A 104,997-nucleotide genomic window follows, 5' to 3' on the forward strand; every position below is an offset into this window, starting at 1 on the left:
AACCCCGCGCTGGCCAACGCCGCACGCACCACCCGCTGCTGCGAAGGACCATTGGGCGCGGTCAACCCGTTGGACGCACCATCCTGATTGACCGCCGAACCCCGCACCACCGCCAGCACCGGATGCCCCAACCGCCGCGCGTCCGACAGCCGCTCGACGACCAGGATGGCCCCGCCCTCGGACCAACCGACGCCGTCGGCCGCGCCCGCGTAGGCCTTGCTCCGGCCATCGGGGGCCAACCCGCGGTGCCGGCTGAACTCGACGAACACCGTCGGGGTCGCGTTCACGGTCGCGCCGCCGGCCAGGGCCAGGTCGCACTCCCCCGAACGCAGCGACTGCACCGCCATATGCAAAGCCACCAACGACGACGAACACGCGGTATCCACCGACACCGCCGGCCCCTCCAGCCCCAGCACATAAGACACCCGCCCCGAGGCGACGCTGGAGGTCATCCCGGTCAGCCGGTAGCCCTCGATCTCCTCGGCGAGCATGCCGTAGCCCTGGACGATGAGTCCGGCGAAGACGCCGGTGGCGCTGCCGCGCAACCCGCTGGGGTCAATCCCGGCCCGCTCCAACGCTTCCCACGACAATTCCAGCAGCATCCGATGCTGGGGATCCATCGCGAGCGCCTCGCTGGGCGCGATGCCGAAGAAGGCCGGATCGAAGTCCCCGACACCGTCGACGAAGCCCCCGGTGTTCACGTAGCACTTGTGGCGCGCGTCGGGGTCCGGGTCGTACAGGCTCGCCACGTCCCAGCCACGGTCGGTGGGAAACTCCGAAATGACGTCGCGGCCGTCGGCGACCATTTGCCACAGCGCCTCCGGGCTGTCCACGCCGCCCGGGAAGCGGCACGACATACCGACGATCGCGATCGGCTCGCTGGACCGCTCCAGCAGCGCGCGGTTGGTGCGCTTCAGGCGCTCAACCTGGACCAGCGCTTTACGCAGCGCTTCGGTCGCATGCTGGAGTTGATCAACCATCACAAACCTCGCCTAACCCCTCGCCTGATGACGCTCGGCCGTCTTCACCGCCGGACGCGGTTTTTGCCGAGTGACGGAATGTGCTGCACGAGGCGGTGCCGTTTCCCGCTCGACCAGCGTCGTGCTGCTCTCCGACCCAAGAATATTGCTGGTGAGTATGGCCAACTCCGACTGAATTTCAAAACGTCCGCCGCTCCCGACTGCTAGCCGAGGACCGGTAGCTGTGGATACGGCCCGACGTCCATGGCGTGACAATACCCGGCGGGCCATAGTCGGTGGTCAGGCGGATGTCTGCAGCGTCGGGGCCGGGCGATGGCGTGCCGGCGAGGCGATCAGACACCCACCCGGCGCCAGCCATCGGCGGCCCGGGCGGCTTGGATCAGCGCGTCGCACAGCTCGCGTAGCTCGGGGGTCCCGGCGCCTTCGTCGACCGCCGTGGCGATGTCCTCGGCCGCGCACCGCACCTGGTAGACGCGGTCCGAGAGGTCGGCGGCGTCCTCGGCCGACAGCACCACCGCGTCCGGGGGCAGGGCCGACAGCGGGTCAGCACCGTTGCGGCTCAACGAGGCCCGTTGCTCGTACGCGCGCTGCCGGCACGACTGGCGGCAGTACTGGCGGCGGCGGCCCATCCCCGCGTCGGCGACGTCTCGGCCGCACCAGCGACAGGGCTGCGGGCGGGTACGGCGACTCACGCCTGCCGACTTTAGTCGGGATTGCGCGGCGATCCCGGTATCATTGATAGTCGCGTCGCGTACGCCCGCCTCGAGCCGGGGAACTGCGCAGATCGCCGCAGCGTTGGCACAGTGAAGATGGCACGGAATTGCAATGAGGGAGCCGCAGAGCTCCGAGAACGTCAAAAGGAGCAGCAGCCATGGCTGATCGCGTACTGAGAGGCAGTCGCCTCGGGGCCGTGAGCTACGAGACCGACCGCAACCACGACCTGGCGCCGCGCCAGCTGGCCAAGTACCGGACCGACAACGGCGAAGAGTTCGAGGTCCCCTTCGCCGACGACGCCGAGATCCCCGGCACCTGGCTCTGCCGCAACGGCCTGGAAGGCACCCTGATCGAGGGCGACCTGCCCGAGCCGAAGAAGGTGAAGCCGCCGCGGACACACTGGGACATGCTGCTGGAGCGCCGCTCGGTCGAGGAGCTCGAAGAGCTGCTCAAGGAGCGCCTCGAGATCATCAAGACTCGCCGCCGGGGCTGACCCGCGGGTCAATGCCCGGCACAGGGCCCGCCGCCTAGGTGCGGTTGTCGGCCCGGGTGGCCCGGACACCCGAGCGTCGGCCCTGGACACCCCAGCGGGTGACTTTGACCAGGGCCTCGCGGATGTTGGATCCGCTCATCTTGGACACGCCGAGTTCGCGCTCGGTGAAAGTGATGGGCACCTCGGCGATGGTGAACCCGTTGCAGATGGTTCGCCAGGTCAGATCGATCTGGAAGCAGTAGCCCTTGGAGTCGACGCCGTCGAGATCGATCGCCTCGAGCACCTCGCGACGGTAGGCGCGGTAGCCGGCGGTGATGTCGTGCACGCCGATGCCGAGCGCCAGCCGGGCGTAGGTGTTGGCCGTCCAGGACAGGGCCCAGCGCCGCTTCGGCCAGTTGCGCACTGTGCCGCCCTCGACGTAGCGCGACCCGATGGCCAGGTCGGCGCCGGCGTCGACGGCGTCCAGCAGGCGGTGCAGCTGTTCGGGCGCGTGGCTGCCGTCGGCGTCCATTTCGACCAGCACCGAGTAGTCGCGGCTCAGCCCCCAGGCGAAGCCCGCCAGGTAAGCCGCGCCCAGGCCGTCCTTGGCGGTGCGGTGCAGTACATGAGTGCGGCCGGCGTCGGCCGACGCCAGCTCCTCGGCGAGGCGGCCGGTGCCGTCGGGGCTGCTGTCGTCCACCACCAGCAGATGTACCTGCGGGCACGCCTCTTTGAGCCGCCGGTGGATCACCGGGAGGTTCTCCAGCTCGTTGTAGGTGGGGATGATCACCAAGACGCGCTGGCTGGGACGCTCGCCTGGGACGTGGGGCGCCGGCTGGCCGGTGGTCATGTAGCTCCTCTGTGTCGCCCGAAACCTGAAATCGAAAGAATGTTGTTCCGTCGCGGTCGGACGGGGTGGTGGTCAGACGCCGTCGTCTGCCGGCGTGCGGTCCTCGCGCTCGTCGGGCGCTGTGTCCGGGTCGTGCTCGTCGGGCGGCGGCGTGCCCGGGGTGGCACCGGCCCCCTTCGACTGGCGTGTGGACTTCAGACGTACCGAACGCGGGAACCATCCATTGTGCCGTATCCCGGCCAGAATCACCGCTCCGGCCGCCACCACCATGACCCATTGCACCAGCGGCGCCCAGCGTGTCGCCGGCGTCAGCCGGGTCTTGAGGCGCACCTGGGTGTCCAGATAGGCGGGCTGGAAGAAGTCGGTGCGGGCCAACTCGCCGCCGTCGGGGGCCACCACCGCGCTGATTCCCGTGGTGCCGGCTACCAGCACGTACCGGTCGTGCTCGACGGCGCGGACCTTGGCGAATGCCAGCTGCTGCTCACTCATCGTCTTGTTGAAGGTCGCGTTGTTAGCGGGCACGGCCAACAACTGGGCACCGTCGAGCACCGCTCGCCTCGGCACCCGATCGAAGATCACTTCCCAGCAGGTGGCGACGCCGACCGGCACCCCCGCGATGTGCACCACGTCCGAGCCCTGCCGCGGCACGAATTTTCCCGCGCGCTCGGCGTAGCCGGACAGGTGCTTGAACAACCACGGCATGGGCAGGTACTCGCCGAACGGCTGCACGATTTCCTTGTCGTGGCGATCGGCCGGGCCGGTGGCCGGGTTCCACACGATCATGGTGTTGGTGTAGTTCGGATCCTGCGGCGGGCTTCCCGGCACATCGAGCACGCTGCCGATCAGGATCGGAGCGCCGATGGCGGCGGCGGCCTGCGAGATCTCCTGGGCGGCGTCGTTGTTGACCAGCGGGTCTACATCCGAGGAGTCTTCCGGCCAGATCACGAATTGCGGCTGCGGGGCGGCCCCCGAGCGCACGTCCTCGGCCAGGTGCAGGGTCTCCTGGACGTGGTTGTCCAGCACGGCCCGCCGCTGGTCGTTGAACTCGAAGCCCAGCCGCGGCACGTTGCCCTGGATGACGGCGACGGTGACCGCCGGCTCCCCGCCCGAGCCGGTACCAGCGTGGCGCACCTGCGGCCAGACGATGAGCGACGCGAACAGCACCAGGCAGATGCAGGTGCCGGGCAGCACCACCGCGGGCGGCACCTGGTCCTCGGCGCCGCCTGCCGCCGCACGCGCCGGATGACCCGCGTGCCACCACTTCACGATCTCCAGCGCGATGGCCGTCGCGCTGAAGCCCAGCAGCATGACCGCAGTGGACAGCAGCCGGACGCCGCCGAGCTGGACCAGCGGCAGGAAGGGACCGTGCGTCTGGCCGAAGGCCGCCGAGCCCCAGGGGAAGCCACCGAACGGAACGATCGACTTGAGCCACTCCTGGGCCGCCCATACCAGCGCGAACCAGACGGGCCAGCCGGGCAGCCGGCGCACGGCGACGGCGCACAGGCCGAACAGGGCGGGAAACAGCGCGCAGACCGTCGCGAGCGCGATCCAAGGGATCGGGCCGACCAGTAGCCCCGTCCAGGGCAGCAGCGGCAGATAGAACGCCAGCCCGAACAGGAACGCGTAGCCCGGGCCGCCGGCCGGTGTCGTCGCAGGGTGCGTCAGCACCCACGCCAGCAACGCGGCGGCCAGCACGGCGGCCCACCACCAGTTGAGCGGTGGGAAACTGGCGCAGAACAGGAGGCCGGCCGCCACGGCGCAACTCAGCCGGGTCAGGCGGGGCAGCATCGCGGCCTGGGCGGCGGGCATCCGCGCGATCACGCCGGCCACCAGCCCGGTGACCGCGCCGCGCGCCGCGGTGCCGACCCGGGTGCCCAGCGTCGTCTGACCTTCGGGCGCCGCGGCGACGGCGTCCCGGCCGGAGTCGCCGCCGGGCGCTTCGGGCTCGGGGCGGACGTCGGCAGGCCGGTCGTCGCGGTCTGCCTCGGCCTCGTCGCCGATGGGGTCGGTGTCGGGCCGGCGCGGCAGGTCCGCTTCCACCCCGTCGGTCTGGTCCGCGGGCTCCTCGCTGCCCGGCCGACCCCTAGCCATGGATGACAGCGCCCCGATGCACCGTTCGCCGGCACCGCGGCAGGGCGTCGTCCGGGCCCAGTCGCGGCAGCGCGGGCACCCGCGACCGCGGGTCGGTCGACCAACGCTGGACTGTGTCACGCGGGGCGTGCACTTCCAGTTCGCCGGCATCCCAGACGACATACGAGGCCGGCGCTCCCGGCACCAGCGTGCCCGCCGTGCCGTCGCGGACGCCGGACGCCCGCCAGCCTCCCCGGGTGGCGGCGGCGAACGCGGCCCGTGCCGAGATTGCGCTGCCGGGGGTGTGGTGATTGACCGCCGCGCGCACACTGGCCCACGGGTCGAAGTCCGTGACCGGGGCGTCGGAACCAAGCGCGAGGGGCACGCCTTGGGATGCTAACAGCGCGAAGGGGTTGAGCCGACCGCCTCGCTGGGCGCCCAGCCGCCGCGCGTACATGCCGTCGGCGCCGCCCCAGAGCGCGTCGAAATTGGGCTGCACGCTGGCCATGACGCCCCATTTCCCCAGCTTGGCGGCCTGGTCGGCGCCGACCATCTCGACGTGCTCGAGGCGGTGCCCGCAGCGGGCGACGGCGACCGGGCCGAGGTCAGCCACGACGCGCTCGAGGGCGCCCACCACCGTCGCGACCGCGGCGTCCCCGATGACGTGGAACCCGGCGGTGACGCCGGCCTGGGTGCAGGCCCGCAGATGCGCCTCGACGGCATCGGGGTCCAGATAGCAGGTTCCGGTGCGATCCGGCGCGTCCGTGTACGGCTCGTGCAGCCAGGCGGTGCGCGACCCCAGCGCCCCGTCGACGAACAGGTCGCCGGCCAGCCCGCGGGCTCCGGTCGCCGCCATCAGCTCGCGCGCCTGGGCGGGGCTGCGCACCGCCTCACCCCAGTAGCCGATCACCTCGACGCCGTGGTCGAGGGCCCGCAGCCGCAGCCAGTCGTCCATCCCGCCGATCTCGGGCCCGGCGCATTCGTGCACCGCGACGATCCCGGCCGCCGCGGCGGCCCGCAATCCCGCGGCACGGGCCTCGGCGAGCTGGTCGGCGGTCAGCAGGTCCCGGGCGGCGGCCCGCACCAGGTGGTGGGCGTCGCCGACCAGCGGTCCCTCGACGCTGAAGCCCGCCGCCGCCGGAAGCTCCGTCACCAGCCGTCGCAGGCCCGTCGACGCGAGCGCGGAGTGAACGTCCACGCGGGCCAGATAGGCAGGCCGGCCACCGAGAACGGCATCCAGGTCGCAGGTGCCGGGCGGGGCGTTCTCCGGCCACGCCGCTTCATCCCAGCCGTGGCCCCAGATCGGCCGGCCGGGGTGGGCGGCGGCGTAGTCGGCAACCATCCGCAGGCACTGGGTGTACGAGGCCGCCGGGCGCAGGTCCAGCCCGCTGAGCGTCAGCCCGGTCGCCGTGAGATGGATGTGGCTGTCCACGAATCCCGGCGCCACGAAACCGCCCTCGAGGTCTTCGACCTGCGCGCCGGGAAACATGCGGCGACCGACCTCGTCGCCGCCCACCCACGCCACGACGCCGTCGCGCACCGCCATCGCGGTCGCGTCGGGTTGGGCCGGGTTGTGCACCCGGCCGTTGACCAGCAGGTCCACCGGTGCCGGGCTAACGGTCACTATCGGTCACAGGCCAAAACTACGGGCACCGCGCGCGCGGCGTCAGCGGCCGTCGAAGGGTTGCGGCCGCGCCGGCGCCTCGACGTCGTGGACATCGATGACCTCGCCGTCGATGTAGTCGCCGTGCCCGGGGCCGCTGTCGGGGAAGACGCTCGCGTAATCGAGGCCGGTCATCTGCCGCTGCAGCGTGCGCACCGCCATGGCGGTCAGGCCGGGGCCGACGGCCGAGCGCACCGGCGGGATCAACAGCAACAAGCCAAGCGCGGTGCTGACAAAGCCCGGCACCAGTACCAGGAGGGCGCCCAGGCTGACCAGCGCGCCGTCGCCGGCCGCGGCGCGCGGTCCGGCCAGGCCCGAGCGCAGCTGCCCGATCCGGCGGATCAGGTGCGAACCGGCCATCGGGACCACGACGCCCCAGCCGACCACGAAGGTCGCCAGCAACGCCAGCAGGGTCCAGCCCCATCCGATCGTCGACACCAGCGCGACGACCACCGCGAGTTCGACGACGGCGTAGATCAGCAACAGCCGCGACACCATGCCAGCTCAACGTCTGCCGGCCACGCCCGAGTTCCCGTGGTGCCCGCCGGAGCGATTGCAGTTAGATAGCGCTATGACGACGATTCAGATCGACACCCCCGAAGGACCGATCGACGCGTTATTGAGCACGCCCCCGGGTCAGGGGCCCTGGCCGGGTGTGGTGGTCATCCACGACGCGTTCGGCTACGGGCGGGACAAGCAGTCGATCAACGATCGCATCGCCGCGGCGGGCTATCTGGCGCTGACCCCGAACCTGTATTCCCGCGGTGGCCTCATCCGCTGCATCACGCGCGTCATGAAGGAGCTGCAGACCCAGCGCGGTCGCTCCCTCGATGACATCCTTGCCGCGCGCGATCACTTGAAGGCCATGCCGGAATGTTCCGGGCAGGTCGGCATCGCCGGCTTCTGCATGGGCGGCCAGTTCGCTCTTGTCATGTCGCCCAAGGGTTTCGGAGCCTCCGCGCCGTTCTATGGCGCTCCCCTGCCGCGTAATTTGGACAGGACACTGGAGGGAGCCTGCCCCGTCGTGGCCAGCTTCGGGGGCCGTGACCCACTGGGCCGGGGTGCGCCGGAGCAGCTGAAGGAGACGATCGCCGCCAAGAACATCGTCGCCGACGTGAAGACCTATCCGGGCGTGGGTCACAGCTTCGCCAACGAGTTGCCCGTCCAGCCGTTGCTACGCATCGCGGGTTTCGGCTACGACCGGGACGCCACCGAGGACGCGTGGCGGCGGGTGTTCGCGTTCTTCGGCGAGCATCTGGGCACCGGCGCCGCGACTTGAGGGTTCCGTGCGGCTCAGCGCGCCGCGCCCAGCTTCTGCGATAACACCGCCGCGAACGTGTGCGTGTCGCCCGGCCAGCGCGCCGACACGTACCCGCCGTCGTCGACGACGAATGCGGGCCGGGAGTCGGTCGGCGTATCGCGCGCCGTCCCCGAGGTCTTCCGCCGCCAGTGCGGTGATCCGCGGGCGACGTCACGGAAGTCGGCCGGATCTGCGAGCGCCCGTGTGACTTCCGACTGCACCGACATGTACCCGATGGGTTGGCCCTGTTCTTCGCTATAGGTCCGGTAGTAGTCGCGATCCCAGAACCGGGTGAAGCGGGTGAGGCGCCAGGCCGAGCGCTCCATCGTCCACGTCAACGCCGTGGTCTTGCGCCCGTACAGGACGGACCGGCCGGTCTCGGGGTCGACGCTGCGCGCGGCGAGCAGCACCCCGTGACAGATGGCGGCCACCGCCAGCCTCCGGGCGAAGGCCTGCACGACGAGCCGGTGCAACGTGTCGCTGTCGATGTAGTTGCGCATCCCGCGGGCCCGGTGTCCGCCCGGCAACAACAGCGCGTCGACGTGGTCGAGGTTGGCCTGCGCCCAGCTGACCGGGTGTTGAAACTCGTTGGCGCGCAGCATGTCCCGATAGGCGCTCCGCCCGTCGCCGTTGGCGCGCAGCGCCAGCCCGAGCAACGGGACGGCACCCAGCAGCGGCAGCGCCGACCAGATGTCCAATCCCCGGCCGGTCACCATGATGTCGTCGGCCACGCCGGCGGCGCCGCTTTCGGTCGCGAAGACCACCCGGTGACCGCCGCTCGTCAACACCCTCCAGCTGACGGCGACCTCGGTCGGGTCGAAGTCGCGGTCCGGGATCGGGATGAGGACGGTGGCCACGGCGCCCCGGCGGTCAGGCGACTTTCAGTTCGAGGCCGACGTTGTTGTCCATGCCGCCGCGCAGCTTGCTGAAGAAGTTGAACACCTTGCCTAGGACGCCGTAGCGCTCCCCGATCGCGTCGTAGACGGCCGCCGTGTCCGACTTGTCCAGGATGGCCGCCGTCCCCTCGACGGCTTCGCTCGTTGGGCGGCCGTTCATGGCGCAGGTGGCCATCGTGACCCGCGGGGTGTTGCGGATTCGCTTGACCTTCCACGACTTTTCCTGGGTGATGACCAGGAGCCGGTCCGGGCGCCGCTTGTCCAGCGCCGCCCAGATCGGCGTCGGCTTGGGCCTGCCGTCCTTGGTGAACGTGGTGAGCAGGATGTACTGCGCCTTCGCGAGGTCGGCGAACGTCGGTGTCACCAGAACAACGTACCCCCGCGCGGGCCCGGCGTTGACATTCTCACCGCCCGGCTGCGATAGTCGTGGCTTAATTGAAAACATTATTTTCAGTTAAGAGCATCGAGCACCGACCGGAGTGGGCAATCGTGAGCGATCCGAAAAAGCCGTTGGCGTGGCTGCCGTTCACCATCGCCGAGGCGGCCCTGGCGCCGGAATCGTCGGACGGGACGGGCGATTCCGATGTCTCCGCGGCGTGGTCACACCTCGTGCACCGGCTGAGCGCGGCCGCGCAGACCGTCGAATCCGATCCGGCAAGCCGCAACCGAATCGACGCCGCAGCCGGATTCCGGCACCTACTGGTCCTGCTCACCGCGGGCATCGACGAGGCGCTGCGGTTCGATCCGGATCCCGCACTGCGGGTCCAGCGCACCAGCACCGACGACATCGTGACGTGGGGAATGGAGTGCCCGGACTGCCTCTACACCCGCGCCGCGCTGCGCGGCGGGGAGAGCTATCGGCTGTTCGGGCACCGCGGCACCGCCCGCTACGTCGGGCTGCAGACGATGCGCGGCATCACCGCCACCGCCAACGAGTTGGTCGACGAGCTCGAGACGGATCCCGACGGAAACTTCGAGGTGCTGCTGTCGGCCGCCGAACCGCCTGGGCACGTGGGTAATTGGATGCGTATCGACGGCGAGCATCCCACCCTGACGGTGCGACACTTCTTCTACGACTGGGATACCGAGGTGCCCTCGTCGCTGCGCATCGAGCGGCTGGGCGAGCCGGTGCGGGCCACCGCACCGCCGGTCGACCCCTACAGGGCGGTGACGCGGCAACTGACCGCCCTGGGCGACTTCGTCGCCGACAACCTGACATTCTTTTTACAGTTCGGGTCCGCCGCGCCGCCCAACGGCTTCCTCCCGCCGATCGATCGCACCGACATGGGGGCGGCCGCGGAGAACCGGCCGGTGATCGGCAGGTGGGAACTGCGGCCGGACGAGGCCCTCATCGTCGAAGTCGAACCGCCGCAAGGCATCTACTGGAGCTTCTCGATCGGCAACCCGTGGTGGGAGACGATCCATTACGGGCGCCACCAGTCCAGCCTCAATGCCCACCAGACCGCCGTGGATTCCGATGGCCTGGTCCGCGTGGTGCTCTGCGACCGTGACCCTGGCGTCGCCAACTGGCTCGACACCGCCGGCCACAGCAACGGGCCGATCATCCTGCGCTGTGTGCGAACCGAAACCGCGCCCACACCCACGACCCGGCTGGTGCCGTTCGGCGATATCCACGCCGAGTTGCCTTCGGGCACCACACAAGTCAGCGGCGCAGAGCGCGCGTCGGTTCTCGCGGCGCGGCGCCGCGCGGTGCACGAAAGGTTCGGACGATGACTTTTGACGCCGACGAGCTGGAGGACGGCGCCCGGGCCGCAACCGGTCTCGACGATTTCGGCTCGCCCTACTACCGCGAGGGGCTCGAACGCATCGTCGAGGCGCTGAACACCGAGGCGGATCTCAACGAGATCGGGCGGGTCATCCAGCACGCCAACATCGGCAACGCCCTGATCCAGCGCCTCAAGGTCGAGGACGTCTACCGGCAGCACCCCGAGATCGATGACCAGGTGGTCGGCGGCCCCGTCTTCGTCATCGGCCTGCCCCGCACCGGAACCACCGCGCTGAGCCAGCTGGTGGCCGCCGATCCCCAGTTCCGGTCGCTGCGCATGTGGGAGTCGCAAGTGCCTACCCCGCCGCCGGAGGCGGCCACCCAACACAGCGACCCGCGGATCGCGCAGGCCGAAGCCGGGCTGAGGATGCTCGACGACATGTTTCCGTTGATGAAAACGCTGTACAACTCCGAGCCCACCGCGCCCACCGAATGCCAGGACCTGATGGGAATGAGCTTCCGCACCTTTCACATTGACGGCGCCGTGCGGGCACCGGGGTATCTCGCGTGGCTGATGGGCTGCGACATGCGTGAGACCTACATTTTTCACCGGCGGGTGCTGCGGCTGTTGCAGTGGCACTGTCCGCCGGTCCTGTGGCATCTCAAGACGCCGGTGCACATGTTCGCCCTCGACGCGCTCGTCGAGGCCTATCCCAACGCCCAATTCCTGTGGAGTCACCGCGATCCGGCCAAAGTGATGGGTTCCGTCTGCAGCCTGATCCGGTACGTACGGAGCTGGAGCAGCGACCGCGACGACGCCGAGGAACTCGGCACCGAGCAGCTCGACAGCTGGGTCGAAGGAGTCCGGCGGGCCATGGATTTCCGCGCCCGGATGGGCGACGAGCGATTCGCCGACATCTCGTTCGCGGACCTGCAATCGGATCCGGTCGGCACGCTGCGAGCCGGCTACGACAAGCTGGGCCTGAGTTTCACCGACGCCACCCTGGCCTCCGTCCGGCATTGGGCCGCAGAGCACCGGCCCGGCTCGCGCGGCGCGCACGACTACGACCTGGCCGACTACGGCCTGACACCGGATGGTGTGCGCGAGCGGTTCGCGGACTATCTCGCCGCCTATGACACGTCGGCGTGAATCCGTGAGCGCTCCCCGCACGCGGCGACGCGACAAGCTCGGCGCGGACGCGGCGGTGCGCCGCGAGATCCTGACCGCCGCGTTAACCGTGTTGCGGGAGAACGGGATTGCGGGGCTCAGCATCGGCGCGGTGCTGGAGCGGGCCGCGCTGGGCACCCGGGCGTTCTATCGGCATTTCGAATCCAAGGACGAATTGTTGGCCGCGCTCCTTCTCGAGACGGCGCGCGTGGAGGAACGGCGACTGCGACGCCGGATGGCAGCCGCCGCAACGGAGGCCGATGCGGTCGCGGCCTGGATTGACGGACGGCTGGACCTGGCATTCGACGACGACGTCAAGTCCGACCTGCGCCGCCTGTCAATGGAAGCCCAGTCACAGTCCCCCGCGCTGGTTCAGCCGGCGTACGCGGAGATGCTCAAGCCGCTGAGCGAGGCGCTGCGGCGCGGTCTGCAGAGCGGGGTGTTCCGGCGCATCGACCCAACCACCGAGGCCCAGTTCATTAACGGAACGGTCTGGGCGGGCATCAACCGGCACTGGGCAACGGGCGACTGCGACCGCGACGAGCTCCGCGAACGCACGGTGCGGTTCTGCCTGCGCGGGCTCGGCGCACGGGTCTGACAACCGATCAAAGGAGATGGGCGATGGACCTGGGCTTTGCCGAATCGACGACCGTGGTCACCGGCGGCAGCAAGGGCATGGGACTGGCCATCGCCGAAACCCTTGCCGCCGAAGGAGCCCGCGTGGCGGTGATGGCCCGAAGCGCCGAGGCGCTCGACGCTGCGGTCGCGTCGCTGCGCCGGGCTGGTGCTCCGGATGCGGTGGGGATCAGCGTGGACATGGCTGATGCCGAGTCCATCGCCGATGGGTTCGCCACCGTCGCGCAACGGTGGGGGCAACTCAACAGCCTGATCCACACCATCGGGCCGGGCGACGGCTATTTCGAGCAGATGGACGACGCCCAATGGGACGCGGCGTTCACGCTCGGCACGATGTCGGCCGTCCGATCGATTCGCGCCGCCCTGCCGCTGCTGCGCGCCGCGGACTGGGCCCGCATCGTGACGTTGTCCGCGCATTCGATTCAGCGGCAGAACCCGCGCATCATCGCCTACACGGCTGCGAAATCAGCTTTGGCCAGTGTGACCAAGAATCTCTCGAAAAGCCTTGCCAAGGAAGGCATTCTGGTCAACTGCGTGTGCCCGGGGACCATCGTCACGGCGAGCTTCACCGAAGCGCTCAAAGACATCCTGGCCGCGGACGGCCTCGACGCCACCAACCCGGTCGACGTCATGACCTGGATCGACGACAACTTTCACCAGCCCTGCGACCTCGGCCGCGCCGGGCTGCCCGAAGAGGTGGCCTCCCTCACCGCCTACCTGGCGTCGCGGCGCAACGGCTATGTCACCGGCGCGACCGTCAACGTGGACGGCGGCTCGGACTTCATCTAGCGGCGCCTGCGGCCCGGTCTCGCGCCGAGTGTGGCTGTCTCGGCGCCGAGTGCGCGCGCCACGCCGCGCCGGTCGCGCGCTGAACGCCAAACCCCGCGTCAGCCTTCGAGATCGCCCTCGGCTTCCAGCAGCGCCTGGCGCAGCCCGTCCAGGGTCTCGGGCTGCGGCTGCGCCCACATGCCCCGCCCCGCCGCCTCCAGCAGCCGTTCGGCCATGCCGTGCAGCGCCCACGGGTTGGACTCCGACATGAACTTCCGGTTCTCCGGGTCCAGCACGTAACGCTCGGTGAGTTGCTCGTACATCCAGTCGGCCATCACCCCGGCCGTCGCGTCGTAGCCGAACAGGTAGTCCACCGTCGCCGCCATCTCGAACGCACCCTTGTATCCGTGCCGGCGCATCGCCGACATCCAGCGCGGATTGACGACGCGCGCCCGGAACACCCGGGTCGTCTCCTCCGACAGGGTGCGGGTACGGATCGCGTCGGGGCGGGTGTTGTCGCCGATATAGGCGGCCGGGTCCCGCCCGGTCAACGCGCGCACCGTGGCCACCATGCCGCCGTGATACTGGAAATAGTCGTCGGAGTCGGCGATGTCGTGTTCGCGGGTGTCGGTGTTCTTGGCGGCCACCGCGATACGCCGGTACTGCCGGTTCATGTCGTCGACGGCCTCGCGGCCGTCCAGGTCACGGCCGTAGGCGAAGCCACCCCACGCGGTGTACACGGCGGCGAGGTCGGCGTCGTCGCGCCAGTTGCGGCTGTCGATCAGCTGTAGCAAACCGGCGCCATAGGTGCCGGGTTTGGATCCGAAAATTCTTGTGGTGGAACGCCGTCGATCGCCGTGCTGGGCCAGGTCGGCCTGGGCGTGCGCACGCACGTAGTTGTCCTCGGGGCCCTCGTCGAGGTCGGCGACCAGCCGCACCGCGTCGTCGAGCATGGTCACCACATGCGGGAAGGCGTCGCGGAAGAACCCGGAGATCCGCACCGTCACGTCGATGCGTGGGCGGCCCAGCTCGGCAGGCGAAATCGGCGCCAGGTCGACCACGCGCCGCGACGCGTCGTCCCACACCGGCCGGACCCCCAGCAGCGCAAGGACTTCGGCGATGTCGTCGCCGGCGGTGCGCATCGCCGAGGTGCCCCACACCGAGAGCCCCACCGATTGCGGCCACCGCCCGTGATCGTCGCGGTAGCGGGCTAGCAGCGAATCCGCCAGCGCGACACCGGCTTCCCAGGCCAGCCGGGACGGCACCGCTTTAGGGTCGACGGAATAGAAATTGCGGCCGGTGGGCAGCACGTTGACCAGGCCGCGCAGCGGCGACCCGGACGGGCCGGCCGGGATGAACCGGCCGTCCAGTGCGCGCAGCACCTGCTCGATTTCGGCGGCGGTGCCGGCCAGCCTCGGCACCACTTCGGTCGCCGCGAATCGCAGCACCGCGGCGACGTCGGCGTTGTCGGTAATCCGTTCGGCCGCATCGGCATCCCAGCCGGTCGCCTGTAACGCGGCGACGAGCCGGCGGGCCGTGGCCTCGGTGTGATCGACCGCGATCCGCTCGTCGCTGCCGTCCTCGGCCAGGCCGAGCGCCTGCCGCAGCCCGGGCAGGGTGTGCTCGCCGCCGAACAGCTGACGCGCCCGAAGGACGGCCAGTACCAGATCGAGTTCGGCTTCCCCCGTTGGCTTTTGGCCGAGGATGTGCAGGCCGTCGCGAATCTGGACATCCTTGATCTCGCACAGCCAGCCATCGACGTGCAGCAGCATGTCGTCGAACGAGTCCTCTTCGGGCCGTTCGGTCAGGCCCAGGTCGTGGTCCATCTTCGCTGCCCGCATCAGCGTCCAGATCTGCTGACGGATGGCGGGCAGCTTGCCGGGGTCCAGGGCGGCGACGTTGGCGTGCTCGTCGAGCAGTTGTTCCAAACGTGCGATGTCGCCGTAGGACTCGGCGCGGGCCATCGGGGGGATGAGGTGGTCGACCAGCACCGCGTGCGCTCGCCTCTTGGCCTGGGTGCCCTCGCCGGGATCGTTGACCAGAAACGGGTAGATCAGCGGCAGGTCGCCGAGTGCGGCGTCAGGTCCGCAGGACGCCGACATGCCCAGCGTCTTGCCGGGCAGCCATTCCAGGTTTCCGTGTTTGCCCAGATGCACCACCGCGTGCGACCCGAACCCGGCATCGAGCCAGTGGTAGGCGGCCAGGTAGTGGTGGCTGGGCGGCAGGTCGGGGTCGTGATAGATGGCGACCGGGTTTTCCCCGAAGCCGCGGGGCGGCTGCACCATCAGCACCACATTACCCGATTGCATTGCGGCGATGACGATTTCGCCGTCGGGGTCGCGGCTGCGGTCCACGAAGAGGTTTCCCGGTGCCGCGCCCCAGTGCTCGGTGACGGTATCGGTGAATTCGGTGGGCAGGGTAGCGAACCATTCGCGGTAGTCCTTGGCGGACACCCGGATCGGGTTGCCGGCGAGCTGGCCTTCGGTCAGCCAGTCGGGGTCTTGGCCGCCGCGTTCGATGAGCGCGTGGATCAGGGCGTCACCGTCGTCGGCGTCGACGCCCGGCAGGTCACCCACCCGGTAGCCGTGATCGCGCATCTCCCGCAGCAGCGCGACGGCGCTCGCCGGTGTGTCCAGCCCGACCGCGTTGCCGATGCGGGCGTGCTTGGTGGGATACGCCGAGAACACCAGGGCCACCCGCTTGTCCGCCGGGGCGACATGGCGCAGCCGCGCGTGGCGGACCGCCAGTCCCGCGACCCGCGCGCAGCGTTCCGCGTCGGCGACATACGAGATCAGCCCGTCTTCGTCGATCTCCTTGAACGAGAACGGCACGGTGATGATGCGGCCGTCGAACTCGGGCACCGCCACCTGACTGGCCACGTCGAGGGGGCTCATGCCGTCATCGTTCGCGCGCCACTGGGCGCGCGGGCTGGTCAGGCACAATCCCTGCAGGATCGGGATATCCAGGGCGGCAAGGCGTTCGACGTTCCAGCTGTCGTCATCGCCGCCCGCGGACACTGCCGCCGGCTTCAGCCCCCCGGCCGCCAGGACGGTGACCACCATGGCGTCGGCGGCGGCGAGCCGTTGCAGCAGTTCGGGTTCGGCGGTGCGCAGCGACGCGCAGTAGACCGGCATTGGGCGCGCGCCGGCGTCCTCGATGGCCCGGCACAGCGCCTCGACGTAGCCGGTGTTGCCGGCCAGGTGCTGCGCGCGGTAGTACAGCACGGCGATCGTCGGGCCGCCGGTGTCGGCGGCGTGGCGGCGCAACAGCTCCCCCCATGTCGGCGTCACCACCGGCGGGGTGAACCCGAACCCGGTCATCAGGACGGTGTCCGAGAGGAAGGCGTGCAGCTGGCGCAGATTGTCGACGCCGCCATGGGCCAGGTAGATGTGCGCCTGCACGGCGATGCCGGCCGCCAGTGTGGACAGACCGGTCAGCTCGGCGTCGGCGGCCTGCTCACCGCTGACCAGCACCGTGGGCACCCCACTGGCGAGCACCGTGTCGATGCCGCTTTGCCAGGCTCGGTAGCCGCCGAGGATCCGCACCACCACGATGGCCCCGTCGGCCGGCAGGTCGGCCAGCAGGTCGGGCAGCTCGCCCTCCGACAGCCGCGACGGGTTGGCCCACCGGTAGTTCTTCCCGCTGGAACGGGCGCTGATCAGGTCCGTGTCGGATGTCGACAGCAGCAGGATGGTCGGCTCAGCCACCCATCATTCGTACCGTAGGGTCGCCGCGATACGAGCGGCGACCTCAGCAGCCACCTCGAGCGCCGGGCCGTCCCTCGCCGGTTCGTAGCGATCCGCGAGGGCGTCGTAGTCGGCCCCGGCGATCGTCCCGTGATCGGCCGCCAGCTCGACGAGCTCCACCGGCCAGCCGGCACGTTCCAGGCGTGCGGCGAAATCCCCGCTGGCGGCGACCGGCACGACGTCGTCGGCGAGACCGTGCAGCAGGGTGAACGGCGCGCCGACGCGGGCCGAATCCAGTCCGTCGGCCAGCGGTGTGCCGGAGAACGGATCGGGGACCATGAACGCTCCGGCGAGGCACACCGTGTGTGCGGGGGTGAAGCCGAACCGCGGCGCGCGCAGCGTCACGCCGGCCGCGGCGCAGCCCCCCATGGACCAGCCGACGAGCACCATCCGGTCGGCGTCGTCGGCGAAATCCCGGGCGAACTCGAGCGATCCCAGCAGATCCGCACGCCCACCGTCGCGGGAATGGGAGTTCCAATCCGGCGCCACGACCGCCGCGCCGTGGCACGCGAGCATGCCCGCGAGGGGCCGGACGACAGCGCGCGCGTCGGTCTGCATGCCGTGCCACAGCAGGATCGTGGGTTGCGTCGGTGCGCCGAACACGTCGGCCGAGCGGCCCGGGGCGTACTCCACCGTCTCCATCGCTGGGGTGTGCCCAGGCGACGGGCGATCCATGCGCGAAGAATTCGCCGGAAACCGGCCCCGCACCCACATTCGGCGAAAGGCTGTGGCAGCCAGTGCGACCAATGCGGGTTCGGCCGGAACGAGTAGGAGTAGTAGCGCGACGGGACGTCGCAGGTGAGCCCGAGATAGGTGTTGTCGCGCCAGGTGCCTCCGACGTCGCCGGCTTTCTCGAAGATGGTGAATGTGTCGATGCCGGCGTCCTGCAGCTTGGCCGCCATGCAGATGCCCGACATCCCGGCGCCGAGAATCGCGATGTTGAGTGAGCGTTTTTGGGTCATCACGACCACCGATCTCCCGCTGAACTGAGCAGACGGCACCGTCACCGGCCCCGTGCCGGCGTCAGAGTCGAGAAATTCACATCCGTGCGCGGCGCCGTACCGTGAAGTGATGGGCCGAACCCGTGAGTCCGACGCATGTCCGGGTGCGCTGCAGGTGCACCAGGCCGCCGACGGCGCCCTGGCCCGGATTCGGCTGCCCGGCGGCATGCTCACCGCGGACCGACTGGGCGCGTTGGCGTCCGTGAGCAGCCGGTGGGGTTCGGGAACGCTAGAGCTGACCGCCCGCGGCAACGTGCAGTTGCGCGGGTTGACCGACGTGACCGCGGCGGCCGACGCGCTGGCGGCCGCGGGCCTGTTGCCGTCGGCGACGCATGAGCGGGTCCGCAATATCGTGGCGTCGCCGCTGTCGGGACGCTCGGGCGGCAACGTCGACGTGCGGCGATGGGTCGGCGAGTTGGACGCAGCGATCTGCGCCGAGCCCAGGCTCGCCGAGCTGGGCGGCCGCTTCTGGTTCAGCCTGGACGACGGGCGCGCCGACGTGTCGGGGCTGCGCGCCGACGTCGGCGTCCACGCGTTCCCGGACGGGTGTGCGCTGTTGCTTGCCGGACGCGACACCGGTGTCCGGATGGCGGCCGTCGAGGTGGTCGAGATGCTGGTCACTATCGCCATGCGGTTCGTCGATATCCGTGAAACAGCTTGGCGCGTCCAGGAATTGGACGACATTGCGCAGCTGCTGCCGGGCGCGGACACGAGCGCCGCCCCCGTTCCGGCCGCCACCAAAGCGCCGGTGGGCTGGATACCCCAACACGACGGGCGGGTGACGCTGGGCGCTGCGGCGCCGCTGGGCGTACTGCCGGCACGCGTCGCGGAGTTCCTGGCCGCAATCGAGGCGCCGCTGGTGATCACGCCGTGGCGTTCGGTGCTGGTGTGCGACCTCAGTGCGGAGGTAGCCGACACCGCGCTGCGGGTGCTGGCGCCCCTGGGTCTGGTGTTCGACGAGAACTCACCCTGGCTGAGCGTCAGCGCCTGCACCGGCAGCCCCGGCTGCGCGCGCTCGGCCGCCGACGTGCGGGCCGAGGCCGCGCGGTCGCTGGACGCCGAGTCGGTCGTGCACCGCCATTTCGTCGGCTGCGACCGCGCGTGCGGCAGCCCACCGGCCGGTGAGGTGCTGGTGGCTACGCCGGACGGATACCGGCGGCTGTAGCCCCAGTCCGGCCGGGTCGCCACGTGGGTGAGCCTTAGAGTGGGCGGGTGCTCGACTACATTCGCGACGCGGCGGAGATCTATCGCCAGTCGTTCGCGACGATTCGCGCCGAAGCCGATCTGGCGCGATTCCCCGCCGACGTGGCACGGGTGGTGGTCCGCCTGATCCACACCTGCGGCCAGGTCGACGTCGCCGAGCACGTCGCGTTCACCGACGATGTCGTCGAACGGGTCGGCGCGGCCCTGCGCGGCGGCGCTCCCGTGCTGTGCGACTCGTCGATGGTGGCCGCCGGGATCACCGCGGCGCGACTGCCGGCCGGCAACCAGGTGGTGTCCCTGGTGGCCGATCCGCGCGCCGCCGACCTGGCCGCGCGCCGGCAGACCACGCGCTCGGCGGCCGCCGTCGAGCTGTGGGCCGACCGGCTGCCCGGCGCGGTGCTGGCCATCGGCAACGCTCCGACCGCGCTGTTCCGGCTGCTCGAGCTGATCGACGACGGGGTCGCCCCGCCGGCCGGGGTGCTGGGCGGGCCGGTGGGTTTCGTCGGGTCGGCACAGTCCAAGCAGGAGCTCATCGACAAGCCCCGCGGCACGTCGTATCTGGTGGTGCGTGGCCGTCGTGGCGGCAGCGCGATGGCCGCCGCAGCGGTCAACGCGATCGCGAGCGACCGCGAATGACCGCCCGGGGAACGCTCTGGGGCGTCGGGTTGGGCCCCGGTGACCCGGAATTGGTCACCGTCAAGGCTGCCCGGGTGATCGCCGAGGCCGACGTGGTCGCCTATCACAGCGCCCGGCACGGCCGCAGCATCGCGCGCGGCATCGCCGAGCCTTACCTGCGGGCCGGCCAGATCGAGGAACACCTGGTGTACCCGGTGACCACCGAGACGACCGATCACCCCGGCGGCTACGCGGGCGCGATGGAGGACTTCTACGCCGAGGCCACCGAGCGCATCGCGGCGCACCTCGCCGCCGGGCGCAACGTGGCCCTGCTGGCCGAGGGTGATCCGCTGTTCTACAGCTCCTACATGCACCTGCACACCCGGCTGACCGAACGGTTCGACGCCGTCATCGTGCCCGGCGTGACGTCGGTGAGCGCGGCCTCGGCGGCCGTCGCGACCCCGCTGGTTGCCGGCGACGAGGTGCTGTCGGTGCTGCCGGGCACCTTGCCGGTCGAAGAGCTCACCCGTCGGCTGGCCGACGCCGACGCCGCCGTTGTGCTCAAACTCGGGCGTTCGTATCACGCTGTGCGGGAAGCGCTTTCGGCATCGCAACGACTCAACGACGCGTTCTATGTGGAGCGGGCCAGCACCGCAACCCAACGCATCCTGCCCGCCGCTGATGTCGATGAGGCCGGCGTTCCGTACTTCTCGCTGGCCATCCTGCCGGGGGGCCAGCGTCGTCGGCGCGCGCCCGGCGCCGGCACCGTCACCGTGGTGGGCCTGGGCCCGGGTGACATGGACTGGATGACGCCGCAGACCCGCCGGGAGCTGGCCGCGGCGAGCGACCTGATCGGCTACGGCAATTATCTGAACCGCGTGCCGGCCCGCGACGGCCAGCAGCGGCACCCCAGCGGCAACCGCGACGAGCCCGAACGGGCCCGTCTGGCATGCGCCCTGGCCGAGCAGGGCCGCGCCGTGGCGGTGGTGTCCTCCGGCGATCCGGGCGTGTTCGCGATGGCGACCGCGGTGCTGGAAGAGGCCAAGCAATGGCCGGGTGTGCGGGTCCGGGTGCTCCCCGCGATGACCGCCGCCCAGGCGGTGGCCAGCCGGGTCGGCGCCCCGCTGGGGCACGACTACGCGGTGATCTCGCTGTCCGATCGCCTCAAGCCGTGGGACGTGATCTCGGCGCGACTGCAGGCCGCCGCGGCCGCCGACCTGGTACTGGCGATCTACAACCCGGCTTCCAAGACGCGAACCTGGCAGGTGGGTGCGATGCGCGACATCTTGCTGACCCACCGTGAGCCCGGCACTCCAGTGGTGATCGGGCGCGACGTGTCCGGCCCCGGCGAGGACGTCCGCGTGGTCAGGCTGACCGATCTCGATCCCGGCGAGATCGACATGCGCTGCCTGCTGATCGTCGGATCGTCGCAAACCCAGTGGTACACACAGGATTCGACCGACCGGGTTTTCACGCCGCGGCACTACCGGGCGTGAAAACCTCCTCCCCGCTGCGCGCGCTGCATCGTCGTAGGGCTGTCCCGATTGCCCTAATCCTCCCCACCCCGCTGCGCGCGCTGCGTCGTCGTAGGGCTCAGTCGCGGTCCCAGGTGCTCGGCATCATCGGCACGCGCGGCCCATCGCTCAACCCGTCACGGGTCAGCGTCGCCAACCCGGCGGCTTGCACGGCATCGGATTTGGCTGCGGCACCGGCGAATCCGAGCGGCCCCGCACCCGCATCGGATGCCAGAGAGGATTCGTCGGGGCCGAGGTCCATGTACTCGTAGCGGTAGGCGTGATCGTTGGCTTCCGCCCCGCGACGTCGACGTCTGCGCATCCGCTCAGCGGCCGCGGCCGCGGTGGCGGCCGGTTCCTCGGCGTCGTCGAGTGCCGGCTCCTCAGACTTCCGGCGCGCGCGACTGCTGGCACTGCTGCGTGACAACAATCCCGCCAGGCCGACCGCGTACTGGATGTCGGTCATGCCGGCGCCGACGCCATCCGTGGTGCCCGGACCGAAGCCGACGCCCGGGCCGCCACCGACCGGTCCGCCACCGGTAGCCGTGGCCACACTTGGCGCCGGACCGGACACCGTCGCGCTGCTCGCGTGTGCCGGGGTACCGGCGGCCATGGTCGGCGCCGGGGCCGGTGTGGTACCCATCGGCGTCGGCGGTGCAGTGGCCAACGGCACGCTTACCGGCGTCGCAGCGGCGGCGGCACCCGCAGCACCGGCGACAGCCGCGGCCACGCCTGCGCCGGCGGCGGCGGACACAGCTGCGAACATGAATGGAGCGACCATCACTCCCAGCTGGGCCGCCTGCACCAGGGGCCAGACGATCATCAGCGAGTGGAAGATGAACCAACCCAACGCGGTGGCCAGCGCGGGGCTCATGCCGGGAATCTGCATGAATAAAGACGCCACCCCATTGGCAAAGGGCACCGCGGGAATGGGCCAGCCGTCGGGATATATCTCCTTCCCGAGCGGCCAGAGGACGCTTTGGGTGAAGTCCGAGAGTTGGGCCGCCAGCTGGTCCTGCCACGAGGTGCTGGAAGAAGCCTGGGACACGGTATCGGTTGCCGCCGCCTTGACCTCGCCGCCCGGAGTGACTATCTGCGGCGCGGGCGTCGTCGCCGGGACCGCCGCCAGGGCGGATGCGCTGACGGCCTGATAGGTCGTCATCGTCGTGGCGGCCTGCACCCACATGCGCACGTAGTCGGCCTCGTTGACCGCGATCGGGATGGTGTTGATTCCGAAGAAGTTCGTCGCGACCAGCGCCGCGTGTGTCACGTGATTGGCGACGAGCTCGGGCATCGTCGGCATCGCCGCCAGCGCCGCCGTGTACGCGCCCGCCGCCGTCTCATGCAGCGTCGCGGCGGCCGTGCTCTTGGTCGAGCTCTGCAGCAGCCAGCTCAGATAGGGGGCGTGCGCCGCCACGTACTGCTCGGCGCTCGGCCCCTCCCACGCCCCACCCTGCGTGGCGGTCAGGAGTGCGCTGAGCTCCTCCGCCGCCTCGGCGTATTGGGCGCCCATCGAAGACCATGTCGCCGCGGCGGCGAGCAGCGGCCCGGGTCCCGGGCCGCTGCTGAGCAACGTCGAATGCACTTCGGGGGGAAAGGCGATCCAGATCGGGGCGGTCATCGTCGGGGGCCTTCAGGCTGGAACACGAATACCTCTTCGGTGAATCATCTGGATGGGCTGGCGATGCATACGACCAGAGGTCGGTTGCCGGCGCCGTTTAGTTCCCCCGATTCGTGCCGGTGCGAAATCGCACGTGTCTTTGCGCGCGGCCGGGCCATGCGCAACGATGCAGTGATGCGGTGTGAGATTGCGCGCGAAGCGCTGTCGGCTCGGTTGGACGGCGAGCGTCCCCAGGTGCTCGCGCAGCAGGTCGACGCCCATCTCGAATCCTGCCGCAGCTGCCGCTCCTGGCTGATCGGTGCGGCGGTGCAGACGCGCCGGCTGGCCTCGGTGACCCCTGGCGACGGGCCGGACCTGGTCGAAAAAATCATGGCCAGCATCGGCGAACAACCCACCGGGCACCAAGCCCGGATGCGCTGGTTGCGCACCCACTACCGGCGGTGGGGCCTGATCGCGGTCGGCCTTTTCCAGGTGGCGATCGCCGCCGCCCAGATCAGCGGCATCAATTTCGGCATGGTGTCCGACCACATGCACGGCGCGATGTCCGGCGAGCACCTGATGCACGAGTCGACGGCGTGGTTGCTGGCGTTGGGTCTGGCCATGATCGCCGCCGGCGTGTGGCCCGCCTCCGCGTCGGGGGTGGCCGCGATCACCGGTGTCTATTCCCTTGCGCTGCTGGGCTATGTGATCGTCGACGCCTTCGACGGCCAAGTCACCGCCACCCGCATCGCCAGCCACATGCCCCTGCTGCTTGGCCTCGCGTTCGCGTTGCTGGTGGCGCGGGAACGCATGGGCCCGCACCGGCGGCGCGGCTCCGATTCCGGCGACGACGCCGACATGCCCGGGTGGGCGCCGGACTCACCGGGTGGCCGGTGGCGCGGGCACCTGCGGCCCATCAACCACGCGGCCGTCGACCCCACCGCATCCTCTACGACGAGCCGTCGTAGAATCGCACAACCCGCACAACAAAGGTGGTTGGGCATGGCGCCGAGCGACGACGAGGCCGTAACCGAGCTCGCCTTGTCAGCCGCACGCGGAAACCCGCGGGCCCTCGAGTCGTTCATCAAAGCCACCCAGCAAGACGTGTGGCGTTTCGTCGCCTACCTATCCGATACGGGCACCGCCGACGACCTGACTCAAGAGACTTTCCTGCGCGCCATCGGCGCCATCGAGCGATTCTCCGCGCGTTCGAGCGCGCGGACCTGGCTGCTCTCGATCGCCCGCCGCGTCGTGGCCGACCACATTCGCCACCTGCAGTCGCGGCCCCGCGCCGCGCTGGGCGCCGATCCCGAACACGTGGTGCGCGGCAATCGTCACGCCCGCGGATTCGAGGAGTTGGTCGAGGTGACGACGATGATCGCCGGCCTCAACGCCGAGCAGCGCGAAGCGCTGCTGCTCACCCAGCTGCTCGGCCTGCCTTACGCCGACGCGGCCGCGGTCTGCGGCTGCCCGGTGGGCACTATCCGCTCTCGCGTCGCCCGCGCCCGTGACGCGCTGCTGGCCGACGGCGAGCGCGGCCACCTAACCGGCTAGCGCGCCAACCCATTCGGCGGCCTCGCGCACGGCGCCGACGGTCACCACCCCGGCGGGCAGCGGTGGCCGGGCCACCATCACCACCGAAACGCCCAGCGCCGCCGCCGCATCCAACTTCGCCCGAGTCATGTCCCCGCCGCTGTTCTTGGTGACCAGGGCGTCGATGCGATGGGCGCGCATCAGGGCCACCTCGTCGTCGTAGCGATACGGTCCGCGGGAGAGCAGCACCCGGTGACGACGCGGCAGTGTGGCGGCGTCAGGGCCGGTGACAGCCCGGATAAGAAACCACGCGTCGCTGTCGGCGAAGGCCCGCACACCCGAGCGCCCGGTGGTGAGAAACACCCGCGTATACCCTTGCCGGGCAACGGTCTCGGCAGCCCCGGTGTCCGACTCGACGACAATGGCGGTGCCGGGATCCCAGGCGGGTCGCGCCACGACCAGATGGGGTATCCGCAGTGCGGCGCACGCGGCGGCGGCGTGCGCGGTCATGGTTGCCGCGAACGGGTGGGTGGCGTCGACGACGGCGTCGATGCGCTCGTCGCGCAGCCAGCGTCGCAACCCGTCGACGCCGCCGAAGCCGCCGATGCGCACGCGGCCGACCGGCAGGGCCGGATCCGGAACACGCCCAGCCAGGGAGCTGATGATGTCGAAGCGCGGGTGCAGGGCTTGCGCCAAGGCGCGGGCCTCGCCGGTGCCGCCGAGCAGCAGCACGCGCATCAATGCCCGCTCCCCCGGGCGCGCCCGGCCGAGTACAGGTAGCTGTCGGTGAATCCCCCGGCCGTCAAAGCGTCGCCGACGACGATGACGGCGGTCTTGGTGATGTTGGCGCGGTGCAGGTGCCCGGCGATGTCGGCGAGCGTGCCGCGCAGCACCACCTCCTGCGGCCAGCTCGCGAAAGCCACCACGGCGGCCGGTGTTTCGCGCCGGTAGCCGCCTTCGAGAAGTTGCGGGACGATGGCGTCGATCTGCGCGGCGGCCAGATGCAGCACCAGCGTCGCGCCGGATCGGGCCAGGGACTTCAGGTCCTCACCGGGCGGCATCGCCGTGGACAGGGTCGCCACCCGGGTCAGCATCACCGTCTGCGCCACGCCCGGAACGGTGAGCTCACGCTTCAGCGCGGCCGCCGCGGCGGCGAATGCCGGTACGCCGGGCACGATTTCGTAGTCGATGCCCAGGGTGTCGAGCCGCCGACACTGCTCGGCCAGCGCACTGTAGAGCGACGGGTCACCGGAATGCAGCCGCGCCACGTCCAGGCCGGCGGCGTGCGCGTCGGCGAGCTCGGTGACGATCTGCTCCAGCGTCAGCGGTCCGGTGTCAACGACTTTCGCGTCCGGCGGGCATAAGGCCAGCAGGTCGTCGGGCATGATCGATCCGGCGAACAGGCACACCCGGCATTCCTGCAGGAGCCGCTGGCCGCGCACGGTGATGAGGTCCGCCGCGCCCGGGCCTGCCCCGATGAAGTACACGGTCATTTCGTCACCGCCCACTGTGTCACCGGGTACTGCGGGCGCCAGCCGGTGAAGGCGCCCAGCGCCTCGCCCTGATAGTGCTGGAAGCGTCGCAGCTGGCCGCCCAGGCGTTGATACGCCTGCGCCAGAACGGCTTCCGACTCGGCGGTGACCACGTTGACGACGAGTCGTCCGCCGGGCGGCAGGTTGTCCCAACAGGCGTCCAGCAGGCCCGGACGGGTCAGTCCACCGCCGATGAAGATCGCCGACGGCGGCTCGGCACCGTCGAACGCCTCGGGGGCGTCGCCGCGCACGTCGATGTCGACCCCGAATGCGCAGGTGTTGGCCCGCAGGTTGCGCCGTCGGCCGTCGTCGCGTTCGAATACCACTGCGGTGCAACCTTTCCCACTCAGGCACCACTCGACGCTGATGCTGCCCGAGCCGGCGCCGACGTCCCACAAGCGCTCGCCCGGCCGCGGCGCCAGGGCCGCCAGCGTCACCGCGCGGATGCCCTGTTTGGTGATCTGCCCGTCGTGGGTGAACGCGTCGTCGGGCAGCGGCGACACCCGTTCGTCGGGCAGGTAGCGCACGGCGATCACGTTGAGGTCGTCGACGTCTCCATCCTGGACCCAACCGCGTGCGGTGCCGTCGCGACGGTGCTCGTCCGGCGCGCCGAGCCGTTCGAGAACGGTGAACTCGGAATCGCCGCGACCGTGGGCGGCCAGCAGCGCGGCGAGCTCGTGCGGTGTCGCCTTGCTTTGCGACAGCACGATCGCCCGGCCGCCGCGCCGCACCGCGGTGTGTGGTTGCGCGGTGACCAGGCTGATCACCTCGGTGTCGTGGACGTTCCAGCCCATCCGCGCGCAGGCCAGCGTCACCGACGACACGTGCGGCAGCACCCTGATGTCGTCGCCACCGTGCAGGCGGATCAGGGTGCCGCCGATGCCATGCAGCAGCGGATCGCCGCTGGCCACCACGTGCACGTCGCCGGTGTGCTCGTCGAGCAACGTCTGCAGCGCGGGCAACATGGGTGACGGCCACTGCCGCCGGGGCGCGCGCACCGTGTCGTCGAGCAGGTTGAGTTGCCGTTTGGAACCGTAAATGATTGTGGCCCTTTGGAGTTCGGCGCGCGCGGCATCGCCGAGTCCGGGCATGCCGTCGGCGCCGATGCCGACCACGACGATCATCGGCGCCGCCCCTCGTCGCATCGTTTCGCCGCGGCTCCGTGGCCGATCATCGCGGCATCCTGCGCCAGACGAACTGCGGCAGCAGGCGCATGACCGCGGCCGCGGGCCCCAGCGCCCACGGGATCCACACCGTGCGACGGCCTTTCGCCAGCGCACGCGCGGTCGCGGCGGCCACCTGCGCGGGCGTGGTGGGCAGCGGTGCGGGCGTCATGCCTTCGGTCATCCGCCCGATGACGAATCCGGGGCGCGCGATCAGCAACCGGACACCGGTGCCGTGCAGCGCATCGGCCAGGCCGCCGGCGAAGCCGTCCAGGCCGGCCTTGGCCGAACCGTAGACGTAGTTGGCGCGACGGACGCGAGCGCCCGCGATCGAGGAGAACACCACCAGTCGTCCGCTGTCCGCTTCGCGCATGGCGGCGGCCAGGTGGGTGAGCAGGCTGACCTGGGCGAGGTAGTCGGTGTGCACGATGGCGACCGCGTGCGCGGCGTCGGTTTCGGCGCGAGCCTGATCGCCCAGGATTCCGAACGCCAGCACCGCGGTGCCGATGGGGCCGTGATCGCCGACGACGGAGGCGATCAGCGGGCCGTGCGAGGCGAGGTCGTCGGCGTCGAACTCTCTGGTGTCGACCGCCGCGGCGCCGGCGGCTTTGAGCGCGTCGACCTGGTCAGCGAGTTGGTCGGCTCGGCGGGCGGCGAGCACGACCGTCGCGCCCGGCGCCAGCAGCCGCGCCAGCTCGATCCCGATCTCGCTGCGACCGCCCAGGATCAGTATTGGACCTGCGCCCGTGTCGTCCACGGCTGCGATTATCACCTGCGCTAGCGTGGGCGGTGATGGCGAATACCACTACCCGGCTCACCGACGACGCGTTGGCGTTCCTGTCGGAGCGGCATCTGGCCATGCTGACCACGCTGCGGGCCGACAATTCGCCGCACGTGGTGGCCGTCGGTTTCACCTTCGACCCCAAGACGCATATCGCGCGGGTCATCACCACCGGGGGTTCGCAGAAGGCGGTCAACGCCGATCGCGGCGGACTGGCCGTACTCAGCCAGGTCGACGGCGCGCGGTGGCTGTCGCTGGAGGGCCGGTCCAAGGTCAACAACGACGCCGACGCGGTGCGCGACGCCGAACTGCGCTACGCCCAGCGCTACCGCACGCCCCGGCCCAACCCGCGCCGCGTGGTCATCGAGGTTCAGATCGAGCGGGTGCTGGGATCGTCGGACCTTCTGGACCGGGGCGAGTAGCTGTTGGCCGCGGCCGGAATTTTCGCCCGGTCCGCCCGTAGCCGCTATTCACCCAACGGCGTCACGCTCAGCGTGAGCATCTGACACGGCAACTCATTCATCAACAGCCGCACCCGCCGTCAACGTGATGCGGTGCCGCCCGGGCGACACCGCGACCGTCGGCCCCGTCGGCTCCCCGTCGAGCCGCACGTCAACCGCGGCAGGCAGACCACCGAACGTGATCCGGGCGGCGACATCGGTGGCCACCGTGATGGTCGACCTCGGCAACGAGGCCAGCCCGGCACGCGCGATATCGACCCTCAGACTGGCAACCCCGTTGAGCCGCAATGTCAGATACGGCAGCGGGCCAACGGGCCGTCCCACCTGCCAGTCCAGCTCGCTGTATAGCCCGGGCGTCGGCTCGAAGTCTGGAATGACGCCCCGATGGTGCGAAACGGTGTGCGTGGGATCCGGCCGCGCGTACGAGCGCGCGTCGACTTCCGCGACGGCCCCGCGCCGCGCGGTCATCGCCGGATCGGCGGCCAGCTCCGACAACCACCACACCTGGTGCGGCCCGATACCGAGATCCGCGCGTACCAGCTGCGGATACCAGGCGAACGTGATGTGCCCCGGATCCGCTTGGCGCACAGCGGTTCCCATGTGCGAGATCGGATCCTCGAACTTGTCCTGAAATATCCAGGCGATGTGATCCTCGAGCGGATAAACGCTGAACCGGTGGCGGTAGCCCAGGCGGTCCAGCTCCAGCACCTGCTCGGCGGCCGAGGCGAACGGCACCAGCTCGTCGAGCAGCCCATGGGCGATGACATACGGCAGCCATCGGGCGTTCACCAACAGCTTCCACGTGTCACCCTCGCGGGCACAGGGCGAGTCCAGGTTGAGGTCGGCGGGAATGTCGACGTGGGGCAGCAGCCGCACGCCGCACGTCGGCGGCCCCGCCAGCACCACCGCCTGCGAGAACACCTGCGGGTAACTCAGCCCCAGCTTGTATGTCGCATAGCCGCCCATCGAATAGCCCGAGATCACAGTGCGATTGGGGTCGGTGCCCAGTTGTTCGGCGACGCGCGCCCAGACTTCCCAGACGTCGAGTTCACCGGTATCGAAGTACCAGGTGGACGGTCCCCGGGCCAACGGCGTGACCACCACCGAGTCGCGGCCTTCGCACACCTCGTGCAGCAGTCGCGGGTCGATCGCGGCGAATTGGCTCTGCCCCAGTGACAGCGAGTGCAGCAGCAGGGTCAGCGGCAGCCTACGACCCGGCGCGTAGCTCGACGGCAGGCAGACCGAATACGGCTGCACCCGACCGAGGAATTGCGGCTTGGTGCTCAAAATGTCATCGGCGGCCCAACCTTGTTCCAGGCCCTGCCCGAGTTCGATCGACGACACGTACCACCGCGTGGACGGCCCGGTGACCACCGGCTCGGGAGCGGTCTCACGAGCCGCCAGCCGAGCCCACGGCACCGCCAGCGCGAACTCGGAGACGTCGCCGTGTGTCAGGGCGGCGGCCTGGGCGGCGTCCGACCAGAAGTTCAGATGCGGAGGCTCCTGCTCGTTGGTGCGAAATGCCACGTTGTAGACGTTGGGTTGTCCGGGCAGCGCGCCGTGCAGCGCGGGCACGTCGGCGAATCCGTCCCCCGCCGCGTTGGCCAATCCCGCGACCAGGCGGACCGTCCAGTTCCCGGTGGGTTCGGCCAGCGACCGCGGGACCTGCGCCACGAATGACCGCGCCTGCATGTCGACGCTGTGCTCGACGGGCGTGCCGGCCTGGGTGGTCAGGTCGATCAGCGTGGCGCCGGTGCCCGAGACCAGCAGGGCCGTGTCGATGCCGTGTGAACGCACCCCGGCGCCGGCGGGCCACGTTTCGTCCGCCGAGCGGCCGGGGTCGGTGTCGAACGCGAACAGCGCGATGGGCACCGAGGCGTCCACCAGGGTGTTCCAGTCGACCCGCCACCACGTGTGGGTCTCGGTGAGCCCGACGGCGACGCGGAAGATGTCGGCGCCGTTGCCGGCCGCCGGCCCGTCGGGGTAGACGTAAGTTCCGCGCGGCGGCGCCTGAATCTTCACATCGCCGATCGGGACGCCCGTCGCGCCGTGGTCGTCGTAGAGGAAATCGGTCCAGAACAGGGCGCCGCCGGCCACCCGTCCGGCGCCGCACGTGCGCGGGAACTCCTCGCCGAACGGCCATCCCGCGGGCGCGGGAAGCTTTGGCTCGGGGCGCCGCGCGGCCGGCGGCACGCCCTCGGGCATCCCGTCGACCACGATGAGTTCAGCCGGCGGTGCCGGTGCCGGAGGGGTGGGACGCAAGACCGCGCCGGCGATGTGGCGTGCAAAGCGAATCGGAAGCAGCGGGAGATCCAGGATTGACACCGTCCCCAACCTACGCGGATGCGGGGACGCGCCGGTCAAGGAACCGGTACCACGATCAGTTCGTGCGGTCGGTTGTTGACGGCCAGTGCGCCGTCCGCGGTCACCACCACGATGTCCTCGATGCGCGCGCCCCAACGGCCCGGAAAATAAATGCCCGGCTCGATGGAAAAGGCCATGCCCTCGGCCAGCTGGAGATCGTTTCCGGCGACGATGTAAGGCTCTTCGTGAACCGACAGTCCGATCCCGTGGCCGGTGCGATGCACGAAATATTCGGCGAGCCCCTCGGCGGCCAGCACCTCACGGGCGGCGGCGTCGACCTGCTCGGCGGAGACTCCCGGCCGCACCGCGTCGAAAGCCGCGCGCTGGGCGCGTTGTAACACCGAATATTGTTGGGCAACTTGAGAATTCGGTTCACCAATGCTGTAGGTTCGCGTCGAGTCGGAATTGTAACCGGGCTCATAGGAGCCGCCGATATCAACGACGACGACGTCGCCAACCTGCAATTCACGATCCGAATATCCGTGATGCGGGTCGGCGCCGTGGGGGCCGGACCCGACGATGATGAATGCCACCTCCGAATGCCCTTCGGCCACAATGGCATCCGCGATGTCGGCGGCCACGTCCGCCTCGGTGCGGCCGGGGACCAGAAATTCCGGCACCCGCGCATGCACCCGGTCGATGGCCGCCCCGGCCTTGCGAAGCGCGTCGACTTCGCATTCCTGCTTGACCATCCGTAGCGTGCGCAACACATCGGTGGCCAGGATCGGCAACACACCGAGCACACCGGCCAGCGGCAGCAGGTGCAGCGCAGGCATCGCGTCGGTGACGGCGGTCGCGGCGGGGATGCCGCCCAATGCGGCCCCCGCCACGCGATAGGGATCGTCGCCGTCGACCCAATCCCGCACCGCCAGGCCGAGTTCGGCGATGGCAGACCCCTTGAGCGAGGCCAGCTCCAGCCGCGGCACCACGATCGTCGGATCACCCGATGCGGGCAGCACCAGCGCGGTGAAACGCTCCAGCGTCTGCGCGCGCGAGCCAACGAGGTAGCGCAGGTCATACCCCGGTGTGATCACCAGTCCGGCCAATCCCGCGTCGGCGGCCGCGCCCGCGGCCGCGGCCAGCCGGCGTTCGTACACTGCTGCGTCGAAGCGCTCAGACCCCATGGCAGCCAGGCTAGCCGCGCGGGTCCAACGTCGACTTGTCGCACCGGTGTCGGCGAGTGCTCGACACCAAGTCGACGTTCGGCGACATGAGACCATGGTCCCCATGCCGGCACCCCGATCGCGATCGCCACTGGCCTCGACGAGTGGCGACCCGGCGCGCCCGGCTTCGCCGCGCTTCCGATCGCCACTGGCCTCGACGAGTGGCGACCCGGCGCGCCCGGCTTCGCCGCGCTTCCGATCGCCACTGGTGCTGCTCGACGGCGCCAGCATGTGGTTCCGCTCGTATTTCGGGGTACCGTCCTCCATCACCGCCCCCGACGGCCGGCCCGTCAACGCGGTCCGCGGATTCATCGACTCGATGGCCGTGGTGATCGGCCAGCAGCGGCCCCGCCGGCTGGCCGTCTGCCTGGACCTCGACTGGCGGCCCCAGTTCCGCGTGGATCTCGTCCCGTCCTACAAGGCCCACCGTGTGGCCGAAGAAGAGCCACCGAACGAGCCCGACATCGAGGAAGTCCCCGACGACCTGACGCCGCAGGTCGTCATGATCGCCGAACTCCTTGAGGCGTTCGGGATTCCGGCGGCCGGGGCGGCGGGATTCGAGGCCGACGACGTGCTGGGCACCCTGGCGGCGCGGGAACGCAAGGATCCGGTGGTGGTGGTCAGCGGTGACCGCGACCTGCTGCAGGTGGTGTCCGACGATCCCGTCCCGGTTCGGGTGCTCTACCTCGGCCGCGGGCTGAGCAAGGCGACGCTCTTCGGGCCCGACGAGGTGGCCGAACACTATGGTGTGCCCGTCGACAGGGCCGGCCCCGCCTACGCCGAACTCGCGCTGCTACGCGGCGATCCGTCCGACGGCTTGCCCGGCGTGCCGGGAATCGGTGAGAAGACCGCCGCGACGCTGCTGGCTCAGCACGGCTCGCTGGAGCGGATCCTGACCGCCGCCCACGATCCGAAGTCGAAGATGGCCAAGGGCGTGCGCACGAAACTGCTCGCCGCGCTGGATTACATCGAGGCGGCGGGCACGGTGGTGCGGGTCGCCACCGACGCGCCCGTCACCTTCTCGACGCCCGGCGACGAACTACCGCTGGTGGCGGCCGACCCAAAACGCACCGCCGAACTGGCGACCGAGCTGGGTGTCGGCTCCTCGATCGGCCGCCTGCAGAAAGCGCTCGACGGGCTGCCGGACTGACGGCTACTGCGGCCGGCCGACCTCGTAGGTGCCCTTGCTGTCCTGAAACGTCACCGTCACGTGCTTGGGCGCGCCATCGATGCTGACGTCGCAGTCGAACGTGGCGCCCTTCTTGACCGTGGGGTTCTGGCCGTGATTGCACTTGACGTTCTGGACGTTCTTCGCGCCGTAGCCGTTGGTTTCGTCGCTGAGTACCTGCTGGACCCCGGCCTGCGCCTTATTCACGTCCAGCTTGGTGGTGACGAAGAACCCGGGCTGCCAGAAGCCAAGTACCAACACGACCGCGATGAGCAGAAGCGCGATCGCACCGCCCACCCCGGCGATCAGCCCGACGGGCCGCTTTGTGCCCGGTTGCTCGTAAGACGGGTACTGCTGCGGGTACTGGCCCGGCTGACCGTACTGGCCGGGCTGGGGGTATTGCCCGGGCTGCGGGTACTGGCCCGGCTGACCGTACTGACCCGGCTGCGGGTACTGGCCCGGCTGACCATACTGGCCGTAATGCCCGGGCTGCGCGTAGCCCGGCTGCTGGGGGTATTGCTGCGGGTAGGCCTGCTCGGCCGGCTGTTGGTACTGCGGGTAGTCGGCGGGCGGCGTGTATGCCGGAGCCTGCCACGAGGTCTCCTGGTTCGACTGATCCTGCCAGGTCGGCGCCGCCTGAGTCGGGTCTGACGAGTGATCGGCACCTTGACCGGGCGGCTGCCACTGATGGTCCGATCCCTGCGGTCCGCTCATCTTTCTCCCTCAGCCTCTGTGTCTTGGCATGAACTGTGTTTCGGCATGAACTATCGGCGCTTAACGGTAGCTCCGGCCAAGCCTACCCGGCGTCAACTGCGACGACGCCGCGCCGAACGTCATTGATGGCCTGCCTGGCGGTGGCCCGCAATTCGGGGTCCGGAGCGGCGTTACGGACCTGGTCCAGCAGGTCGAGCGCCTGTCGGCACCAGCGCACGAAATCACCTGCCAGCAGCGGTGATCCGGTGCCGGACCGGTCGGCCGCCGCGAGCGCCGCGGCGAGGTCCCCGGTCCTGGCCCAGCGGTAGATGACGTTGACGAAGCCGTCGTCGGGTTCACGGCTCGGGGCGATCCGGTGTGTTTGCTCATCGGTGCGCAGCGCCATCGACAGCCTCGACGTCTGCTGCAGCGCCTGGCGGGCTCGCTGGGTCGGCGCGTCGGCCGCGAAGGCTGCCCCCGGCCCCTCCCCACCCCGGGTTTCGTAGAGCACCGCCGAGACCACCGCGGCCAGTTCGGCCGGCTTCAACCCCGACCACGCGCCGGTGCGCAGACATTCGGCGACCAACAGGTCGCTTTCGCTGTAGATGCGTGCCAGCAGCCGGCCGTCGTCGGTCACGCGAGGATCGCCGTCACGCCCCTCGATGAAGCCGCGCTCGGTGAGCAACCCGACGATGCGATCGAAGGTCCGCGCCAGCGAACTGGTCGCCGCGGCAACCTTTTTCTCCAGTTGCGCGTTATCGCGCTCGATACGCAGGTAGCGCTCGGCCCGCCGGACTTGTTCCTCCAGGCCGGGCGTGTTGTGCGACGGGTGCCGGCGCAGCGCCTCGCGCACCGACGCCAGCTCGGGGTCGTGAAACCCGCCGTCGGGATCCGCGGGGCCGCCGCGGCGCCGGGAAGGTACGGCCAGCCCCGCGGCGGCCGATCGCAGCGCCGACGCCAGGTCGCGCCGTACCCGTGGCTGACGATGTTCGACCCGCTTGGGCAGTGACATCGACCCGACGGGCGCGGACGTCCCCGCATAGTCGGCCGACGAAATCCGGCCCGCCCACCGGTTTTCGGTGAGCACCAGCGGTCGCGGATCGGAGCTGTCCCGGGCCGACTCCAGCACAACGGCCAGCCCACCGCGCCGGCCCTGGGTGATGTTGATGATGTCGCCGCGGCGCAGCGCGGCCAGCGCGTCGCTGGCGGCCTGCCGTCGTTGCAGCCGCGACGCGCGGGATTGCGCGCGCTCCATCTCGGTGATGCGTGCCCGCATCCGGGCGTATTCCAGGATCGGGGCCTTGGTCCCGCCCATCTCGGCGGCGATCTCGTCGAGCATCGCGGTGCCCCGCTCGATGCCACGGACCAGCCCGACCACGGAGCGGTCGGCCTGATATTGCGCAAATGACTGCTCCAACAACCGATGTGCCTGCTCGGGACCCATCTGCTGAACCAGGTTGATCGTCATGTTGTACGACGGGGCGAACGAGCTGCGCAGCGGGAAGGTGCGGGTGGAGGCTAGCCCGGCCACCGCGGAGGGCTCGGTGGTTTCCTCGGTGGGGTTCCACAGCACCACCGCGTGGCCCTCGACGTCGATGCCGCGCCGGCCGGCGCGCCCGGTCAGCTGCGTGTACTCCCCCGGTGTCAGCGCCACATGCTGCTCGCCGTTGAACTTCACCAGGCGCTCGAGAACCACTGTGCGGGCGGGCATGTTGATCCCGAGCGCCAGCGTCTCCGTGGCGAACACCGCCCTGACCAGTCCGGCGGTGAACAGCTCTTCGACCGTGTGGCGGAAGACGGGCAGCATGCCGGCATGGTGGGCCGCGAGGCCCCGCAGCAGCCCCTCGCGCCACTCGTAGTAGCCGAGCACGGCCAGATCGGTGTCGGCGAGATCGCCGCACCGATGCTCGATCACCTCGGCGATCTGTGCGTGCTCCTCCTGCGTGGTCAGCTGCAGGGGTGAGCGCAGGCATTGCTGGACGGCAGCATCGCAGCCGACCCGGGAGAACACGAACGTGATCGCCGGCAGCAGGCCTTCGGAATCCAGGGTGGCGATCACGTCCGGGCGGGCCGGTGTCCGGTAGAAGCGGGGACGTGACGGCCGTCCCGGGCCTCCCCTGCCCGCCTGCCGCCGGCGGGGCTGCCAGTCGCTCATGCGGTCCGCCTCGCGGCGGTGCGCGATATGGCGCAGCAGTTCGGGATTGACGCGCGGTTGACGGTCCGCGGCCGGTGTCTGGTTGTCGTAATCGAACAGATCGAGCAGACGCTTGCTCACCAACACGTGTTGCCACAGCGGCACCGGCCGGTGCTCGTCGACCACGACCGTCGTATCGCCGCGCACGGTCTGGATCCAGCCGCCGAATTCCTCGGCGTTGCTCACCGTCGCAGAGAGGCTGACCACCCGAACCTCGTCGGGCAGGTGCAGAATCACCTCCTCCCACACCGGGCCGCGCATCCGGTCGGCGAGGAAATGCACCTCGTCCATCACCACATATGAAAGTCCATGTAGCGCAGGCGAATCCGCATAGAGCATGTTGCGCAGCACTTCGGTGGTCATGACCACCACCGGCGCGTCGGCGTTGACGGAGATGTCGCCGGTGAGCAGGCCGATGCGGTCGCGGCCGTAGCGGGCCGTGAGGTCGGTGTGCTTCTGGTTGCTCAGCGCTTTCAGCGGCGTGGTGTAGAAACACTTGCCGCCGGACGCCAACGCCAGGTGCACGGCGAATTCGCCGACCACCGTCTTGCCGGCGCCGGTCGGCGCGCAGACCAGCACGCCGTGGCCTCGTTCGAGCGCCGCGCACGCCCGCCGTTGAAAGCCATCGAGCGCGAAGGGCAGTTCGGCGGTGAACCGGGTGAGTTCCGGCAGGTCGGCCACGTCACCAGTCGGCGACGGATCAGGTGACATCGTCGTGTTGCCCGGCGGTGAACGACGGCTGAGGTATCGGGTTGGGGGGTTCGATGACCGATGCTTCGTCGTCGGGTATCACGGTCTGGGCTTCACGCTTGGCCTTCCGCCGGTCGTGCAGCCTGCAAATCTGGATGGCGAGCTCCAAGAGGACGGTCAGCGCCAGCCCGAGTGCGGTCATCGAAAACGGGTCGGATCCGGGAGTGAAGACCGCCGCGAACGCGAACATCGCGAAGATCAGGCCGCGCCGCCAGGCCTTGAGCCGCTCGTAGGGCAGCATGCCGATGGTGTTGAGCATGACGATGAGCAGCGGGAATTCGAAGCTGACGCCGAAAACCACCAGCAGGTTGATCAGGAAGCCGAAATACCGGTCGCCGGACAGGGCGGTCACCTGCACGTCACTCCCGACGGTCAGCAGGAAGCCCAGCGCCTTGGCGAGGACGAAGTAAGCCAGTACCGCGCCGACGACGAACAGCACCACGGCGGGAACCACGAACGCGACCGCGAAGCGGCGTTCCTTCTGGTAAAGCCCGGGCGTGATGAATGCCCACAGCTGGTAGAACCAGACCGGGCACGCCAGCACCACCCCGGCCGTCAATCCCACCTTGAGCCGCAACATGAACTGGTCGAACGGCGCGGTGGCCAGCAACCGGCATTGGCCGCCCGCGCTGATCTGCGCGCGCGCCGACTGCGGCAGCGAGCAGTAGGGATGACGTAACCACTCACCCAGGCTTTCCAGCCCGAAGATCGAATGCGAGTACCAGACGAACCCGAAGATCGTGGTCAGCAGGATCGCGGCCAGCGAAATCAGCAGCCGGGTGCGCAGTTCGGTCAGATGGTCGACCAGCGACATGGTCGCATCCGGGTTGGTTCGGCTGCGCCGGTTACGCGGGTTGAGGCGCCTCAGCAGGCCTGAAGTGCGCGCTGAAACCTTGAAGACTTTCACGATGCTCGGTCAGGGGCGCTCGGGCAGCGCGACGATGATGGTTACTACGCCGGACGTGCTTCGCTGTGCCCCTGATCGCTGGGCGCCGGCGCGTCGGCCCGCTCCGACTGGACGGGAGTCGGGCTGGCGGTGTTGGTTTCCAAGGACGACGTTTCGGCCTTGTTCTCCGTCTGCATTTCGCGGAGCTCGGACTTGAAGATGCGCATCGACTTACCCAGCGAGCGCGCCGCATCGGGGAGCTTTTTGGCACCGAACAGCAAGATCACCACGACCGCAAGGATCGCCCAGTGCCACGGACTGAGACTGCCCACTTTGATTACCTCCAGACGTTCACCCGATGCTACCGCAGTAGCGCCCGGTGGCGGCGGGCCCGCGCCGCGCCGCGGTGGACCATGTCGCCTGGGCTTTTGTCAGCTCAGGGCTTCGTAGGACGCCACGGCGGCCGCTGCGCTGTCCCGCACCCGCTGCGCCAGGGACGCGGGCCCCAGCACCTGCACGTCGGGCCCGAAGCCCAGCACCAGCCGGGTCATCCAGTCCTCGGAGGCGAAAGTCATGACCGCCTCGCAGGATCCGTCCGCCAATTCGCGTACGTCGCGCATCGGGTAGTACTCGAACATCCAGGAGGCCGCAGGTGCCACCCGCAGCGTGGCCGACGGCAGGGACGGATCGCCGTCGAACAGCGACGTGTCCGGCGGCGCGTGCAGCGCCGGCTCGGGTGGCGCGGCGGGCTCGTCGAGCTCGTGGGCGTCCACGATCCGGTCGAAACGGAACAACCGAACGCCTTCCGCCTCACGTGACCAGGCCTCCAGGTAGCTGTGGCCGCCGATCAGCAGCACCCGGATGGGGTCGACCACCCGGCTGGTCAGCGTGTCGCGTGAGGCGGAGTAGTAGTCGATGCCCAACGCGTGTCTGGACTGGACGGCCGCGCGCACCGCGGCGGCGGCCCGGTTCTCCACCGGGGCGGGCTCGTCGACGGCCGACGCCGCGGGCGAGGTGTCGTGCCCGGCGGCCCCCGCGGCATCCTCGATCTTGGCGATGGCACTGCGCGCGGCTTCGGGGTCGACGACGCCGGGTATGTCGGCCAGCGCCCGCAACGCCACCAGCAGGCCGGTGGCCTCGGGCGAGGTGAGCCTGAGCGGGCGGTCGATTCCCGCGGAGAAGGTCACCTCGATGGTGTCGCCGGAGAACTGGAAGTCGATCAGATCACCCGGGGAATAGCCGGGCAAACCGCACATCCACAGCTGGTTGAGGTCGTCTTCCAGCTGTTTGGCCGTTACTCCGAGGTCGGCGGCGGCCTTGGACCGGGTGACCCGGGGATTGGCCTGGAAGTACGGCACCATGTTCAGCAGCCGGATCAGGCGGGTGGACACGGAAGTCATCGGCGCCACTCCTCATCGCTGCGCTGCGCATCGTCGCTGGCGCGTGTCATGCGGGGGTTCCCCCGCGCCCGGGCGACTGCCCGGCGGCGACGGTGTCCACACCCGCGTGCGCGCGCAGCCGGGCGAGCACGTCTTCGCGCAGCGACTGTGGTTCGAGCACCAGGGCGTCGGCTCCGTAGCCGGCGATCTCGCGTGCCAGCTGGTCGGCGGACCTGATGTCGAGTTCGATCACCTCACCGTCGCGACCGCCGAGTTGGCGCGCCTCGACCGGCCTGCCGGCGCGCCGCAGCGCCGTGGCCCGCCCGTCGGCCACCCACACTCGGGTCTGTCCGCCGGTCGGCGTCGCCGCGGCGTCGGTGACCGTCTGGGCCGCGATCTTGCGCAGGTCGACGTCTTTCGGCGCGGCGACGGCGCCCGGCGGCCCGATCGGCGTGACGTCCGGACCGATGCGGGAGAGCCGGAAGGTCCGGGTGGCGTCGCGGTCACGGTCGTGGCCCACCAGGTACCAGCGGCCCTTCTCGGTGACCACGCCCCAGGGCTCGACGGTGCGGGTGGCGTACGGTTCGGCTCGCGAGGGTCGATGCGGGAACTGGACGGCCTGCCGGGAGTCGATGGCGGACAACAGGATTCCGAGGACGTCCTCCGACCCCCGCAGACCCGGAACCCCGGCCGGCGACGCGATGGCGACCGGCGCGTCCGGGTCGACCTCCACCCCGGCCGCGCGCAGTTTGAGGAGCGCGCCCTGGGTCGCGGTGATGAGTTCGGGCGACTCCCACAGCTGCGTCGCGACGGCTACCGCGGCCGCCTCGTCGGGAGTGAGGTCGACGGGCGCGAGCGAGTAGGCGTCGCGGTTGATCCGGTAGCCCTCGACGGGGTCCCAGGCCGAGGCGCGGCCGACCTCGAGCGGGATGCCGAGGTCGCGCAGTTCGTTCTTGTCCCGCTCGAACATGCGCGAAAACGCCTCGGCGCTGGCGCTGTCCGGGTAACCCGCCACGCTCGACCTGATCTTTTCCGCCGAGATGTAGCCGCGAGTGGACAGCAGGGCTATGACCAGATTTACCAGCCGCTCGACTTTTGACGTCACCATTGGTGACAGATTATTCGATGTTCGTGGTCCGGCGCTTGCACCGGCCGCCCGCGTCGCGCTAGCGACGCGGTGCCGCCGGGGACGCGGCTACATGCTCGCGATCAGCCGCTTGACCCGCTCGTCGACCGCCCGGAAGGGGTCTTTGCACAACACGGTGCGCTGGGCCTGGTCGTTGAGCTTGAGGTGCACCCAGTCGACAGTGAAGTCACGTCCGGCCGCCTGGGCGGCGCTGATGAACTCGCCGCGCAGCCGCGCCCGGGTGGTCTGCGGCGGGTTGTCGACCGCCTCCGCGATGTCCTCGTCGGTGGTGACGCGCGCGGCCAGCCCCTTGCGCTGCAGCAGGTCGAAGACGCCGCGCCCGCGCTTGATGTCGTGGTAGGCCAGGTCCAGCTGGGCGATCTTCGGGTCGGACAACTCCATGTTGTAACGGTCCTGGTAGCGCTGGAAGAGCTTGCGTTTGATCACCCAGTCGATCTCGGTGTCGACCTTGGCGAAGTCCTGGCTCTCGACCGCGTCGAGCTGGCGGCCCCACAGGTCGACGATCTGCTCGATCTGCGCGTTGGGCTCCCGCGTCTGCAGGTGCTCGACGGCGCGGCTGTAGTACTCGCGCTGGATGTCCAGGGCGCTGGCCTGGCGCCCGCCCGCCAGCCGCACGGGACGGCGCCCGGTGGTGTCGTGGCTTACCTCGCGGATGGCGCGGATGGGGTTGTCCAGCGAGAAGTCCCGGAACGGGACGCCGGCCTCGATCATCTCCAGCACCAGCGCCGCGGTGCCCACCTTGAGCATGGTGGTGGTCTCGCACATGTTGGAGTCGCCGACGATCACGTGCAGGCGCCGGTACTTCTCTGCGTCGGCGTGCGGCTCGTCGCGGGTGTTGATGATCGGCCTGCTGCGGGTGGTGGCCGACGAGACGCCCTCCCAAATGTGCTCGGCGCGTTGGGAAAGGCAGAATGTCGCGGCCTTGGGGGTCTGCAGCACCTTGCCGGCGCCGCAGATCAGCTGCCGGGTGACGAGGAAGGGCAGCAGCACATCCGAGATCCGGGAGAACTCACCGGCGCGCACGATCAGGTAGTTCTCGTGGCAGCCGTAGGAGTTGCCCGCCGAATCGGTGTTGTTCTTGAACAGGTAGATGTCGCCGCCGATGCCCTCGTCGGCGAGCCGCTGCTCGGCGTCGACCAGGAGGTCTTCCAGCACCCATTCCCCGGCGCGGTCGTGGGTGACGAGTTGCACCAGGCTGTCGCATTCGGCGGTGGCGTACTCGGGATGGCTTCCGACGTCCAGATACAGGCGGGCGCCGTTGCGCAGGAACACGTTGGAACTGCGGCCCCAGGACACGACCCGCCGAAACAGGTAGCGGGCCACCTCGTCAGGGCTGAGCCGCCGGTGGCCGTGGAATGTGCAGGTGACCCCGAACTCGGTCTCGATGCCCATGATTCGTCTCTGCACGTAACCGAGACTACTGGTTGTCCGACCGGGACGGTGAGCATGCCGCGCTTATCAATCCGACGAAAGTCGTTCGTAGACCCCCGGCGTGGCCGCGGTGCGGCCCGAAGCACCCGGCGGCTCTCGCCGGCACCACAGCCCACCACCGGCTCACCCGCACCTTGCGTACCACCAGAACCACCAGAACCACCAGCACCGGTGCGGGGGCGGCAGCCCCGCGCGCCCGCCGTGATCAGTCGGAGGGTGCGCCGTCCGGATCCGACGGCTCGCCGTCGCTTCCCGACCCGTTGGAGTCCAGCTCGCGCAGCAAGTTCTCCAGCGCGGCGCGATTGATCCGCCGAAACGCCCGTCGCGGCCGGTTGACGTCCAGAATGGCGACTTCCAGGCTGCCCACGTCGAGCGTGGACTGGTCGCCATTCGAGGCCTCGCTGCCGGCCCGCAGCGCTTTCACGGCGATCCGCGCGGCCTCGCGCAGATCGGCGTTCTCGGCGTAGGACTCCTTGAGCGCCGTGGTGATCGGTTCCGTGGTACCGCCCATCACCACGAAATGCGGCTCGTCGGCGATCGATCCGTCATAGGTGATCCGATAGAGCTCAGGCTGTTTGGTCTCGCCGTAGTGCGCCACCTCGGCAACACACAACTCCACCTCGTAGGGCTTGGCCTGCTCGGTGAAGATGGTGCCCAGCGTCTGCGCGTAGACGTTGGCCAGCTGACGCCCGGTGACGTCGCGACGGTCGTAGGCGTAGCCGCGCGTGTCGGCGAACTGGATTCCCCCGCGGCGCAGGTTGTCGAATTCGTTGAACTTACCGGCCGCCGCGAAGCCCACGCGATCGTAGAGCTCGCTGATCTTCTGCAGCGACCGGGACGGGTTCTCCGCGACGAAGAGCACACCGCCCGCGTAGGCCAGCGCGACAACGCTCTTGCCCCGGGCGATACCTTTACGCGCGAGCTCGCTGCGCTCGCGCATCGCCTGCTCAGGCGAGATGAAATACGGAAAGCTCACTTCTCACCGCCATCGGGGCCGAAAGTGTCAGCGCGCGAACGACTTTGGATCACTTCGCGGGCCAATTCGGCGATGCGGCCCTCCGGCACCTCGAGCGCGCCCTCGGCGCCGATGGTGACTGCGGTGGGATAGATCCCCCGCACCAGATCGGGTCCGCCGGTTGCGGAGTCGTCGTCGGCCGCGTCGTAGAGCGCCTCGATGGCGACACGTACCGCGGAATCGGCATCGGTGACCTGCGAGTACAGCTTCTTCATCGACGACTTGGCGAAGATCGAGCCCGATCCCACCGACTGGTAGCCCTCCTCTTCGATGTTCCAGCCGCCCGCGGCGTCGAAAGACACGATGCGCCCGGCACCTTCGGGGTCGGGCGCATCGATGTCATAGCCCGCGAGCAGCGGCAGCGCGACCAAACCCTGCATCGCGGCCGCGAGGTTGCCGCGCACCATGATCGCCAGCCGGTTCACCTTGCCGGCAAACGTGAGGGGGACGCCTTCGAGTTTCTCGTAATGCTCGAGTTCCACCGCGTAGAGGCGGGCGAACTCCACGGCGATGGCGGCCGTGCCCGCGATGCCGGTCGCGGTGTAGTCGTCGGTGATGTACACCTTCTTGACGTCGCGCCCAGCGATCATGTTGCCCTGTGTCGCACGCCGGTCGCCGGCGAGCACCACCCCGCCGGGGTATTTCAGCGCGACGATGGTGGTGCCGTGTGGCAGCTGCCCGGTGACGGCATCCGACTGCGCGCCGGACAGGCTTGCCGGCAGCAATTCCGGCGCCTGGCGCCGCAACAAGTCGGCGAACGACGAGAGATCTATAGCGGGAGTTCCCGGAAGTGCGGAATTGGTGGACAGGCGATTAGTGAACGGCCAGGTCACTGTCCGCCCTTTTGGACGTACGCGCGAACGAAGTCCTCAGCGTTCTCCTCGAGGACGTCGTCGATCTCGTCGAGCAGATCGTCGGTGTCCTCGGCCAGCTTTTCCCGGCGTTCTTGGCCCGCCGCGGTGGTGCCGGCGATGCCGTCTTCGTCATCGCCACCGCCGCCACGCTTGGTCTGCTCCTGAGCCATCGCCGCCTCCTGCGTTGTGTGGGCCGTTGGAATGGCTTACCCACCGATCAAGCCACACTGCCCGTTGGTCTCACTAGCCTACCGGGCGACCCCGACGTTCCCGGGGTGGACCGGCAACCTAGCTGGTGAGTTGTTCCACCAGTTCGGCGGCGCTGTCTACCGAGTCCAGCAGCGCACCGACGTGCGCCTTGCTGCCGCGCAGCGGCTCCAACGTCGGAATGCGGACCAGGGAGTCACCGCCCAGGTCGAAAATCACCGAGTCCCAGCTGGCCGCGGCGATGTCGGCGCCGAACCTGCGCAGGCATTCGCCGCGGAAGTACGCGCGGGTGTCCGTCGGCGGTTTGTCCACCGCCTCGAGCACCTGGTGCTCGGTCACCAGGCGCTTCATCGACCCGCGCGCGACGAGCCGGTTGTACAGGCCCTTGTCCAGCCGGACGTCGGAGTACTGCAGGTCCACCAGATGCAGTCGCGGCGCCGACCAGCTCAGGTTCTCGCGCTGCCGGAATCCTTCGAGCAGGCGCAGCTTGGCCGGCCAGTCGAGTATCTCGGCGCACTCCATCGGGTCGCGCTCGAGCTGGTCGAGAACATGCGCCCAGGTTTCTACGACGTCGGACGCGCGCGGGTCGCGGTCCCGGCTGTCGACCAGCTTGGCCACCCGATCGAGGTAAACCCGTTGCAGCGCAAGGCCGGTCAGCTCGCGACCATCGGCCAGGGCCACGACGGCACGCAGCGAAGGGTCGCGACTGACCGCGTGAACCGCGTGCACCGGCCGCGCCAGCGCCAGATCGCTGAGGTCGATGCCGTGCGCCGGGCCCTCCTCGATGAGGTCCAGCACCAGCGCCGTGGTGCCCAGTTTCAGATAGGTGGACGTCTCGGCGAGGTTGGCGTCGCCGATGATGACGTGCAGCCGCCGGTACCGGTCGGCGTCGGCGTGCGGTTCGTCGCGGGTGTTGATGATGCCGCGTTTGAGCGTGGTCTCGAGGCCGACCTCGACCTCGATGTAGTCCGAGCGCTGGGACAGCTGAAATCCGGGCTCGTCGCCGGAGGGCCCGATGCCGACCCGACCGGAGCCGGTGACCACCTGGCGGGAGACCAGAAAGGGTGTCAGCCCGGCGATGATGGCCGAAAACGGCGTCTGCCGCGACATCAGATAGTTCTCGTGCGATCCGTACGACGCGCCCTTGCCGTCGACGTTGTTCTTGTAGAGCTGCAGCTTTGCGGCCCCGGGCACGCTGGCGACATGGCGCGCGGCGGCCTCCATCACGCGCTCGCCTGCCTTGTCCCAGATCACCGCGTCGAGCGGGTCGGTGCACTCGGGTGCGGAGTATTCGGGGTGCGCGTGGTCGACGTAGAGCCGCGCGCCGTTGGTCAAGATCATGTTCGCCGCGCCGACCTCGTCGGCGTCGACGACCGGGGGCGGGCCGGCCGAGCGGCTCAGGTCGAAGCCGCGGGCATCCCGCAACGGCGATTCCACCTCGTAATCCCAGCGAGTTCGCTTGGCGCGCTGAATGCCCGCCGCTGCCGCATAAGCCAATACCGCCTGCGTCGAGGTGAGGATCGGATTGGCCGTCGGGTCCGATGGCGATGAAATGCCGTATTCGACCTCCGTCCCGATAATCCGTTGCATGACCTCAGCGTAGGCCGGGCGACGAAGCGCCCCGCAAAGCGGGGCGCGCAGGAGCCGGCCCATCAGCCCAGCCGGGCGACGAAGCGCCCCGCAAAGCGGGGCGCGCGGGAGCGCGCCATGCGCTCGTTCGCGGCATGGAGACTGCTGCGGCACAGGCACTCCGGTGGTGGCGGCGCAACCGCGACCGCCGTGTCGCGGTCCGTCGTGTTGACGGCTCCGACACCAGTGATTAATTTCACCCTGTGTCCGCCCCCGAATCCGGCCGCGCCGCCGGCAAGCACGCACTCGACCTGTCCGGAAAGCGTTACGGGGAGGTGCTCCTCGTGACGCCCGGCGAGGCGGGCCCCCAGGCAACGGTTTACAACAGCTTTCCGCTCAACGACTGTCCTCAAGAACTGTGGTCGGTGCTGGACGCGCACGCCATCGCCACCGAACACGGGGCGGCCGCGGCCCTGCTCAACGGCCCCCGATATTGGCTGATGAACGCGATCGAAAAACCAACCCTGGGCCCGCAAATCACGAAATCCTTCGGCGGGATCGAGATGATCCAGCAGGCCACCGTCCTGCTGTCGTCGATGAACCCGTCGCCGTACGTTCCCAACACGGTCAGCCGCCACACGGTTTTCGTGTTCAATGCCGGCGAAGAGGTGTACGAACTCATCGATCCCCAGAACCAGCGCTGGATCATGCAGACCTGGAGCCAGGTCGCCGACGCCACCTTGTCGCGTGCGGACCTACCGGGACTCGCCGACCGGCTCGACCTGCCGGCCGGATGGGCCTACCAATCGCGCGTGCTCAGCGACGAACTGCGCGTGGACACGACCCAGCGGTCCGCCCAAGTTCTGCAGGACAATCTGACCAACAGCTATTCGCTGGTGACGGGCTGATTGCGGCGCTGCCGAGAGACAAACCACGCACACCCGCCCAAGCGGCGTGTCGTGCACGCGGTTTACCTGTCGCGCGAGCAAGCGTCCCGTGCGCCGGCTACAGGTACTGACCCAGGTTGGATTCGGTGTCGATGGCCCGCGACGCGCTCGAGCTCTTGCCGGTGACCAGGGTCCGGATGTAGACGATCCGCTCGCCCTTCTTGCCCGAGATCCGCGCCCAGTCATCGGGATTGGTGGTGTTGGGCAGGTCCTCGTTCTCGGCGAACTCGTCGACGATCGAGTCGAGCAGGTGCTGGATTCGCAGACCGGGCTGGCCGGTCTCCAGTACGGACTTGATCGCGTTCTTCTTCGCGCGGTCGACGACGTTTTGGATCATCGCCCCGGAGTTGAAGTCCTTGAAGTACATGACTTCCTTGTCACCGTTGGCGTAGGTGACCTCCAGGAACCGGTTGTCGTCGATCTCGGCGTACATCCGCTCGACGACCTTCTCGATCATCGCCCTGATGCAGGCGCCGCGGTCGCCGTCGAACTCGGCGAGGTCGTCTGCGTGCACCGGCAGCGTGTCGACCAGGTACTTGGAGAAGATGTCCTGTGCCGCTTCGGCGTCGGGACGCTCGATCTTGATCTTCACGTCCAGGCGGCCGGGCCGCAGGATGGCCGGATCGATCATGTCCTCGCGGTTGGAGGCGCCGATCACGATGACGTTCTCGAGCCCCTCGACGCCGTCGATCTCGGACAACAACTGCGGAACGACCGTGGTCTCGACGTCCGAGGACACGCCCGTGCCGCGGGTGCGGAAGATCGAGTCCATCTCGTCGAAGAACACGATCACGGGTGTGCCTTCCGACGCCTTCTCGCGGGCACGCTGAAAGATCAGCCGGATGTGCCGCTCGGTCTCACCGACGAACTTGTTGAGCAGTTCAGGGCCCTTGATGTTCAAGAAGTAGGACTTGGCCTCGCGGGCGTCGTCGCCGCGCACCTCGGCCATCTTCTTGGCCAACGAGTTGGCCACGGCCTTCGCGATCAGCGTTTTACCGCAACCGGGCGGACCGTAGAGCAGCACACCTTTGGGCGGCCGCAGCGCGTACTCGCGGTAGAGCTCTTTGTGCAGGAACGGCAGCTCCACCGCGTCGCGGATCTGCTCGATCTGGCGGGTGAGGCCACCGATGTCCTCATAGCTGACATCGGGCACCTCTTCGAGCACCAGGTCCTCGACCTCGGCCTTGGGGATGCGCTCGAAGGCATAGCCGGCCTTGGTATCGACCAACAACGAGTCTCCGGGCCGCAGCTTCCGGGGCCGGGTGTCGTCGTTGAGCGCGTCGGCATGGCCTTCCGGCAGATCCTCTGCGACCAGCGGCTCGGCCAGCCACACGATGCGTTCCTCGTCGGCGTGCCCCACGACCAGCGCCCGATGCCCGTCAGCCAGCAACTCCCGCAGCGTGGATATCTCGCCAACCGATTCGAACGTCCCGGCCTCGACGACGGTGAGTGCCTCATTGAGGCGGACCGTCTGACCCTTGCGCAGCAACGAGACGTCGATGTTCGGCGAGCAGGTGAGCCGCATCTTGCGGCCGGAGGTGAACACGTCGACGGTGTCGTCGTCGTGGCTACCGAGCAGGACACCGTAGCCGCTCGGCGGCTGACCCAGCCGATCGACTTCCTCACGCAGTGCGAGCAGTTGCTGGCGGGCCTCTTTGAGGGTCTCCATCAACTTCGAGTTCCGCGACGCGAGGGAGTCGATGCGCGCTTCGAGCTGATGCACATCGCGCGCGGAGCGGCCGCCATGCGAGCCGACGGCGTGTTCGAGTTGATCGCGCAACATCGCTGCCTCGCGGCGTAGTTGCTCCAGCTCGGCCTCGTCGCCGTTGGACATGTCGGATTCGTGGGGGTTTCCGAAAGCATCAGATCGCTCTGAGCTACCCATCTTGCGCTCCTTTCCCACACCGAATTGGCGCGGCGGATACTTCAAAGCTACCGGCGATTGTCGATTGATGTGCGTAGTCAAATACCCACGAAAAGTTAAGATTTTCGTCACGCTGGTAATCTCGGCCACTAATCGTGATGATCGAAACGGCCTTGGGAGGCAGCAGAGTGACCGCAAAAAGCCTCACCACAGGCTCGGCCCGCATCGCCGTCGTGGCCTCCGCCGCCGGTGTCACCTCCGTCGCACCCATCGGCCCGACCTTAGCGACACCTTTTCCGCGCGAAGCTTCCAGAGCCGCCTAGCCGGGCCGGCGACAGGATGCAACGGCCACTCTCCATAGCGTTGAGCGCCGCCACTGCGTTGGCAGTGGTCGGGCTCGCGGCGTGTTCGTCGACTCACCCGAGGAGTGATTCGTCGGCCACCTCGTCGTTGCCGGCGGCCCCGTCGAGCCAGGTTGCCGCGCCGGTCACCACCCCCTTGCCGCCACCCGAAGCCCTCACCGACGTGCTCGCCCGCCTGGCCGACCCGAACGTTCCGGGCGCCGGCAAGGTGAACCTGGTCGAAGGCGCGACGCCGGAGAGCGCGGCGCCGCTGGACAAGTTCACCAACGCGTTGCGCGACAACGGCTATCTGCCCATGACCTTCAACGCCAACGACATCGCGTGGTCGGACAAGAATCCGTCGAACGTGAAGGCCACCGTCGCCGTTCACACCGCCCAGGCCAACAACGCCAACTTCACCTTCCCGATGGAGTTCGCTCCGTTCCAGGGCGGGTGGCAGCTGTCGAAGCAAACCGCCGCGATGCTGTTGGCGCTGGGGAAGTCGCAGGCTGCTCCGACGCCGGGCAATCCGGCGGGCCCGCCCGCACCGCCACCGCCCGAGGCCCCGCCGGCACCGGCGCCGCCACCCGCGAGTCCGTCGCCCGCACCGCCCCCTGCACCGGAGCCGGCCCCCGAGCCGCACAACCCGCCGGGTTGACCCGCGGCATGTGGATCGGCTGGCTCGAGTTCGACGTGTTACTGGGCGACGTGCGATCACTCAAACAAAAGCGGTCGGTAGTTCGTCCCGTCATCGCCGAGCTACAGCGCAAGTTCAGTGTGTCGGCCGCCGAGACGGGCGCGCACGAGCTGTACCGCCGGGCGGGCATCGGCGTCGCCACAGTGGCCGGCGACCGGGGCCACGCCGTCGACGTCCTGGATGCGGCCGAGCGGTTGGTGGCGGCGCATCCCGAGTTCGAGCTGCTGTCGGTGCGACGCTCGCTGGTGCGCAGCGAGGATTTCGGCTAGTCCCTGTGAGTCGGGCCGCGGCTAACCGTCGCGGCCTTCGCGTTTGCGACCCAACGGCATGGGGGCGACGACGCCGGGCGCGAGCCGTCGGGTGAAGATCAGGAAGGCCGTGTGGCCGCGCATCGAATGCTGCGGCCGCACCGCCAGACCCACGACGTTCCAGCCGCGCTGCATGGTCTCCCAGGACCGTGGTTCGGTCCAGCACTGCTGCGCCCGCAGCGCCTCGACCACCCGCGACAGCTGGGTGACGGTCGCCACGTAGATCATCAGCACGCCGCCCGGGATCAGCAGCCGCGCGACCGACTCGAGCACCTCCCAGGGCGCGAGCATGTCGAGCACGGCGCGGTCGAAGGACCGGTCCGGCAGCTCGGAGTCGGAGACGTCGCTGATGATCAGCTCCCAGTTGTCGGGTGCGCGACCCCCGTGAAACACCGACACGTTGCGTTCGGCGTGCTCGGCATGATCGGCACGCTGCTCGTAGGAGGTCACCCGGCCTTCCGGCCCGACCGCGCGCAGCAGCGAGCAGGTCAGCGCGCCGGAGCCGGCGCCGGCCTCCAGCACCCGCGCGCCCGGGAAGATGTCGCCCTCGTGCACGATCTGAGCGGCGTCCTTGGGATAGATGACCTGCGGCCCGCGGGGCATCGACATGACGTAGTCGATCAGCAGGGGCCGCATCACCAGATATACGGCGTTGTTGCTGGACTTGATCACGCTGCCCGGCTCGAGCCCGATCAGCGCGTCGTGCGGAACCGCCCCACGGTGCGTGTGAAACTCGGCGCCCGCGGTGAGCACCACCGTGTAATGGCGGCCCTTGGCGTCGGTGAGTTGGACACGCTCGCCCTCGGTGAACGGGCCGGCTACGGACACGCAGTCCAGCGTGCCAGCCGACTCGCCGCCGCAGGTGTTTGGGGGCTGTCGGCGCCCGGTCCTAGGCTTCGGTCATGATCGTCCAGCCGCAGGCGCCGCAGTCGGCCCCCCAGGCTGCTGAGCGCCCGGTGGGGCAGGTGTACCGGCCGGCCCTGTCGCCGTCGCGTGCCGCGGACTTCAAGCAATGCCCCCTGCTGTACCGGTTCCGGGCCATCGACCGGCTGCCCGAGGCCCCGTCGACCGCGCAGCTGCGCGGGTCGCTGGTGCACGCCGCCCTGCAGCAGCTCTACGGCCTGCCCGCAGAGAAGCGCGGCCCAGACTCCGCCATGTCGCTGGTGGAGCCCGCATGGGACCAGCTCGTCGCGGATAGGCCCGAGATGACCGCCGGGATCGATCCGGCGCAGCGCGCCGAGTTGCTCGCCGAGGCGCAGGCGTTACTCGCCGGGTATTACCGGCTCGAGGACCCCACCCGGTTCACCCCGGAGTGCTGCGAGCAGCGGGTCGAGGTCGAGCTCGCCGACGGGACGCTGCTGCGGGGCTTCATCGACCGGATCGACGTCGCGGCCACCGGGGAGCTTCGGGTGGTGGACTACAAGACGGGCAGGGCGCCGCCGGCCGCGCGGGCGCTGGCCGAGTTCAAGGCCATGTTCCAGATGAAGTTCTACGCGGTGGCGCTGTTGCGGTCGCGGGGCGTGCAGCCCACTCGGTTGCGGCTCATCTATCTGGCCGACGGCCAGATGCTGGACTACACACCCGACCGCGACGAGTTGCTGCGGTTCGAGAAGACCCTGATGGCGATCTGGCGGGCCATCCAATCCGCCGGGCGGACGGGCGATTTCCGGCCCGCCCAGTCCCGGCTGTGTGACTGGTGTCCCCACCAGCAGCACTGCCCGCTGTTCGGCGGAACCCCGCCGCCCTACCCGGGGTGGCCGGAATCCTTTGCCGCACAACCTGATTCACACCCAACCGAGCCGGCAGCCTGACGGCCGATCGCCCCTAGTCCAGCGGCGAAAGCTCCTGCAGCATGGTCGGAATCAACTCACTGACCGTGGGATGGATGTGCATGGTCCGCGACAGCGTGGTGTAGGGCGCTTTGGCCGACATCACGTCCAAAATGCCGTGAATGGCCTCGTCACCGCCGACCCCGAGGATGGCGGCCCCCAGGATCTCCCGGGTGTCGGCGTCCACCACAACCTTCATGAAGCCCTGTGTCTCACCCTTTTCCACCGCCCGCCCGACCCTGGTCATCGACCGCTTGCCGACCAGCGCCCTGCGCCCGGATGAGCGGACCTCATTGACGGTCATGCCGGCGCGACCCAGCGGCGGATCGATGTAGAGCGCGTAGGTGGTGACGCGGTCGCTCACCCGGCGCGGGTCACCGTCCAGCAGATTGGCGGCGACGATCTCGAAGTCGTTGTAGGAGGTGTGGGTGAACGCACCCTTGCCATTGCAGTCGCCCATCGCCCAGATGTGGTCGACGCTGGTCTTGAGCTGGTCGTCGACCACGACGTAGCCGCGGGCGTCGGTGTGCACCCCGGCCGCCTTGAGGCCGAGGTCGTCGGTGTTGGGCCGTCGGCCAACCGCGACCAGCAGATGACTCCCCTCGACGGGGGCGGCGCCCCGCCCGGGAACAAGCTGGAACCCGTTGCCGGTCTTGGCTATCCGCACGTCGTCGGCGCCGACGACGACGTCGATGCCTTCGGCCCGCAGGATTTCGCGCACGGCGGCCGAGACGTCCTCGTCTTCGCGCGACGCCAGCCGGGGCCCACGCTCGACGACGGTCACGCGGGCTCCGAACCGCCGGTACATCTGCGCGAACTCCAGCGCGATGTAGCTGCCCCCAAGAATAACGAGATGTGTTGGCACCTTGTCCAGTTCGAGAATCGACACGTTGGTGAGGAAGTCGACGTCGGACAGGCCCTCGATATCGGGCACTACCGCGCGCCCGCCGACATTGAGGAAGATGCGGTCGGCGTGCAGCGCATGCTCGCCCACCCGAAGCGTGTGTGGATCCTCGAAGGCCGCATGACCGCGAAACACGGTGCAGCCGTTCATGTTTTCCAGCCAGTTCTCGACGCCCTCGCGGTCGCCGAGCATGATCTCGTCCTTGCGGGCCTTCACCTTCGCCATGTCGACGCTGACCGGCCCGGTCCCCACGCCGTATTCGGCGCCACGACGCGCCAGATGCGCGGCGTGCGCGGAGGCCACCAGCGTTTTGGTGGGGATGCATCCGGAATTGACGCAGGTGCCGCCGATCAGCTTGCGCTCCACCACCGCGACGCGGTGCCCGGCGGCGGTGAGCCGTCCTGCCAGGGGCGGGCCGGCCTGGCCGGCGCCGACGATGATCGCGTCGAAATACGCTGTCACTTCACCCACTTCACCGCTGTCACTTCACCGCTGTTACTTCACCGCGGTCAGGAGGAAATCGGTCAGCACATGACCCGTCGCCGCGACGATGGCGAACCCACCCGCGATCGCGACAACATCCTCCAGAAGAGCTATCGGCAGGTCTTTGCCGCCCGTCGCGGCCACCAGCCTTTTGCGCACCTGGTAGCCGCCGAGGGTGCCCAGCACCGCGCCGATGATGCCAGCTCCCAGCGCGCTGAACGTCCAGTGCGGCCAGGCGCCGAGGGCCGCGCCCGCGAGCCCGCCCAGGACGATCCGGGCCGCGAAAATGGGCGTCGCGGTGCGGGGGGGCGTCTTGGGCAGCTTGTCGTTGATCAGTTCGCCCACAGCGAGAACGGTGAGGATGATGACCGTGACGATGCTGGCCATCCAGGCCGCCCAGGTGCCGTGCAAATCGATCCAGCCAAGAGCAGCGGGGTAGGCGGCCCACGCAACGACTGCGGGCGCGGTCAGTGACCGCAGTCCGGCCACCACACCAATCAGCAAAGCCAGCAAGACAACAAGTGTGTGTGTCACGGAAGACCCTCCTGGGAGACGAACACCGGCGACTGATGCAGGTACGGCCCACACGCCAACCCGGGCAGTACCCCGAGGCGGACGCTAACACAGCAACGGCTTTTGCACCGCGTGGGCAATCAGAACCGGCAAAACCTGATGTCGGACGCGAGGATCGCCTTGGCGCCGATGGCGGCCAACTCGTCCATGATCTCGTTGACGCCCCGACGCGGCACTAGCGCACGGATGGCGACCCAGTCCGGGTCTGCCAGGGGTGCGATGGTGGGCGACTCCAGCCCCGGCGTGATCGCCGTGGCCTTTTCCTGCACCGAGCGGGGGCAGTCGTAATCGAGCATCAGGTATTGCTGGCCGAACACCACGCCCTGAATCCGCGCGACAAGTTGATCGCGCGCCGCCTGCGTCCCGGTCTTGCTGCTCTTGTCGCTCTCGATCAGCACAGCTTCCGAATCGCACAGCGGTTCGCCGAAGGCGACGAGGTCGTGCAGGCTCAGCGTGCGCCCGGAACCCACCACGTCGGCGATAGCGTCGGCCACGCCCAGTTGTATCGAGATCTCCACCGCTCCGTCGAGCCTGATGACGGTTGCCTCGATACCGCGCCCGGCCAAGTCTTTTCGAACCAGATTGGGATAGGCGGTGGCGATCCGTTTGCCCGCGAGGTCGGCGATCTTCCAGTCGCGCCCGGCCGGTCCGGCGTAGCGAAAGCTGGACGAGCCGAATCCCAACGCCAGCCGTTCACGCACCGGTGCGTCGGAATCGCCTACCAGGTCGCGGCCGGTGATACCGAAATCCAGCTCTCCCGAACCCACGTAGATGGCAATATCTTTGGGCCGCAGGAAGAAAAACTCGACCTGGTTTGCCGGATCGATGACGGTGAGGTCTTTGGCATCGGTGCGGCGCCGGTAGCCCGCCTCCGCGAGAATCTCGCTGGCCGGCTCGCTCAGCGTGCCCTTGTTGGGAACCGCAACCCGCAGCATGGTCACAGCTTCCGGTACACGTCGTCGAGGGTCAGTCCGCGCGCCACCATCAACACCTGTGCCCAGTAGAGCAACTGGCTGATCTCCTCGGCCAGCGCATCGTCGGATTCGTGTTCGGCGGCCAGCCACACTTCGCCGGCTTCCTCGAGGATCTTCTTACCCAGTCCGTGGACACCACCGTCCAGCGCAGCGACCGTTGCGCTGCCGGCCGGCCGAGTACGGGCACGCTCGCCCAGTTCGGCGAACAGATCCTCAAAGGTCTTCACGGCCAGCGATTGTTTCACGCGGTAGCGAGCAAAGTCACGGCAGTTGAGCGCAGCTACATTTTGAGCCGCTTCGTCAGCCGAATCCGGCGAGTGTCATGCGCAACGCTTCTTCCAACTGCACGTGAAAGGGCGGGCTCGCGGCGATGTCCGAGGTCAGCCACCCGTCGAGGACGAATTTGACCGTGGCCAAGCCGGTGTGGACCAATAGTGCGGGCCGGATGTCAACTGCGCCATTTACATTCATGCGAGAGGCGACCTGTTCGATCAACTTCTGGTGATCGGCTTCGCTGATCAGCACCGACTTGCTCAGCAGATGGGGTGCGGTGGCGGCCGCCTGTAGCCACGTCTGGAGGTTGTCGACCTCGCTGACATCGCTGGCGTGTGTGACGAACAGCTGGATCAGCGCTTCGACCGGCGACTCGTGTGGCGGTCTCTCGTTGTAGGCATCCGAGATCTCCGCGGCGGCCTCGCGGACCGGATCGATCAGCAGGCCCTCCTTGGTGGGCGCGTGCCTGAAGTAGGTACTGATCGAGATTCCGGCGGCTTCGGCGATCTCCTCGGTGGTTACCGCATCGAATCCACGTTCGGCGAAAAGTTGGTGCGCGGTGTGTTGAATCTGCGAAAGCAGCTCGGCACGGCGCCGGTCTCGCAACGAACCGGTGTTTGCTGAGGGCATCCCACCACCTTCGTCAATCCGACTTGGAAACCCCACTGTGCCGTTCAGCGACCAACTCAGGTGAGTGACTCTACACTATTGAAAGTCCCTATCAAGTAGGCTAACGTGATGCAGCGCACACCGATGAGCTGCGGAGTCTCGGAACCTTATTGACACTATTTTAATAAGGATAGTCTCACCGCCGACTACCGGTCTGCTGCTCGGCACTCGGGGGCTTAGGGGTGGAAGATGGCCGATGAAAGCTGTAGCAGGTACGCGATGATGCCTGTGATGGGTTTGCTACACCGACCGCAGGTCACGCCGCTATGACGACTGCACAGCTTGACGGCTTTACGGCCATCCGGAACTGGTCTATCGGGTACGTCAGACGCCACCCCGTCGCCTCGATGACGACCGTAGGTGAACAGTTCGTGCTGGGTGTGCGAACCGCACAATATTTCTTCTACGACCTGGCGACCGGGCGGTTCCAGTGGCAGGAGTTCGTCCGGCAGGGCGCGTTCATGGCCGGCACCGCGGTGTTGCCGACGATCCTGGTGTCGCTGCCGATCAGCGTCACCCTGTCCATCCAGTTCGCGTTGCTGGCCGGCCAGGTCGGTGCCACGTCGCTGGCCGGGGCGGCCAGCGGGCTCGCGGTCATCCGCCAGGGGGCATCGCTGGTGGCCGCGGTCCTGATGGCATCGGCCGTCGGGTCGGCGATCACCGCGGACCTGGGTTCGCGCACGATGCGCGAAGAGACCGACGCGATGGAGGTGATGGGCGTCTCAGTGATCCGCCGCTTGGTCGTCCCCCGCCTCGCCGCGGCGGTGATGATCGGCGTGGCGCTCACCGGCGTCGTGTGCTTCGCCGGATTCTTCGCCAGCTACATGTTCAACGTGTACTTCCAGAACGGGGCGCCGGGCAGCTTCGTGTCGACGTTCGCGTCGTTCGCCACGACCGGCGACATGATCTTGGCGCTGATCAAGGCCGTCGTGTTCGGCGCCATCGTGGCCATCGTGTCGAGCCAGAAAGGCTTGTCCACCAAGGGCGGCCCGACCGGTGTCGCGAACTCGGTGAATGCCGCTGTCGTCGAGGCGATCCTGATATTGATGATCGTCAACGTCGCCATCAGCCAGCTCTACATCATGTTGTCGCCCAGGACGGGGCTGTGACGTGACGGCTACCGCTTATCGGCCCTTCGCACCGATTTCGGTACCGCTCGTTCGCCTTTACCGCCGGGGGCGAGTCCCGATCATCCGGCTCGGCCACCTGCTCGTCTTCTTCGTCCGGGCGCTGAACGGCGTGCCAGTCGCCCTGCGCCAGTACAGTGCCGAATTCCTGCGGCTGCTGTCGAACATCACCTGGGGCAACGGCTCGATCGTGGTGGGTGGGGGCACCGCCGGTGTGGCCGTCGTGCTCGGCATGACCGTCGGCGCCCTCGTCGGCATCGAGGGCTACAACTTCTTGAACCTGCTCGGGCTCGGGCCGGCCACCGGGTTCGTCTCGTCACTGGTCAACACCCGCGAGCTGGCCCCCCTGATGGCGTCACTCGCCTTCGCCATGCAGGGCGGCTGCCGCTTCACCGCGCAGTTGGGATCCATGCGCATCGCCGAGGAGATCGACGCGATGGAATCGATTGCCATCCGGCCGATCCCCTACCTCGTGACCACCCGGCTGATCGCTTCGGTGGTGGCGATCGTCCCGCTGTACGCCGCATGCCTGGCGATCGGATACCTGAGCACACAGATCGTGGTCGGCATCGGCAGCGGCGGCTCGACGGGTTCCTACCTGCACTACTTCACGCTGATGTTGGCCGGCCAGGACATCGTCTATTCGTTGATCAAGGCCGTCATCTTCGTGTGGATCGCGTCGACGATCCAGTGCTACTACGGGTATTACGCGAGTGGCGGGCCCGAAGGAGTCGGGGTTGCCGCAGGGCACGGCATGCGGGCCAGCATCACCGTCGTGATCATCGCGAACATGCTGCTCACCATGGCACTGTGGGGCGTCGACGCGGGCGCAAGGTTCGGCGGCTAGGTCGGTGGAACATGCCCAATTCCTTTGAGCTGGACGGCCGCGGGCCCTCAGACCGGCAGCTGCTCAGCATCGGCATCGCGGTCGTGGCCGTCAGCGCCCTGGTCACCACCGCGATGGTGGTGAAATCGACTGGCAAGCTTGACGATTACGTGCGAGTCGTGGCCGACCTGGTCAACGTGGGCGATGGCCTTCCGCAGAAGTCCGACGTCAAATACCACGGCGTGCTCGTCGGAATGGTCAACGGTGTCGTCCCGGCAGCACACGGCAAGCCCAACTACGTCCACATCGACCTCAAGCAGGACTACGCCAAGTCGATTCCGGCCAGCGTGACGGCGCGCGTAGTGCCCAGCAACGTTTTCGCCGTGTCGTCGGTCCAACTGGTGGGCAACGGTCCGGGCATGAAAATCCGCGACGGCGCCCATATCTTGGAAGACAAGCGTTTGCCGACCGTCCTTTTCCAGACAACCGTCAGCAAGCTGCGCGACCTGCTCGCCGCCGCGGGGCGCGGCCGCGACGACCGGTCGGTCGGCATATTGGCCGCCCTGGGTGCCGCCACCGACCACCGCCGCGTCAGCCTGCTGAATGCCGGTGCGCAACTGAATCGCACTCTCGATCAACTCAATTCGATCGTCAGCACTGACGCCGGGCCCTCGACCGTATCGGCGCTGCTCGATGCCACGACAGGGCTCGCCCAGACGGCGCCCGACCTTCTCGATGCATTGCATCAGGCCGTCGAGCCGATGCAGACCTTCGCCGAGACCCGCGGACAGTTGGCTTCGCTGCTGTCGGGCGCCGACCACACGGTCGACACCACACGCCAATCGTTCAACAACCACATCGACCAACTCATCAAGATCACGACCGACTTCACACCGGTATTCGGTGTGCTGGCGCAGAAGTCGAACAACTTCGTGCCCGCGGTCACCAAATTGGACAACCTGGCCAACCAATTCATGCAGCAGGTCTGGAACCCCAGGACAAACCTCGGCAACATGCGCGCGATGCTCACGTTCACGCCCAGCTCCACCTACACGCGTGCTGACTGTCCGCACTACGGCGAACTGAAGGGACCCAGCTGCTTTACCGCACCGCTGATTCCGGTGCGGCCCGACCTGCCCGAAGTACTGCTGCCACAGAACTATCACCCGCCCAAGGATCTGGCACCGCCGCCCGGGACGGTGATCGGTCCGGACGGGAACCTTGTCGCGGTGGGCCCGCCGCTGATCAACCCGAATCCCAATCTGTCCGATCCGAACCCCCCACTGGCCCCGGGGATTACGCCGTCACCGCCGGTGCCTGGCAGTGCGAATCCCGATAACCCCTCGCCTGGGGCGCCCGCGACGCCACAGGAGCACCAGCCGTGGGTCGCGCCGGTGGCACCCAACAAGGCCCCTTGGATTCCGCAGGCCTCTTTCGGGGGCAACGTGGGACCTGTTGGGAGCCAGTACGAGCGAAACATGTTGGGCGTGATCACCGGCGCGCCCGCCACCGAAGCCACCGAGTTGCTGCTGGGCCCGGTCGCCCGCGGCACCACGGTGTCACTAGCCCATCCGCCCGGAGATGCCGAATGAGATGCTCATGAAGTTTCGCGGCCCACTCATTGCGCTGACCCTGTTCATGATCGTTGCGTTGACGCTGACCTGGCTGGTGTATGTGAGCCTGCGGCGTGACGTGGCCGGTGACACCAGCAGGTATTCGGCGGTGTTCAGCGACGTGTATGGACTGCGCGAAGGCGACGACGTCCGCATGGCCGGGGTCCGCGTGGGCCGCGTCGAAAAGGTCGAACTCGACGGCAAATTGGCGAAGGTCTCGTTTGTGGTGCAGTCCGAACAGCGGCTGTTCGGAAACACGCTCGCGTCAGTGACCTACCAGAACATCGTTGGGCAGCGTTACCTTGGACTGTCCCTCGGCAAGGAAGGCAGTCCGGCGCTGCTTCCCCCGGGCAGCACAATCCCGCTGCAGCGCACCGAGCCGTCTTTCGACGTGACCACGCTGCTCAACGGCTACGAACCGTTGTTCAGCCTGCTGAACCCCCATGACGCCGACAACCTCACGAAGGGCATCATTCAGTCGCTGCAAGGCGACACGTCGTCGCTTACCACTCTGGTCGGCCAGACCTCCACGCTCACACAGACTTTCGCGGGCCGCGATCAGGCCCTCGGCAGCGTGATCACCAACCTCGACAAGGTTGTCGGCAACCTGGCCCAACAAAACGACAATCTTGATGGGGTCATCACGCAGGCCCGCAGCGTCGTCGGCGAGCTCGACCGGCGGCGTCCGGACCTGGTCGCTTCGGTTGGTTCGCTGGCCCGGGTGACCAACCGGCTCTCGGCATCGGCGACGGACGTGTACCCGGCCTTGCGCGAATTCATCGATCGTCAACCTGGTGTCGCCAAACACATCATGGACGTCGAACCGCAGGTGGCATTCTTCGGCGACAACATCCCGTTGCTGCTGAAAGGCCTCACCCGAGTGGGCAATCAGGGCGCCTACGGCAATGCCTACGTGTGCGACGTAAACTTCATGGGCTTCTTCCCCGGGCTCAACGATGTGGTGCCGGTCATCATCAACGCCGCCACACCGGGCAACAGAGCCTGGCACACCCCGCGCTGCAGGAGCACGGTCGATGGCTGACGCGTCACTACGGCAACGGCTTTCGGGTATGAAGAGCCGTCCGCTGGAAAGCTACAACAAGACCTGGCTCGGATTCATCGCCATCGCGGTGGTCGCGGTGGTGATTTCGGTGATGCTGTTGGTGCATGCGATCGGCGCCGGCTATCGGCATTACACCGCGGAGTTTCTCCAGGCGGCCTCGCTGCGGGGCGGCAACCCGATCGTGGTCGCGGGCGTCCCAGTGGGCAACGTCACCAGCATGAAACTCGTCGGAGACCACGTCGAGGCGGGCCTGAAGGTCCGCGACAACATCAAGCTGGGCAAGGACTCCCGAGCACAGATCAAGGTCACTACCATCCTGGGTTCGCGCTACCTCGCGCTGGAACCCGACGGCCCGGCGCATCTGCCCAACAACACGTTCGACCTTGCGCACACCGAGGTGCCCTACGACCTGCAGGCTGCGCTGCAGGACGCCACCACCACTTTCGAGCAGGTCGACTCCGACAGGTTCGCGCAATCGCTGGCGGTGCTTGGCAAGCAGCTCGAGGGCCTGCCCACCGTTGTGCCACAAGCGATCACGAACATCAACACATTATCGTCAATCATTGCGGAACGACGCGACCAGCTGGGACAGCTGCTGCACAGCACCGAGCAGGTGACCAACACGCTGCGGCGCCAGCAGGCCGGCATCGGCGCTCTGGTCGACCAGGGGCAAGACCTGCTGGGCCAATTCGTCGCGCGGCGCGCCGTTTTCCACGCGATGATGCAATCCTTGTCGAACTTGGTCGACACGATGAGCCAGGTCGTGGTCAACGATCGCTCCGGTCTGGACGCGCTGATCACAGACATGCGCGACTTCACCAACCTGATGTCGCAACACGACGACCTGCTGCACAGCATGCTGCAGATAAGCCCGATCTTCTTCCGCGAGGCGGCCAACCTCACCGGTGACGGCAACGCGATCAATTTCAACGCCCCCAACGTTCCGGCGATCGACTCGTGGATGTGCGCAATAAGCGGCCGCGCCAAGCAGTTCGGCATGATCCAGTACTTCAAGGACTGCAAGTGAGGCGCCTCGGCGCCAGGTCGCTGGCCATCGTCGCCGCGGTCGCGGTCATTGCCGCGGCGGTCGGAATCGGTTGGTGGACTCTGAGTTCCGACGACGACACGATCGCGGTGACCGCCCAATTCGACAGCGCCTCAGGACTCTACGAGGGCAATGAGGTGGCGGTGCTGGGCATGCCGGTGGGCAAGGTCACCAAGATCACGCCCAAGGGCGGCTATGTCGAAGTCGAGTTCACCATCGACCGGCACGTCAAAGTGCCCGCCACCGCCCAGGCCGTCACGGTGTCGACCTCCATCCTCACCGATAGGCAGATCGAGCTCACACCGCCCTATCATGGCGGACCGACCCTGGAGAACCACGACACCATCGGACTGCCCCGGACCAAGACGCCCGTCGAATTCAGCAGCGTCCTCAACGTTTTGGACAAGGTGACCAAGTCGCTCGAGGGTGACGGCCACGGCGGTGGGCCGATCGCCGACGTGCTCAACGGCGGCACCGAGGTGGTCAACGGGAACGGTGAAAAGATCAAGGCTGCGCTGGGTGAGCTGTCCAAGGCGCTGCGGCTGTCCAGCGACGGTGGCGCGGCGACCCGCGAGCAGATCACCACGATCGTCAAAAATCTCAGCACGCTGTTCGACGCTGTGGCTACCAATGACACGAAATTGCGTGAATTCGCTTCCACCATTCACCAAGTCAGCGAGATCATGGCCGATGAGGACCTTGGCAGCGGCAGCACGGGACGCAAACTCGACCAACTGATCCAACGGGCAGGCGACCTGCTCGACGAAAACCGGGACAATGTCAAACAGGCCGTTCTTCATGGCAATGACACGTTGAAGACGGTGACCGATGAGCAGCGCAACTTGGCCGAGCTCCTGGATCTGGCTCCGCTGGTAGCGGATAACGCCTACAACATGGTCGACCGGGCGAACGGCAGCGTTCGGGCCCGCTTTCTCACGGACCGGTTGCTTTTCGACAGCCAATACACCAAAGAAATCTGCAACCTGATGGGCCTTAGACAACTCGGCTGTAGCACCGGCACCATCCAGGACTTCGGGCCCGATTTCGGGTTGACCTATGTGCTCGACGGTTTGGCCGCCATGGGGCAGAAATGATGACAACGCGCGCGCGGAGCATTCTGACGGTAGTTGCCGCGGCGGTGGTCACCGCGGGTTGCGGTACGAACGGCCTTGCCAGCTTGCCGCTTCCGGCGCCGGAGCTGGGCTCGGGCGGGTATTCGCTGAACGCGGTGTTCTCCAACGCGCTCAACCTGCCGATGAACGCCAAGGTCAAGCTCGCCGGCGCCGACGTCGGGCAGCTCGAATCGATGGCCGCCCGCAACTACACCGCAGTCACCCGGCTGCGAATCCGGGACGGCGTGCAACTGCCGCGGGGCAGCACCGCCGAACTGCGCACCGCGACACCGCTGGGCGACGTGTTCGTCGCGCTGAAACCACCCGCAAGCGATCCCGCTGACACGCCGCTGCTGCACAACGGCGACACGATCGGCCTGGATTCGACCGCGGCCGCCGCGACCGTCGAGTCGGTGCTGAGCTCGGCGGCGATCCTGGTGAACGGCGGCGCGGTACGCAATTTCACCAACATCATCAACGGTTTCGGCAAGGCGACCGGCGACCAGGGCCAGGCATTCGGGGACATGATCCGCAAGTCCAACGAGCTGCTCGGGACGCTGGACGCCCGGTCCGATCAGATCTCGCAGGCGCTGACCCAATTGTCGCGGCTGGCCGACCAACTCGACGCCAAGAACCAGACCATCAGTGAGCTGATGGTCGCCGCCAAACCCGCCACTTCGGCCCTGGCCGACAACACCAGTCAACTTTCCAACCTGGCCGTACAGGTGGGTGACACCTCCCGGTTACTGGCCAGGTTCCCGTCGATCGGCGGAACCGACAACAGCGGCCGCAGCATGATCCGCGACCTGAACACGATCGCCGGGGCCGCCAACGACGTTGCGATGAGTCCCGATACCAGCTGGACGTCGATAAACCGGTTGATCCCCGCATTGGTCAAATCGACAGCGGGAAACTCGATTTCGGTGAATGTCAGCGTGGACAAGATCATGCTCGGGTCGCTGCCCGATATAGGATTCCCCGGTGACATCGGACTGCACGGACCGCATCACTACAACGTGAACCTGCTCGTCGGCACCCTCAAGTACACCCTGTGGCGGCTGCAGGAACGCGTAGTCGGCCGGGGCCCGAATTCGCCGCAGGTTCCAGTCATCCCGGACCCGAACATCCCGGGCCAAATCGATGTCGCCCCCGCCCCCCCGCCGGCTTCACCCCCGCCACCGCCAGGACCGCCGCCACCACCAGGAGCGCAACCATGATGCGCGCCTTCGCCAACGTCGTTGTCCGGGCAGTGCGCACAGGTCACCGGCAACAGGTCTGGCTGTCGGTGGCCGGATTGGTGCTCATCCTTGTCGTTGCGACCGCCTATCTGCTCATCGGCGCGCTGCGGGTAAAGCCCTTCGCGTCCTCCTACCGCGTAACCGTGCAGTTGGCGGAATCCGGTGGCCTGCTGCCCAATCAGGACGTCGCACTGCGCGGAGTCCGCATCGGCCGCGTCGAGTCGCTACAGATCACCGACAACGGGGTGAACGCCGTCGCCAGCATCACGTCGAAGGTACGCATCCCGGCGAACAGCGTCGTGCATGTGTCAGCCCTCTCGCCGGCCGGTGAGCAGTACATCAACTTCGAAGCCGCGTCCGACGCAGGCCCGTATCTGCATGACGGCAGCCTCATCGGCCTGGACCACACCACCGTCCCGGTCAGCTTGGCGCAGTTACTCGGTGATGCCGACGGGCTGCTGGCCCAGGTGGACCCGCACAAGATCGAGGTGATCAAGAAGGAATTGAGCCTGAGCAGGGAGGGTCCGGCGAAGCTGACCGCCATCGTCGACGGCGGCACGTTTCTGCTTTCGACGCTGGACTCAGTGCTGCCCCAAACCACCAGCATCATCAAGACCAGCCGCGTCGTGCTCACCTTGGCCAGCGACAAGAACAACGGAATAGGCTCTGCAGCAAAGGAACTCAACCAAACGCTGACCGGGGTGGCCCGAATGCAGGCCGGCTATCGCCGGTTGACTGGGCAAACGCCGCGCACCCTGTCGGCTGTCGACAATCTGTTCGCCGACAACTCCGACACCATGGTGCAGTTGCTGGGCAGCATGGCCACCATGTCGCAGCTGTTCTATCTGCGGGTGCCGGCGCTCAACGCGCTGTTCCCCGACTACCGCGGATCGGTATTGGACGCGGTGGCGAGCGCCTTCCACGACAACGGCGTCTGGGCGACGGCCGACCTTTACCCCCGTTACGTGTGCGACTACGGGACGCCCTCGCACGCCTCTTCCGCCGCCGACTACTACGAACCGTTCAAATACACCTACTGCCGCGATGACGACCCGGCGGTCTCGATCCGCGGTGCCAAGAATGCGCCACGGCCCGGTGGCGACGACACCGCAGGCCCACCGCCGGGGGCAAACCTTGGCGAGCGGACCGACCCGACTCCGCGTGGCCGCTATACCATTCCCACCCCCTACGGCGGTCCGCAGCTGCCGATCGAACCGCCACACTGAGCCGCAAACGAGCTGAGTCGACCTCTAGGAGATGATCGTGGTCGTGACTACCAAGAAGAACCCGAAAGCCGACACCGAAACCGAAACCGAAACCGAAACCGAGGCGGAAGCGGGGACCGAAAAATCGGAAGTCGCAAGCAAAAACGCCGAGGAGATGCGGGCCGACGAATCCGCGGGCGCACCCGAGGACGACGCGACCACCGACGAGGGTGACGAGCCGGCCGACAATCCGGCCGATGATCCGGCCGATGACGAGGATGACCAAGGCGACCTGCTCAAGAGCAAGCGTCCCAAGACCGAGCGCGCCAAGCGGCCCTGGCGCAAGTATCTGCGTCGCAGCGCGTTGCCGGCGTTACTCGTTGTCTCGCTTGCCGTTTCGGGGCTCCTCGGGTGGCGGCAGTGGCAAGACCATCAGCTGAAGGCGGCGGGTGAACAGGCCCGACAGGCGGCCATCGCCTATGCGCAGGTGCTGACGAGCATCGATTCGAACAAGGTCGACGAGAACTTCAAGCAGGTGCTCGACGGAGCGACCGGCGAATTCAAGGACATGTACACGCAGTCGAGCGTCAAGCTTCGGCAGCTGCTGATCGACAACAAGGCCACCGCGCACGGCGTGGTGGTCGACTCGGCCATCCAGTCCGAGTCCAGCGGCAAGGTGGTCGTGCTGCTCTTCATCGACCAGACGGTCACCAACGCGGCCGCACCCGACCCGCGCATCGACCGCAGCAGGATCAAGATGACCATGGAGAAGGTCGACGGTCGCTGGCGGGCAAGCAAGGTCCAACTCCTCTGAGCCGAGCGGAGGCATCTCATGCTCAAAAGACTGTCGGCGGTGTTCCTATTAATCGCGGCCGCAACGATTCCCGGCACCCCCACCACCCGCGCTTCGGCGCCGTCGTTCTGCGGCGAACTCGGCGGTGACTGGGACGGCCAATACTGCCACTCCGCGGTGACCTCGGAACGCAACGCCGTGCGCGACATCAAGGTCGCTGTGCCCGACGACCTGGTCGACAATCCGACCACAGGGCCGGTGATCCGCGACTACCTACACACCCTGGTCAACAATTGGAAGAGCGCCAACGGCAGCATGGCCGCCGACAGCTATGGCGAGGAGAATTTCGAGATCTTCCGGCATGCCAACCTGCTCAGCGCGGTGTTCCACGAGGATTACCACGCCGACGGGCCCCAATTCAACAATGCCTACCGGACCTTCACGTTCGACATGGCGAGCGGCCGGCGGGTGCAGCTGGCCGACCTGACGACGTCGAATCCACTGACCGCCATTCCCCCACTGGCCCAACCGTTTATCGAGACCGCGCTGAACCAGGCGCCGCCGCCACACGACCCGGGAAGCTACCCCTTCGTCATCGACCGCTGGACCCCGGACAAGGTCTACTCCGGGGCGTACAAGGCGTGGGCGGTGACTCCCGACGAGTTGATCCTGTACATGCCGGACTACCCGGTGGGGCATGACAGTCCGATCAATTTCACCCCCGGTGTCATGCAGTGGTACATGGACGGGGGCACCGTGCAGGCGCACATCCCACTGTCCGCCCTCGCGCCGGTGCTGCGCATCTAGCAGCGCTCCACCCGGCCGGGTGGATAGTCCAACTGCCCGCCTCTGAGCGACAACCCCCGAAGGCCTCAACCGCCCTGGCGAGTTGTCGCTCGAAGGCGGGCAAAAGATGTGGTCCCTGCGCAGCGGAACGCAACCAACGTAGGACTCAGTCCTCCGGGTTGTAACCGAGGTTGGGGGCGAGCCAGCGCTCCGCTTCGGCCAGGGTCCAGCCCTTGCGCTTGGCGTAGTCGGCGACCTGGTCCTGGGCCAGCCGGCCGACCACGAAGTACTGCGACTGCGGGTGCGAGAAATACCAGCCGCTGACGGCGGCGCCGGGCCACATCGCCATCGACTCGGTCAGCTCGATGCCGGTGCGCTCCTTCACGTCCATCAGCTTCCAGAGCGTCACCTTCTCGGTGTGTTCCGGGCAGGCCGGGTAGCCGGGGGCGGGGCGGATTCCGCGGTACTTCTCGTCGATGAGTGCCTCGTTGTCCAGCTGCTCGTCCGGCTGGAATCCCCAGAACTCCTTGCGGACCCGTTGGTGCATCCGCTCGGCGAAAGCCTCCGCCAGCCGGTCGGCGACCGACTCCAGCAGGATGGCGCTGTAGTCGTCGAGGGCCGCCTTGAACTCCGCGATCTTTTCTCCGCTGCCGAGCCCCGAAGTGACGGCGAACGCGCCGACGTAGTCGGCCAGACCTGTGTCCTTGGGGGCGATGTAGTCGCCCAGCGAGCGGTTCGGGATGCCCTCGCGGTGCTCGCCCTGCTGGCGCAGGTTGTGCAGCCTGGTCAGCACCTCGGTCCGGGTGTCGTCGGTGTAGACCTCGATGTCGTCCCCCATGGCGTTGGCCGGGAAAAAGCCGATCACGCCGTTGGCGGTCAGCCACTTCTCCTTGATCAGCGTGTCGAGCATCTCCTGGGCGTCGTCGTACAGCTTGCGGGCGGCCTCGCCCGTGGCCGGGTTGTTGAGGATGTCGGGGAAGCGGCCCTTCATCTCCCAGGCGTTGAAAAACGGCTGCCAGTCGATGTATTCGCGCAACTCGGCCAGGTCGTAATCCTGAAAAACCCGCACGCCCAGCCCCTGGGCCGGCACCGGCGGGGTGTAGCCGTCCCACTCGATCGGCGTCCGGTTGGCGCGCGCCTTCTCCAGCGTCAGCATCGGCCGCTCGTTCTTCTGGGCGTGCCGTTCGCGCAGCGATGCGTAGTCCTTCTCGGTGGCCTCCAGCAACGCCGGGCGCTGCCTGTCGTCCAGCAGCGCGGCGGCGACCGGCACCGACCGGGACGCGTCCTTCACCCAGACCACCGGACCGCTGCGACGCGGCGATATCTTCACGGCCGTGTGGGCGCGCGAGGTGGTCGCGCCCCCGATCAGCAGCGGAATCTCGAGCCCCTCGCGTTCCATCTCGACGGCAAAGTTGGCCATCTCGTCCAACGACGGGGTGATCAGCCCGGACAGGCCAATGATGTCGGCGTCGTGCTCCTTGGCCGCGGCGAGGATCTTCTCGGCGGGCACCATCACACCGAGGTCGATCACCTCGAAGTTGTTGCACTGCAGCACAACCCCGACGATGTTCTTGCCGATGTCGTGGACGTCGCCCTTCACGGTCGCCATCACGATCGTGCCGTTGGTGTCCTTGGACTTGGACGAACCGGACGCTGGACCATCCCCCGTCGCTTCGCTCGCCCCCGCCTTCTCCGCCTCGATGAACGGCAGCAGGTACGCGACGGCCTTCTTCATCACCCGGGCCGACTTCACCACCTGGGGCAGGAACATCTTGCCGGAGCCGAAGAGGTCGCCGACGACGTTCATGCCGTCCATCAGCGGACCCTCGATCACCTCGATCGGGCGGCCGCCCGCCGCGGCGATCTCGGCCCGCAACTCCTCGGTGTCGTCATCGACGTGCGCGTCGATGCCCTTGACCAGGGCGTGGGTGATCCGCTCGCGGACCGGCAGGCCGCGCCACTCGGCGGCCTTCGGATCCTCGGTCTTATCTGCCTTGTTGAAGCGTTCGGCGATCTCCAGCAGCCGCTCGGCCGCGTCCTCGCGGCGGTTCAGTACGACGTCCTCGATGCGGTCCCGCAACTCGGGGTCGATCGAGTCGTAGGGCACCAGGGCACCGGCGTTGACGATGCCCATGTCCAGGCCGGCCTTGATGGCGTGGAACAGGAATACCGCGTGGATCGCCTCGCGGACGGGGTTGTTGCCGCGGAACGAGAACGACACGTTCGAGATGCCGCCCGAGATGTGCACTCCCGGAAGGTTTTCCTTGATCCAGGCGCAGGCCTCGATGAAGTCGATGCCGTAGGTCGCGTGCTCCTCGATGCCGGTCGCCAGCGCGAAGCAGTTCGGGTCGAAGATGATGTCCTCGGCCGGGAAGCCGACCTCTTCGGTCAGGATCCGGTAGGCGCGGCCGCAGATCTCCTTGCGGCGCTCCAGGTTGTCGGCCTGCCCCTGCTCGTCGAAGGCCATCACGACGACGGCGGCACCGTACTTGCGGCACAGCCGTGCCTCGCGGACGAACTTCTCCTCGCCCTCCTTCATGGAGATCGAGTTGACGATCGGCTTGCCCTGCACGTTCTTCAGGCCCGCCTCGATGACGTCCCACTTGGAGGAGTCGATCATCACCGGGACGCGGCTGATGTCCGGCTCGGCCGCGATCAGCTTGGTGAACCGGTCCATCGCGGCGACGCCGTCGATCATGCCCTCGTCCATGTTGATGTCGATGACCTGCGCGCCGACCTCGACCTGCTGCAGGGCGACCGACAGCGCGGTGTCGTAGTCCTCGGCCTTGATCAGGTTGCGGAACCGGGCGGAGCCGGTGATGTTGGTCCGCTCACCGATGTTCACGAACAGGGAATCCTCGGTGATGTTGAGCGGCTCCAGGCCCGACAGCCGCGTGGCCACCGGGATCTGCGCCACCTCGCGAGGCGGCTTGCCCTCGACGACCTTGGCGATCTCCGCGATGTGCGGCGGCGCCGTCCCGCAGCAGCCGCCCACCAGGTTGACCAGGCCGGCCTCGGCGAAATCTGCGATGTAGGAGGCCTGACGCTCCGGGGACTCGTCATACTCACCAAAAGCATTGGGCAGACCGGCATTTGGGTAACAAGACACGAAGGTGTCCGCGATCCGCGAGACCTCGGCAATGTAGGGCCTCATCTCCGGCGCGCCCAGGGCACAGTTGAGGCCGACGGCGATCGGCTTGGCGTGCCGGATCGAGTTCCAGAATGCCTCGGTGACCTGCCCGGACAACGTCCGCCCGGACGCGTCGGTGATGGTGCCCGAGATGATCAGCGGCCAACGGCGTCCGCGCTCCTCGAACAGCGTCTCGACGGCGAACACCGCCGCCTTGGCGTTCAGCGAGTCGAAGATCGTCTCGATGATGATGAGGTCGGCACCGCCGTCGACGAGGCCGTTGGCGGCTTCGAGGTAGGCGGCAACCAGCTGGTCGTAGGAAACGTTGCGGGCCCCCGGGTCGTTGACGTCCGGCGAGATCGACGCGGTCCGTGTCGTCGGGCCGATGGCGCCGGCGACGTAGCGCGGCTTGTCCGGGGTGCCGTACTCGTCGGCGGCCTTGCGGGCCAGCGCGGCGCCGGCGTAGTTCAGCTCGTAGGCCAGGTCGGCCATGTCGTAGTCGGACAGCGAAATCGCGTTCGCGTTGAATGTGTTGGTCTCGAGGATGTCCGCGCCCGCCTCGAGGTACTCGCGGTGGATCCCCTCGATGATCTGCGGCTGCGTCAGGGTGAGCAGGTCGTTGTTGCCCTGCAGAGCGGTCGGCCACTCGGTGAACCGGTCGCCGCGGTAGCCGGCCTCGTCGGGCCGGTCCCGCTGGATCGCCGTGCCCATCGCGCCGTCGATCACCAGGATCCGCCGGCGCAGCGCGGCCGTCAGCTCGTCGGCGCAGTCGGGGCGGATGTGGGGCTCAAGCGAGTTCGACTCAGAGCTCACATGCATTCCTTCCGTAGCGGAAGGCGTCCTTGACTCTGCCGAGCGTGGCGGATACCGCGGGGACGGGGTCCCCCCAAATAACCGTTGCAACGCCTCTCGACCAGAAGAGTCTACGTCGTCACCCGACGCATGGACGCCCAGCTCAACCCGATCCGCTCGGCGTTCGCGATGCACTCGAGCGCCGGCTCGCGGACCTTGTCGGCAGTGGGTAGTTACCAAGGTTAACCAGATTGCAGCCGAGCGTATTTCGCCCCGACCCCGTCGACGCCGGGTGTCCCAGTCGTCCGGCATCCACGTCAGCGGCCCGCAATCCGGGTGCCCGTCGCGCCATCGCCGGCCACCACACGCTGCGCCGATGTGTCGCGGATGTCGGTGTCGTAGCGGTGTTCGTTCGCGGCAGTCACCCCATAAGGATAGTCGTCCTATGGAATAACACCGGTGGTTGACAGCGCCCTGCCAGGCAGCCCCAAACATCGGCGCCGAAGGCCGTACCCTGATTCTGTGACCCCGTCCGACGGCCCCCCCTATGGTGAAGTCGCACTGCCAGAGCTGCACAACACCGTCGTCGTGGCCGCGTTCGAGGGCTGGAACGACGCCGGCGACGCCGCAAGTGACGCGCTCGAACACCTCGAAGCCATCTGGGAGGCCGACCCCATCCTGGAGATCGACGACGAGGCGTATTACGACTACCAGGTGAATCGTCCGGTCATCCGGCAGGTGGACGGGGTGACCCGCGAGCTGGTGTGGCCGGCCATGCGGATCTCGCACTGCCGGCCGCCGGGCAGCGACCGCGACGTCGTGCTGATGCACGGGGTGGAACCCAACATGCGCTGGCGCACCTTCTGCTCGGAGCTGGTGGCCATCGCCGACAAGCTCAACGTCGACACCGTGGTGATCCTGGGCGCGCTGCTGGCCGACACCCCGCACACCCGGCCGGTACCGGTTTCGGGCGCGGCCTACTCCCCCGAGTCGGCGAAACGCTTCGGGCTCGAGGAAAGCCGCTACGAGGGGCCGACCGGCATCGCCGGGGTGTTCCAGGACTCCTGCGTGGCCGCCGGGATCCCGGCGGTGACATTCTGGGCGGCGGTGCCGCACTACGTGTCGCAGCCGCCGAACCCGAAGGCCACGGTGGCCCTGCTGCGCCGCGTCGAGGACGTGCTCGACATCGAGGTGCCGCTGGCCGACCTGCCGACGGACGCCGAGGACTGGGAGCAGGCGGTCACCGAGATGACCGCCGAGGACGAGGACCTGGCCGAGTACGTGCAGTCGCTCGAGCAACGTGGCGACGCCGAGGTCGACATGAACGACGCGCTCGGCAAGATCGACGGCGACGCGCTGGCCGCCGAGTTCGAGCGCTACCTGCGCCGGCGTCGCCCCGGCTTCGGGCGCTGAGGCGATCGACAGATCAAGCACGCGCGCTTTTCACCGCGACCTACCGATTGGACGTGTCATGGCCGCGTTGCCCGATGACGGCAACCCAACTCCTGTAGTCAGCCCGAATCCGGTAGCCGGCGCAGTCGGCGAAGACGCCGGTTACCGCAAGGGACTCAAGGCCCGGCAGGTGCAGATGATCGGCATCGGCGGCGCGATCGGTTCCGGGCTGTTCCTGGGCGCGGGCGGCCGCCTGGCCAAGGCGGGACCCGGCATGTTTCTGGTTTACGCCGTGTGCGGCGTCTTCGTCTTTCTGATCCTGCGGGCGCTGGGCGAGCTGGTCCTGCATCGGCCGTCTTCGGGTTCTTTCGTTTCGTACTCCCGGGAGTTCTTCGGCGAGAAGGCGGCATACGCCATCGGCTGGATGTATTTCCTGGGCTGGTCGCTGACGGCGATCGTCGACACCACCGCGATCGCCACCTACCTGCGGCGGTGGTCGACCTTCGAATCGATTCCGCAGTGGCTGTTGGCCCTGCTCGCCCTCGTCGTCGTGCTGTCGATGAACCTCATCTCGGTCGAATGGTTCGGTGAGCTGGAATTCTGGGCCGCGCTGGTCAAGGTTCTCGCGCTGGTCGCCTTCCTGGCCGTCGGGATCGTCTTCCTGGTCGGCCGCTACCGGATCGACGGCCACAGCACCGGAGTGAGCCTGTGGTCCGACCACGGCGGCCTGTTTCCGGCCGGCGTCCCGGCGGTGCTGCTGACCACATCGGGCGTGGTATTCGCCTATGCCGCCATCGAATTGGTGGGCACCGCCGCCGGAGAGACCGCCGAGCCGGAGAAAATCATGCCGCGGGCCATCAACACCGTGATCGCGCGCATCGCGATCTTCTACGTCGGGTCGGTGGCGCTGCTGTCCTTGCTGCTGCCGTATGCGTCGTACACCGCCACCGAAAGTCCGTTCGTCACCTTCTTCACCAAGATCGGCTTCCACGGCGCCGGGGACCTGATGAACGTGGTGGTGCTCACCGCGGCGCTGTCGAGCCTGAACGCGGGCCTGTATTCCACTGGGCGCGTCATGCACTCGATCGCGTCCAGCGGCAGCGGCCCGAGGTGCGCGATCCGGATGTCCAAGAACGGGGTGCCCTACGTCGGCATCGCGATGGCGGGCGCCATCTGCCTGCTCGGCATCGCACTGAATGCCGTCAACCCCGGCGAAGCTTTCGAGATCGTGCTCAACCTCGTGGCGCCGGGCATCATCGCGTCCTGGGCGACCATCGTGCTGTGTCAGCTGCGTGTCTACCGGCTGGCCAAGGCGGGGCTGATCCAGCGCCCACGGTTTCGCATGCCGTGGGCCCCGTACTCGGGTTACCTGACCCTGGCGTTCTTGGCCGCCGTCCTGGTCATGATGGCCTTCGACAAGGAAACCGGAATCTGGACCATCTCGGCGGTGGTCGTCGTCGTCCCGGCGCTGAGCGCCGGATGGTTCCTGGTGCGCAACCGGGTGGCGGCCGTCGCGTCGCGGGGTGCGGCCGCTACGGGCTGATCGGCCTGCCGAGGTCGCGGTTGTAGGCGCTGGTGGAGCGGCCCAGCGCGGCGACCTGGGCGTCCAGCTGGGGCAGTAGCTCGGCGGTGGGTTTGTGCAGGGGCAGTTCGCCTACCGGGGTGGACAGCACCGGCTTCATCCAACGGAACAGCGCCACCCAGCGCGGCCAGTAGACGCGGGTGCGGCGGCGCTGGATGCCCTTGACGAAGGCGGCCGCGCACTTGTCGACGGTGGTCGTCTTGTTCAGCGGCCACGGGAAGCTGGCCAGCAACTGATCGAACGCCGGCAGGTCGGACTGGGTGTCACGGACCAGGGCGGTGTTGATCCAGGACATGTGCGCCGAGCCGACCGCGACGCCCTGGTGGGCCACCTCCAGCCGCAGGGCGTTGGCCAGCAGCTCGACGGCGGCCTTGGAGGCGTTGTACGGGGCGAGCCCGGGGCAGGCGGTGTAGGCGGCCAGCGACGAGACGATCAGCACGTAGCCGCGGCGCTCGATCAGGGCCGGCAATGCCGCCCGCACGGTGTGAAACACGCCGAGCACGTTGATGTCGAGCACACGTTTGAATGCCTCGGGGTCGACTTGCAGCACCGACCCGTAGCTGGCGATGCCAGCGTTGGCCACCACCACGTCGATGCCGCCGAACCGCTCGAGGGCGCGCGCGACGGCTGCCTGCATCGCCGATAGATCGCGCACGTCGGCAACGGCCGTCAGCACCCGTTCTTCGCCCAGTTCAGCGGCGAGCGCCTGCAAGTCGGCTTCGTTGAGATCGGTCAGCACGAGCTTGGCGCCTTTGGCGCACAGCCGGCGGGCGGTCTCGGCCCCGATTCCCCGGGCGCCACCGGTGATGAGAACGACTTTGTCCTGCAGCGATGTCATGGTCGCCAACGTACCTTTGCGGGGGCCTCCGACTAGACGGCTACTCCCAGTAGCGCATCGACGGCGGCCGCCACCAGCTTAGGTGCCTCGGTGTCGTGGCCGCCGTATTCCAGCGCGTCCGTGGCCCAACCATCAAGTGCGGCAAGCGCTTTCGGGCTGTTCAGGTCGTCGGCGAGGTATTGGCGCACCCGCGCGATCACGTCGGCGGCGTCCGGGGCCGCCGGCAGCGCGATCGCGGCACGCCAGCGACGCAGCCGGGCGACGGCCTCGTCGAGAACCTGTTCGCTCCAGTACCGGTCCGCGCGGTAGTGGCCGGCCAACAGCCCGAGCCTGATGGCCGCCGGCTCGACACCGCGGGCGCGCAGCTGCGACACCAGCACCAGGTTGCCGCGGCTCTTGGACATCTTGTGCCCGTCCCAGCCGATCATCCCGGCGTGCACGTAGTGGCGCGCGAATCTCCGCTCGCCCCGGACACATTCGGCGTGGGCAGCCGTGAATTCGTGATGCGGAAAGATCAGGTCGCTGCCCCCGCCCTGGATGTCCAAGCCGCTGCCGATGCGGCTGAGCGCGATCGCCGCGCATTCGACATGCCAGCCCGGCCGGCCGGGACCGAATGGTGAGGGCCAGCTGGGCTCCCCCGGCCGCGCGGCCCGCCACAGCAGGGCGTCGAGCGCGTCGGTCTTGCCGGGCCGCTGCGGGTCGCCGCCGCGCTCGGAGAACAGTCGCAGCATGGTGTCGCGGTCGTAGCCGGATTCGTAGCCGAACTGCGGCGTGGCGTCGGCGCGGTAGTAGATGTCCGGGTATTCGCCCTCGATGACGTAGGCCGCGCTGGACGCGAGCATCTTCTCGACGAGTTCGACGACCTCGGCGACTGCCTCGGTGGCCCCGACGTAGTCGCGCGGCGCCAGGATGCGCAGGGCGGCCATGTCTTCGCGGAAGAGCGACACCTCGCGCCCGGCCAGGCCGCGCCAGTCGATGCCGTCGCGCTCCGCGCGCTCCAGCAGCGGATCGTCGACATCGGTGACGTTCTGGACGTAGTGGACGTCGTGGCCGAGATCCAGCCATTGCCGGTGGATCAGATCGAACGCCAGATAGGTCGCCGCATGGCCCAGGTGCGTCGCGTCGTACGGGGTGATGCCGCAGACATACATCGTGGCGGTCGAGCCGGCCGCCACGGGACGCACCTGCCGGTCAGACGTGTCGTACAGCCGAAGCTCCGGACCGCGTCCCGCCAACACGGGAACCTGTGGGGAAGGCCACGACTGCATGGCAATCAGCCTAATGGGATTCGATCAGCGAGTCTTTGACCGGCGGGCGTTGTGGTTGAGGGAGGCTGATCAACCGAGCCGCTGGCCGGTGAGCACTGTTCAAGCCTGGAGTGTTGTTTGACTCCTACGCCCAGATCGTGCCCCGGCCGGTTGGTGAGGTCGCCTGTAGCGCTGATGGGGTGGCGTGCTTTGAGCACTGATCCATTAGGTTGCCGCCGGGTGTCCTTGGGCTCGAATGTGTTTAACCGACATCGAGCAGGGAGGCGAGTTGACGATATTCGTGGGAGATGATTGGGCCGAGGACCATCACGATGTTCACCTGATGGACGTCGACAGGGCCAAGCTGGCATCGCGCCGGCTCCCGGAGGGACTCGCGGGGATCCGCGGGTTCCACCAGCTGGTGGCCGCCTACGCCGGGGAACTCGCCGAGGTGGTGATCGGCATCGAAACCGACCGCGGTTTGTGGGTCGAGGCCCTGACCGCGGCTGGCTATCGAGTGTTCGCGGTCAACCCGCTCGCGGTCTCCCGCTACCGCGAGCGTCACCAGGTCTCGGGCGCGAAGTCTGATACCGGTGACGCCAAACTATTGGCTGACCTGGTGCGCACCGATCGCCACAATCACCGCCCGATCGCCGGGGACAGTGCGGTTGTCGAGGCGGTCAAGGTCCTGGCGCGCGGACATCAGAATCTGATCTGGACCCGAACCCGCCACACCAACGCCCTGCGCAGTGCGTTGCGCGAGTACTACCCCGCGGCGTTGGAGGCCTTCGAGGACCTGGCCGGCCGCGATGCCCTGGCCATCCTGGGCCGTGCGCCCACTCCGGTCGAGGGCGCGCGCCTGAGCCTGTCCAAGATCCGGTCAGCGCTCAAAGCTGCTGGGCGCCAACGCAACCTCGATACCCGAGCGCTGCAGATTCAATAAATTCTGCGCAGTGACCAGCTCGCCGCCCCAGCCTCGGTCACCGCCGCGTTCGCCGCGACCACCCGAGCCACGGTGGGAATCATCGCCGAGCTGAACCGCCAGATCGGCGAGCTCGAAGCCCAACTCGCAACGCATTTTGAGGCACACCCGGACGCCGATATCTACCGCTCCCTGCCAGGACTTGGTGTTGTGCTCGGCGCCCGGGTGCTCGGTGAGTTCGGGGACGACCCGAATCGCTACACCGATGCCAAGTGTCGCAAAAACTACGCCGGAACCTCACCACTGACCATCGCCTCCGGCAAGAAACGCGCCGTACTGGCCCGCCACATCCGCAACCGCCGCCTCTACGACGCGATCGACCAATGGGCCTTCTGCGCGCTCTCCACCAGCCCCGGCGCCCGGACCTTCTACGACCAACACCGCGATGCCAAACAAACCCACCACCAAGCCTTACGCGCACTGGGCAACCGCCTCGTGGGCATTCTGCACGGCTGCCTACGTCACCAGCAGCACTACAGCGAACACACAGCCTGGGCCCACCGCACAACCGCCGCAGCTTGACAACTTACGCACCTGGGATGTCTAGGTGGGCCGACGATGCAGCCCGCGCAGCGGGCTGAGAAGGAGGCACGCCAGCAACCCCGCGCGCCGACGATGCAGCCCGCGCAGCGGGCTGAAAGGACCCTCGCGCGCTGTATCGCCACCGCGCGATGTGTGGTTTGCTGGGACCGGGTATCTAGCAAATCACTCAGCGTCGACGAACGAGGTGGTTGGGATGTCGACTCACACAACCGACCGACCAGACACCGCGGGTGCGGCCGCATCACAAGAAATCGTGGTCAGATGCCCGGCGACCACGCAGGTCGTCGGCAGCGTGCCCGTCTCGACCGCCGCCGACGTCGAGGCCGTGGCGGCCCGGCTGCGCAAGGCCCAGCCGTTATGGCAGCAAATGAACGTCGACGGCCGCGCGCGCTGGCTGGGCAGGTGGCGCGACTGGATGCTGGACCATCGCGACGAGCTGTTGACGCCGCTGCAGCTCGAGACGGGCAAGTCCTGGGGCGACACCGGTGTGGAGATCTCGGCGCTACAGATCATCAATTACTGGATCGACAACGCCGCCGAATTCCTTGCCGACCAGACGGTGCGCCCCTACGGCGCCGCCAACGCCGGCAAGAAGCTGACACTGGTCTACCAGCCCTATCCGCTAGTTGGGGTCATCACGCCGTGGAACGGCCCACTGTCGTTGCCGCTGCTTGACATTCCCGCGGCGCTGATGGCCGGCTGCGCCGTGCTGTCAAAGCCCTCGGAGTTGGCTCCGCTGGCGTGGCGGGTGGCCGTCGAGGGCTGGAAGGAGATCGGCGCACCCGACGTACTGGACGTGGTGTTCGGTTACGGCGAAACCGGTGCGGCACTGGTCAATACGGTCGACTACGTGATGTTCACCGGCTCGGTCAACACCGGGCGGCGCATCGCCGTCGCGGCGGCCGAGCGGCTGATCCCCTGCAGCCTGGAGCTCGGCGGCAAGGACGCGATGATCGTGTGCGCCGACGCCGACATCGACCGGGCCGTCGACGGTGCGGTGTGGGGCGGCTTCTTCTACACCGGTCAGGTGTGCATCTCGGTGGAGCGGGTGTATGTCGAGGAGCCCATTTACGATGAGTTCGTAAACAAGTTGGTAGCCAAGACATCTGCGCTGCGCAGCGGCATGGACTCGGGACACGACTATTCCCGCGAGGTTGGGTCGATGACCACCGCGCAGCAACTCGCGATCGTGTCCCGCCATGTCGACGACGCCGTGAGCAAGGGCGCCAAAGTGCTTGTCGGCGGGAAGGCGGGCGACGGCGGTGACGGCGGCCTGTTCTACGAGCCGACCGTGCTGGTCGATGTGGACCACGACATGGATTGCATGCGAGAAGAGACGTTCGGCCCGACGCTGCCGGTCATGAAGGTGCGCGACGTCGCCGAGGCCATCGAGCGGGCCAACGACTCCAACTTGGGGCTGTCCGGCAGCGTGTGGACGCGGGACAAGGACAAAGCGATATCCGTTGCGCGGCAAATGAATACGGGCAGCGTCAACGTCAACAACGTCATCACCAGCCTGCTGCAGTTCGGGCTTCCGATGGCGGGCTGGAAGGAATCGGGAATCGGTGCCCGCTCCGGCGGCGCCGACGGCATCCGTAAATACTGCCGCCAGAAGGCCATCGTCGCCGATCGCGTCGCGATGAAAAAGGAGCTGCTCTGGTACCCGTACAGCCGCAAGAAGGGCAGCCTCGTCGAGAACATGCTCCGGGTACTGTCGGCGAAAGACTGGAGGCGTCGACTGGGCCGTTGACGGCCCGTCGGCTTCACCGGCCGCGGATGGCGCCCAACAGGACCGGCGCCAGCTCGGCGCGACACATCACGAAGTCGGGCAGATACGGGTCGAGCTGGTTATAGCGCATCGGCGATCCGTCGAGCCGCGACGCATGCATGCCCGCCGCCATCACCACCCCGGCCGGGGCCGCCGAATCCCACTCCCACTGGCCGCCCGCGTGCACGTACGCGTCGACGTCCCCGTCGATGATGGCCATCGCCTTGGCGCCGGCCGAGCCGATCGCGACGGGCTGGATGGGCAGTGTCTGCCGCATCCGGTGCAGCACCGCGGGCGGACGGGTGGCGCTCACGGCGATGCGAATGGTGTCGGTGACGCCGACGCGCGCGGCGTCGGCGCTGACGGTGTCGCTGCGATACACGATGTTTCCACGGGCCGGCAATGACACCGCCGCGTCGGTGATTTCGCGCCGGCCGTTGCCGGTGTCGCCGGTGGGGCGCTGCCACAGCGCGATGTGCACCGCCCAGTCGTCGCGGCCCGGCGTGGAGAACTCCCGGGTGCCGTCCAGCGGGTCGACGATCCACACGCGGTCGTGCTTGAGCCGGGACAGGTCGTCGTAGGCCTCCTCGCTGAGCACCGCGTCGTCGGGCCGCTCCTCGCGCAGGCGCCGCAGGATCAGCGCGTTCGCCAGGCTGTCGCCCGCGTCGCCCAGCGCCCAGGGATACCCGAAGCCGACTTCGTCGCGGACTTTCAGCAGCAACTCCCCCGCGTCGGCGGCGAGATCGGCGGCCAGGGCGGCATCGGACGCGCCGGCCAGATCGTCCGCGCGGTTACTCACCGCATCAGTATCGCTGACGGCGACCCGCGGCCTGCATCGATGGCGCCACCGGGCTTGCCATCACCGCTAGAAAGCCGGCCACGGGATGGGGCGATGCCGGTTGGGTCCGGGCATGACCGGGTTGTCCAGCAGCGCGTCCGCGCGCCGGCGCAGCGCGCCGATCTCGGCCCGGGTGATGTGCTCGGCCAGTTCGTCGCCGAACCGATCGTCCAACGCCTCGGTCAGACGGGCGACGGCCTCGAGGGTGTGACCGTCGATCGGCTTGCCGGCCCATCCCCAAAGAACGGTGCGCAGTTTGTCCTCGACGTGCAGGCATACGCCGTGGTCGACGCCGAAGATGTGGCCGTCGAGGTCGCGCAGCACGTGGCCGCCCTTGCGGTCGGCGTTGTTGATCAGCACGTCGAACACCGCCATCCGCCACAGCCGAAGGTCGTCGGCGTGCATCAGCACGACCTCGTCCCCTGCGTAGTCCAGGGCGCGCAACACCGGCAGATAGCCGGGCTGCCTGGTCCTGGCGGGAAACAGGTCGACCAGGTCCGGGCCCGGCCGCGGCTCGGTGTCCACCGCGTCGCCGGGTTGCTGCACCCACCGCTGCAGCATGCCCGGGCCCGCCGGCCCGTGCCGAATGATGGTGTAGGGCACGATGTTCCAGCCCAGTTTCGTGGAGACGAGATACGCGGCCCGTTCGCGGCCGGCCAGTGTCCCGTCCGGGAAATCCCAGAGCGGCGCCTCCCCGGCGACCGGCTTGTAGACGCAGTGCACGCTGGACTCGCCGAGCGTCGATTCGCAGAGGAAGGTGCCGTTGCTGGCCGAGCGGATCCTGCCGATGACTGTCAGCTCGCCGTCGCGCAACACCTCACGGTCGTCAGACCTCGGGGTCATCGTCAGGCCCGAGCAGCGCACTGCGCCGATATCCATTGGCGCGCGCGCAGATATGGCCCTCCGGGTCCAACGGTTCGTCGCAGAGCGGACACGGCGGACGTCCCGCGGAGATGACGCGATTGGAGCGGGTGGCGAACTGGCGCGCCGACTCCGGCGTCAGGAACACGCGCACCGCGTCGGGACCCTCCTCGGTGTCGTCGAGCACCACCGACGCGTCGAACTCGGCGTCGGTTACGGCCAGCAACTCGACCACCACCGTCTGGGCCTCCGAATCCCAGCCCAGGCCCATGGTTCCGACCCGGAACTCGGCGTCAACGGGGGTGACCAACGGACTGAGATCCTCGATCTCGGCGGGCTCCGGCGGAACGGGCGTGCCGAACCTGCGGTTCACCTCGAGCAGCAACGCGCCGATGCGTTCGGCGAGCACGGCGACTTGCTGCTTCTCCAATATCACGGACACCACCCGGGCGTCGTGCACGGCTTGGATGTAGAACGTGCGATTTCCGGGCTGGCCGACGGTCCCGGCCACGAAGCGGTCGGGTGTGCGGAAGACATGAATTGCGCGGGCCATGGCACTTCCAAAATACCGGCATGTGCCACGCTCGTGCGATCCGATGGCGATCCGAGGGAGGCGGCCGCCGAATTACTCCGTGGAACCGCCGACCACGGCGTCGCCGGACGGCATGCCGGTGGCCGATTCACCCGGCTCCCCGTTGGACGCGGGGCCCGCCCCGGGCTTCGCCTGGTCCTTCGCTGAATCCATCTCCGGATCCTTCTCCGGGGGGCCGGCCCGCAGCCCCGCGGACAGCCGAGCGCCGGTGTGGTTGACGTGCAACACAAACGGGCGGAGCTCGGTGTAACGGATCACACTCACCGACGCCGGGTCGGCGGTGATGCGCTGGAAGCCATCGAGGTGGATGCCGTACGCATCGGCGATGACGGCCTTGATGACATCACCGTGAGTGCAAGCGACCCACAGCGCATCGGCGCCGTGCTCGGCGGCCAGTCGGCGGTCGTGTTCGCGGACGGCGTACACCGCCCGCGCCTGCACGCCGGCCAGGCCCTCGCCGCCGGGGAACACCGCCGCGCTGGGATGCGCCTGAACGACCTTCCACAACGGCTCGCCGACCAGCTCGCCGAGTTTGCGGCCGGTCCATTCTCCGTAGTCCACCTCGGCGAGCCGATCGTCGACGACCGGCGTCAGGTACAGCGCATCGGCCAACGGCTCGAGGGTGCGGCGGCAGCGCAACAGCGGCGAAGTGACCAGCTCGCGGATCGGCAGGTCACCGATTCGATCGATCAGGCCGTCGGCTTGTTCACGGCCCTTGTCATCGAGGTCGACACCCTCGGAGCGACCGGCGAGAACGCCTGCCGTATTCGAACTCGAACGGCCGTGCCGCAACAGGATGACGGTCATATCGACCCCGACGGTACCCGGTGGACGGATCCGGGCGGGGTCAGCACCGGGTCAGCGTAATGGCGTCGCCGCGTGCGCCACGGAGTCGCGCACCGCGGCAGTCAGGCTGCGCTCGTCGGTGACATCGATGCCGACCAGCCCGCGGACCGCGGTAGCGACCACTTCGTCGGGCTGGGGAACGGGCCCGGCCAGGTGCGGCCGGTAAATCTCTACGACAAGGCAACGGTTCTCGATGTGGAACGAAAAACACCGCCCATCACCGACTTGTCCGTATCCGCTCGCAGAAATGCCTGTCGACATGTCCTCGACAGCAAACTCTTTTTGCGCCAGATGACGGTCAGCGGTGACGGCCATCTGCCGACCATACCTCTTTGGTAGGGATGGACGCAGGCAGCACGGCCCAATTGGACGCGAGAGCGTTCCTTAGAATTTGTGTTCCACCGCCCAACGACGAAGGAAACGAATTGCTGTCCCGACATTCGCGTCACAACCCGGCAGTTCAGCGCGGTGGAGCGGTTCTGGCAGTTTTGCTGATCGCCGTCGCAGGATGTTCGTCGAAATCGCTCGGTACCGCGCCGCGCACCATCGAACCGGCGACTGCCGCCGTGTCGCCGCCGGCGTCGCAGCGTCCGGCCGGCGCGCTCCGGCCGCTGGGCGGTCACGCCGCGGCGGCGGTCTTCGACGGCGGCACCCATCAGCTGGTTGTCCTGACGCCGGGTACCGACCCGGCCGCGACCGCCAGCGTCACCGTCGTCGGGGGCCCGCACGTCGCGCCGCGCGTCGTCGAGCTTCCCGGACCCGCTACCGCGCTGGCCGACGACGGCCACGGAACCGCTTACCTGGCCACCCGTGGCGGCTATTTCGCCGTCGAGCTGTCCACCGGACGCGCGACGCCGGTGGCCGTCGCCGGGGCGCCCCAGACCGAATTCACCGCGGTGGCGCTGCGCGCCGACGGCAGGCTGGTGCTGGGCAGCGCCGACGGCGCCGTTTACACCCTTGCGTCCCAGACGCCGGGCGTTGTGACCAGTGCGGCCGTCATCAACACCAACAAAATTTTCGCCCGCGTCGATTGTCTTGTCACGCAAGGGAATACCACGGCGGTGCTGGACCGCGGTCAGACGTCGGTGACGACGATCGACGCCGACGGGCATGCCCAGCAGGCGCTGCGGGCGGGACGCGGCGCCACCACCATGGCCGCCGATCCCGCGGGCCGGGTGCTGGTCGCCGACACCCGCGGCGGCCAGCTGCTGGTGTACGGCGTGGATCCGCTGATCCTGCGCCAGGCATACCCGGTTCCGCAGGCGCCGTACGGCCTGACCGGATCGCGCGCGTTAGCCTGGGTTTCGCAGACCGTTTCCAATATCGTCATTGGTTACGATCTGTCCACCGGAATTCCCGTCGAAAAGGTGCGTTACCCGACCGTGCAGCAACCGAACTCACTGGCCTTCGACGACGCGTCGGACACCCTCTACGTGGTGTCGGGTTCCGGTGCGGGAGTTCAGGTCATCGAGCACGCGGTGGGCACGCCTTGACCGCGGCGCGGCGCAGCCGCCTGCCCGCGGGCTGGGACACCGAGATGTCCGACGAATACGAATGGGCGCCGTTGCGCCTGCCCCCGGACGTGACCCGGGTCAGCGCCTCCACCCGGTTGTCCATCGAGGCCGAATATCGCGGCTGGGAGTTGACACGGGTGCGGCTCTACACCGACGGCAGCAGACGAGTGTTGTTGCGCCGCAAGAAATCTCGCTTGGATGGTGCCGGCTCCGATGGGCGGCGGACCGACCAGCCCGAACTGTGACGGCTGCGCAACCACACCGGGCCGGTCATCGGGTGTACGGCCTGCTGCGACGGCTGTTTTTCGTGATCCCGCCCGAGCGGATTCACACGCTGGTCTTCGGCTTCCTGCGTGGTGTCACCGCGCTGGGCTGGACACGGCGGCTGCTGCACCGGTCGCTGGCCCCGACGGATCCGGCGCTGGCCAGCACGGTGTTCGGAGCGCGCTTTCCGGGCCCGCTGGGACTCGCGGCCGGATTCGACAAGGACGGCCTGGGGCTGCTCACCTGGGGTGCGCTGGGTTTCGGGCACGCCGAGGTCGGGACGGTCACCGCGAATCCACAACACGGCAATCCCGCCCCGCGCATGTTCCGGCTGCCTGCCGACCGCGCCCTGCTGAACCGGATGGGCTTCAACAATCTCGGTGCGGGCGCGCTGGCCATGCGGCTCTCCCGGCTGCGGCCGGAGGTGCCGATCGGGGTCAATATCGGCAAGACGAAGGTGACGCCGGCCGAGGAGGCGGTCGACGATTACCGGGCGAGCGCCCGACTGGTCGGCCCGCTGGCGTCCTACCTGGTGGTGAATGTCAGCTCGCCGAACACGCCCGGGCTGCGTGATCTGCAGGCGGTCGAGTCGCTGCGGCCCATCCTGTCGGCAGTGCTTGCCGAGACATCGACACCGGTGCTGGTGAAGATCGCGCCGGACCTGTCCGATTCCGACGTGGACGAAATCGCCGACCTGGCAGTCGAACTGGGCCTGGCCGGCATCGTCGCCACCAATACGACGGTGTCGAGGCAGGGTTTGAAGACGCCGGGTGTCGACGAGTTGGGCCCGGGCGGCATCTCCGGACCGCCGGTGGCGCGCCGCGCCGTCGCGGTGCTGCGCCGGCTGTACAACCGGGTCGGCGACCGCCTGGTGCTGATCAGCGTCGGGGGCATCGAGACCGCGGACGACGCCTGGGAGCGGATCGCCGCGGGCGCATCGCTGCTGCAGGGCTATACCGGCTTCATCTACGGAGGGGGCTTGTGGGCCAAGCAGATTCACCAGGGCATCGCGCAACGGCTGCGCGATGGCGGCTTCGCCTCGCTCAGTGATGCCGTCGGTTCGGGAGCGCGCACGCGGGAGTGAGTCACCCCCCGTCGTCGTCGTCTTCGTCGCTTTCCGCGAGGAGTTTTTCGGGGTGGTGGAAGGTGTTGGTGCGGGGTTGGCCGCGCTCGAGGTGCGGGGGTGGGATCCATTCGGTGTCGCCGTGGGCGTTTTTGCGGGTGGTCCAGCCGTTGTCGAGGAGGCGGTGGTGGGGTCCGCAGGCCAAGGTGAGTTGGTCGATGTCGGTGCGGTGAGTTTTGGACCAGTCTTCGACGTGGTGGACTTCGCAGTAGAAGCCGGGCACGTCGCAGCCGGGGGCGCTGCAGCCGCGGTCCTTGGCGTGCAGGACTATTCGCTGCCCGGGTGAGGCTAGGCGCTTGGTGTGATACAGCGCCAGGGCCTTGCCCTTGTCGAAGAGCGCCAGGTAGTGGCGGGCATGGCCGGCCAAACGGATCACGTCGGACATCGGCAACACGGTGCCCCCGGCGGTGAGGCCGGTGCCGGCGGCGGCCTCCAGCTCGGTCAGCGTGGTGGTCACCACGATGCAGGCCGGTAACCCGTGGTGTTGACCTAAGTTTCCCGAGGCCAGCAGCGCGCGCAGCGCGGCGCCCAGTGCGTCGTGGTTGCGTTGGGCGGCGCTGCGGGTGTCGCCCTGCACCGCCTGCTCGGACGGCGCGCCGTCCACCACCGGCGTGTCGTCCTCGGGGTTGCACATCCCGGGGGCGGCCAGCTTGGCCAGCACGGCTTCCAGGGCGGCGCGCAGCTCGGGGGTCAGCCAGCCTCGCACCGGCGACATGCCGTCGGCGTGCTGGTTACCCAGCACCAGCGTGCGCCGCCGCGCCCGGTCGGCCTCGGTGTAGCGGCCGTCGGGATTCACACAGTCCAGCAACCGGGCGGCCAGCTTGGCCAGCTGATCGGGGCGAAACCGGGCCGCGGTGTGCGCCAGCTGCTTTTCGGCCAGCGCGCAGGTCTCGACATCGACCCACTCGGGCAGCTGCTGGAAAAACCGCCGGATCACCACGATGTGATCGGCCCCGATCACCCCGTCACGCACCGCGGCCGCGGTCGCAGCCAACACCGGCGCCAACGGCGCACCGGTCAGCGCGCGCCGCGGACCCAGATCGGCCGCCTCAGCGATGCGGCGCCCGGCCTCCGCGCGGGAGATGTGCAGCCGCTCGGCCAGCGCCCAGGACAACCTGCCACCCAACTCCACCGAATCCGCCTGCTCACCAACCTGATTGATCAACTGATAACTCGGCGCTCGCAGCCGGCGCGCCTCGCGCTCAAGAGTCTCCAACAACGCCAATCGCTCCGGATTTGTCAGCGCCTCATAGGAATGCTCCTGCAAGCGAGACACAGCCTCGCGCAACGCGTTTACGTCACCCTGAATGTCCTCGCGGTTCGTCAACGCCATGTGCGCCGCCCGCTCGGCCTCGAAAAGGGGCCGCGCAACTCATACTCGAGCGCGGCGAGCCAACCGAGCAGAAGCTCGCACTCCTCCAGCACCTGGACCAGTTCGGAGAATGTCAGCGACGCATACTGAATCTCGAAGCTCATCGAACGCATGTTCGAAACATTAGATCCGACCGCCGACAAAAAATGTCAAAGTGAGACCACCGGGACGAAAGTGACGCAAGTGATTTCGGTGAGGAAACTCCGCAGGCTTTCGAGGCGAGTTATCGGTGTCGTTCGATGAATCCGGAGATGAGTTCGAAGAACTGCAGTGCGTCGGCGAGCGCGTCGCGGCGCACGACCGGATCGCCGTCGCCGGCGTCGTCAGCGGAACCAAAAACCTGATGGCGATCGCCACCTGCCGTGACACCGACGATCTGCACCGGTACCTCAACGAACAACTCGGGCCGGTCGAGGAGATCCTCGGCTACGAGGGCAGCATCCGCACTCAGCGCCTCAAGCAACACGGCCCACGCGGAAGGCCGTCAACCCACGCGTGGGCCGCGCTACGCGCTGAGGCTCGAATTCAGCTCGCCGGCACAGGAATTGGGAGTCCGCCGCCCTACTTCTGTTCGTAGGTGCCGTAGATGACCGCCCGCGCGATGGCGTGCTGGAACAGGTTGAACCCGAGGAAGGCCGGGCTGGCGTCCTCGGGGAGATCCAGCTTGTCGGTGTCCACCGCGTGCACGGCGATGTAGTACCGGTGTGGGCCATGGCCGGCCGGCGGCGCGGCGCCGATGTAACGGCGCTGCCCGGCGTCGTTAACCAGCGTCAGCGCAGCGCCGGGCAGGTTGCTGCCGTCGCCGGCGCCCGCGGGCAGCTCGGTGACGTCGGCCGGCAGGTTGGCCACCGCCCAGTGCCAGAACCCGGAGCCCGTCGGGGCGTCGGGGTCATAGACGGTGACGGCGAAGCTGCGGGTTGCGTCCGGGAATCCCGACCAGCTCAGCTGGGGGCTGACGTCTTCGCCGCCCGCGCCCATGATTCCGCTGACTTGCGGGTTGGCCAGCGGTTGGCCGTCGGTGACCGACTGCGAGGTCAGCGTGAAGGTCGGCAGCTTCGGCAGCGATGCGTACGGGTCAGGAGCAGTGCTCATGGCGGTCCTCTCGGGTGATCGGCGTTGGTCGTCTAGCAGTGGGTCATGAGATGGGTCAGCACCTCGGTGCCGAACCGCAGCGCATCGATGGGTACCCGCTCATCGACGCCGTGGAACAGCGCGGTGAAATCCAGATCCGGCGGCAAGCGCAGCGGGCTGAACCCGAAGCAGCGAATACCCAAGCGCGCGAACGACTTCGCGTCGGTGCCCCCGGAGAGCATATAGGGCACGGTTCGCGCGCCCGGGTCGTGCGCCAGCACGGCATCGTTCATCGCGTCGACCAGGTCGCCGTCGAAACTGGTCTCGTACGACGAGAGGTCCTTGATCCATTCGCGCGTCACGTCCGGCCCGAGCAGCTCGTCGATCTCGGCCTCGAAAGCCGCCTTGCGCCCCGGCAGGATGCGGCAGTCCAGCACCGCCTCGGCGATCGCCGGCACGACGTTGGCCTTGTATCCGGCCTTGAGCATGGTGGGGTTCGCGGTGTCGTGCAGCACGGCCTTGAGCATGCGGGCCGTCGGGCCGAGCTTTTCGATCACGCCGCGCAGGTCGTTCGATTCGGCATCGAAGGTCAGACCGGTCTCCTCGCTGACGGCGGCGAGGAACTGTGCGACCGTGTCGGTCACCACCAGCGGGAACTCGTGGCGGCCCAACCGGGCGACGGCCTCGGCGACGGCGGTGACGGCGTTACGGTCGTGCACCATCGAACCGTGTCCGGCGGTGCCCCGGGCGGTGAGCCTCATCCAGCCCAGCCCCTTTTCGGCCGTCTCGATCAGATAGAGCCGGCGTTCTCCCCCGTCGCGGCGCGGCACCGTCAGCGAGAACCCGCCCACCTCGCCGATCGCCTCGGTGATGCCGGTAAAGAGCTCCGGCCGGTTGTCCACCAGCCATTGGGCCCCGAATCCCCCGCCGTGCTCTTCGTCGGCGACGAACGCGAAGACCAGGTCGCGGGGCGGCACGATGTTCGCGCTCTTCAACCGCCTGGCCACCACGATCATCATGCCGACCATGTCTTTCATGTCGATCGCGCCGCGGCCCCAGACGAAGCCGTCCTTGACCGCACCGGAGAACGGATGCACGCTCCACTCGGTCGGCTCGGCCGGCACCACGTCGAGGTGCCCGTGGATCAACAGCGCACCGCGCGACGGGTCCGCGCCCGGCAGCCGGGCGAAGACGTTGCCACGCCCCGGGGCGCCGGATTCGACATAGTGCGGCGCGTAGCCGACCTCGGCGAGCTGCTCGGCGACCCACTGCGCGCAGTCGGCCTCGCCCTTGGTCGTCTCCGGTTCGCCGGTGTTGGTGGTGTCGAATCGGATCAACTTGCTGACAACCTCGACCACGTCGTCGCCCGGGTTGGTTGGCAGCTCGGTCGCCCCGCTCTGAATGGTCACAACCACCTTTCCTACCATTGCCGCGGGCCGGATGGCGCGATGCCGATCACCGCGGCCCACGAGGAGCTGGATTGGGTTCGCGGCGTGCGATCCGATAGCCTTAGCTGCCAACCCATGCTGGTTGGCCTTGTCCGAGTGGCGGAATGGCAGACGCGCTAGCTTGAGGTGCTAGTGCCCTACTAATGGGCGTGGGGGTTCAAGTCCCCCCTCGGACACATCCGGCGACACGACTAAGGTCCGCCGACGCCTTGATCTGTCGCAGGTAAGGGTTGTAATCGAGACGCAAACCCAGACTTGCGTACAGCTGTGCGCGTTCCGGCCCGGTTGCCTCACCAAGGACGGCGAACAGTCCGCCTAACGCCTCGACCATTTCGCTGATCTGAGCGGCGGACATGGCGCGGGGTCGTTCGGCTCGCTCAAGGCGGGCCTTCAGTTCATCGCGCTCGGCGGTGCGGCGACGCAATGCAGCGGTCAAGTCCTCAACAGCCACGCCGGACTCAAGAGCGGCAATTAAAGCGGCAACCTTGCCGTTCGCCTCGCTCAGCTGGCGCTGCAGGGCCGCATACCCAGCTCCTGCCGCCGGGTCCGCGTCCTGCCCGCGTTCGAGCTCTTCCGGATCGGCCAGAGTGACGATCCATTCGTCCAGTCGCGCCGTCACCTCGTCTTCACGGAGGTAGACAGTCCGCGGGTGATCGCTGAGATCGACAGGTACAGAACGAGACTTGCCTAACTCACATCGGTACAGGATGCGGGTCGCTCGCTTCCCGACGCGGGCCGCGCCCTGCATCCGCCGACCACATGCGGCGCAGAACAGCAGCCCACGCAGCGCATACGGCAACGTCGATTCTCTGCTGCAGACGAGGTCGGGACCCCGCCGCGCCTGTGTCCGAAGACGAACAGCCTGAGCCAATTCGTCGGTAATGAGCGCCTCGTGGGTGCGGCTGTCCGGTGCGATCCAGTCGGTCTGATCACGCCACCGCATGCGTGTCTCGTACCCTGCAGCAACGTCTTCAGGGTTGACGAGGACCTCGAACTTCTCCTGCTTGCCCCAAACGCGCATACCTAGATATGCCGGGTTGTCGAGTATGGCGCGGATCGCCGAATGCGACCAACCGCGCGGGTCACGGTGACGATTCCGCGCCCGGTCATACTGGCTCGGTGACGGCACACCATCGTTGGTGAGCTGTTGCGCGATGTAGCGCAGGCCCGTGCCGTCGGCATACATGCGGTAGATCCTCTCGACCACTGAAGATGTCGCAGGGTCAGGTTCGAGGCGGTGAAGCCGCTGACCAAGATTTGCCTTGGCAGGATTCGGGTGGGGGCCGGCATCGACGAGCCGATAACCGTACGGCGGTCGACCGCCGAGATATCTGTTCGTGTCCTGCGCGAGTGCTGACATCGCCGTACGGACACGCATCTGGATTCGAGCGCGCTCGCCCTTGCTCATCCCGCCGAAAAGCGTCATCACTAGGTCGTGTGCCTCGGAGCCAGGATCGACTGCTCCGCCAACCTCGGGCACCCACAGGCCGACGCCGTAGTGCGTGAGCACCGGGAAAGTGAGCGCGAACTGCGGCCCGTAGAACGCGCGGGCGGGTTCTCCGATCACTACGGCGTCGAAGCTACGACCAGCAGACGAGACATCAGACAGGAGACGCGACGCCTCTGGTCGGCGCTTCCACGGCAACGAACGACTCTGACCCACGTCGAAGTAGTCAACCGCAAGGACTCCGCCGTGCGGAGTGATTAGGTCTAATGCCCGTCGCTTCTGCCAGCTGCGGCTCGCCTCCGGATCTTGAGCGTCCTCCGTGCTCACTCGGCCATAGAAGGCGAACCGCAGGCTCATGCCACTTCCCTCCCCGATCCAGAATTCCGGTCTCGCACAGCCAGTATGACGGTTACCAACGCGCGGTTAGCCTCGCGCGGGAGCACATAATCATCGGGCATGTCGATTTCAACACTCCCCTCTGACATGGTTGACGCATCGCTTCGAGCACCGCGCTCAGATCGAGGACGTCCGGTTCGGGATTTGTCAGCCATCGCGTCCCCCCGCTGGATCCCCTTGTTCCCCGAGCCCTTGGCGGTTTTGACGGTTAGGGCAACAGATGGCGAATCGATTGCCCAAGCGCGGTAGGTACGTGGTGCAGTCGTGTCGATGATGCCTAGTTGCCGCTGGCGCGGGTTGCAGCCAGTTGATGCCGCATCGCCGCGAGGTGAAAATCCATGACAGCCATCAGTAGCTGCATGCCGTCCGGATGATGGGCGATCGGGGCTAGTGCTGCTGCGTCCAGGCGCGCTCGATCGCGGATGGTTGCTGACTGGTCGATATCACCGGCCGCGAATAACTCGTGCGCCCGAGTCAGCAACCGATCTATCCGATCAACGTATGTAGCAACAACATCCACCTGCTGAACGTAACCCGGCACCACCGCCTACGCGACGCCCAGCCATTCCGAAAAATTCGGAATTGGATGAGTGTTCAAACACCGAGGTGTTGGCATTGGTGCCACAAAGCCCCGGCTTCGAGCGCATCGAGCAGCCGGGTGCAACGACCCTCGATGGCCTAACGACTGTAGGAACAGCCGACCCGCTGTAGCCGCGGTAGGCGGCTTGAAGTGACGTACCTGGCCGGGTTCACCAGGCGGAGCGGATCACCCGGATATATCGACTGCGGTGCGCTCAAGCCTGCGCGGTAATTAGCGAGCGCCCGTGTGGATGGTCCAGCTTGTGCCGTCCCACCAGCGCCAGTAGTGCGGATCTTTAGGGTCGACGTACCACCCCGCCGGGGGAAGCTCCGTAGCCGACTCGACCTCTACGCTAAACGCGGTTAGCGGACAATTAGGTCCACCATCTGCCCGAGTGGGGTTGCGTCTGTCGACCGCGCGGTACAGATCTGCCGCCTCGGACACGTTGAACCGCGTCGCCCGCCGGATGTCGGGCGTCGTCACTAGATGGAACACCGGCATTGGTCCACCTGTGACTGGATGAGTGCCGACCCTGCTCGGGTCGTACTCGACGATGTACTGCCCATCGAAATCGGTTGGCGTACCGTCGACTAGACCGACTATCCGAATGATTGCGTCAGCCATCAAGCTGGGGGGTTGGTTCTTCGGCTAGCACGCCGACAAGCCATAGTGCATTGTCGTGGCAGCGTTCGCTGTTGCCAGTATTCATGTGCCCCATCGTCTCTCACGGCTACGACAAGCCACTGAGCACACCGCGGCCTCACCCACTTCTCGCAGGTCGAACTAACTCGGTGGCGCATCGCCTGCGACTGCTACCGCTACGGTACGTTCCAGCCTAGTGAGCACTGAGCAAGTCCGACTCGGTGACCATCGACCTGGCCCGCGTACGCGGCCGCACCGTCGCCGCCGCCGCCGCCGCGACATCTAATCGGAGGACGAATTCGTGACCCTCAACATCACGCCCGCGGCCCGATGGCTCATCGGCATGGGTTCCGATTTCCGGCTCTCCTACAACACCCCAGCCACCGGGTCCTGCGATTACCTTCCGCCTCGTCGTGACACACACGTAGCCTTCTGACCCGTGGAAGGTTTCCTCGGCTTTTTGCTCCTCGTGTCGCTGATTCTCGCCGGCGTTGTGGGATTGATCGTTTGGTCTGGCAACCGGCAGCGAGAGGCCGCCGCCATAAATGCCGCACGCCAGCGCGAATGGGCCGCAGCCGAGGCCGAACGTCAACGCCAGTTGGCGGCAGCAGAAGCCGAACGTCGGCGCCATGAGCATCGACGGTTCGCGGCCGAGCGCCTCAGACGGCAGCTCGCGAAATGGCCAGAAGGCACCAAACTCGACGACCACGTCAAAAGTGTCGACGGAATGGTTCCGCAGGTAGCCGCGCAAAACAAGAAGATCGAATCGGACATCCGGCAAATCGAGAATCTCCTGCACGACGGACTAACACACCGCCAGGCGCCGGAGCCAACACGTGGGTACCTGGCCGGCGACGCCGACAGCATCGCGGAGTACATCGCATCGATCCTCACGGAGATGCAACTGCGCGTCGACAGCCCGAAAGCCAAGGTCGCCTACACACCGCAGTCCCGCCAGCTGGTCGTCGAACACGAGCTGCCGGCGGTCGATGTCATCCCGAAGGCCAAGTCCTACCGCTACGTGAATACCCAGGACAAGGTGCTCGCGACCGCCCGGCCGGCGTCCCAGATAAAGAGCCTGTTCGCTAGCGCGATCGCCCAGCTCACGCTTCTGAGTGTGGCTCAGATTTTCCGGGTCGACCTCAAGCAGCACATCGACGTGGTCGTGTTCAACGGCATTGTCGACACCATCGATCCGCGCACCGGGAAGCCAACCCGGCCGTGCCTCATCACATTGCGGACGACGCGCGACGCCTTCACCGAAATCAACCTCGAGCAAGTGGAACCTGCTGCTTGCCTCAAATACCTCAACGCCGGAGTATCAAGAAGCCCAACGGAATTGGTACCAGTCCGCCCGGTGCTCGAGTTCTCTATGGTCGACCCGAGATTCGTCACCGAGACCGATACGCTTGGCGCCCTCGACAATCGGCCCAACCTCATGGAGCTCACGCCTCAACAATTCGAGTCTCTGATCCAGAACCTGTTCGAAAAGATCGGGCTCGATACGAGGCAGACACGGCCATCACGGGACGGCGGCGTCGATTGCATCGCCTACAACACCGACCCAATCCTGGGCGGCAAAGTCGTCATCCAAGCCAAACGGTACAAGCACACCGTCGGGGTCTCGGCCGTACGCGACCTCTACGGCACACTACAAAACGAAGGCGCATCGAAAGGCATCCTCGTCACAACCAGCGGGTACGGCAAAGCGTCGTTCGACTTCGCCCAGGGAAAACCGCTCGAGCTATTCGACGGCACGCATCTGCTCTACCTGCTCGAAACACACGCGGGCATCAAAGCGCGGATCGAGCCGCCGGAGGACTGGACGGACCCCGTACCCGACTCGGGTGAGGCACCGGTTAGTTAACCGATCCGCCGACGCGCCTGATAGTGCTCTCGCGATTAGGTTTGACCTGCGCACGCACGCACCCCAAACTGATTTCGCCAGCCTCAGAGACTCGGCACCCACAGCCCGTTGTTCGGCAGCCACCAATCCCACTCGGCCACCGCGTCCCTAGCGACGTCGAGCGCGTCGTCCTCGACGCCGCTGACGATGGCTCGGATCTTCCAGTGGTTCGCCGAGAAATTGGCGGGGAACGTCTTCGGGAACGTGACGCCCTGGACGTGCTCGACGATTTCAGCCGGCCCACCCGGGGTGTAGAACCCTTGATCGAGTCCGCCGTGCTTGAAGCCGTTCGCGATGTCGGCGCACTTCGCCAACGCCAGTGCCCGTGGGTTCTGGTCGTTCTTGGGCAGAAATGCGTTCAGGGCAGCTTTGCGGGCATCTTTGAGGGTTTGGTCGGCGTTGGTGATCCAGTCCCTGAGGTGGAACGCGTCGCAGCAGAAGTGGTAGAGGATATCCCGCGCCCGGTCGGCCTGTTGGATTTCGTCGTACTTGTTCTGGTCGGCGGTCCGTTGCAGCAGCTCGTATTGCCGGTGCATCCGCCGGTATTGGTGTTCCCAGGTTTCACTGAGCATCTGTCACCTCACCCGTTCAGGTTTCCTTTAGTACAGCCAGCGCGGGCCGCCTTATACGCCACTGACTCCCCTCAAGTCAAACAACCAGAACTAAGATTCCCAGCGAATGGTTGTTTGACAAGTGGTCGGTGCTAGAGTACAAGCGTGCTGTCGTCATCGATTCCTGCGCGTTTGGTCGACGCCGGCGTTCAGGTGGTGGCTGGCGACGCACACAGCATCACATACCGGGTGGACGGCCGCGCCGTGGTAGCGGACCTCGTCCCGGTGGAACGCGTGTCATCATCGGCCGCCGTCCTCAATCATGTACGCCGCCATCCCGGCCACCGCGTCTTCGTGGTTTGCGAGACCATCTCAGATGAGGCGCGTTCGGCGCTGCTGGCTGAGACCGATGTGGATCTTAGTGTCGGCAGTACAGGCGAACTTCTGCTCTCCGGGAGAACGTACCGAACTCCTGCACCAGGACGGTCACATCGTGCGGCCAGCGAGCGCAGCTGGCGTCGGCGGGCGGCCGAACGGGTCTGCGTGCTCGCGCGCGACCACCTCCGCCAAGGCGACATCGCCGCGGCCGTCGCCGTCAGCCAGCAGGCGGTGTCAAAGATGACTGAGAAGGGTCCGCTGCCGGATACGCCCATGACCGAGGCTGGACGCCGCGAACTCCTGGTGAAGCTGGCATCGGTGCCCGCAGACAACGGAATCGTCGAAACCTACTGGTATGGAATGGACCCGATAGTCGAGCAGGTACGCAGTGCCACCCGACTCGGCGGCGAGCTCACGGTGCCAATCCTTGCTGGCGGAGAGGTCGCCGCCGACGTGCTGCAACCGTGGCGCGTGCCGACCAAGGGTCTGGTCTACGCCAAAGAACTGGTCGACCTGTCCGAATCCGGCCTGGTCGAGGCCACTGCCGAGGAATCCACCTTGACCGTGCGGGTTCCCGCTGATCCGACACTCTGGACGACCGCCTCCTGGTGGCTGCGGGTTAGTGATGCGCAGCGTTCCGACATCATCACCGTGGATCCAGTCGTTGCACTCCAGGATCTCAGCGTCGGCGACGATCTCGGCGACGATGCGCCGCAGCGACTCAGCGAGTGGATCGTGCACCGGTGACCGCCGCAGCATCGGTAGTGATGGCCTGCACCGCGGTGGCTGACGACAACGGGATGCGTGCACTTTGTGATGTGGCCGGTATCGCCGCTGATATCGAATACCGCATCATCGGCGGTCACATGGTGCGGCTGTTGAGGCATGTCTATAACGTGCCCGGGATACCGCGGTTGACCTCCGACGCCGACACCGGGATCGACGTAAGCGTGGCGTCCACGGGCGGACTGCACGATCGGCTCACCGCGCTGGGGTACATCGATGAATGCGGCAACCGTTATAAGCGAGGCGAGCAAGCGGTCGACCTCCTGGTTCCCACCGCAGCGAGGCCGGGCAAGCGGATCATCGGAGAACGCGCCTTCGACGGAGCACCTGGGTTGCGCTTGGCGCTGGCGCTGCCTCCGATCAGGGTAACCGTTACAGCCCGGCTCACCGACGGCGACATGATTGAGTTCGAAGTACCGGTTCCCGACGTAGAGGCCGCATTCGTGCTGAAGATCCTGGCCCGTAGCGTTCGGGACTCGGAACGCGATCTCCAAGATATCGAGACTTTGCTGGAGATCGTGGCGTCACTACCCGAATACCGCGCATCACCCTGGCGTCTGGACGACCCTAACCTCACGAAGGGCGGGGAGCGCGGCGATGCAGCACGCGTGGCGGCGCGGATGATCTCCAGCCCGCCGACACAGGTGTCAGCCAGAGTGCGAGCACTACTGCGGCGCCACGTCGCTGTTGTGTCGCGATGACATCCCGTGAATAGGTGGGACGACCTTCTGAAGGGGCGTCTCCTTGACGCTCCGTTGCCCTCACGCTGTGCTTGCAGTGTGATCCGGCGGCGTTGCAAATGCGCGCACCGTCGAGGTGCGCGGACAGGCCGCGGCTGTGTGCCAGCGCGACGGGGCGTCCCCCATATAGTCTTCTGGCAGCATCCGAGCGACCTGGATCTTCTTCCGTGGGTGGCCAGTCTGCGGCGTCTCGAATGTGGTCTTAATCGAGACGGCGGTCCACCAGCCGCCTGGGCTCGCTCCTCACAGGCGAGTCGCCTGCATGGATCATCCGGCACGTCGGGCACTTCAGTGCGCAAGCGGCGCCGGAATCGTCGGGGCAATTCGTCAGCTCTGGTCCAGGGGCAAGCCAGCCTGGCAAGTACTCCACGTAGCCCTATTGGGCGAGTTTGGCAGAGGGAACCTGAAAGACGTCGCGGATGTCAATCCCCTTGCGCGCGGGCGAAAAACAATCAGCTTCGTTCGGTTCCTAAGGCGCCCTTACTACTGTGCTGGTGCGTGGTCAGGTGTGGCGTGCTGCTTCTTGGACGAGCTGCACGCGCGAGGTCAGCCCGAGTTTTGTATAGACGTGGGTGAGGTGGGTTTGTACGGTGCGCGGTGAGACGAAAAGCCGGGTGGCGATGTCCTTATTGGCCAGTCCCTCGCTGACCAGCCGGACAACGTCACGCTCGGTGCGGGTGAGAGAGGCCCACCCGCTGGTCGGTCGTTTGCGTTCGCCGCGGCCGCGCTGGGCGTAGGCGATCGCTTCCTCGGTCGACAGGGCAGCACCTTCGGCCCACGCGGAGTCAAAGTCGTTGTCGCCCATTGCGTCTCGTAGCGCCTCCACCGACGCTTCGTAGCCGGCGTCCCAGATCTTGAACCGCACCACGCCCATATGTTGCCGAATAGCCTGTGCTGCGCCGAACAAGCGGGCGGCTTCGCGGTGACTGCGGGCATCAGGGGGGGCCAGAGCGGCGAGGCACTCCAGGGTGTCGGAAATACCCAGGAAGGCTCGCATTTCCGCGGCATATCCCAACGCGTCGTGGGCGTCGTGTTCGGCCTGATCCGGCTCACCCTGCGTGATCGCCACGCGAGCCCGTGTGGTCAGCGCCCCTATCAGGTGCCAGCCGGTCGTGGTCGCGACCGCTTCGTCTGACCAGCGGCGGGCCGCGAGCAGATCCCCGCCCGCCAGTGCGGCTTGCGCACTGTAGGCGCGCACGATCGCCGCACCCGCGGGCAGGCCACCCGTGTGCTGCTGAACCGCCTCGCTCGCATTCAGCACCGTTGCAGCGTCACCGGCGGCCAGCGCCGCGGCAGCCAACCCTAGGTGGGCAGCGCCGACGGGAAGCCCACCCAGCTCGGATGCGGCTTCGAGGGCCGCGTCGGCGGCGGCGCAGGCGGCGTTGATGTCACCCTGCCACGCGAGCGCGAGGCCCTGGTACGCGAGGCTGTGCACCCTCCGGATGTCATCGTGAGCTGCCGCGGCCTCGGCCACCAATTCGGCGAATTGTGCGACGGCTGCGGCCGGATCGCCCTGGTATAGCTGCGCCGTCCCAAGGCAGAACCGGCACTGGCGCGAGGTCCACCTGTCGCCGATCGTGTCGGCGAGGTCGCGTCCTTCTTCAGCGCCCGCGCGCGCCACTGTCGGAATACCCGTCACGACCGCCGCCCCGAGTGCCTGCCAGCCGAGGAGCCGACTTAGTCTCCACCGATCGTCCAACTCCCGGGCCAGGCCGATCGCCTCGGCGAAGTACGGCCGGGCCACCTCAGGACTGTTCCAGATGGCGATCAAGCAGCAGGCGGTAAGCGCTCGAGCCACCACGACCGGGTCGTCGATGCCACGCGCAATCGCCAGCGCCTGTTGGGCCTGATCAAGGTTATCGGCGCCGTTGACAAAATTATCGAAGACGGCCTGGTCGGCGAGTGCCCGGGCACATACCGCGGCGTCGAGGTCGCGTGTGTTCACCTCGGCGACGACGGCGTCGAACCAGGCCAGGCCTTCCCGGACGCGTCCCCGCGCCTGCCAGAGCGGCTGCAGCGACGACGCCAGCATCAAGGCCAGCTCGATAGCGGAGTTTTCCCGGCTCCACCCGAACGCGGCCCGCAGGTTGTCGATCTCGATCTCGGCCTGCTCGAGGCGCTGCTCATAGTTAGTGCCTGCCGGCGCATCAAGCCCGGCCGCCAGCGCCATGTAGTGGTCACGGTGAAGCGACCGCACCGCATCGGCTTCACCGGACTCGCCGAGCTTTTCCAGTGCGTACTGGCGCACCGTCTCCAACAACCGGTATCGCGTTCGGCCCCTGATGTTTTCGGCGACGACTAATGATTTATCGACCAGCAAGGTGAGCTGATCGAGGACCTGGTAGCGCGCAAGCCCGTCGGCGCCGACGACCGCCCGGGCGGCGTCGAGGTCAAAGCCGCCCAAAAACACTGCCAGCCGGCGCAGCAGGACCCGTTCCGTGTCGGTGAGTAGCGCATGCGACCAGTCCACCGAGGCGCGCAGCGTCTGCTGGCGGCGCACCGCGGTGCGCGCCCCGCCGGTCAACAGCCGGAACCGATCATGCAGGCTGTCCAGGATCTCGGCCACCGACAGCGCCCGCACCCGCGCTGCCGCCAACTCGATCGCCAACGGCATCCCATCCAGCCGCTGACAGATCTCTGCGACGGTAGCGGCGTTGTCGTCGGTCACTGCGAAATCGGGCTGGGTCAGCCGGGCCCGGTCGGCGAACAACTCGATCGCCTCATCGGTCACCGACAGTGAGGGCACCCGCCACGTCGCCTCACCGGGCACACCGATCGGCTCACGACTCGTCGCCAACAGCGTCAACCCCTGCGCCCCACCCAGCAGCTCAACAACCAGCTCAGCACACGCGTCCAGCAGATGCTCGCAGTTATCCAGCACCACCAGCATCTGACGGTCGCGCACAAACCGCACCAGCGTCTCCATTGTTGACCGGCCAGGCTGATCGGGCAGCCCCAGGGCACGCGCCACCGCAACCGGCACCAGCTCGGGATCGGTTATCGATGCCAGATCCACATACCAGACACCCTCGGCATAGTCGCCCGCCACCCGGTTCGCGACTTCGATCCCCAGGCGCGTTTTGCCGGCCCCACCCGCCCCGGTCAAGGTAACCAACCGGTTGCCCGCCAACAGCTCAGCCACCTCGGCCAGCTGCGCCCCGCGGCCCACGAAGGTGGTGAGCTGAGCCGGAAGATTGTGCACAGAAACACTTTTAGCCGTGCGCAAGGGCGGGAAATCGTTGCGCAGATCCGGGTGGCACAGCTGCGCGACCCGCTCCGGGCGGGGCACTCCACGCAGCTCGTGGGTGCCCAAATCAGTCAACCACACATCGGCGGGCAGCGTGTCCGCGACCAGTGCCTCGGTCGCAGCCGAGAGCACCGTCTGACCGCCATGGGCCAGATCACGCAGCCGCGCCGTACGATTGATCGTGGGACCGATGTAATTACCCTCATCGCGCAGCTGCACCTCACCGGTGTGCACCCCAATCCGTAAACAGACCGGGGCCAGCGGTGCCCGCTGCAGCTCCAGCGCGCACGCCACCGCATCACTGGCACGGGCGAACGCCACCACAAAACTGTCGCCCTCACCCTGCTCCACCGGCCGCACCCCTCCGTGCGCGGTGAGGAGACCCGTCAGTGCGCGATCCAGCCGCTCAAACGCCGCGGTCATCTGCTCGGGCTGGGTCTCCCACAGCCGCGTGGAGCCCTCGACGTCCGCCAGCAGCAGCGTCACCGTGCCCGTCGGCAATAGCCCACTCACGCCCAACTCGCTCCAGTCCACCAGCGGCAGGTCCGCGCGGGGATCGATCTCGCTCATGCTAGCCAGCATGCGGCCACCATGAACGGCAAAACATCAGCGCAACCGCGTAGAACCTCGGGCCTACACCGTGCATTTACACGGCGATACGTCACCGCGATGTGTAGTGATCGCTCAGGGGTGGCGGGCGGCCTCTTGGACGAGCTGCACACGCGAGCTGAGCCCGAGTTTCGTGTAGACGTGGGTCAGGTGGGTTTGCACGGTGCGCGGTGAGACGAAAAGCCGTGTGGCGACGTCCTTGTTCCCGAGTCCTTCGCTGACCAGTTGCACCACTTGGCGTTCAGTCGGTGTGAGCGAGGCCCAGCCGCTGGCGGGTCGTTTGCGTTGGCCGCGGCCGCGCTGGGCGTAGGCGATCGCCTCCTCAGTAGACAAGGCGGCACCCTCGGCCCACGCCGCGTCAAAGTGCGGCTCGCCCATCGTATTTCGCAGCGCCGCCAGCGAGGCCTCGTAGCTGGCGTCCCAGACTTTGAAGCGGACCTCGCCGATGCGTTGCCGGATGGCGTGTGCCGCACCGCACAGCCGGGCGGCTTCGCGGTGACTCCCGACGTCCGCGGCCGGAGCGGCGAGGCATTCGAGGATGTCGGCAATGCCTGAGCGCGCCTGCATGTCGGCGGCGCGGGTGAGCGCGTCGTAGGCGTCGCGTTCGGCCTGTTCCGGCTCGCCATGTGCGATTGCCACCCGGGCCCGCGTCATCAGCGCGCGCGCTAGCCACCAGCCGGTCGTAGTCGCGACGGCCTCGTCGGCCTCATGTCGGGCCGTGACTAGGTCCCCACGTGCCAGCGCGGCCTGCGCGCGGTGCACGCGCTGCCATGCGGCCTGCGCGGGCAGGACACGCCAGTGCTGCCAGGCCTTCTCGCCCGCATCGTGGGCCGTCGTAGCATCGCCGGCGGCGAGGGCGACCGAACCCGACGCCATGTAGACGAGGCCCGCGGCAATCGCGCCCAGCTCGGCGGCGGCCTCGACGGCCGCATCCGCTGCAGCCCGGGCCGCGTCCACCTCGCCCTGCAAGGCCAGCACCATAGCTTGGCCCGCGAGGCTATACGCCTGATAGGTCACGTCGTGAGCTGCTTCGGCCTCGGCGGCCAGCGCGCCGAATTGTGCGGCAGCGCCGGCCAGATCGCCCCGGTAGTGCAGTTCCACTGCCAGGCACCAGCGGCACTGGCGCGACGCCAACCGGTCGCCGATGGCCTCGGCGAGATCGCGTCCTTCCTCGCCGGCTACACGGATTGCGATCGGGTCACCGGCCGTGGCTGCCGCGCGTGCCTGCCAGGCGAGGATCTGGGTCAACCTCCACGGATCGCCCAATGCCCGGGCCAGAGTGATCGCCTCGGTGAAATACGGCCCGCCTGGCTCGGCGCTAATGACAGCGATAGGGCCGCAGGCGGTCAGTGCCCGGACCAGCAGGGCCGGATCGTCTAGCTCGCGCGCGATCGCCAGGGCTTGGCGAGCCTGATCGAAGCTGTCCGCGGCACCCATGAAGACGCCGAGCACGGCCCTGTCGGCGAGCGCCCGCGCCCGCACTGCGGCCGCCACCTCGACATTGTGCACGTCGAGCTCGGTGAGGGCGGCGTCCAACCAGGCCAGCCCCTCTCGGGGCCCTCGAGCTTGCCACAGCGGCTGCAGCGAGCATGCCAGCGCCAACGCCAGCTCGATGTCGGAATTTTCGCGGCTCCATCCGAACGCGGCGCGCAGGTTGTCAATGTCGAGGTCGGCCTGCTCGAGAAGCCGCTGATAATCACCACCCGCCGGAGCGTCGAGCAGGGCCGCCATCGCCGTGTAGTGATCGCGGTGATGCGTGCGCACGGCATCGGCCTCGCCGGACTCGCCGAGCTTTTCCAGCGCGTACTGGCGCACCGTCTCCAGGAGACGGTATCGCGTTGCGGCGGCGGTGTGTTCGGCCACGACAAGGGACTTGTCGACAAGCAGCGTGAGCTGATCGAGGACTTGGTAGCGCGCAAGCCCGTCGGCGCCGACGACCGCCCGGGCGGCGTCGAGGTCAAAGCCGCCCAAAAACACTGCCAGCCGGCGCAGCAGGACCCGTTCCGTGTCGGTGAGTAGCGCATGCGACCAGTCCACCGAGGCGCGCAGCGTCTGCTGGCGGCGCACCGCGGTGCGCGCCCCGCCGGTCAACAGCCGGAACCGATCATGCAGGCTGTCCAGGATCTCGACCAGCGACAGCGCCCGCACCCGCGCTGCCGCCAACTCGATCGCCAACGGCATCCCATCCAGCCGCTGACAGATCTCTGCGACGGTAGCGGCGTTGTCGTCGGTCGCTGCGAAGCCGGGCTGGGTCAGCCGGGCCCGGTCGGCGAACAACTCGATCGCCTCATCGGTCACCGACAGTGAGGGCACCCGCCACGTCGCCTCACCGGGCACACCGATCGGCTCACGACTCGTCGCCAACAGCGTCAACCCCTGCGCCCCACCCAGCAGCTCAACAACCAGCTCAGCACACGCGTCCAGCAGATGCTCGCAGTTATCCAGCACCACCAGCATCTGACGGTCGCGCACAAACCGCACCAGCGTCTCCATTGTTGACCGGCCAGGCTGATCGGGCAGCCCCAGGGCACGCGCCACCGCAACCGGCACCAGCTCGGGATCGGTTATCGGCGCCAGATCCACATACCAGACACCCTCGGCATAGTCGCCCGCCACCCGGTTCGCGACTTCGATCCCCAGGCGCGTTTTGCCGGCCCCACCCGCCCCGGTCAAGGTAACCAACCGGTTGCCCGCCAACAGCTCAGCCACCTCGGCCAGCTGCGCCCCGCGGCCCACGAAGGTGGTGAGCTGAGCCGGAAGATTCTGCGCAGCAACGCCTTTAGCCGTGCGCAAGGGCGGGAAATCGTTGCGCAGATCGGGATGGCACAGCTGCGCGACCCGCTCCGGGCGGGGCACTCCACGCAGCTCGTGGGTGCCCAAATCAGTCAACCACACATCGGCGGGCAGCGTGTCCGCGACCAGTGCCTCGGTCGCAGCCGAGAGCACCGTCTGACCGCCATGGGCCAGATCACGCAGCCGCGCCGTACGATTGATCGTGGGACCGATGTAATTACCCTCATCGCGCAGCTGCACCTCACCGGTGTGCACCCCAATCCGCAAGCCGATCGGAGCCAACGGCGCCCGCTGCAGCCCCAGCGCGCAGGCCACCGCGTCGCTGGCGCGGGCGAATGCCACCACAAAACTGTCGCCCTCGCCCTGCTCCACCGGGCGCACCCCGCCATGAACAGCGACCAGCTCCGACAGCGCCTGATCCAGCCGCTCAAACGCGGCCGTCATCTGCTCAGGCTGGCTCTCCCACAGCCGCGTCGAACCCTCGACGTCAGCCAACAGCAGCGTCACCGTACCCGTCGGCAGCTCGCTCACGCCCAACTCGCTCCAATCCACCAGCGGCGCATCCGCGCGGGGATCGATCTCGCTCATGCTAGCCAGCATGCGGCCACCATGAACGGCAAAACATCAGCACGACCGCGCAGATTGGCGCCGATCGCACGCGTATCTACGACCCCCCAACGCGCAGATCTACGCGTGACCGCCGATGGTCTTGGCCTCACCGAGTCGGATAGTCGACTCAAACCCGACCCACGGAGGCCACCATGACCGACACCGCCCACACGAGGCCAACGCCAGCCACGGCTCAAGACCGCTACCGACGTGGTGGGCATGCCGTTGTCCTCGGGGCAAGCATGGGCGGCTTGCTCGCTGCCAGAGTGCTCGCCGATTTCTATCGAACCGTCACGATCGTCGAACGTGATGTGCTGCCGACCAGTACTGCACAGCGACGCGGCGTGCCCCAGGGCTGGCACGCTCACGCACTGCGGCCCCGTGGGTCGCAGATCTTAGATGAGTTATTCCCCGGTTTGCTGACCGAACTCGTCGCCGACGGGTGCCCGGTATGGGACGACGGCGAATTGTCTAAGTGCAACTTGTCATTTGGCGGGCACCAATTTGTCCGATCAGGAACCTTTCGCGATGTTCAACCGTGCGACGCGGCGTATTTCCCCAGCCGACCATTTCTCGAGGATCACCTCCGTCAACGTGCCCGGGCAATTCGAAACGTCGCACTGATGGACGGCTACCAGGTGGTCGAGTTGACGTCGAGCGCTGATCGAAGCCGCATCACCGGAGTCACCATCACATCGCATGACGGTGACGACAAGCGTTGCCTCACTGCGGATCTGGTGGTGGACGCCATGGGCCGCGGGTCCCGTACACCAGCCTTTCTGGAACACCTCGGCTATGACCGGCCGCTCGAGGACGAGGTGGTGATGCGCCTCGCGTACGCCAGCCAATTGCTGCGGATTCCGCCCGGCATGCTCGACGAGCTGCTGGTGATCGTCGGCCCTATCCCGGGACGACCGACCGGGATGGCGTTAGTCGCTCAGGAGAACAGCACCTGGTTGCTCACCGTCTCCGGGATGGCGGGACGCGAGCCACCGGCCGACCGGGCGGGCATGCTGCAGTTCATCGAGGATTGCACGCCGCCCACGGTTCTGTCGGCGCTGCGCTGCGCCGAACCGCTCGGGGACGTGGCACGGTACCGCACACCATCGAGCCGGTGGCGCCGCTACGACAAGATGCGACGGTTTCCGGCCGGTCTGCTGGTGTTCGGTGACGCGATATGCAGTTTCAATCCGATCTACGGCCAAGGGATGACGGTAGCCGCGCTACAGGCCTTGGCGCTCAATCTTTGTCTGCGCGCCGGTGCGGAGCGCTTGGCCGCCCGGTATTTCGCCGCCGCCGCCAAACCTATCAGTGTGGCATGGCGACTCGCGGTGGGCGGCGACCTGAACCTGCCCGAAGTTCCCGGGCCCCGGCCGCTGTCGATGCGGCTAATCAACAGATACGTCGATCGAGTGCAGGCGGCCGCCGAGACCGACACCGTCATCGCCGAGCGCTTCGCCAAAGTCGGCGGGTTTTCCAGCCCGCCCGCCAGTCTCATGGCCCCGTCGATCATGCTGCGCGTCGCCGCGACAAACTGGCGACAAAAACGAGGCCCAATGCAACACCGACAGGTGTCAGTGGCCCGATAATTCGACTCCACAGAAAGGCTACGATGTCGCGCTCGGTGGGGGTGAGTGAGGCCCAGCCGCTGGTAGGTCGTTTGCGTTCGCCGCGACCACGCTGCGCGTAGGAGATCGCCTGCTCGGTGGATAGGGCCGTCCCTTCAGCCCAGGCGATGTCAAAGGCTTGCTGCCCCATCGAGTCCCGAAGTACCGCCACCGCGGCGTCGTAGCCGACTTCATACACCGGGAAGCGGACTTGCCCGGTGCGCTGCCGGACGGCGTCGGCGGCGCCGAACAGACGCGCCGCGTTTTGGTGGTTGGCGCCGTCGGCCTCCAAACGAGCCAGGCATTCCACGGTGTCGGGCAGCCGCAGGTACCCGGGTGTGCGGGCGGCGACCGCCAGGGCCTCATTCGCGTCGCGCTCAGCCTGTACAGGCTCACCCAGCGCGATCCCGACGTAGGCGCGCGCTGTCAGCGCGGCCACCAGGCACGAGAACGTCCCTTCACCAGCCGTGAGATCGCTGGTCAACGACTCAGTTGAAAGGTTTCAACTCGTGTCGCAGGTGGACAAGTCCCCCCTCGGACACACTGTGATGAGTCGAGTCATGGGTTACACATGAGTCGCGTCATCGGTTACAGATCGCCCCGGCCATCGGCCGGGGTTTT

Annotated in this window: 91 protein-coding genes, 1 tRNA gene and 4 pseudogenes; 40 read left to right on the plus strand and 56 right to left on the minus strand. The window is 67.7% G+C overall.

All coding sequences use genetic code 11. The features are described 5' to 3' along the window. Both OQ789_RS21710 and OQ789_RS21715 read right to left on the minus strand, forming a co-directional pair. On the minus strand, positions 1–980 hold a 980-nt coding region (locus OQ789_RS21710; protein WP_324688238.1), incomplete at its 3' end, for a polyketide synthase. A 332-nt stretch (positions 981–1,312) separates the two neighbouring features. Beyond that, positions 1,313–1,672, minus strand: a complete 360-nt coding sequence (locus OQ789_RS21715) for a hypothetical protein (RefSeq protein ID WP_324688239.1) — start codon at positions 1,670–1,672, stop codon at positions 1,313–1,315. A 179-nt stretch (positions 1,673–1,851) separates the two neighbouring features. On the opposite strand from OQ789_RS21715, the gene OQ789_RS21720 reads away from it, so the two are divergent. After that, positions 1,852–2,187, plus strand: a complete 336-nt coding sequence (locus OQ789_RS21720) for an RNA polymerase-binding protein RbpA (protein WP_221042691.1) — start codon at positions 1,852–1,854, stop codon at positions 2,185–2,187. Positions 2,188–2,221: 34 nt separating this feature from the next. Here OQ789_RS21720 and OQ789_RS26045 read toward each other — a convergent pair. The 4 genes and pseudogenes from OQ789_RS26045 to OQ789_RS21735 form a co-directional block, all read right to left on the minus strand. After that, positions 2,222–3,058: pseudogene (locus OQ789_RS26045) on the minus strand (polyprenol monophosphomannose synthase); the annotation flags it as partial. 30 nt (positions 3,059–3,088) lie between these two features. Further along, a complete protein-coding gene (gene lnt / locus OQ789_RS21725; RefSeq protein ID WP_420716176.1) occupies positions 3,089–4,825 on the minus strand; it encodes an apolipoprotein N-acyltransferase in 1,737 nt (578 codons plus the stop codon). 274 nt (positions 4,826–5,099) lie between these two features. Next, positions 5,100–6,689 (minus strand): amidohydrolase, encoded by a 1,590-nt coding sequence (locus OQ789_RS21730; protein WP_324688316.1) that lies wholly within the window; start codon positions 6,687–6,689, stop codon positions 5,100–5,102. A gap of 63 nt (positions 6,690–6,752) precedes the next feature. Beyond that, positions 6,753–7,247 (minus strand): FxsA family protein, encoded by a 495-nt coding sequence (locus tag OQ789_RS21735; protein ID WP_324688240.1) that lies wholly within the window; start codon positions 7,245–7,247, stop codon positions 6,753–6,755. 73 nt (positions 7,248–7,320) lie between these two features. Between OQ789_RS21735 and OQ789_RS21740 the strand changes: the two genes are divergently transcribed. After that, positions 7,321–8,028 carry a dienelactone hydrolase family protein gene (locus OQ789_RS21740; RefSeq protein ID WP_324688241.1) on the plus strand — a complete coding sequence of 236 codons (708 nt, stop codon included), beginning with the start codon at positions 7,321–7,323 and terminating at the stop codon, positions 8,026–8,028. A 14-nt stretch (positions 8,029–8,042) separates the two neighbouring features. On the opposite strand, the gene OQ789_RS21745 is transcribed toward OQ789_RS21740, so the two are convergent. Both OQ789_RS21745 and OQ789_RS21750 read right to left on the minus strand, forming a co-directional pair. Continuing rightward, a complete protein-coding gene (locus OQ789_RS21745) occupies positions 8,043–8,906 on the minus strand; it encodes a type 1 glutamine amidotransferase domain-containing protein (RefSeq protein WP_324688242.1) in 864 nt (287 codons plus the stop codon). Between the two features lie 13 nt (positions 8,907–8,919). After that, positions 8,920–9,309 (minus strand): PPOX class F420-dependent oxidoreductase, encoded by a 390-nt coding sequence (locus tag OQ789_RS21750; protein ID WP_324688243.1) that lies wholly within the window; start codon positions 9,307–9,309, stop codon positions 8,920–8,922. A 125-nt stretch (positions 9,310–9,434) separates the two neighbouring features. Between OQ789_RS21750 and OQ789_RS21755 the strand changes: the two genes are divergently transcribed. The 4 genes from OQ789_RS21755 to OQ789_RS21770 are packed head-to-tail and all read left to right on the plus strand — an operon-like array spanning position 9,435 to position 13,264. Continuing rightward, a complete protein-coding gene (locus OQ789_RS21755; protein WP_324688244.1) occupies positions 9,435–10,679 on the plus strand; it encodes a DUF1214 domain-containing protein in 1,245 nt (414 codons plus the stop codon). After that, positions 10,676–11,821 carry a sulfotransferase gene (locus OQ789_RS21760; RefSeq protein ID WP_324688245.1) on the plus strand — a complete coding sequence of 382 codons (1,146 nt, stop codon included), beginning with the start codon at positions 10,676–10,678 and terminating at the stop codon, positions 11,819–11,821. The genes OQ789_RS21755 and OQ789_RS21760 overlap by 4 nt, the downstream gene beginning before the upstream one ends. Positions 11,822–11,825: 4 nt before the next feature. Next, positions 11,826–12,437: a TetR/AcrR family transcriptional regulator gene (locus OQ789_RS21765; protein WP_324688246.1), complete on the plus strand. Its 612-nt coding sequence runs from the start codon at positions 11,826–11,828 to the stop codon at positions 12,435–12,437. Between the two features lie 23 nt (positions 12,438–12,460). Next, positions 12,461–13,264 carry an SDR family NAD(P)-dependent oxidoreductase gene (locus OQ789_RS21770; protein WP_324688247.1) on the plus strand — a complete coding sequence of 268 codons (804 nt, stop codon included), beginning with the start codon at positions 12,461–12,463 and terminating at the stop codon, positions 13,262–13,264. Between the two features lie 98 nt (positions 13,265–13,362). On the opposite strand, the gene cobN is transcribed toward OQ789_RS21770, so the two are convergent. From cobN to OQ789_RS21785, 3 genes and pseudogenes are all read right to left on the minus strand, one after another. Beyond that, complete coding sequence (gene cobN / locus OQ789_RS21775) at positions 13,363–16,950, minus strand: cobaltochelatase subunit CobN (RefSeq protein WP_324688248.1); 3,588 nt, start codon at positions 16,948–16,950, stop codon at positions 13,363–13,365. 3 nt (positions 16,951–16,953) lie between these two features. Beyond that, positions 16,954–17,631: an alpha/beta hydrolase gene (locus OQ789_RS21780; protein WP_324688249.1), complete on the minus strand. Its 678-nt coding sequence runs from the start codon at positions 17,629–17,631 to the stop codon at positions 16,954–16,956. Positions 17,632–17,729: 98 nt separating this feature from the next. After that, a pseudogene (locus OQ789_RS21785) lies at positions 17,730–17,951 on the minus strand (NAD(P)-binding protein); the annotation flags it as partial. 109 nt (positions 17,952–18,060) lie between these two features. Here OQ789_RS21785 and cobG point away from each other — a divergent pair. Genes cobG through OQ789_RS21800 form a run of 3 tightly spaced genes read left to right on the plus strand, consistent with a single transcriptional unit; the run spans position 18,061 to position 21,304 of the window. Beyond that, on the plus strand, positions 18,061–19,155 hold the full coding sequence (gene cobG, locus OQ789_RS21790; RefSeq protein ID WP_324688250.1) for a precorrin-3B synthase: 1,095 nt from the start codon (positions 18,061–18,063) through the stop codon (positions 19,153–19,155). A 47-nt stretch (positions 19,156–19,202) separates the two neighbouring features. After that, on the plus strand, positions 19,203–19,829 hold the full coding sequence (locus OQ789_RS21795; protein ID WP_324688251.1) for a precorrin-8X methylmutase: 627 nt from the start codon (positions 19,203–19,205) through the stop codon (positions 19,827–19,829). Further along, a complete protein-coding gene (locus OQ789_RS21800) occupies positions 19,826–21,304 on the plus strand; it encodes a precorrin-2 C(20)-methyltransferase (protein ID WP_324688252.1) in 1,479 nt (492 codons plus the stop codon). Before OQ789_RS21795 ends, OQ789_RS21800 begins: the two co-directional genes overlap by 4 nt. 97 nt (positions 21,305–21,401) lie before the next feature. On the opposite strand, the gene OQ789_RS21805 is transcribed toward OQ789_RS21800, so the two are convergent. Continuing rightward, positions 21,402–22,943, minus strand: coding sequence for a PPE family protein (locus OQ789_RS21805; protein WP_324688253.1), 1,542 nt, complete (start codon positions 22,941–22,943; stop codon positions 21,402–21,404). Between the two features lie 174 nt (positions 22,944–23,117). Between OQ789_RS21805 and OQ789_RS21810 the strand changes: the two are divergent. Next, positions 23,118–23,780: pseudogene (locus tag OQ789_RS21810) on the plus strand (DUF2275 domain-containing protein); the annotation flags it as partial. A 144-nt stretch (positions 23,781–23,924) separates the two neighbouring features. Further along, positions 23,925–24,476, plus strand: a complete 552-nt coding sequence (sigC, locus tag OQ789_RS21815; RefSeq protein WP_324688317.1) for an RNA polymerase sigma factor SigC — start codon at positions 23,925–23,927, stop codon at positions 24,474–24,476. On the opposite strand, the gene OQ789_RS21820 is transcribed toward sigC, so the two are convergent. Genes OQ789_RS21820 through OQ789_RS21835 form a run of 4 tightly spaced genes read right to left on the minus strand, consistent with a single transcriptional unit; the run spans position 24,465 to position 27,907 of the window. After that, positions 24,465–25,193, minus strand: a complete 729-nt coding sequence (locus tag OQ789_RS21820; protein WP_324688254.1) for a cobalt-precorrin-6A reductase — start codon at positions 25,191–25,193, stop codon at positions 24,465–24,467. The two genes, sigC and OQ789_RS21820, sit on opposite strands and share 12 nt — an antisense overlap. Then, positions 25,193–25,948: a precorrin-4 C(11)-methyltransferase gene (cobM, locus tag OQ789_RS21825; protein WP_324688255.1), complete on the minus strand. Its 756-nt coding sequence runs from the start codon at positions 25,946–25,948 to the stop codon at positions 25,193–25,195. Before cobM ends, OQ789_RS21820 begins: the two co-directional genes overlap by 1 nt. Further along, the gene (cbiE, locus tag OQ789_RS21830) at positions 25,945–27,111 is read right to left on the minus strand and encodes a precorrin-6y C5,15-methyltransferase (decarboxylating) subunit CbiE (RefSeq protein WP_324688256.1); all 1,167 of its coding nucleotides are present in this window, start codon (positions 27,109–27,111) and stop codon (positions 25,945–25,947) included. Before cbiE ends, cobM begins: the two co-directional genes overlap by 4 nt. Positions 27,112–27,157: 46 nt before the next feature. Beyond that, positions 27,158–27,907, minus strand: coding sequence for an SDR family NAD(P)-dependent oxidoreductase (locus tag OQ789_RS21835; RefSeq protein ID WP_324688257.1), 750 nt, complete (start codon positions 27,905–27,907; stop codon positions 27,158–27,160). A gap of 35 nt (positions 27,908–27,942) precedes the next feature. Here OQ789_RS21835 and OQ789_RS21840 point away from each other — a divergent pair, with 35 nt between their 5' ends. Then, entirely contained in the window at positions 27,943–28,353 is a 411-nt protein-coding gene (locus tag OQ789_RS21840; RefSeq protein ID WP_221042664.1) for a F420-dependent biliverdin reductase, read from the plus strand. Positions 28,354–28,446: 93 nt separating this feature from the next. Here OQ789_RS21840 and OQ789_RS21845 read toward each other — a convergent pair whose 3' ends face one another. Both OQ789_RS21845 and OQ789_RS21850 read right to left on the minus strand, forming a co-directional pair. Beyond that, entirely contained in the window at positions 28,447–30,717 is a 2,271-nt protein-coding gene (locus OQ789_RS21845) for an alpha/beta hydrolase-fold protein (protein WP_324688258.1), read from the minus strand. Between the two features lie 35 nt (positions 30,718–30,752). Further along, positions 30,753–31,880, minus strand: coding sequence for a Xaa-Pro peptidase family protein (locus OQ789_RS21850; protein ID WP_324688259.1), 1,128 nt, complete (start codon positions 31,878–31,880; stop codon positions 30,753–30,755). 268 nt (positions 31,881–32,148) lie between these two features. On the opposite strand from OQ789_RS21850, the gene OQ789_RS21855 reads away from it, so the two are divergent. Next, positions 32,149–33,069 (plus strand): 5'-3' exonuclease, encoded by a 921-nt coding sequence (locus OQ789_RS21855; RefSeq protein WP_324688318.1) that lies wholly within the window; start codon positions 32,149–32,151, stop codon positions 33,067–33,069. Between the two features lie 3 nt (positions 33,070–33,072). Here OQ789_RS21855 and OQ789_RS21860 read toward each other — a convergent pair whose 3' ends face one another. The 11 genes from OQ789_RS21860 to dop form a co-directional block, all read right to left on the minus strand. Beyond that, positions 33,073–33,801, minus strand: coding sequence for a DUF4333 domain-containing protein (locus OQ789_RS21860; RefSeq protein WP_324688260.1), 729 nt, complete (start codon positions 33,799–33,801; stop codon positions 33,073–33,075). An 82-nt stretch (positions 33,802–33,883) separates the two neighbouring features. Beyond that, positions 33,884–36,655: an RNA helicase gene (locus OQ789_RS21865; protein WP_324688261.1), complete on the minus strand. Its 2,772-nt coding sequence runs from the start codon at positions 36,653–36,655 to the stop codon at positions 33,884–33,886. Positions 36,656–36,674: 19 nt separating this feature from the next. After that, the gene (gene tatC / locus OQ789_RS21870) at positions 36,675–37,631 is read right to left on the minus strand and encodes a twin-arginine translocase subunit TatC (protein ID WP_324688262.1); all 957 of its coding nucleotides are present in this window, start codon (positions 37,629–37,631) and stop codon (positions 36,675–36,677) included. A 44-nt stretch (positions 37,632–37,675) separates the two neighbouring features. Continuing rightward, positions 37,676–37,942, minus strand: a complete 267-nt coding sequence (gene tatA, locus OQ789_RS21875) for a Sec-independent protein translocase subunit TatA (protein WP_324688263.1) — start codon at positions 37,940–37,942, stop codon at positions 37,676–37,678. Between the two features lie 99 nt (positions 37,943–38,041). After that, complete coding sequence (locus OQ789_RS21880; RefSeq protein WP_324688264.1) at positions 38,042–39,010, minus strand: YafY family protein; 969 nt, start codon at positions 39,008–39,010, stop codon at positions 38,042–38,044. A gap of 46 nt (positions 39,011–39,056) precedes the next feature. Continuing rightward, positions 39,057–40,097: a YafY family protein gene (locus OQ789_RS21885; protein WP_324688265.1), complete on the minus strand. Its 1,041-nt coding sequence runs from the start codon at positions 40,095–40,097 to the stop codon at positions 39,057–39,059. Positions 40,098–40,184: 87 nt separating this feature from the next. Then, a complete protein-coding gene (gene pafA, locus OQ789_RS21890; RefSeq protein ID WP_156749990.1) occupies positions 40,185–41,543 on the minus strand; it encodes a Pup--protein ligase in 1,359 nt (452 codons plus the stop codon). 229 nt (positions 41,544–41,772) lie between these two features. Beyond that, positions 41,773–42,543, minus strand: coding sequence for a proteasome subunit alpha (prcA, locus tag OQ789_RS21895; RefSeq protein ID WP_324688266.1), 771 nt, complete (start codon positions 42,541–42,543; stop codon positions 41,773–41,775). Beyond that, a complete protein-coding gene (gene prcB, locus OQ789_RS21900; RefSeq protein WP_324688267.1) occupies positions 42,540–43,415 on the minus strand; it encodes a proteasome subunit beta in 876 nt (291 codons plus the stop codon). Before prcB ends, prcA begins: the two co-directional genes overlap by 4 nt. Continuing rightward, entirely contained in the window at positions 43,412–43,606 is a 195-nt protein-coding gene (locus tag OQ789_RS21905) for a ubiquitin-like protein Pup (protein ID WP_324688268.1), read from the minus strand. The genes prcB and OQ789_RS21905 overlap by 4 nt, the downstream gene beginning before the upstream one ends. A 118-nt stretch (positions 43,607–43,724) precedes the next feature. Continuing rightward, complete coding sequence (gene dop, locus OQ789_RS21910) at positions 43,725–45,233, minus strand: pup deamidase/depupylase (protein WP_324688269.1); 1,509 nt, start codon at positions 45,231–45,233, stop codon at positions 43,725–43,727. A 242-nt stretch (positions 45,234–45,475) separates the two neighbouring features. Here dop and OQ789_RS21915 point away from each other — a divergent pair, with 242 nt between their 5' ends. Continuing rightward, positions 45,476–46,120 (plus strand): hypothetical protein, encoded by a 645-nt coding sequence (locus tag OQ789_RS21915; RefSeq protein ID WP_324688270.1) that lies wholly within the window; start codon positions 45,476–45,478, stop codon positions 46,118–46,120. 97 nt (positions 46,121–46,217) lie between these two features. Here the strand turns inward: OQ789_RS21915 and arc are convergent, their stop codons facing one another. Both arc and OQ789_RS21925 read right to left on the minus strand, forming a co-directional pair. Further along, positions 46,218–48,044, minus strand: coding sequence for a proteasome ATPase (arc, locus tag OQ789_RS21920; RefSeq protein WP_324688271.1), 1,827 nt, complete (start codon positions 48,042–48,044; stop codon positions 46,218–46,220). Further along, positions 48,037–48,294: a hypothetical protein gene (locus tag OQ789_RS21925; protein ID WP_324688272.1), complete on the minus strand. Its 258-nt coding sequence runs from the start codon at positions 48,292–48,294 to the stop codon at positions 48,037–48,039. The genes arc and OQ789_RS21925 overlap by 8 nt, the downstream gene beginning before the upstream one ends. A 68-nt stretch (positions 48,295–48,362) precedes the next feature. On the opposite strand from OQ789_RS21925, the gene OQ789_RS21930 reads away from it, so the two are divergent. Together OQ789_RS21930 and OQ789_RS21935 are read left to right on the plus strand one after the other, a co-directional pair. Then, positions 48,363–49,022, plus strand: coding sequence for a hypothetical protein (locus OQ789_RS21930; protein WP_324688274.1), 660 nt, complete (start codon positions 48,363–48,365; stop codon positions 49,020–49,022). Positions 49,023–49,030: 8 nt separating this feature from the next. After that, entirely contained in the window at positions 49,031–49,330 is a 300-nt protein-coding gene (locus OQ789_RS21935) for a DUF503 domain-containing protein (RefSeq protein WP_324688319.1), read from the plus strand. 21 nt (positions 49,331–49,351) lie between these two features. On the opposite strand, the gene trmI is transcribed toward OQ789_RS21935, so the two are convergent. Next, positions 49,352–50,197, minus strand: coding sequence for a tRNA (adenine(58)-N(1))-methyltransferase TrmI (gene trmI, locus OQ789_RS21940; RefSeq protein WP_324688275.1), 846 nt, complete (start codon positions 50,195–50,197; stop codon positions 49,352–49,354). A 74-nt stretch (positions 50,198–50,271) separates the two neighbouring features. On the opposite strand from trmI, the gene OQ789_RS21945 reads away from it, so the two are divergent. Next, positions 50,272–51,180 carry a RecB family exonuclease gene (locus tag OQ789_RS21945; protein ID WP_324688276.1) on the plus strand — a complete coding sequence of 303 codons (909 nt, stop codon included), beginning with the start codon at positions 50,272–50,274 and terminating at the stop codon, positions 51,178–51,180. Positions 51,181–51,193: 13 nt separating this feature from the next. Here OQ789_RS21945 and OQ789_RS21950 read toward each other — a convergent pair whose 3' ends face one another. The 5 genes from OQ789_RS21950 to OQ789_RS21970 form a co-directional block, all read right to left on the minus strand. Further along, a complete protein-coding gene (locus OQ789_RS21950) occupies positions 51,194–52,564 on the minus strand; it encodes an FAD-containing oxidoreductase (protein ID WP_324688320.1) in 1,371 nt (456 codons plus the stop codon). A gap of 33 nt (positions 52,565–52,597) precedes the next feature. Continuing rightward, entirely contained in the window at positions 52,598–53,119 is a 522-nt protein-coding gene (locus tag OQ789_RS21955) for a DUF4126 domain-containing protein (RefSeq protein WP_324688277.1), read from the minus strand. A gap of 119 nt (positions 53,120–53,238) precedes the next feature. Beyond that, complete coding sequence (gene hisG, locus OQ789_RS21960; protein WP_324688278.1) at positions 53,239–54,093, minus strand: ATP phosphoribosyltransferase; 855 nt, start codon at positions 54,091–54,093, stop codon at positions 53,239–53,241. Positions 54,094–54,095: 2 nt separating this feature from the next. Further along, complete coding sequence (locus OQ789_RS21965) at positions 54,096–54,377, minus strand: phosphoribosyl-ATP diphosphatase (RefSeq protein WP_324688279.1); 282 nt, start codon at positions 54,375–54,377, stop codon at positions 54,096–54,098. Positions 54,378–54,432: 55 nt separating this feature from the next. After that, a complete protein-coding gene (locus tag OQ789_RS21970; RefSeq protein WP_324688280.1) occupies positions 54,433–55,035 on the minus strand; it encodes a helix-turn-helix domain-containing protein in 603 nt (200 codons plus the stop codon). Between the two features lie 305 nt (positions 55,036–55,340). On the opposite strand from OQ789_RS21970, the gene OQ789_RS21975 reads away from it, so the two are divergent. From OQ789_RS21975 to OQ789_RS22020, 10 genes are all read left to right on the plus strand, one after another. Next, positions 55,341–56,183 (plus strand): ABC transporter permease, encoded by an 843-nt coding sequence (locus OQ789_RS21975; protein ID WP_324688281.1) that lies wholly within the window; start codon positions 55,341–55,343, stop codon positions 56,181–56,183. Position 56,184: 1 nt separating this feature from the next. Continuing rightward, the gene (locus OQ789_RS21980; RefSeq protein ID WP_324688282.1) at positions 56,185–57,048 is read left to right on the plus strand and encodes an ABC transporter permease; all 864 of its coding nucleotides are present in this window, start codon (positions 56,185–56,187) and stop codon (positions 57,046–57,048) included. 11 nt (positions 57,049–57,059) lie between these two features. Next, positions 57,060–58,619, plus strand: coding sequence for an MlaD family protein (locus OQ789_RS21985; protein ID WP_324688283.1), 1,560 nt, complete (start codon positions 57,060–57,062; stop codon positions 58,617–58,619). Positions 58,620–58,626: 7 nt separating this feature from the next. Then, positions 58,627–59,682 (plus strand): MlaD family protein, encoded by a 1,056-nt coding sequence (locus OQ789_RS21990; protein WP_324688284.1) that lies wholly within the window; start codon positions 58,627–58,629, stop codon positions 59,680–59,682. Then, positions 59,675–60,730: an MlaD family protein gene (locus OQ789_RS21995; protein ID WP_324688285.1), complete on the plus strand. Its 1,056-nt coding sequence runs from the start codon at positions 59,675–59,677 to the stop codon at positions 60,728–60,730. Before OQ789_RS21990 ends, OQ789_RS21995 begins: the two co-directional genes overlap by 8 nt. Continuing rightward, positions 60,727–61,842 (plus strand): MCE family protein, encoded by a 1,116-nt coding sequence (locus tag OQ789_RS22000; RefSeq protein WP_324688286.1) that lies wholly within the window; start codon positions 60,727–60,729, stop codon positions 61,840–61,842. Before OQ789_RS21995 ends, OQ789_RS22000 begins: the two co-directional genes overlap by 4 nt. Beyond that, positions 61,839–63,077, plus strand: a complete 1,239-nt coding sequence (locus OQ789_RS22005) for an MCE family protein (protein ID WP_324688287.1) — start codon at positions 61,839–61,841, stop codon at positions 63,075–63,077. The genes OQ789_RS22000 and OQ789_RS22005 overlap by 4 nt, the downstream gene beginning before the upstream one ends. Continuing rightward, positions 63,074–64,324 carry an MlaD family protein gene (locus OQ789_RS22010; RefSeq protein ID WP_324688288.1) on the plus strand — a complete coding sequence of 417 codons (1,251 nt, stop codon included), beginning with the start codon at positions 63,074–63,076 and terminating at the stop codon, positions 64,322–64,324. Before OQ789_RS22005 ends, OQ789_RS22010 begins: the two co-directional genes overlap by 4 nt. 154 nt (positions 64,325–64,478) lie before the next feature. Further along, the gene (locus OQ789_RS22015) at positions 64,479–65,117 is read left to right on the plus strand and encodes a tetratricopeptide repeat protein (RefSeq protein ID WP_420716177.1); all 639 of its coding nucleotides are present in this window, start codon (positions 64,479–64,481) and stop codon (positions 65,115–65,117) included. Between the two features lie 18 nt (positions 65,118–65,135). Continuing rightward, positions 65,136–65,903: a mannan-binding family protein gene (locus tag OQ789_RS22020; protein WP_324688290.1), complete on the plus strand. Its 768-nt coding sequence runs from the start codon at positions 65,136–65,138 to the stop codon at positions 65,901–65,903. Between the two features lie 145 nt (positions 65,904–66,048). Here OQ789_RS22020 and metH read toward each other — a convergent pair whose 3' ends face one another. Continuing rightward, positions 66,049–69,825, minus strand: a complete 3,777-nt coding sequence (gene metH / locus OQ789_RS22025; protein ID WP_420716172.1) for a methionine synthase — start codon at positions 69,823–69,825, stop codon at positions 66,049–66,051. Between the two features lie 501 nt (positions 69,826–70,326). On the opposite strand from metH, the gene OQ789_RS22030 reads away from it, so the two are divergent. Then, positions 70,327–71,217 carry a PAC2 family protein gene (locus tag OQ789_RS22030; protein WP_324688292.1) on the plus strand — a complete coding sequence of 297 codons (891 nt, stop codon included), beginning with the start codon at positions 70,327–70,329 and terminating at the stop codon, positions 71,215–71,217. 58 nt (positions 71,218–71,275) lie between these two features. Beyond that, positions 71,276–72,739: an amino acid permease gene (locus OQ789_RS22035; protein WP_324688293.1), complete on the plus strand. Its 1,464-nt coding sequence runs from the start codon at positions 71,276–71,278 to the stop codon at positions 72,737–72,739. Here OQ789_RS22035 and OQ789_RS22040 read toward each other — a convergent pair. Together OQ789_RS22040 and mshC are read right to left on the minus strand one after the other, a co-directional pair. Further along, on the minus strand, positions 72,729–73,616 hold the full coding sequence (locus OQ789_RS22040; protein ID WP_324688294.1) for an SDR family oxidoreductase: 888 nt from the start codon (positions 73,614–73,616) through the stop codon (positions 72,729–72,731). The two genes, OQ789_RS22035 and OQ789_RS22040, sit on opposite strands and share 11 nt — an antisense overlap. A 32-nt stretch (positions 73,617–73,648) precedes the next feature. Then, positions 73,649–74,884 (minus strand): cysteine--1-D-myo-inosityl 2-amino-2-deoxy-alpha-D-glucopyranoside ligase, encoded by a 1,236-nt coding sequence (mshC, locus tag OQ789_RS22045; protein WP_324688295.1) that lies wholly within the window; start codon positions 74,882–74,884, stop codon positions 73,649–73,651. Between the two features lie 235 nt (positions 74,885–75,119). Between mshC and OQ789_RS22050 the strand changes: the two are divergent. Both OQ789_RS22050 and OQ789_RS22055 read left to right on the plus strand, forming a co-directional pair. Next, positions 75,120–76,367: pseudogene (locus OQ789_RS22050) on the plus strand (IS110 family transposase). A gap of 214 nt (positions 76,368–76,581) precedes the next feature. Further along, on the plus strand, positions 76,582–78,138 hold the full coding sequence (locus OQ789_RS22055) for an aldehyde dehydrogenase family protein (protein ID WP_324688296.1): 1,557 nt from the start codon (positions 76,582–76,584) through the stop codon (positions 78,136–78,138). Positions 78,139–78,151: 13 nt separating this feature from the next. On the opposite strand, the gene OQ789_RS22060 is transcribed toward OQ789_RS22055, so the two are convergent. The 5 genes from OQ789_RS22060 to OQ789_RS22080 all read right to left on the minus strand — a co-directional run bounded on the left by OQ789_RS22060 (position 78,152) and on the right by OQ789_RS22080 (position 81,608). Next, complete coding sequence (locus OQ789_RS22060; RefSeq protein WP_324688297.1) at positions 78,152–78,955, minus strand: 3'(2'),5'-bisphosphate nucleotidase CysQ; 804 nt, start codon at positions 78,953–78,955, stop codon at positions 78,152–78,154. Between the two features lie 66 nt (positions 78,956–79,021). Then, the gene (locus OQ789_RS22065; protein WP_324688298.1) at positions 79,022–79,837 is read right to left on the minus strand and encodes an SCO1664 family protein; all 816 of its coding nucleotides are present in this window, start codon (positions 79,835–79,837) and stop codon (positions 79,022–79,024) included. Beyond that, complete coding sequence (locus tag OQ789_RS22070; protein ID WP_324688299.1) at positions 79,821–80,408, minus strand: DUF3090 domain-containing protein; 588 nt, start codon at positions 80,406–80,408, stop codon at positions 79,821–79,823. The genes OQ789_RS22065 and OQ789_RS22070 overlap by 17 nt, the downstream gene beginning before the upstream one ends. Before the next feature lie 72 nt (positions 80,409–80,480). After that, on the minus strand, positions 80,481–81,254 hold the full coding sequence (locus OQ789_RS22075) for a histidine phosphatase family protein (protein WP_324688300.1): 774 nt from the start codon (positions 81,252–81,254) through the stop codon (positions 80,481–80,483). Between the two features lie 51 nt (positions 81,255–81,305). Continuing rightward, positions 81,306–81,608, minus strand: coding sequence for a hypothetical protein (locus tag OQ789_RS22080; RefSeq protein WP_324688301.1), 303 nt, complete (start codon positions 81,606–81,608; stop codon positions 81,306–81,308). A 110-nt stretch (positions 81,609–81,718) separates the two neighbouring features. On the opposite strand from OQ789_RS22080, the gene OQ789_RS22085 reads away from it, so the two are divergent. Genes OQ789_RS22085 through OQ789_RS22095 form a run of 3 tightly spaced genes read left to right on the plus strand, consistent with a single transcriptional unit; the run spans position 81,719 to position 84,155 of the window. Continuing rightward, positions 81,719–82,786 carry a hypothetical protein gene (locus OQ789_RS22085; RefSeq protein WP_324688302.1) on the plus strand — a complete coding sequence of 356 codons (1,068 nt, stop codon included), beginning with the start codon at positions 81,719–81,721 and terminating at the stop codon, positions 82,784–82,786. Further along, positions 82,783–83,052 carry a DUF5703 family protein gene (locus OQ789_RS22090; RefSeq protein WP_324688303.1) on the plus strand — a complete coding sequence of 90 codons (270 nt, stop codon included), beginning with the start codon at positions 82,783–82,785 and terminating at the stop codon, positions 83,050–83,052. The genes OQ789_RS22085 and OQ789_RS22090 overlap by 4 nt, the downstream gene beginning before the upstream one ends. A gap of 32 nt (positions 83,053–83,084) precedes the next feature. Continuing rightward, positions 83,085–84,155, plus strand: a complete 1,071-nt coding sequence (locus OQ789_RS22095) for a quinone-dependent dihydroorotate dehydrogenase (protein WP_324688321.1) — start codon at positions 83,085–83,087, stop codon at positions 84,153–84,155. 1 nt (position 84,156) lies between these two features. On the opposite strand, the gene OQ789_RS22100 is transcribed toward OQ789_RS22095, so the two are convergent. Next, positions 84,157–85,527: an HNH endonuclease signature motif containing protein gene (locus OQ789_RS22100; RefSeq protein ID WP_324688304.1), complete on the minus strand. Its 1,371-nt coding sequence runs from the start codon at positions 85,525–85,527 to the stop codon at positions 84,157–84,159. Next, complete coding sequence (locus tag OQ789_RS22105) at positions 85,518–85,670, minus strand: hypothetical protein (protein WP_324688305.1); 153 nt, start codon at positions 85,668–85,670, stop codon at positions 85,518–85,520. Before OQ789_RS22105 ends, OQ789_RS22100 begins: the two co-directional genes overlap by 10 nt. A 125-nt stretch (positions 85,671–85,795) precedes the next feature. On the opposite strand from OQ789_RS22105, the gene OQ789_RS22110 reads away from it, so the two are divergent. Continuing rightward, positions 85,796–86,143: an Lrp/AsnC ligand binding domain-containing protein gene (locus OQ789_RS22110; RefSeq protein ID WP_324688306.1), complete on the plus strand. Its 348-nt coding sequence runs from the start codon at positions 85,796–85,798 to the stop codon at positions 86,141–86,143. Here OQ789_RS22110 and OQ789_RS22115 read toward each other — a convergent pair. Both OQ789_RS22115 and OQ789_RS22120 read right to left on the minus strand, forming a co-directional pair. Then, entirely contained in the window at positions 86,128–86,658 is a 531-nt protein-coding gene (locus OQ789_RS22115; protein WP_324688307.1) for a YbhB/YbcL family Raf kinase inhibitor-like protein, read from the minus strand. The two genes, OQ789_RS22110 and OQ789_RS22115, sit on opposite strands and share 16 nt — an antisense overlap. 32 nt (positions 86,659–86,690) lie before the next feature. Then, positions 86,691–88,064: a M20/M25/M40 family metallo-hydrolase gene (locus OQ789_RS22120; RefSeq protein WP_420716173.1), complete on the minus strand. Its 1,374-nt coding sequence runs from the start codon at positions 88,062–88,064 to the stop codon at positions 86,691–86,693. Positions 88,065–88,175: 111 nt separating this feature from the next. On the opposite strand from OQ789_RS22120, the gene OQ789_RS22125 reads away from it, so the two are divergent. Then, positions 88,176–88,261 (plus strand) — tRNA-Leu (locus OQ789_RS22125). Here the strand turns inward: OQ789_RS22125 and OQ789_RS22130 are convergent. From OQ789_RS22130 to OQ789_RS26050, 3 genes are all read right to left on the minus strand, one after another. Continuing rightward, complete coding sequence (locus tag OQ789_RS22130; RefSeq protein WP_324688309.1) at positions 88,243–89,889, minus strand: recombinase family protein; 1,647 nt, start codon at positions 89,887–89,889, stop codon at positions 88,243–88,245. The genes OQ789_RS22125 and OQ789_RS22130 overlap by 19 nt on opposite strands. A gap of 316 nt (positions 89,890–90,205) precedes the next feature. Continuing rightward, complete coding sequence (locus OQ789_RS22135; protein ID WP_324688310.1) at positions 90,206–90,448, minus strand: hypothetical protein; 243 nt, start codon at positions 90,446–90,448, stop codon at positions 90,206–90,208. Positions 90,449–90,739: 291 nt separating this feature from the next. Further along, positions 90,740–91,132 (minus strand): DUF2510 domain-containing protein, encoded by a 393-nt coding sequence (locus OQ789_RS26050; RefSeq protein WP_420716174.1) that lies wholly within the window; start codon positions 91,130–91,132, stop codon positions 90,740–90,742. 457 nt (positions 91,133–91,589) lie between these two features. Here OQ789_RS26050 and OQ789_RS22140 point away from each other — a divergent pair, with 457 nt between their 5' ends. Next, positions 91,590–93,017 carry a restriction endonuclease gene (locus OQ789_RS22140; protein ID WP_324688311.1) on the plus strand — a complete coding sequence of 476 codons (1,428 nt, stop codon included), beginning with the start codon at positions 91,590–91,592 and terminating at the stop codon, positions 93,015–93,017. An 83-nt stretch (positions 93,018–93,100) separates the two neighbouring features. Here OQ789_RS22140 and OQ789_RS22145 read toward each other — a convergent pair whose 3' ends face one another. Continuing rightward, positions 93,101–93,628 (minus strand): hypothetical protein, encoded by a 528-nt coding sequence (locus OQ789_RS22145; protein WP_324688312.1) that lies wholly within the window; start codon positions 93,626–93,628, stop codon positions 93,101–93,103. 192 nt (positions 93,629–93,820) lie between these two features. On the opposite strand from OQ789_RS22145, the gene OQ789_RS22150 reads away from it, so the two are divergent. Both OQ789_RS22150 and OQ789_RS22155 read left to right on the plus strand, forming a co-directional pair. Next, positions 93,821–94,732, plus strand: a complete 912-nt coding sequence (locus tag OQ789_RS22150; RefSeq protein ID WP_324688322.1) for a hypothetical protein — start codon at positions 93,821–93,823, stop codon at positions 94,730–94,732. Beyond that, on the plus strand, positions 94,729–95,472 hold the full coding sequence (locus OQ789_RS22155) for a hypothetical protein (protein WP_324688313.1): 744 nt from the start codon (positions 94,729–94,731) through the stop codon (positions 95,470–95,472). The genes OQ789_RS22150 and OQ789_RS22155 overlap by 4 nt, the downstream gene beginning before the upstream one ends. A gap of 541 nt (positions 95,473–96,013) precedes the next feature. Here the strand turns inward: OQ789_RS22155 and OQ789_RS22160 are convergent. Then, a complete protein-coding gene (locus OQ789_RS22160; RefSeq protein WP_324688324.1) occupies positions 96,014–99,271 on the minus strand; it encodes a LuxR family transcriptional regulator in 3,258 nt (1,085 codons plus the stop codon). A gap of 171 nt (positions 99,272–99,442) precedes the next feature. Beyond that, positions 99,443–102,760, minus strand: coding sequence for a helix-turn-helix transcriptional regulator (locus OQ789_RS22165; RefSeq protein WP_420716175.1), 3,318 nt, complete (start codon positions 102,758–102,760; stop codon positions 99,443–99,445). A gap of 161 nt (positions 102,761–102,921) precedes the next feature. Here OQ789_RS22165 and OQ789_RS22170 point away from each other — a divergent pair, with 161 nt between their 5' ends. After that, positions 102,922–104,358 carry a 2-polyprenyl-6-methoxyphenol hydroxylase-like oxidoreductase gene (locus OQ789_RS22170; protein WP_324688314.1) on the plus strand — a complete coding sequence of 479 codons (1,437 nt, stop codon included), beginning with the start codon at positions 102,922–102,924 and terminating at the stop codon, positions 104,356–104,358. Here OQ789_RS22170 and OQ789_RS22175 read toward each other — a convergent pair. Next, complete coding sequence (locus tag OQ789_RS22175) at positions 104,279–104,860, minus strand: hypothetical protein (protein WP_324688315.1); 582 nt, start codon at positions 104,858–104,860, stop codon at positions 104,279–104,281. The genes OQ789_RS22170 and OQ789_RS22175 overlap by 80 nt on opposite strands. Positions 104,861–104,997: the final 137 nt, after the last annotated feature.

This window comes from Mycobacterium sp. 94-17 (assembly GCF_035617725.1).
Taxonomy (GTDB): domain Bacteria; phylum Actinomycetota; class Actinomycetes; order Mycobacteriales; family Mycobacteriaceae; genus Mycobacterium.

Bases quoted from the DNA above. Each gene is read 5' to 3' on its own strand.
- OQ789_RS21850 (WP_324688259.1), bottom strand. From the start codon at position 31,880: ATGGGGTCTGAGCGCTTCGACGCAGCAGTGTACGAACGCCGGCTGGCC.
- OQ789_RS22020 (WP_324688290.1), top strand. From the start codon at position 65,136: ATGCTCAAAAGACTGTCGGCGGTGTTCCTATTAATCGCGGCCGCAACG.
- OQ789_RS22115 (WP_324688307.1), bottom strand. From the start codon at position 86,658: ATGAGCACTGCTCCTGACCCGTACGCATCGCTGCCGAAGCTGCCGACC.
- OQ789_RS21860 (WP_324688260.1), bottom strand. From the start codon at position 33,801: ATGAGCGGACCGCAGGGATCGGACCATCAGTGGCAGCCGCCCGGTCAA.
- OQ789_RS22080 (WP_324688301.1), bottom strand. From the start codon at position 81,608: ATGGCCGTCACCGCTGACCGTCATCTGGCGCAAAAAGAGTTTGCTGTC.
- OQ789_RS21735 (WP_324688240.1), bottom strand. From the start codon at position 7,247: ATGGTGTCGCGGCTGTTGCTGATCTACGCCGTCGTCGAACTCGCGGTG.
- OQ789_RS21885 (WP_324688265.1), bottom strand. From the start codon at position 40,097: ATGGTGACGTCAAAAGTCGAGCGGCTGGTAAATCTGGTCATAGCCCTG.
- hisG (WP_324688278.1), bottom strand. From the start codon at position 54,093: ATGCTGCGGGTTGCGGTTCCCAACAAGGGCACGCTGAGCGAGCCGGCC.
- OQ789_RS22120 (WP_420716173.1), bottom strand. From the start codon at position 88,064: ATGGTAGGAAAGGTGGTTGTGACCATTCAGAGCGGGGCGACCGAGCTG.
- OQ789_RS21740 (WP_324688241.1), top strand. From the start codon at position 7,321: ATGACGACGATTCAGATCGACACCCCCGAAGGACCGATCGACGCGTTA.
- cobG (WP_324688250.1), top strand. From the start codon at position 18,061: ATGGGCCGAACCCGTGAGTCCGACGCATGTCCGGGTGCGCTGCAGGTG.
- OQ789_RS21720 (WP_221042691.1), top strand. From the start codon at position 1,852: ATGGCTGATCGCGTACTGAGAGGCAGTCGCCTCGGGGCCGTGAGCTAC.
- OQ789_RS26050 (WP_420716174.1), bottom strand. From the start codon at position 91,132: ATGGCTGACGCAATCATTCGGATAGTCGGTCTAGTCGACGGTACGCCA.
- lnt (WP_420716176.1), bottom strand. From the start codon at position 4,825: ATGCCCGCCGCCCAGGCCGCGATGCTGCCCCGCCTGACCCGGCTGAGT.
- dop (WP_324688269.1), bottom strand. From the start codon at position 45,233: ATGCAACGGATTATCGGGACGGAGGTCGAATACGGCATTTCATCGCCA.
- OQ789_RS22105 (WP_324688305.1), bottom strand. From the start codon at position 85,670: ATGAGCTTCGAGATTCAGTATGCGTCGCTGACATTCTCCGAACTGGTC.
- OQ789_RS21905 (WP_324688268.1), bottom strand. From the start codon at position 43,606: ATGGCTCAGGAGCAGACCAAGCGTGGCGGCGGTGGCGATGACGAAGAC.
- cobM (WP_324688255.1), bottom strand. From the start codon at position 25,948: ATGACCGTGTACTTCATCGGGGCAGGCCCGGGCGCGGCGGACCTCATC.
- OQ789_RS22040 (WP_324688294.1), bottom strand. From the start codon at position 73,616: ATGACATCGCTGCAGGACAAAGTCGTTCTCATCACCGGTGGCGCCCGG.
- OQ789_RS22165 (WP_420716175.1), bottom strand. From the start codon at position 102,760: ATGCTGGCTAGCATGAGCGAGATCGATCCCCGCGCGGATGCGCCGCTG.
- OQ789_RS21975 (WP_324688281.1), top strand. From the start codon at position 55,341: ATGACGACTGCACAGCTTGACGGCTTTACGGCCATCCGGAACTGGTCT.
- OQ789_RS22075 (WP_324688300.1), bottom strand. From the start codon at position 81,254: ATGACCGTCATCCTGTTGCGGCACGGCCGTTCGAGTTCGAATACGGCA.
- OQ789_RS22015 (WP_420716177.1), top strand. From the start codon at position 64,479: ATGCGGGCCGACGAATCCGCGGGCGCACCCGAGGACGACGCGACCACC.
- OQ789_RS21805 (WP_324688253.1), bottom strand. From the start codon at position 22,943: ATGACCGCCCCGATCTGGATCGCCTTTCCCCCCGAAGTGCATTCGACG.
- OQ789_RS21800 (WP_324688252.1), top strand. From the start codon at position 19,826: ATGACCGCCCGGGGAACGCTCTGGGGCGTCGGGTTGGGCCCCGGTGAC.
- OQ789_RS22065 (WP_324688298.1), bottom strand. From the start codon at position 79,837: ATGACCCCGAGGTCTGACGACCGTGAGGTGTTGCGCGACGGCGAGCTG.
- OQ789_RS21995 (WP_324688285.1), top strand. From the start codon at position 59,675: ATGGCTGACGCGTCACTACGGCAACGGCTTTCGGGTATGAAGAGCCGT.
- OQ789_RS21760 (WP_324688245.1), top strand. From the start codon at position 10,676: ATGACTTTTGACGCCGACGAGCTGGAGGACGGCGCCCGGGCCGCAACC.
- OQ789_RS21820 (WP_324688254.1), bottom strand. From the start codon at position 25,193: ATGCGCGTGCTGCTGCTCGGCGGCACCGGCGAGGCCCGCGCCTTGGCG.
- OQ789_RS22145 (WP_324688312.1), bottom strand. From the start codon at position 93,628: ATGCTCAGTGAAACCTGGGAACACCAATACCGGCGGATGCACCGGCAA.
- arc (WP_324688271.1), bottom strand. From the start codon at position 48,044: ATGGGTAGCTCAGAGCGATCTGATGCTTTCGGAAACCCCCACGAATCC.
- sigC (WP_324688317.1), top strand. From the start codon at position 23,925: ATGGCGCCGAGCGACGACGAGGCCGTAACCGAGCTCGCCTTGTCAGCC.
- mshC (WP_324688295.1), bottom strand. From the start codon at position 74,884: ATGCAGTCGTGGCCTTCCCCACAGGTTCCCGTGTTGGCGGGACGCGGT.
- OQ789_RS21930 (WP_324688274.1), top strand. From the start codon at position 48,363: ATGCAACGGCCACTCTCCATAGCGTTGAGCGCCGCCACTGCGTTGGCA.
- OQ789_RS22035 (WP_324688293.1), top strand. From the start codon at position 71,276: ATGGCCGCGTTGCCCGATGACGGCAACCCAACTCCTGTAGTCAGCCCG.
- OQ789_RS22055 (WP_324688296.1), top strand. From the start codon at position 76,582: ATGTCGACTCACACAACCGACCGACCAGACACCGCGGGTGCGGCCGCA.
- OQ789_RS21970 (WP_324688280.1), bottom strand. From the start codon at position 55,035: ATGCCCTCAGCAAACACCGGTTCGTTGCGAGACCGGCGCCGTGCCGAG.
- OQ789_RS21855 (WP_324688318.1), top strand. From the start codon at position 32,149: ATGTGGTTCCGCTCGTATTTCGGGGTACCGTCCTCCATCACCGCCCCC.
- OQ789_RS21990 (WP_324688284.1), top strand. From the start codon at position 58,627: ATGAAGTTTCGCGGCCCACTCATTGCGCTGACCCTGTTCATGATCGTT.
- OQ789_RS21840 (WP_221042664.1), top strand. From the start codon at position 27,943: ATGGCGAATACCACTACCCGGCTCACCGACGACGCGTTGGCGTTCCTG.
- OQ789_RS21770 (WP_324688247.1), top strand. From the start codon at position 12,461: ATGGACCTGGGCTTTGCCGAATCGACGACCGTGGTCACCGGCGGCAGC.
- OQ789_RS21985 (WP_324688283.1), top strand. From the start codon at position 57,060: ATGCCCAATTCCTTTGAGCTGGACGGCCGCGGGCCCTCAGACCGGCAG.
- cbiE (WP_324688256.1), bottom strand. From the start codon at position 27,111: ATGATCGTCGTGGTCGGCATCGGCGCCGACGGCATGCCCGGACTCGGC.
- OQ789_RS21925 (WP_324688272.1), bottom strand. From the start codon at position 48,294: ATGGGTGCGACGGAGGTGACACCGGCGGCGGAGGCCACGACGGCGATG.
- OQ789_RS22070 (WP_324688299.1), bottom strand. From the start codon at position 80,408: ATGGCCCGCGCAATTCATGTCTTCCGCACACCCGACCGCTTCGTGGCC.
- OQ789_RS22130 (WP_324688309.1), bottom strand. From the start codon at position 89,889: ATGAGCCTGCGGTTCGCCTTCTATGGCCGAGTGAGCACGGAGGACGCT.
- OQ789_RS21780 (WP_324688249.1), bottom strand. From the start codon at position 17,631: ATGGAGACGGTGGAGTACGCCCCGGGCCGCTCGGCCGACGTGTTCGGC.
- OQ789_RS22100 (WP_324688304.1), bottom strand. From the start codon at position 85,527: ATGGCGTTGACGAACCGCGAGGACATTCAGGGTGACGTAAACGCGTTG.
- OQ789_RS22005 (WP_324688287.1), top strand. From the start codon at position 61,839: ATGATGACAACGCGCGCGCGGAGCATTCTGACGGTAGTTGCCGCGGCG.
- OQ789_RS21880 (WP_324688264.1), bottom strand. From the start codon at position 39,010: ATGACTTCCGTGTCCACCCGCCTGATCCGGCTGCTGAACATGGTGCCG.
- OQ789_RS21945 (WP_324688276.1), top strand. From the start codon at position 50,272: ATGATCGTCCAGCCGCAGGCGCCGCAGTCGGCCCCCCAGGCTGCTGAG.
- OQ789_RS22170 (WP_324688314.1), top strand. From the start codon at position 102,922: ATGACCGACACCGCCCACACGAGGCCAACGCCAGCCACGGCTCAAGAC.
- OQ789_RS22010 (WP_324688288.1), top strand. From the start codon at position 63,074: ATGATGCGCGCCTTCGCCAACGTCGTTGTCCGGGCAGTGCGCACAGGT.
- OQ789_RS21935 (WP_324688319.1), top strand. From the start codon at position 49,031: ATGTGGATCGGCTGGCTCGAGTTCGACGTGTTACTGGGCGACGTGCGA.